Below are 115343 nucleotides of genomic sequence, written 5' to 3' on the forward strand. Positions count from 1 at the left end.
CATGATTGATCGTATGGCTTTCGATGGCAATACCGTGCTCGGCCATTTCTTTCATTTGGCGTTCTGTTAAATGATTTTTTCTGCCGACCGATTTGCCGATCATAAAAATTGTCGCCTTCATCTCATAATCTTTCAAAATCGGGTACGCTTTTTCAAAGTTATCTGTATAACCGTCATCAAACGTAATCAGCACGCATTTTTCACTCGGCATTTTATCTTGTGTTAAGACAATATAGGCTTCTTCGGGTGTCAACGTGTAATAGCCGTTATCCTTGAGCCATTTCATATGTCCGCGGAACTCCGCCTCCGGTACGCGCAGGCTGTTTCCTGAGGAAATGCTGTGATACATGAGAATCGGAATGCGGGCCGGACCGTTTACTTTGATCCAATCTGCTGTATCAATGGACGCTGTGTTTTGCTGAGATTCCTTTTTTGATCGCTCCGGCGCTTGCTGCGCCGCTTTTGGTTTTGCTGTCTCTTCCCCTTTGGCTTCATGGCTTGAGCACCCGTACATTGCTCCTGTCAACATCAATAAAATGAGAATCAGTTTTGTATTTTTCACTCTTTTTTCCTGCTTTCAGCTAAACTTATTTGCCTTTTTAATATCGGACGGCCTCAGCATGTTTTAACATTCATGCAAACCATGCCTGATAGAGTCTCTTGACTCCCTCCTCGATGTCTTGTTCAGAAAGCCCCCCAAAACCAACCATCACGATGGAAGAAGGGCTTTCATGAGGATCGATCCAAAAGTCTGAAACGGGATAAACCTTCACATCGTGCTTTTCCGCCTTACTAATGAGGTCCTTTATATCCCGTCTGACTTCCATTAAAATGTGGAGTCCCGCTTTTTCTCCTATGATGTTGACCTCATGGCCGAAATGCTTTTCAATCGCTGAAATCAATGTTTGATGCTTCTCCTGGTACACTTTTTTCATTTTACGAATGTGTCTTTCAAAAAACCCTTCTTTCATAAACAAATACATCGCTCTTTGAATCATCGGTGAAGAAGATTGACTGTAGCGGCCGAACCTTTCGCAGAATTGCTCTGTCAGCCTCTCCGGCAAAACGATATAACTCAGCCGGGCCGCCGGTAAAAAGCATTTGGAAAATGTCCCTAGATATATGACGTTTTCTTTTGTATCAAGCGCTTTTAAAGATGGAATAGGCTGACCCTGATAGCGAAATTCGCTGTCATAGTCGTCTTCAATGATATAAGCATCGTTTTGGTCAGCCCATTTCAGCAATTTCAATCTTTTTTGAATCGGCAGCACCATACCATACGGAAACTGGTGAGACGGCGTAATGTAAGCAAGCTTCGCCCGGCTCTCAGCTAGCTGTGACAAATCAATTCCATCCGCCTCAAGCCCGATTGGACGGATGGTGTATCCATGGTTCAAAAAAACGGAGTGGACACCGTCATACCCTGGATTTTCAGCCGCAACCACCCTCCCGTTGGAGGGGAGCAGCTGACAAAGCAGGCTGACTGCAGACTGCGTCCCTGAACACACCACGATTTGCTCAAGGGAACAGCGTACGCCTCTTGCTTGAAATAAGTATTTTGCCAACTCTGCCCGGAGACCTTTGTCACCTTGACGATCACCGTACAGAAACAAATCCGGGCTGTCACTGTTCATAGCATCTTGCAGACACTTCTTCCACGTTTTGAACGGAAAATGATCCAAATCAATATCTCCATACTGAAAATCATATCGCCGAGCGGGTTCTTCCTCTCGTTTTTGACGTTCAGGATATGTAAAATGGCCGCTCGGTACAAGCGGTTTTTCCAACGGAAGCACCTTAATTCCACTTCTCGGTTTACTCTCTGTATACCCTTCTGCAGTCAGCTGCTGATAGGCGCTCTCAACGGTATTTTTGCTGATATGTAAATGCCGGGATAAATAGCGGATGGACGGCAGAAGGGTTCCGGGAGAGATCCCGCCCTCTTCAATCTCTTTTTTTATATATTGATAGAGCTGGATATAAAGCGGCGTTCTGACTGTTTTGTTTAGGAAAGGCGTTAACTCTATCATCATCTGACCTCATCAAGTTTTCTACTATTGTCTCTTTTTAAAGGGACAATTACAACCTACAATCATCATAACAACTAAAAAGGAGCGTGACTGCTATGCATCATCAATCCATCCGCCAGCAGAAGCTGGCATGCACAGATTCAGAAAAAATCGGCCGATTTTTAAGCGAAGCACAAACCGGATACCTCGGCTTGGCCGCTCACGGGACACCATATGTCATCCCTTTGAACTTCGTTTGGAAAAACGGCTGCATATACTTTCACGGGGCATCAGAGGGGCGGAAAATGGACATGCTGCACGAGAATTCAAACGTATGCTTCACAGTAAGCGAACAATATGGAACAATGGTGCACCCGATTCCCGCTAAAACAGATACCGCTTATATGAGCGTCGTTCTTTTCGGCACAGCGTCAATGATCACAGACTTAGATGAAGCAACATCGGCCATGCAGTCTCTTCTCGACAAATACGTACCGGGATACTACAGTTCTCCGCTTCACAAAACACATGTCGAAAAATACAGATCGAGTTTAGGCAGCAAAACCGTTGTCTTTAAAGTTCAGCCTATAGAGATCACAGCTAAAGAAAACATGCTGAACCATAGCATGAAATTCGAATACGGGCGGACCGTACAGGATGACCGTTGACAAAAAAAGACCCGCAGCTTATGCTACCGGGTCTCCTATTGATTGTGATGCATGTTCATCTATAAATTTCAATCCCGCTGTGTATCGCTTTCTCCGCTTCTTTATCCAGCAGACGAGCGCCAGCCGCTGATCCGGATCTTTCTCATTGATAGAAACCAGCACATATTCATTCATCTCAAGCGGGACACCGGATTCAATCTGGCAGCCTGACAAGCTGATGTCCTTAATCATGATCTCGTGAGCACCTTTCTCTGTATCATCTGGGAACAGCAGTGTTCCCAGACCTTGAAAGGCCTCGCGGACATATTTTCTCTTGAATGCATCCGGGGTTTTTTCAGTTTTCATTAAAAAGCGCATCACTGTTGACAACGTATCAGCCCGCTTCTCCCGGTCGGACTTTTTTGCATTTTCTTCATTAAACATAAAACCGATCAGCTTCACATACAGTTCCTTGTCCATCTCTTTGAAATGCAGCCCGATTTCAATGTCGTTCGCGTCTTTCGTCGTCCACATCACCCGAGCCGGCACTTTTCCGACCGCATCTATGATCAGACCGTCCACATGATAGTACATATCCGAATCAGCCGTATAAGGCAGTCTGATACGCGCGCCCGTGTCGCTCACATCTATCAGTTCACATTCATGCTCATCTCCTGAAACGGTGGAAAAAGCCGCCGACTTGTTGACTGTGAACCGCTCAGAGCTTCGAAATCTCGGCCTGTCAAAGGCAACGAGCAGCGCAAGTATGAGGCCTGTCATGTTATAGAGAACCCAAAATAAGTTATACGATGTGACGTTCATATCAAAAGTATGAAGAAACAAAAATTCATAAAGGATTTTTCCGAGAGCAAACACTGTCATTGCGAGCAGAATCGCACATGGCAGCGCCGTCGTATATTTGAATTTTCTCCGATCTGTGTTGACACCCTTCGGCGTGACTTTAAAATCAAACCGCTTTTTGAAAATGAATTCTGACAAGGCCGATATCGCCATGTGCGGCGCCATCGATGTATCGTAAATATGGCTCCAGCTCATGCTGCGCTGCCGGTCCGAAACGGCTTTAAATGAAAGGTAAGAACCTAAAAACGCAGGCAGCCAAAACGAGGTGATCGACCACAGATCGGTCTTTAAGCTATGTATGCCAAACAGCAAAAACAAGAGCGGCGCCAGAATGTATACCATCTTAAAAAGGCCGAAAAACCAAAAGAGAATACCGTCAAAATAAAGGATCCGCTGCATGGGCGTCAGACCTTTTAAGAAAAGCGGATTCCATTTCTTCCCGCACTGAATATTTCCTCTGCACCAGCGGTCGCGCTGTTTCAAAAGGTCCGTCCACGTTTCCGGCGAGAGACCGACCGCAAGGACTTCTTTGACGAAAACAGATTTAAATTTTGTTTGCAAAAGCATTCCGGTTGCCATATCCTCGGTAATCACACCGGTCGCAAAACCGCCGATTTCCTCCAAAGCGGTTCTTCTGAAAACCGTATTGCTGCCGACGTACATGACGGCATTAAAACGGTCTTTCCCGGCCTGGAGCCTGCGCATAAAAAAGTCCTGCTCATTCGGAATGTTCGCTCCTGAAAATAGGTTGTACTGATAAGGATCTTCATTATAGAAGGCCTGCGGCGTTTGAACAAAAGCCACTTTTTCCTTCTTAAAATAGCCGACAGTTTTCTGCAAAAATGAAGGAAGCGGGACCATATCGGCATCCATCGTCACAATCAGTTCCCCGTTCGAGCAGCTCATCGCATGATTTAAGTTCCCCGCTTTTGCATGCTCATTACTTGGCCTTGTAACGTAATAAACGCCAAGTTCCTCAGCCAGCTTTTTAATATCCGTCCGCCTTCCGTCATCACACAAATAAATGTTGACAAGCTCTTTTGGATAATCAAGGTTCAGACAGCCTGCCACTGACTTTTTCAGCACATGGCGCTCCTCGTTGTAAGTTGCAATAAGAATATCAACGCTCGGCCAATGGTCTTGATCACCAAGCATTTCCGGCTCCCGCTTCTTTTCCTTCCATACTAGCGTATAAAAGATCAACAGCTGTAAAAAGCCGATACATTCAGTTGCAATCAGGATGACACCCATTACGATGTCGGCGGGACGAGAGACGGGCATTGTAAAGCCGAACCGCCATACAATATACACACCGTTCGTCATAAGACACAATATGATTAAAAACTTCTTAAAACGCGGATTCATCCGAGATCCCAAATACCCGATGAGAATCAGGGCAATCATTGCTGCGGGATAGTAGTGTAAAATTAATTCCATTTTCTTCTCCTTATGTGCTGATAAAAAACTCTTTTCACAGAATTTCTCTAAAATATTCCTTTATTTCATTCTTTTGCACTCGAATATATTACCACCATTTGACCTAATTTTCCTTAAAAAATGATAAAAAATATATCTTTATGTCTACTAAACATAAAATATTATAAGACTATAGACACCTATTTAAAAAATGCATAAGACTCACATCGATCCCCCTTCACATATATCCAGCATCAAGGTTGAATCTTTTGTCGCAGACGTCCTCTGTTTGTTCGGAGACAGGAGCTGAATGTATCAACGGTTCACACAAGAAAAAAGGTCTCTGCTCCTAAATGTTTGATTTATTTTTGACGGATTAACAGCTTTTTTGTGTCGATTCCCATTCCAATAAAAGGATATTCGGGAATAACCGCATCAAAAACAGCCTGCACAAGGCCATTAAACAGTGTCCAGACACGTCTTTAGCCAAATCAAGTTGCCCTTGATCATCATGGGAAAACAGCTAGGTCTTCCTGCACGGTTGTCTGAATTTTGATTTTTTTAGTATACTTAATTTAGTTAAATAACTCAGCAAGGGGATAACATAAAGGATGGGGGAAAGAATATGGAAGCAAAAACAAAGGTACAACATATACCGATTCAAACAAAGCAAGAACTGGATGAAAATTTTTTTGCAAGAGCGATGAATGTTAAAATCGGCATCATTCCGCTGCCCGTATACTTGCTGCTCTTGGCTTTGATTGTGACGTTTGTCTATATGCACGATCTGAAAAGCGACATTTTAACAGCCATTGCGGTTATGGGCTTTTTCGGATTCACCTTCGCCCAAATCGGAAAGTCGCTGCCGCTTCTTCGTTCTGTCGGCGGTGCCGCCATACTTGCGACGTTTATTCCTTCAGCTATCGTCTACTACCATCTCATTCCGGAAGACATTATCAAATCAACAACTGAATTTACAGAAAACTCAAACTTTCTTTATTTGTTTATCTCAGCCATTGTCGTCGGAAGCATTTTAGGGATGAAAAGAGAAACGCTGGTCAGAGCGTTCATTAAAATTTTTATTCCGCTGATTGCAGGGACAATTGCCGCAGCGGCAGTCGGTCTGGCGGTTGGTACAATGCTCGGCCTCGGATTTCAGCATACGCTGCTCTACATTGTGATTCCGATCATGGCCGGAGGGGTTGGCGAGGGAGCCATTCCGCTGTCCATCGGCTATTCGGAAATCATGCACATGTCACAAGGGGAAGCTTTTGCACTTGTCATTCCTTCCATTATGTTCGGAAGCTTAAGCGCTGTCATTTTGTCCGGGGTTTTAAACGTAATCGGAAAGAAAAAGCCTGACTGGACAGGCAACGGAAAAGTTGACCGTTTCGAAAGCGAGGACGCACTGCCGCTTGAAAGCCGCGACAAAGACAAAGAAAGCGTTTTTAATCTTTCCCACTTTGCCTCAGGAGGCATTCTTGCCGTCTCATTATATTTGGTCGGTATGCTTTCACATGACTTGTTCGGATTTCCAGCACCCGTCATGATGCTTCTGCTGGCTGTTGCCGTGAAACTGTTTCGTTTGGCTCCGGCGAATTTGGAAAACGGCGCCTACGGCGTGTCACGCTTCTTTTCAACTGCGGTGACATATCCGCTGCTTTTTGCCATTGGCGTTTCCATGACACCGTGGGACAAGCTGATCGCAGCATTTAATATCGCCAATATTATTACGATCGTATCCGTCGTCGTCACGATGATAACCGTCGGCTTTTTTACAGGGAAGTGGCTGAACATGTATCCGATTGAAACCGCGATTATCAATGCCTGCCATTCCGGCCAGGGAGGCACCGGCGACATCGCCATTCTCAGCGCCGCAGAGCGCCTCGAGCTCATGCCGTTTGCCCAGGTGTCCACAAGAATCGGCGGGGCGATAACCGTTACACTGACCTTGCTGCTGTTAGCTCAGTTTTATTGATGAATGTAAAAGCCTGCAGAGCGAACTGCAGGCTTTCTGTTTAGTTTCTAGCGTACTTTTTTCGGAACATAGTCAGGAAAGTCTGTCACAATCCCGTCCACGCCTGCCTTCAAAAGCGGAGGCACTTCATCGCGGGAACGGACGGTCCAAGGCGTAATTTTCATGCCTAGCGCATGAATCCTCGGCACAAGCGTAGGATCAGCGGCCACATTTTTTAAGTTGGCGTTCACATATTTGGCATAGCCGGAGAATTCCTTAAGCTTTGCATCTGTTAAGTCCGACGCTTTTGACGTTAAGACACCTGTAGGCATCGTTGGAAGCAGCTGATGAATTTTGTAAACAGAGTTAAAATCAAACGATTGTACAATGATTTTTCCGTTTTTAGGCTTATCCATTCTCCGCTCTTTCAATGCCGCTGATACTTTTTCTTCGATTCCCGGATAGCGCGCAGGCTCTTTCAATTCGATCAACATTCCGATCTTCCCTTTATACCGGTCAAGCACTTCTTCAAATGTCGGAATGCGCTCCCCGGCGAACTGCGGACCGAAGAAGCTGCCAGCATCAAGCTTGCGCAGCTCGGCAAGCGTCAAGTCCTTTACGGCAACCGGCAGGACTGAGTCAATGTCTGTCGTACGGTTTACGGTCGTATCGTGAATGATGACAAGCTTCCCGTCCTTGGACATTTGAACATCCAGCTCGATATAATCTGCTTTCATATGAAGCGCTTTTTCAAATGCAGCCATCGTGTTTTCCGGCGCATACCCAGAAGCGCCTCTGTGCGCAATAACATCCACCTTTTTAGGCTTCGCTGCCGGCTCTTGTGCCCCCGCATTCGGTGCAAACAGTGCTGACCCGATGGAGACCCCGATCAATGAAGATAACATCAATTTTTTTAATAAAGCTGACACATCATCCACTCCCCTTTTGCTCTTCTCTTGCCAAAGTATAGGTTCGCACTGTTAAGATTATGTTTCAGCAGTCTTTAATTTTCATAAATTTCCTGATAAACAAAAAAAGATCCCTCGGCAGAGATCTTTTTTTGGATATATCACCGCTCACAGGCAATTTTGTCTTTATCGCGGTCCAGCTTTTTATTGGCGTCATAAAGCGCTTTTGAAACATACGGCTTGTACTTCGTTTTTCCGCCTTTGTTTTTCACCGACTTCGTACGGGCGACGCCGCCTTTATAGTCTTTATTTAAAGCTTTGCAGTTTTTGTACGTTTTCACCTTCGTTTTTGCTTCTGCCACATCGCCGGCACTCCAGGAAAAACCGATGATAAGACCGGCAGACAAAAGACCCGCCACTATTTTTTTCATCCCATTTGACCCCTTTCGTCTATTTCATATGTATCTTTTTCCATGATATAATATTTTTCTTATTCACTCAAGAAAAAAATGACATTTTATTGAATAAAAAGTATGAATTAAATAAGGGGCTTTTCGCACAAAAACCGGCCGTTATGCGCCGGTTTCTTCAACATATTGATGTTCACAAGTCTTTTTCAGAACAGCGTTAATCTCATAGGCTAATTCCTTCGGATGGATGCACAGCATGTCTTCCAAAGGACTGTTCCAGTTCCCGTTCTTTATCAATTTCAGCGCATAATGACCTGCCGGACTGCACTCGGGATACCACTCTACATCGAGCAGAAGGCGTTTTTCATCATGACGCAGCTTTAAAAGGTCCCGTTTGAAATCAGACAGCCAAGCCTTGCTGTCAGGCGCCAATTCATCGGGGGTGGTATCGGTTAATGAGTGATGCACAACCGTCCAGCCGGCCGGGATTCTAAGCCTCAGCAAATTGCGGGCGCCCCCGGAAGCACGTATCATATCTTCCAACCGTTCGACCAGCTGTTCATACGGCGCGTCTGAATCTTCGCTGACCAGCGTTTGATCAGCATTTAGCTTCCTGATGACGTACTTCAGTTCTCCAGCATATTCAACTTGCACCATTTGACCGCAGCTTTCGTTCTCCAAGATGAATAGCGTATGGCGGGGATCGCGAATCGGCTTTTGATACAAATGATTTTCTCTCACCTTCCAGCCGGCCGGCACCATTAAAGGATGCAATTTAAAAAAATAATGAGATTTGGTCAACGCTCTCACATCCTCTATCCTTGTTCTGTACTCTTTCCTATCAATCTATGTGCTGGCCCGGCTTCTTAGAACAACGGGCGGACCTGCCCCCACAAAAAAACCGCCTGACTGCTTTATCAAGCGTCAGGCGGTTTTCGTTTTTTACTCGCTGGCTTTTTCTTTTCCGTAATGATATTTTGATGGATCAACAGGCTTGAAGTCTGAAATCTCGTGGAACCTTAACAGATCTTTATAGAGTACTTGGTCGGACAGATCCAGCTGTTCGGACACCTGCGATTTCAGGTTTTCCGTTTCTTGGTTGCCTTTGATCTCTTTCCCTGTCTTTGTATCGTATACGGTCGTATCAATCATCGTGTACTTCGGCGTTACATAGTTTCCATTTCTGAAAGCCACGGTTTGGTCGTGGTCTTTAGAAAAGAGGTCTGTACCAAAGTTGATGTATTTTTTGCTGTCAATACCTTGCAGATGAAGAAGTGTCGGCATGACATCCATTTCACCGCCATACGTATGATTGACTCCGCCTTTTTTGCCTGGAACGCGGATCATAAGCGGTACGCGCTGATTCATCGCGTTTTGATACGGTGTAATCTCTTTACCTAATACTTCCTTCATTGCACGGTTGTGATTCTCTGAAATTCCGTTGTGGTCACCATAGATCACGATAACAGAATCATCATATAATCCCGATTTTTTCAGCTCTTTAAAGAAATCTTCAAGCGCTTCGTCAAGATAGCGCGCCGTCTGGAAGTACCCGTCTACCGTTTTATCTCCCGTCGTTCCCTTTTCAAGGGTGGCATCCTCTTCATCCAAAATGAACGGATAGTGGTTAGTCAACGAGATTAAATGGGCATAGAACGGCTGTTTGAGCGATTTCAGCTTCGGAATTGATTCTTCAAAGAACGGCTTGTCTTTCAAGCCAAGGTTGACGAGATTCTCCTCTGACATGTCATATGTGCTGGCATCGAAGAATTTGTCATAGCCAATTTGTTTATACACCTGGTCGCGGTTCCAGAATGACTTGTAGTCACCGTGCAGCACGGCGCTTGTGTAGCCTTCTTTTTGGTTCAGAATCGCCGGCAGGGATTGGTACGTATTTTGCCCTTTTGTTACAAATGCACTGCCTTCAGGAAGTCCGTAAAGGCTGTTGTCCATCATCAATTCAGCATCCGCGGTTTTTCCTTGACCGGTCTGATGGAAAAAGTTATCGAAATACATCATGTCATTCTGGCCGTGCGCCAGCTTGTTCAAGAACGGCGTAACTTCTTTTCCGTTCAGCTTATAATCGATCAAAAACGTCTGGAAGCTTTCCAAATGAATCTTGATGATGTTCTTACCTTTTGCTGCGCCGAAATACTCGTCATTCGGTTTCGCATAATGCGAATTTGTATAGTTGATGACGCTCGTCAGGTCGTCGCTGCTCGCATATGCCTTTTGGCTCGCGTTTTGAGCGGCCTGAACACCATCATAGATCATGTAATTGTAAGGCCCCAAATACTTGACGATGTAATTTCGGTCAAATGTTCTTGTCAAAAGCTCCGGACGGTCGGTCTCAGCAACTGCAAGGTTGATGAAAAACAGAACCACTCCGCCGAGAACAACGGCAGCAGCCCATCTTTTTTTCAGTTGTGACGCCTTCAGTTCAGGCAGCTTCACACATAAGGCAATCAGAATGATCAAATCTACGAAATAGATAACGTCATGAAATGCCATGATGTCAAAAACGCCATCTGACATATTGCCGAGGTTTCCGGCTTGTTTTAAGTTTGCAAACGTCAAAAAGTCATCAAAGAAACGGTAAAACAGGACATTTGCATATAAAGCAAACGTCATCACAGCATCAATGATGATGATCCATATCGCCGACCGGCGGCCTTTTGCAAACAAAGCCAAACCGAGTGCAGCAATCGTGAAGCTGAATGGGTTGATAAACAGCAGCATGTGCTGCGTAGACCCTTTCACACCCAAATTAAACTCTAAAAAGTAGGAAGCATAGGTTTTAGCCCATACAAAAACAACAGCTAACACAAAAAAGCTTAGCTTATGAGAGAATATTTTTTTCATGATAACCTCTACCTTTATAAACTTTTTTTCAGACCGCTTTCTGTTTCAGTCAATGAAGCGTGAGGAAACGATAATATATCATTCTACTAAAAGTCTCGGCGGTTTTACAAGCACATCCATGGTGAAATCCCCCGGCTTCCCTCACTCAAACAGTCCACGCATGCGAAAACAAATTTCCGCATCTAAGACAACGGCCTCTAATTAAGACGAATGAATTTCCCCAAAGGTTTCAGTTATTTTCATTCACCTCTAAAATTGCTCTTTCCCGAACGATTAAATATCTTTATGAAATTCATTTAAATAAGCTTTTCTTTGCGCTTCTGTAAACTGGCCGATCCAGTCCGCACGCGCTTCCTCCGTCATATAGGGCAGAATGTATAGCTCGACCGCTTTATAAAATGCCGGTTCGGGAAGAATGTTGTACGTCGGAATTCGCACCATGCCGTTCCCGAACGTCTCTATCATTATATCCATAAAGAAAATGCCTTTCGGGCTGCAGCGGTGCTGCTCCATTTTAAGGCTTTTGATGTCTTTGAACAACACAGATTTCTTCCCTGAGAACAGCCGCCCGTCTTCTCCCTCGATCATGCGGAAGATGATGTTTCCTTTTTTCGTGAAGGCCGGAAATACCATTAGAAAAGTAATCAAACCATAGATGATCCCGAAAAGTCCGATTCCCAGGTACAGCAATGAATATTTCGATTCGAGTTTTATTGCTTCATAAAAGAGCCATGCTCCGACCAACCCGAAACCTGCTGTCCCTGCAAAAACCCATACTCTAAAGAACATTCGGCTTTTCACATCAATTGGCTGTTTTTCTTCCTGTTCCAAAAATAATAGGCCTCCTCTACTCCAGCAAGCGGATTCCGCTACAAATAATATTCATGCCAAGATCTACCTTACCACAGAAACCAGTTCCTGCATAAAACTTCATGTATTTGTCCATTTATTAATAGCAGATGTCCGTCCTAATCAGACCCGATGAATACAAAAAGGCTCCCGGCCATTCGCCGGCAGCCTTCCTCTATTTTGAGATATCAACAAATCCCTCGCCGAATACATCCCTGACATCATGGATGATGACAAATGCTTTTTTATCTGTGCTTCTAATAATTTTCTTCAGCATGGACAGCTCTTGTTTATTAATGACAATGTATAAAATTTCTTTGGAGTCGCCCGTATAGTGTCCGCGTCCCGATAATATCGTGACGCCGCGGTCCATCAGGGTATTGACCTGCGCTGCGATCTCGTTTTTATGCTCTGAAATGATCGTGATCGCTTTTTTCGTGTTGAGCCCTTCGATAATGAAGTCCATGACCTTCGTGGCGATGTACAGCATGACAATCGTAAACATCAGCTTTTCAGCTCCGATGATAAAGTAGGAACTGAACACGACAACTAAATCGATCATCAGCAAGGCATAGCTGATGTTCCAGTCAAAATATTTATTGGCGATTCTCGCGAGAATCGCAGACCCGGCAGTGGTTCCGCCGACACGGATGATCATGCCGATGCCGACGCCGGCAAATACCCCGGCAAAGATCGTGCTGATGATCACTTCATCAGCCGGCACCGTCCAATCTTCGGTGACGTGCAGAAAGAATGAATTGGCCACCACCGCAATAATGGTATAAATCGTCGTTTTTTTATCCAAAAAACGATAGCCGATAATCAGAAGAATGCCGTTCAGCACAAAGTTTGTGATGCCCGGAGACCATTCAAAAACGTAGTATAAAATCAGCGTGATCCCCGTGACGCCGCCTTCTCCCAAGTCATTCGGGATGGCGAACAGATTCACGGCTAACGCAAAGAAAAACGCGCCTATAATAATTAGTATCATATCCATTGCTTTCTTTTTCATAACTGCATCCCCTTCCTTTATCCGTATTCGTTTTCCAATAAAATTAAAAAAGCCCCGGAGAGAAGCTCTTTGATCAAGAGCAAAAACTCCTGGGCTTTTATCCCACCGTGTCATAGCGATAACGTCGCTATGTGTTTTCTCTCGGACCAGACCAGCGCGGGACGCACTGCGGAACCCTAGAAAACCACCTTTTCTCTGCTATCAATTTGTCATCTTCAAGCATTATAAGTGAAATTTTGGGGTCTATCAACCCCTTTATCAGCCTGAAAGATTTGTTTTTTTGTAAAATAGCTTCCATCTGTCAGCGATAAAACCGTTCTATAATAATAGATATACGTGTTTTGCCTGGGAGGCGCTCTTATGAACAAACAAAAACGGCAATGGCTCATCAAGCAGACCATTCTCGAACATCCGGTAGAAAATCAGGAACAGCTGGCAGCCCTGCTGGAAAAACGCGGCATCACCGTTTCGCAGTCTACCATTTCCCGCGATATTAAAGACATGTATCTTGTGAAACAGCCCGGTGAAAACGGAAAACTTGTCTACACGACAAATGCTTCTTTATCCGTCAATCCTTCCAAAATATTAAAAGATAAAATCTCTGACGTTGTCCTGCATGTGCATCGGACGGACAACTTGATCATTATTAAAACCATGCCCGGCAACGCCCATGCCATCGGCGTCCTTCTTGATAAGCTCGGAAGCCCGGAAATGCTGGGCTGTATATGCGGGAACGATATATGCCTTGTGATTTCCCAGTCACCTGAGGCAGCCCAATCATTTTGTGACCATTTATGCTGATCCGGATGTCCGGATCAGCTTTTTTTGCCCTCCAAAAAAATTTTTTTCAAAAAACCTCCTTTAAAAATATACACGTTTTATACGGTCTATTCTCTGGTCCGACAGGAACTCATTTTCCATTTATCATAATTATTCATTTTTGTTTTTGCTTCATCAAAAAACATGTGAAATATATCACGTTTTTGTTGTTATCGCTTTCACAGCGCGCTTTTTCTACCTGTTTTAAGCTGTACTTGTAACAAAAAGAGCTTAGGAGGCGGGATGATCATGACAACACCGATACACGTGTACTCAGAAATCGGCCCTTTGAAAACCGTCATGCTGAAGCGGCCCGGTCGGGAACTGGAAAACCTCACACCCGAATATCTGGAAAGGCTTCTCTTTGACGATATTCCCTTTTTGCCAGCGGTGCAAAAAGAGCATGACCAATTTGCAGAAACGTTAAAGAAACAGGGAGTTGAAGTTCTTTATTTAGAAAAGCTGACGGCCGAAGCTTTGGATGACGCTTTAGTCCGCGAGCAGTTTATCGATGAGCTTTTAACGGAAAGCAAAGCGGATATCAACGGCGCTTACGACAGGCTGAAAGAGTTCTTGCTCACCTTTGACGCCGATTCAATGGTCGAACATGTGATGAGCGGTATTCGAAAAAATGAGCTGGAACGCGAAAAAAAATCGCATCTTCATGAGCTGATGGAAGACCATTATCCATTTTATCTCGATCCGATGCCGAACCTCTACTTCACAAGAGATCCGGCAGCCGCCATCGGCAGCGGACTGACCATCAACAAAATGAAAGAGCCTGCCCGCCGGAGAGAGTCGCTGTTTATGCGCTACATTATCAATCACCACCCGCGTTTTAAAGGACACGAAATTCCGGTTTGGCTCGACCGTGATTTCAAATTCAATATCGAAGGCGGAGATGAGCTTGTCTTAAATGAAGAAACCGTAGCGATCGGGGTATCAGAACGGACAACGGCTCAGGCGATCGAGCGTCTTGTCCGGAACTTGTTTCAGCGGCAGAGCCGGATTCGCCGTGTACTGGCCGTCGAAATACCGAAAACCAGAGCCTTTATGCATTTAGATACCGTCTTCACGATGGTTGACCGAGATCAATTCACGATCCATCCCGCCATTCAGGGGCCTGAAGGAGACATGCGGATCTTCGTTCTTGAAAGAGGAAAAACGGCAGACGACATTCATACGACTGAAGAACACAATTTGCCAGAAGTACTGAAGAGAACGCTCGGCCTTTCAGATGTCAACTTGATCTTCTGCGGGGGCGGAGACGAAATTGCTTCAGCCAGGGAGCAGTGGAATGACGGCTCCAATACACTCGCGATCGCTCCGGGTGTTGTCGTCACCTATGACCGGAATTACATTTCTAACGAATGTTTGAGAGAACAGGGCATTAAGGTTATCGAAATCCCGAGCGGAGAACTTTCAAGAGGACGCGGCGGCCCGCGCTGCATGAGCATGCCGCTCTACCGCGAAGTTGTGAAATAGCCAAACCTAAAGAAAAAGGAGAGAGATCCATGAACCAAACGATTGATTTAAAAGGCAGAAGCTACTTAGCTGAAAAAGACTTTTCAGAAGAAGAAATCCTCTATTTGCTCGATCTTGCCCAAAAATTAAAAGAAAAAAAAGCACAAGGCATCAGGCATCGCTATTTGGAAGGCAAAAACATCGCTTTGCTGTTTGAAAAGCCTTCTACAAGAACACGTTGCGCTTTCACGACAGCCTGTATCGACCTCGGTGCGCATCCCGAATATTTGGGCAAAGACGACATTCAGCTCGGCAAAAAAGAGTCGATCGAAGACACGGCCAAAGTTCTCGGCCGCATGTTCGACGGAATTGAATTCCGCGGATTTGAACACGAAAAAGTGATTTCCCTGGCAGAGCATTCCGGTGTGCCGGTATGGAACGGGTTGACCGATTTATGGCATCCGACGCAGATGCTTGCGGACTTTATGACAGTGAAAGAACATACGGGACGCGTAAAAGGGATCAAACTCACCTATATCGGCGACGGCCGGAACAATGTCGCCAACAGCCTGCTCATCGGCGGCGCCAAAGTCGGCATGGATGTGAGAATATGCTCGCCTCAAGAGCTTTTCCCTGATCAGGACATCGTTAAAATGGCGGAAGCGTTCGCCGAGGAATCCGGCGGAAAAATCACCGTCACAAGCGATACAGATAAAGCCGTGTCCGGAGCTGACGTTCTGTATACGGACGTCTGGGTATCCATGGGAGAAGAAGACAAGTTTGCTGAAAGGATCAAACTGCTCAAGCCTTATCAGGTGAATATGGATCTCGTCAAGAAAACAGGAAACGACAACGTCATCTTCCTGCATTGTCTGCCTGCCTTCCACGACCTTCATACAACTTACGGACAAAATGTTTACGAACAGCACAGCCTTAAAGAAATGGAAGTGACGGACGAAGTGTTCCGCAGCAAACACTCTAAAGTGTTCGATGAAGCTGAAAACCGCATGCACACGATTAAGGCTGTCATGGCAGCGACTCTCGGCGATCTTGACTGACAGGAAAAGGGGCACATTCCCTTTTCCATTCTAAACCGAATGAGGTGACAAAAATGGCGGAAGAAAAAAAACTTGGGCTGTTTGCGCTCATCGCGCTTGTCATCGGATCGATGATCGGCGGGGGCGCCTTCAACCTTGCAAGCGATATGGCTTCAGGGGCGGGCGCGGGAGCCATTTTAATCGGCTGGATCATCACCGGAGTCGGCATGATTGCCCTGGCATTCTCTTTCCAAAACTTGACGACGAAAAGGCCTGATTTGGACGGCGGTATTTTCACTTATGCACGGGAAGGTTTCGGCCATTTCATGGGGTTTAACAGCGGCTGGGGTTACTGGTTCGCAGCCCTTCTCGGCAATGTCGCATATGGAACGCTGCTGTTCAGTGCAGTCGGATATTTCATCCCTGCGTTTGGAGACGGACAAAACGTCGCTTCGATTATCGGTGCAAGCGTGATCCTCTGGTGCGTGCACTTTTTGATCCTCCGCGGAGTTCAGTCCGCTGCCATGATCAATTTAATTACAACCATTTCAAAACTGGTGCCGATTTTCGCTTTCATTATTGCCATTATCTTTGTGTTTCATCTTGATTTATTTACGAACGATTTCTGGGGAAAAGGGCTGTCGCTCGGTTCCATCGGGACACAGGTCAAGAGCACGATGCTGGTGACCGTCTGGGTGTTTACCGGAATTGAAGGAGCCGTCTTATTTTCAAGCCGGGCCAAGAAATCAAGCGATGTCGGTAAAGCGACTGTTATCGGCTTGATCAGCGTACTCGTAATTTACATCATGATCACGATGCTGTCGCTCGGCGTCATGAATCAGCAAAACTTGGCCGAACTTCCCAATCCTTCAATGGCCGCGATCATGGAGCATATCGTCGGCAAATGGGGAGCTGTGCTCATCAACTTGGGCTTGATCATTTCCGTATTGGGCGCCTGGCTGGCCTGGACATTATTCGCGGGCGAGCTTCCGCTGATTGCGGCACGCGAAGGGGTCTTCCCGAAATGGTTCGGCAAAGAAAATAAAAACGGTGCGCCGACAAATGCGCTGACTTTGACAAACGCCATTATCCAGCTGTTTTTGCTGACGTTTCTCATTTCAGATGCGGCATACCAGTTTGCTTTTTCCCTGGCTTCCTCGGCTATCTTGATCCCGTATCTGTTTTCCGGGCTTTATCAGCTTAAATACAGCTGGCTGCACAAAGAGCCTAACCGGGGAAAAAACCTCATCATCGGGATCATCGCAAGCATATACGGCGTCTGGCTCGTATATGCCGCAGGACTTGATTACCTGCTTTTGACCATGATTTTATACGCTCCCGGCATTCTCGTATTCCGGGCTGTCCGCAAAGGAAAAGAAGGCCCCGTCTTCAATAAAGCCGAGCTTTTGATTGCCGCCGCGATACTTGTATTGGCTGTCATCGCCGTGATCAGACTGGCTGCGGGAAGCATTTCAATTTAACAAAACAGAGGTGAATATCAAATGAAAAAAAGAAAAATTGTCGTCGCACTTGGCGGTAATGCCATCCAAACCGGAGATGCCAGCGCAGAAGCGCAAAAGCGCGCGCTTGAAGAAACGGCCATGTATTTGGCGGATATGATCGACAGCGGCGCTGAATTAATCATCACGCATGGAAACGGCCCGCAGGTTGGAAACCTGATGATTCAGCAAAAGGAGGCGGATTCTCCGAAAACACCGGCCATGCCGCTTGAAACTTGTGTTTCGATGACTCAGGGAATGATCGGCTATTGGCTGCAAAATGCCCTTGACCGGGCGCTTCACGCGAAAGGAAAAAGCGGACATGCGGCAACCGTCATCACCCGTGTCGCCGTCAAAGGCGATGATGAGGCATTCCGCAACCCGACAAAGCCGATCGGTCCGTTTTACAGCGAAGCAGAAGCGAAGGAACTGATGAACAGCCGAAACGGCGGCCTCGTTTTTAAAGAAGACGCCGGAAGAGGCTGGCGCCGCGTCGTACCGTCTCCAGCTCCGGTATCGATCCTTGAACACGATGTGATCAATGACCTTGTCGAACACGGACATATCGTCATTGCGGCCGGCGGCGGAGGCGTTCCCGTCATCGAAAACGGCGATGCCGTCTCCGGTATTGACGCCGTCATCGACAAAGACTTTGCCGCCTGCAAACTGGCGGAACTTGTGCAGGCTGACGAGCTGGTCATTCTGACAGGAGTCGACTATGTTGCCGTCGATTATTTAAAGCCGACAGAACGGGCGCTGAAACACGTCACCACCGAAGAACTGAAAGGCTATATAAAGGAAAAGCAATTTGCAGAAGGAAGCATGCTGCCAAAAGTCAAAGCGGCCATTCAGTTTGCTGAAGCCAAAAAAGGCAACAAAACGGTCATTACATCCCTTAAATTAGCTAAAGACGCTCTCCAAGGAAATGCCGGCACGATTGTCGTACAAGCCTAAAAGCAAAAGGAAGGGCTCGGGGAGGGTTCTTCCTTTTGCCAATCGTCAAAAACAAGTAAAATTTAAAGTATATAGCCGCAACATAAGAAAATCGATAAGGGTGGTCCATATGAAGAACAAAGACATCGTACATCAGCTGAAAAAGTTTCCTCTTCTCGCTTCCCTGAATAAAAGAGATCTGGAAGACATGAAACAGTTTATCTATTGGCGCACTTACCATAAAGGCCAGATATTATTTATGGAAGACGACCCCCGGGAACGAATGTACCTTCTTCTCGACGGCTTTATCAAACTCGAAAAATCAAACGAAGCTGGATCCATGTTTTATACCGACTATGTCCGTCCTCATACACTCTTTCCATTTGGCGGTCTGTTTCGCGATGAACATTATCATTATGCCGCCGAAGCCTTAACAGATATTGAACTCTACTATATACCCATGAACATCTTCGAAGATCTTGTCCGGGACAACAAAAACCTGCTTTACGATATTCTCAATCATTTATCAGACATCCTTGCCCTCCACGAGGAAAGGCTGAAGCGCATTACACTCTCCCATGCCCACGACAGGGTCACACAAGCCATTTATTATTTAACCGAAAGCCTCGGCCAAAAAGAAAGCAATTCAACAGTCATCAACTGTCCGATTACCGCTGCCGAAATTGCCAAAATCTCGGGGACATCCCGCGAAACCGTCAGCGCCGTCCTGAAAAAGCTCCGCTGCGAAGGCGTTATCAGTCAAATGAACAAGCAGATCATGATTAATCGGCCGGAGTATTTTATGTAGATCATATATGAGAAATCATCCCGGCGACAAGCGGGATGATTCCCCCCGCCGCCTTTATTTATACCGGAATTCCTCTGTTTCAAACCGTCTGTTTTTGATGATATCCCGATAAAAGCAAGCCGATTTTTTCAGCGCCCTGCTGCGGTTGTCCTCCAATCGAATCTCCACAAGGCCGTAGCGGTTTTTAAAGGCGTTCATCGGAGAGACGTTGTCCGTGAACGCCCAAAGCATATATCCTTTGCAGTTTGCGCCGTCGGCGATCCCTTTCATCGCCTCCCGCAAATGGGCCGAAATAAAATCGATTCTGTAGTCGTCCTGAATGACTCCCTCTTCATTTTTAAAACGCTCCTCATGTTCGACGCCCATGCCATTTTCCGCAATCAGCCATTCGATATTTCCATACTCATGTTTAAGTCTCATTGACATGTCGTACACAATGCGTGGGCATATCTCCCAGCCTCTGAACGGATTCATCTTTCGGCCGGGCAGCTCAAAAGGCTCATAGTAATAAGCAGGGTGAAAAGGCGTCGATTCATTCCATTGCCTTGAAGGCGCTTGAACTCTCTTCGGATAATACAGGTTCACACCGACAAAATCGACCGTATTCCGCTTGATGACGGAAAGCTCCTCTTCATCATGGTCAAAAAGAATGTCGTGTTTAACCAGGAGCTCCAGCAATTCATCGGGATAGACACCTTTTATGCTCGGGTCTAAAAAAACCCTGTTAAAAAACAAATCATAGATATGGGCCGCTTTCTGATCATGGGGCGCACTCGACCTTGCATACGTGATCTCAGGATTTAAAATGACGCCGATTTTTGCGCCTTCTCTAAAAGCGGGCTTCCTTTCCCAAAAAAGCTCCACGACCTTCGCCGTCGCCAGTGTCTTATTAAAATTCCATTGCATCCATTTTTTCGTGTTCTGCTCATAAGGATAACGAATCGCATCAAGGAAAATCCGGGTTTGCGGGACAATCGGTTCATTAAAAGTAAACCAATATTTCACCCTGTCTCCATATCGTTCAAAAACTTTTTCCGCATATGCCGCAAATAAATCTATGACATGTTTAGACCCCCATCCTCCGTATTTCTGCATCAGCAGTGCGGGAATCTCATAATGCTCAAGGCAAATCATCGGCTCCACACCTGATGTAATCAGCTCATTGATGACATCGTCGATATAGCCTGCGTACACTTCGTCAACTTCTGCTGTTTCATAATCAATTAGAAAACGGGACCAGTTAATCGATGTCCGGTAATGTGTCAAGCCGATCTCTTTCATATAATAGATATCCTCTTTATAGCGGTTATAAAAATCGGCCGCCACCGCCGGTCCGTATCCGTCGTGCCATACATCAGGATCATTCTTGTACCACATATCCAAATAAGAATCCTGTGTCGGCCGCTTCCCGTCCCACCCCTCTGTCTGCCACGCCGACGCTGCTGCGCCAAGAATAAAATCGGCGGGAATTTTCCACGTTTGTCTGGCCATCTCGTTCATTCCTTTCTTTGCTTTACATGGACACATTTTTTTCAGAACTAACCGTAAAGCTCCGATTCAATAAAATAACAAACGGAAGATAAATAAGGGCGGAGACGATGATGCATACGATTTGTGTGACGACGGCGCCGAGGCTCCCCCCTGTCGACAGCCAGGCGTTGATAATCGGCGGCGTCGTCCACGGCACCATGACGACGGCTTTTCCGGCAAAGCCCGCCGCTGTCGCGATGTAACCGATCGCACCCGTCACAAGCGGCGTCACAATAAATGGAATTGCCATTAACGGATTCAGCATGACGGGAACTCCAAAGATCACCGGTTCATTGATATTGAAGATGCCGGGACCAAACGAAATTTTTGTAATGCTGCGCAAATCCTCCCGTTTCCCCGCGATAAAAATCGCAATCAACAGGCCGATTGTGACGCCGGAACCGCCGATGCTCATGTACACATCCCAAAACGGCATCGTAATGATATTCGGAATCGATTCGCCGGCAGCGTATGCATTCATATTGACGGTGATCGAAGCGAGCAGCAAAGGCTCCCTGATCGGCTTCACCATCTGGTTTCCGTGTATGCCGATGACCCAGAAAAACTGTGCGACAAACACCAGCAGCAGAATGCCGGGAAGGCCTTGAATCGCTCCTTCAAGCGGTTTTTGCACAACATTGTAAACAGCTTCATGAAGGTATACGCCCGTCAGTCGATGAAAAGCATATCCGAAGCTGGCGATGATCGTGACAGTAATAATCGAAGGAAATAAAGTGCCGAACGATACAGAGACATTGGCCGGCACGCTGTCCGGCATTTTAATTTTGAGCCGGTCCATGCTCGAAAGCTTGCTGAAGATTTCAACAGACACAATCGAAATAAACATCCCCAAAAAGAGCGACTTCGGATCTGTAAATTCCTTGGCCAGCACGTTAACCACTTCCTGCATCGAACCGTTCACTTCCAACAGCACCGTCGATGGAATGACAGAGATATAGGACATCAGCGCCATCAAGCCGGGAAAAAATGATTCATGCCCATTCAGCTTCCCGAGCTCAATCCCGATCAAAAACACCGCGCCGATCGTAATAAAGTTCAGCGTCGCATAATTGATCGACGCCATAATCGGCTCAAGCGCAGACAAGAACCGAAAAGGCCCGAAAACCGCAAGTCCCGTCTCGGGGCTCATCACCATATTCTGCATCAAAACCGCAAACGCCCCGGCAATGATGACCGGCATCAGTGTGACAAACGCCGACTTAATGACCATGATATATTTGAAGCTTGTAATTTTAAAAGCGACCCGCTCAAACATCTCGGTCACCTTCGCCATCCTGCTCATTAACTCTCCCCCTTTTTTCGTGGTTTGCTTTTACTTTACATTGAAAACGCTTTCTTTTCGGTGCATATTTTTTCCTTTGGGAGAGGAAATTTTTCAGGTTGGGAGGCCATCAAAGCAGACAACCCGCCGTTTCACTGAAACAGCGGGTCATATATTTTACTGTGGCAATTGCACTTTGATCGGCTTAAACGGTGTAGAATAAAATGCGCTTAAATAACCAAACTCGACATCAAGCGAATATTGGTCAAGACTGAAGTTTTTCACTCCAAATTCACCATCTAACGTAAAGTCTGATCGGAATCGAAGTTTTTTAGGATCAAGCGCTTTTGTAAAATTACCTTTTACGCTGTGTCCCATCGGCGCCTCGTCAAAACCTTTATAAGCCGAATCAACCAGTGACATCGTTTCTAAAAAATTTTGCATGCTGTCAATATCGATCTTAGATTGATCGACATGTTTCAAATGATAGTCGACAGACAGTTTGCTGCCGTTTTGTTTCACCTGATCAACGGCAATCTGGAAATCATGACGGTCAGCGCTCAGAGCGGCGGGCGTTTTTGTGAGTGGCAGCATTTTTTCGGAATCGCCCATACTGCTGCTCGCCTCAATCTTGAGGTACTTTGTTCCTTTATTCACTTTTCCAAGGATCAGCCTTTCTTCGTGACGAACCTTGTTTCCGATTTTTGTACTGTCTGTCGTCCGCTGTCCGCCACTCAAATAAGGTATTTCGTTCCCTTTATCATCGGTCACTTTCATAATTGATGTACGATCGTTTGGATGTTCCTCTGAATTGGATACTTCATAGTCGATGACAGTCGATTCTTTTCCGAGAATTACCGTTTTTACGGCGAGCTTATGGCCATCAGCCGATTGTGTATTGTTTTTGGTTATGTTCAGCGTTTTATACGGCAGTTTATCAACCGGAATGTCGAACTTCCATTTCCCTCTGATTCCGTTAATGTCTGTGATCGTAACCGGGAGTGTCAGTTTATCGGGAATATGTTTGTCTGGATAGCCAATTTGAATATAGCCGGTATAGCCGTCCTCTGTTTTCTTCAAGTCTCCTTGAGAAGCGATAGCCCATTTGCGCTCGCCATTAAATAATGTGAAATGAATCATTCTCGCTCCATCATCTAAATCTTTTCTTGTATCGCTTTTCACCTTAAACGTCATACCGATGATTCCGCCGTCAAAATAAACGCTTGTAGCCGTCACGTCTATGTTGTTGCTGGACGCTTTCTCGTTCAGTTCAGTGACAAGCTGGCCCGCCACCAAGTTTTGACCGACATAGTCATGGAATTGTTGATACGCTTTCCCAAACAGCGGGACGTCAGCCAACACGCTTTGCATCGCTGGGGAAACGAAGCCGCTGCCGAGAAGGAGCACAGCGGCCGCGCCTGAAACAAAAATGGTTCGTTTCACGGCGCGCTTCGGCCGAAACCTTTTTTCCCGCTTGGCCCGATTGATGCCTTTATCGATTGATTCGCGGATTTCTTTTGTAGGAACATCGATTTTGTTTACTTCGTTTTTGAACCATTGTTTGTCCATGCGTCTTCTCCCCCAGTCAGTAGTTGTTTTAATTCAAGCTTCGCTCTTTTCAAATAGGTCTTAACGGTTCCTTCGGGAGCATTCATCACCCCGGCGATATCATGAATCGGCAGGTCGTGATAATAAAATAGAATGATGGCGGTTTGATATTCTTTTCGCAACCGCTGAACGGCTTCAAGCATCCCCATTCTGTCGTCCGCATCCATCTCCTGCTCCCGGCCTTCATCCTGCAACGGTCTGTCCATTAAAACCACTTTCTTTTTCTTGTCCAATAAGGCATATGCATGATGAATGAGGATTTTCGTCAGCCATGTCAAAAAGTATTCGGGATTCCTTAGCTGGGCAATCGATAAAAATGCCTTGTACGCCGTCTCCTGTACGATATCTAACGCATCCTCCTTATTTTGCACATATATGTAAGCTGTTCTGTAAAGCTGATCGCTGTGCTTTTGAAACAGCATTTCAAAAGCTTTGGCATTGCCTGCGACAGCTTTCTTAACTAATCTGATTTGGTTCACTGCTGCGCCTCCTTCAAACATTAGAGAAGAGAATTGATGAGAAAAGTTTCAAAAGGACGGAATTTTTTCTCTGCATTAAAAAAATCCGCTATTTCACCGAAAATAGCGGATTCTATTTATTTCTTTGTCAGCGTCACTTTAGAAGTTCCAGTCTGGCCTTGCGGTGCCTGTTCATGTTTAAGCTCTTCCCTCAGCTCATTCATACCTGATCGTTTGATCCGATATACGGCTTCAAGCCGCACCAAATATTCGGCTCTTGTTTTGAAAGCATGAATGATTGAGATGATCCAAACAATGAGTAATGCTTTCATTGCCAAATCGAAGAGGAACGTTCTGGCTGTAAAAGCAGCGAATAAAACAGCCGCTGCATATCCGATCCCGGCAAATAACCATTTTCTTTGTTTCGTTCGCGCTGCGATATAAATAAATGCAAACCAGCTTAAAAATCCAAAAGGAACCCATGTGAACACAAGCCAGAATGAATGTGCAAACTCCCATTTTGTTCCTTCATTTGTATAACCTTTCGCCATTTTGATACTCCCTTACAATTGTGATGATTCTTTAGAACTATATTATACTAAATTTTCTTATACAGGAATAAAAGTTTTCGATTCGCCCGCCATGAATGATAAGATAAACATAAAACCAACAATTGGAGATGAAGGAAACATGAAGAACAAACTGATTGAACGTCTCATTTCTTATGCGAAAGTGGATACGCAGTCAAATGAAAACAGTCAGACGACGCCTTCCACTCCCGGGCAGCTGACGCTTGCCAATATGCTTGTCGAAGAACTGAAAGAGATCGGCATGAAGGACGTCACAATCGATGAAAACGGCTATGTGATGGCGACGCTTCCTTCGAATACGGAAAAAGAGGTGCCGACAATCGGTTTCCTGGCTCATGTGGATACAGCAACAGATTTTACCGGAAAGAACGTCAATCCGCAGGTTATCGAACAATACGACGGAAAAGACATTGTGCTGAATGAATCCCTCAATGTCGTCTTATCGCCCAAGGAATTTCCCGAGCTTGCAGATTACGCGGGACATACGTTGATCACAACCGACGGAACGACTTTGCTCGGCGCTGACAATAAAGCGGGGATCTCTGAAATCATGACGGCAATCGAATATTTAATTGCGCACCCCGAAATCAAACACGGGAAGATCAGAGTTGCTTTTACGCCTGATGAAGAGATCGGCAGAGGGCCGCACAAGTTTGACGTCGAGGCGTTTAACGCCAAATTCGCGTATACGGTTGACGGCGGGCCCCTCGGCGAACTGCAGTACGAAAGCTTCAATGCCGCAGCAGCGAAAATCACTTGTAAAGGAACGAACGTCCACCCCGGCACAGCAAAAGGAAAAATGGTCAATGCCGCCAAAATCGCGATGCAGTTTCACGCCGGACTGCCGGAAAACGAAGCCCCTGAATCTACAGAAGGTTATGAAGGCTTCTATCATCTGCTTTCGATCAATGGCGATGTCTCGGAAACGAATCTCTCCTATATCATCAGGGATTTTGACAGAGACCGATTTAACGAGAGAAAAGAAACCGTCCAAAAAATCGCAAATGACCTTAAAGCCAAATACGGCGAAAACAGCATCACAGTAGACATGAATGATCAATATTACAACATGAGGGAAAAGATCGAACCGGTCAAAGAGATTGTCGACATTGCCTATGAAGCGATGAAAAACCTGGACATCGAGCCGGTTGTGAAACCGATCCGCGGCGGTACAGACGGCTCCCAGCTCTCATACATGGGGCTTCCTTGTCCGAACATTTTCACAGGCGGAGAAAACTTCCACGGAAAATACGAGTATATTTCCGCTGACAATATGGTAAAAGCCGCGAATGTCATTGTGGAAATTGTCAAGCTGTTTGAAGAAAGAGCGTAAACGAAAAAAGCGGAAAGCGGCTGCAAGACACGACAGCCGCTTTTTTGCCAATCAATCTTTATCTGTGCTTTGCCGAAATTAGATTCAGCATATGCCGTTTGCAATGATCGTTGTCAACCTTCGTCAGCATTACCGCACGGGCACCGTATGTTGCGGCAGCAATCGCGGCATTCATAGGCGCTCCTCCGGCTACGCGCTCAAAGCCCGTGACATGTTGCAAGACGGTTTCTTTTGGACCGGTATAAAGTCGATTAACGTCTCACCGATTCATAATATTCTTCTCATTTAGCTTCATCGCCTTTCCAAATATCTTTCAACTTCCAGTAAGTGAACTCTTCAACCCGTACATTGCCTTTCTCAGAAAACAGCTCAATCCCCGCTCTTCCTTCTTTCGGATATATGCGGCTGGTCATTGTCGCTTCACCATGGTTCGCAAATACTTCAATAGACGATCTGTCGAGAAACAGATGCAAAGTGAGCTTCTCCTCTGCTTCAAGCCGTACCTTTCTCACACCGTCCCGCGCTTTGCCGGACTTTGAACAGTCGAGCGTCAGCTTTTGATCAACCAAGCTGTACTGGATGATTGTCTCTTCCTGTTCAATCCCCCGAATCTTTAAGCCAACCGTTTCGGCACTGCAAATTGTCAAATCAAAAACGGCCATCACTTCAAGAAGCTTTTCGGCTGTCTTTATCAAATAGCTGCCGGAAATCGATTGATTATCACATTCATGATGTTCCGATTCACGAAGTAATTGAGTCTCCTCGACGGGATTCATTAAAATTTTGTGATCATCCTTCAACTTCAATTCACGCGGCAAAGTTAAAGCCCCGCACCATCCGTCCGCTTTCGTCGGCATCTCTGACTCCCACATATCCATCCAGCCGATCGCAATTCTGCGCCCTTTGTCATCCAACAAAGTTTGCACGGCGTAAAAGTCATGGCCATGGTCCAACTCTGTAAAGGAGCCATGGACAAACTCATTTGTTTCTTCATCATAGTCTCCAATCAAATAGCCTGTTTGATACAGATTTTGATATGAATCACCATCCGCCTCTATACCCTGAGGGGAAATCAGCAAAACGTGTTTGCCGTCTAATTCAAAGAAATCCGGACATTCCCACATAAAGCCGAGATTTCCGTCACTTTGGGCGAGGACGCCTGCATATTCCCAATCTACAAAGTTAGACGAACGGTATAAAATGACCCGCCCGACATTTTCTTTTGAGGCGTTTCCGACCACCATATACCAGGTCTCACGATGCCTCCATACTTTCGGATCGCGAAAGTGGCGTGCGCTGTCTTCCGGCGGCTCTGCGATGACGGGGTTTTCTTTCAGTTTTTCAAAGGCGATACCGTCTTTGCTGACTGCTATATTCTGATTTTGGTAGAAATCGTCTTTCTCTTCATCTATCATATTATGCCCTGTATAGATTAAAGCGAGGTCGCCGTTATATTCGACTGCGCTTCCTGAGAAGCAGCCGCTCTCATCAAATGCCTCGCCAGGCGCTAAAGCGATCGGCAAGTGCTCCCAGTGAATGAGATCCCTGCTCTTCAAATGGCCCCAATGCATCGGCCCCCAATTCTCATCATACGGATGATGTTGGTAAAAGACATGATACTCCCCTTTATATTGAATAAGTCCATTTGGATCATTGATCCAGTTTGCCCGGGGCATTATGTGATAGCCCATTCGGTATCGGTGATTCACTTTTTTCCCGGCTTTCTTCAATGCTTCTTCTGCCTGCTGAATTTTATTCATCTGTGACATCCTCTCTATATATGCTTACTTTGTAGACTTTGAACAAATTCAACGTCTTTCTTTGAGTCTAGCAAGGTAAAAATCGAAATAATGTTGAAACAAAGAACCATTGCTCCCATGATGAGATAAGTCTGGCGAAATCCGATGCTGTCGTATAAACCTCCCGCAAGCGGCGAAAAAATCGACGTACCTACCTGGGATGCGAATTGAAAGCCGACAAGATAAAGTACGGATGAAAGACGATTATCAAAATTAGTCGCCAAATATTTAAACACCGCAATCAGCATAATCGGCAATTCTAAAGCATGAATGAGTTTCATCGATGAAATTCCGACCGGTCCGCTGACAAGTCCGGAGCCGATAATGCGGAAAGCCATTAACAGCCCCGCTAAAATCAAACTTTTTTTAGGACCAAGCTTATTGACGATGAAAGGCGCAAGAAACATCATGCCCGCTTCAACAAATACTTGGAACGAGTTAAGGTATCCAAATATTTGGTTCCCCAAGGCCGGAGTCGGAAATAAGGAAGCGTAGTAAAGCGGGAACTGCTGGTCATAGACGCCGTATACGCAAGTTACGCCAATCACGTACAACATCAAAAACCAGAAATCTTTTAAGAGAAACAGCCCTCCGACGTCTTTTAATCCAACCGAGTCTGCTCTTTCCTTCTCATCATCTGTCATCTCAATTTTTACGGAAACAATAATGGCCACCAATATGACTGCTGAAACGGACGCAACCCAGAAGTTGATATTCGGGTCGATATTGAACAGCTGACCTGCAAAAAATGTCGCCGCAGCCCAGCCGAGGGACCCCCACATCCTTGTTCTTCCATATTCAAATTGATATTTGCGGCTTACTTTTTCAATGAAGGTTTCAATCGCGCCGATTCCGGCGAGAAATGCAGTTCCCAAATACATTCCCCCGACGATAGCCCCAAGAAAGACGTTGTATTGCAAAAGCGGTCCGTAGACGAAAATATAAAAGGGACCCGTAAATACGAGAAGCAAACTGATCATAAATAATATGTTTTTCTTCAGCCCGAGCTTATCGGAGATAAAACCATACAAAGGCTGCATGCACAAAGTAAAGATAGCGTTTACAGAAAAGATAATGCCCGTCGCAGACCCGTTCAAATTGATTTCTTGCCCTAACCAAATCGCAAATAAAGAATAGCTGGAAGACCAAGTAAAAAAGAAAAAGAAAAAATAAGCGCTTAGTTTCCAATACAGACTGTTTGAGCTCTTCATTTTCATTTGCTCCTTTAACCCGATTTGGATGTATCTATTTGATGCCTGTCCCTGAACCGCCCAGGCCATCTAAAATGTAGCGTTGGGCTACAATGTAGATCAGAATCAGCGGAATCGTGGAAATCGTCAAGACAGCCATCACCTGGTTCGTATAAACCGGCTCGGTGCTGTTGATGGCTGTAATCGCCACCTGGATCGGAAATTTCGACTTATCCGTCAAAACCATCAGCGGCCAAATATAGTCATTCCAGCTGCCGATAAAAGCCAATGTCCCCACCGTAGCAACAGCCGGTTTGGACATCGGCAGCATCACCCGCCAGAAAATCTGCCATGTATTTGCTCCGTCCAGCTTGGCCGACTCAATCATCTCCCCCGGGATCGCCATGAAAAAGTTTCGGAACAAATAAATATTGAAAGCCCCGGCAAGCGCCGGCAAAATCACGGCAAGGCGCGTATCAACAAATCCGAGCTTATGAACAATTGTAAACTGCGAGATTAAAATCGTTTCCATCGGCACGATTAAAAGCGCCAGCAATATGGTAAACAGCACTTTTTTACCTGTGAATTGCAGCTTGGCGAATGCAAAGCCCGCCATTCCGTTGATAATGACCGCTCCCGCTGCCACACACAAACCGTAAAACAGACTGTTACCGATATACATTAGTAAATCAAACCGTGACAGCACTTCCCTGTAGGATTGAAACCATTCCGACGGATGAAAAGACGGAAGAAACGCTTTAATGCTGCTGATATTGTTGTAAATATCGGCTTCCGGTTTCATCGATGAAGCGACCATCCAAATCAGCGGAAATATAAACAGAGCCGCCAGCAAAACAAGGCATATATATTCCAGTATCGTTAAAGGTCCGAATTTCCTTCTCATCCGCCTTCATCCTCCTTCACCAACTTGCGCTGCGCAAGCGTCACCAATCCAATCATCGTGCCAAACAAGAGCGCAATTGAACTTGCATAGCCGACCATCCGATCGGTAAATCCCGTTTGATAAATATAATAGACAACTGTCATCGTTGAATTGACCGGTCCCCCCTGGGTCATGACCATTGGCTGCACGAGGAGCTTAAACGCACTGATCAGCGTCGTAATAAAGATAAAAACCGACGTCGGTTTCAACAAAGGCAATGTAATATAAATAAACCGCTGCCATTTATTCATACCATCCAATTGCGCCGCCTCGTAGACATCTCCGGGAATGTTTTGCAGGCCCGCTAAAAAAATCAGCATCTGAAATCCGGCTCCCTGCCAGACTGAAACGAAAACAATTGTAAAGATCGCCTGATTAGGACTTGTCAAAAACGGCTGTGGCGGTAAACCGACATGCGTCAGTACGTTATTTATCATTCCTTCATTCGGATTCAGCAAGTACAGCCACAAAACGGAGATGACAACAAGCGACATGACGACGGGGCTAAAGTATGCGACTTTGAAAAACGTATTGGCCTTGCGCTTTTTATTCAACAGAAGGGCCAGCCCGAGAGCGGCCCCGATCTGTAATGGAATCACAAGGACAACAAATTTCAATGTGTTGCTCAAACTTTTTAAGAAAATAGGGTCTTTGAACAATTTGATAAAGTTGTCAAAACCGACAAACTTGCGCAGGTCAGGTGTTAACAAATAATAATCTGTAAATGCGTAGTAAACCGCCATAATCGAAGGAATCACGAGAAACACTGACAAAATCAGCACGGCCGGACCTAAAAATGTATAGGCCAGCACATTGTCCCGCCACCCTATTTTATTGGCAGGGATTTTTTTCAGCGGAAAGGCCGTCCTTGCTTCTTTCAACGGAATTTTATTCATGGCTCCACCTTCTAGTTTGCCTTATCGATGGCTGATTGCATTTCTTTTGCACGCGTATCCAGCACCGGTTGAATATCCTGATGCTGATCAAAGAAGCTGATGTCATCGATCGCTTGCTGAAATGCGCGTGTCACCTGTGGATATGCCGGTGTCACCGGTCGTGCATGCCCCGTTTCTTTCAGCTGCTGCAAGAAGACATTCATTTCATCTGAGAATTCTTTTGCCAGCACTTTCTCTGATGAATAGCGCACAGGCAGCGCGGCGATCGAACGGCTCAATTCCAGGTTGGATTCTTTGTTTGTCATCCAATCGACCAATTTTGCCGCCCATTCCTTGTTTTCAGACGTCTGTGTCATGGCGAACTGCCAGCTTCCTGAAGGGGACACAAGTTTTTTTGTTTTTGGCGAAACAGGATACGGCATCACACCATAATCGACATTAGGAAAATTTGTTTCCATGTCGGTTACCGTCCAGACACCGCTCATTTTCATCGGATATTTTTCCGTTTCAAACGCCTGCTTAACTGGAGTCCGGGTCGTATAACCCTCTTTCAGCATTGTTTGAATAAATGTCATCGCTTCAACGGTCAGTTTGTCGTTAAAAACACCCTCCGCTTTCTTGCCATCTTTTGAAAGGACATCGCCGCCAGCCGACCAAACAAATGGCAAAAGCGCATAGGTCAGCATTTCGTCTTTTGACTGCAACTGCATATCGATGGCCGGTTTGTCATATTTATTTTTCAGCTTTTTGCAAAGCTCAAGGAATTCGTCCCACGTCCATGGATTCTCAACCGTTGGCAGCGTTTTCAAGTCAACGCCGGCGTCCTTCAGCATTTTTTTGTTATAGTAAATACCGACCGATGATTCGCTGACACCGATCGCATACAGTTTCCCCTGGTAGGTTCCCTGTTGCTTAATGCTCGGCAATAAATCATCCTGGTCTTTGATATACTCATCCAATGGCGCAATAACGCCGGATTTCGCATAAGCCGCCGTGTTCGGTCCGTCCAAAGTGATCACATCCGGCAGGGTATTCGTTGTCAGTGCCGCGTTCACTTTGTCTTCATATCCACCACCGTTTCCGCTTCTGGGGATGAAATCAATTTTGGCCTCGACGTTTTCAGAGGCATACTTTTTATTAAAAGCGTCCACCCGCTTTTGATAGACCTTTCCTTCTTCACTATCATCAGATACGTGCACCCATATCGTAAGCGTTTTCCCATCTTGGCTATTTGCACTTTTGCTATTGCTGCAGCCCCACATCGCAAACATCAGCAGCCACGAAAAAATTCCGAAGAGCAACCTTTTCATCTTTGTCACTTCCCCCCATTTTTCATAAATCAACAAATAAAAGCGCTTTCAAGTGAATTGTATGTCAACCGGTTTCATATGTCAACCGGTTGACATATTTTTTCCCGAATTATTCATCCCGGTACATTTCTCAGAATCATGGCATTTTCTTGCACATATCGGCCCGATTCTCTAAAATAAGTGCGTGACGAGAATTGTAAGCCATTTCAGTAAAAATAGCAGGGGGAAAAGGGAATGAAGCCTAGCATTCACGACGTTGCAAAAAAAGCGGGAGTTTCACCAACAACCGTATCGCGGGTATTAAATAACCGCGGCTATATTAGTGAAAAAACAAAAGAAAAAGTCTATAAAGCGATGGAAGAAATCAATTACTTTCCAAACGATTTGGCCCGCTCTTTATTTCGTAAACGAACTCATTTAATAGGGCTCATCATCCCTAACTCCAGCAACCCGTTTTTCGGCGAACTGGCCTTTCATATTGAGAGCATCTGCGCTGCCATGGGCTACAAATTACTGCTTTGCAACAGCTTAAACCGCAAAGACAAAGAAGAAAAATACTTGGAAATGCTGATGCGAAATCAAGTGGACGGCGTCATCGCCGTGACTTACAACAGGGGAATTTTAGATTATCATCGGCAAAACCTGCCGATTGTCGCCATCGACCATTATTTATCGGAAACGATTCCCGTCATCGGCTCCGATAACTATGACGGGGGAAGAAAAGCGACAGAACTGTTAATTGCAAAAGGCTGCCGGCACATCATCCATATCAACGGACCAATTGAGCTGAAAACTCCGGCAAATCTTAGAAGAAAAGCATATGAAGATGTGATGCGACAACACGGCAGACAGCCGATTACATATGAAGTTCCCTTTCATCAAAATTACCGGGAAATCATTTCAAAACTGTTTGATGAACAGCCTGCAGCTGACGGCATTTTTGCCAGTGATGACCTCATGGCCGCTACAGTCATCACCGAAGCAAAAAAACGCAGAAAAGACATTCCCGGGCAATTAAAGGTGATCGGCTACGACGGAACGGAAGCGGCTCAGTCCATCCTTCCGGAATTGACAACCATCCAGCAGCCGATCGAACTCATTTCCAAGACAGCCATCGAGATTTTGTCCAAAGCCATTGAAGGCGAATTCGATGATTTGCCGCTGGAAACCTATTTGCCCGTACAGCTTTTAGAAGGAGAGACAACTTAAAATAATGGGACAAAAAAAGGAGACATTGACGTCTCCTTTTTCCATACATATCCTGATCTATCCAATTATAAAAAAGATAAAATTTACATTACTCACCTAAAATTTAACTTATATTTCTAGACAAACTTACCTCCTCATGATAAATTTAAAGACAAGTTTTCAAAAAATTCTAATTTTTGCGCGGAGGTGCCTTTAATTGAACGTAAGCCATTTTATTCCTGAAACTCTTGTTTCTCTTGTAAAGGACATGTTAACCAAAACCGATGGTTCAACAACCAAAGCGATTGAAACGCTGATCGGCGGCAAAGCCGAAATCGAAGTTTTTCAGCAAAATAATATTGATTATGACAAGCTGTCACCTGAAGAAGCGAGGCTGTTTCAACGCGATGATGAGATCTTGTTTAGAACCTCCTCTTTGAAAACAGGCGATGATTATTTATCTTATAATTATGTCTATGTCAAAACAAACTTACTGCCGCCCGCCATCAAACAAGATTTGCAGGAAGAAAGGCTTCCCATCGGGAAAATCATTGCAGAACTGGAGTCAAGGCGTGAAATTTTCAGCACGGGCGACTGCCTGGGAAAACATTTCACACAACTTGTACCTGTTTTGGCAGACCGGACATATGCTTTTAAAAAGTACCAGATCATCAGCGGCCAGCAGTGCATGTTCTATGTCTGCGAGCTGTTCGATTTAGAAAAAATCTGCGAACGGACTGCGGGCTGAATCAAGCCCGTCAGCCGCCGCTTTATGAAAGAGCTTCCAAAACCTCCTCATTCCTTCTTCTCTCAAAACAAAAACCCCTGCCGAAACAGGGGCTGTTATTTATTGATACACCGTTTTCGGAACGGCAACGACCGGATTTCCGGCGGCATAAGGGGCTACATCGTATTGCTGGAAGACGATCGCAATGCCGTCTTTTGTATAATAGAAAGCCGTGTTTTTACCGAGGACGATGTCTTTCTTCTTCACATCCGGGAAGAAAATGTCGCGGTGTTTTTGGATATAGTTGTAAATGTATGTTTTTGTCTTATCCATTTTCGATTTTGTATTTAAGATGTCGGTTAAATACACCCGTTTTTTAGAGACAAGATCATAGTTGAAAGAGCGGACTGCCGTATTTCCGTGCGCTCCGCCGGAGTAGACATAATTGCTTGTCAGGATGCTCAGCTTTTGGCCGGTCCGGTATTTCACTTCAAAGGACGTTTGGTAATCCGTTTGATATCCGTGCTGTTGGCCGTCTTTCTTGTTTTTCACATAATCTTTGTAGGACTGCTCAATATAATGTTTAAAATCTTTGTTGATCTTGTTTTGGAGAGATTTGGTGCTTACATTTGAAACCTGCGGGTATTTCAAAGCCTTAATGTTTTTGTACGTATGGCTCGTGACCGTCGGTTTTTTTTCATTTGCCGCGTGTGCAGAAGGAAGTGCGGCCGCACTGTATAGCGCAAAAAACAATACCCCTGTCATCAACATTCCGAACGCTTTAAACACTGTTTTTTTGTTCATAAGAACCCTCCTTAATCTGTCATTTTTTATAATACCCATTTTGAAATCAGGTACACATGATAGACCGGTGAACTCGATAAAAAGTTTCTGTTTTTGGAAATAAAAATTGAAAAATATTCTAATTCAACCTGTTCGTTCAACACCTTGTTGACTGTTTGAACGGCTGTCTTGACGAAAAATTCACACATTGATTCGATACGCCCTCCGGTTTAACAGCAGATGAAGAAAATGAAAAAACCAAAGAGTTTTTTTAAACCCATTGACATTTTTATAAAAAGTATTAATATTAAAACTATTAAAAAATCGCATAAAAAGGTTTTCCTTATCAAGAGTGGTGGAGGGACTGGCCCTGTGAAACCCGGCAACCGCTGTCTATGACAGAATGGTGCTAAATCCTTAAGAGCATGTTCGTGCTCTTGAAGATAAGGAGGAGATTGAATATATCAAGCTCTTCCTTATCGGGAAGAGCTTTTTTATGTCTATAAAGAAAGAGGGATGAAGCATGACACAATCAACCGATGTACTGAAGCAAACGCCAGGAAGAAAAATTGGACCGTACAGAGCTGATCAGGTGGGAAGCCTTTTAAGGTCTGAGCCTGTAAAAAAAGCGCGCCTCCAAAAAGCGAACGGCGAAATTAGCGCTGAACAACTGCGCGAAGTCGAAAACGAAGAGATTAAGCGCATTGTCGAAAAGCAAAAAGAAATTGGTCTTAAAGCCGTCACAGACGGGGAATTCCGCAGGTCATGGTGGCATTTCGATTTTCTTGAAGGACTTGACGGCGTAGAAGGATATACAGCGGACAAGGGCATTCAATTTCATAATGTTGAAACGAAGCCGCGCGGCATTAAAGTAACAAGCAAAGTCGATTTTACAAACCATCCGATGCTGGAAGATTATAAATTTCTTCATCAAGTTGCGGGAACACATACGCCGAAAATGACGATTCCGAGCCCGAATATGCTGTTTTTCAGAGGAAAGCTTGGAGAAAGTCCGTACGAAAATCTGGATGAGTTCCATCACGATGTGGCGCAGGCATACAAAAAAGCGATCCGCGCATTTTACGATGCTGGCTGCCGCTATTTGCAGCTGGATGACACGGCCTGGTCCGTATTTTTCTCAGAAAAAGGACAAGAGCAGATCAAAGCCTTCGGGCGTGAAGCGGATGAGCTCCGCGAGTCCTTTGCCAATACAATCAATGAAGCAATTGCAGGACGTCCCGACGATTTGACGGTGACGATGCATATTTGCCGCGGCAACTTCAAGTCGACATGGGTGGCAGAAGGCGGCTACGACGCAGCTGCAGAAACGATCTTTGACGGACTAAACTTAGACGGACTTTTCCTTGAATTTGATGATGAGCGCTCCGGCGGCTTCGAACCGCTTCGCTATGTCAAACGGAAAGACTTGCAGATCGTCCTCGGTCTCATCACATCCAAATTCGGAGAGCTTGAAAACCCGGATGCCATTAAGCGGCGCATAGAAGAGGCTTCCCGCTTCGTCGACCTGAACCAGTTGTGCTTGAGCCCGCAGTGCGGCTTTGCCTCCACAGAAGAAGGCAATCTCCTGACAGAAGAGCAGCAATGGGAAAAACTGCGTCATGTCGTCGAGATCGCAGAAGATGTATGGAAATAACACCTCACCTCATATTTTGAGACATGCTTTTGACGGCATGTCTCTTTTTTTTGCCCCTCTATACAATTTAAAATTCCTTCTTGATTTGTTCATAGTTTGATCATATTTGGCTTCTATAATGCTCTTTAGTGAGGTGATCGAACAATGATTAAGAAAAGGAAAATCGATATATTCCTGGTCTTCATTCTTGTATTATCAGCAGCTTTAAACTTGTACGGCATCTGGAATAATGACACAGACAACGCCTACTATACGGCGGCCGTTGAAAGTATGACCCAAAGCTTTCATAACTTCTTTTACGCATCATTTGATCCGGCAGGCTTTGTAACAGTTGATAAACCGCCTGTCGCACTCTGGATTCAAACACTCTTTGCACTTGTGTTCGGCGTGCACGGCTGGAGCGTCGTTCTCCCTGAAGCCATTGCCGAAGTGATTTCCGTAGCACTCTTGTACTTCATTGTAAAACCTACCTTTGGCAAAACGGCGGCCAGAATTTCAGCTCTTATTATGGCGTGTACGCCGATTGCCGTTGCGGTCAGCCATACAAACAACGTCGACAGCATTCTCGTTCTTTGCTTGATGATTGCAACCTGGATGTTGTTCAAAGCAGTCCGCAAAGGAAAAATCGGCTGGCTGCTCGGCGCATTCTGTATGGTCGGTGTCGGCTTTAACGTCAAAATGCTGCAAGCTTACATGGTATTACCGGCATTCCTGCTGTTTTACATGATTGCAGCAAAAACGACGATTCGCAAAAAAATTGTGTCCCTTATCACAGCCATGATCGTTCTGGCAGGCGTTTCCGTTTCCTGGGCAGTTGTCGTCGACAGCCAGCCGGAGAGTTCGCGCCCTTATATCGGAAGCAGCCAGACCAACTCTGTCCTTGAGCTGGCGTTTGGCTACAACGGCATCCAGCGTCTCACAGGGCAAAACGGTGCAGACGGGGGCGGAACCTCCTCATCTGATCAAGATCAAAAGACCCAGCAGGAGGAAACGCCGCAACAGCAAAGCGGCGATACCGAAACCAACTCAGACTCGGCAAATAGACAAATGGCTCCGCCAAACGGGGGCGAGATGCCTTCAGGCGGACCGGACGGCCAGCAGGGTGATGTCCAAAGCGGCGGCGGCGGTCCCGGTGGCGGCACGAGCGGCATGTTTGGCACAGGAAACCCGGGCCCTCTCAGACTATTCCAATCTGAGCTTTCCGGACAGGCAAGCTGGTTGATCCCGTTTGTACTCTTCGGCATCATCGGTTTGCTGATCACGGGCCTTCGCAGGCAAAGAAAATTCAATGAAACAACGACTGAAACGATTTTCTGGATGATGTGGCTTCTGCCGGTCGCTGCATTCTTCAGTGTCGCAGGATTCTTCCATCATTACTATCTGATTATGCTGGCAGCACCGATTGCCGCTTTGTCAGGTGCAGGCTGGACGGCGCTCGTTCGCCTCTATCAGGAAGAAAGCCGCTGGAAAAAACAGCTTCTGCCGATCGGAATTTTGCTGACAACCGCATTTGAATTGTACATTATTTTGAGTCCTTATTTCAGCAAAATCGGCATCATCTGGAGCATACTGATCGGCGCTTTCGGCATTGTCACAAGCTGTCTTCTCATCTTTCTCAAGAAAGGAAAGTCATTCAGCTACTATGTATCACTTGCAGCGCTGCTCGGCATGCTGATCGGACCTTTCTACTGGACAACGGCGACGCTTGCTGACGGTGTAAACGGCATGATTCCACAGGCCGGACCTAAATCCGCACAATCATTTGGCGGCGGTAGCGGTAAGATGCAGAATAACAACGGCGGCGGACCTCCCGGATTTAACAGCCAAGACGGCCAAACAGACAGTGATCAAAACAACCATAATGGACCTGGCTTCGGTCCTGGTTCAAACAGCAACGATTCTTCAGCAGATACCGGTTCCGGACAAAACAGCCAAAAGCAGAATGACGAAGGGGCAAACGGTCGTCAACAAGGCGGACCAAGCGGCGGCAGCCCTGGAAGCGGCGAGTCAGTCGATGAAGAACTGTTGAGCTACCTTGAAAAAAACAACACTGGTGAAAAATATTTATTTGCAGTCTCCAGCGCAACGTCTGCTCAATCTTACATCATCAAAACAGGCAAAGCTGTGATGGCGATGGGCGGATTCTCTGGAAGCGACCCGATTTTAACGGTTGAAAAACTTGAGAAGCTCGTCAAAAACGGAGAAGTCAAGTACTTCATGATCGGCGACGGCCGAGGTCAGGACAATTCAGAAATCACCAACTGGATTAAAGAAAACGGAAAAGAAATTTCAAAAAGCGAATACAGCAGCTCTTCTTCAGATAACGATTCCCAGTCAGGCGGACCTGGCGGAAATCAGACGCTTTATAAAGTGGAGCTTGATTGATGAAAGGAAAGTGATGAACATGCAGAAACGAGTCACATTTTCAATCGTAGTCCCTGTCTACAACGAAGCGGAGGTGCTTCAAAGCACCTATGACCGATTAAAAACCGTCATGGACTCGACAGGCGATCCCTATGAACTGATTTTTGTAAACGACGGTTCAAGCGATGACAGCATTCACATGCTGAAGTCGCTTGCTCAGTCAGACCCGGCAGTAAAATGCATCAATTTCTCAAGAAACTTCGGTCATCAGATCGCGATTACGGCCGGCACGGACTATGCTGCCGGCGAGGCGATCGTTGTGATCGACGCCGATTTGCAGGATCCTCCTGAATTGATTTTGGAAATGGCAGAAAAATGGCGCCAAGGCTTTGACGTTGTATACGCCGTCCGCACAAAGCGCGAAGGAGAAACATTTTTCAAAAAGCAAACGGCCGCCATGTTCTACCGTATTTTAAGAAAACTCACAGACGTTGATATCCCAGTGGATACGGGAGACTTCCGGCTCATGGACCGGAAGGTGGTCAATGAAATGAACAAGCTGAAAGAAAAAAATCCGTTCGTCCGCGGCCTTGTCAGCTGGCTCGGATTCAAGCAGACCGCCGTCTATTACGAGCGCCACGAACGGCTTGCAGGGGAAACGAAGTACCCGCTGAAAAAAATGCTGAAGCTTTCGCTCGACGGCATCACTTCATTTTCCTTTCAGCCGCTGAAACTCGCAAGCTACTCAGGAATCGCGCTGTCAGCGGTCGGCTTTATATATGCCTTCATCGTCGTCTGCATGAAGCTGTTTACGACAAGCACCATTACAGGATGGTCGTCGATGATTATTCTGCAATGCTTGTTCAGCGGATTTATTCTGATCATCCTCGGAGCAATCGGCGAATACATCGGCCGCATTTATGACGAGGTGAAAGACAGGCCGCTATATATCATTGACGGCAAATACGGATTTGAAGAACAACGGCGGGCGGCAGCTCCGCAGCGCCATATGATGTAGAAGACGAGAGATCCAAAAGGAGGGATTCCGATGAGCATACTAGTTGTCGGGGGAGCCGGTTATATCGGTTCCCATGCCGTTTACACGTTAATTGAGAAAAAAGAAAAAGTCGTTGTTGTGGATTCCCTGGCGACGGGACACGCGGAAGCCGTTCACCCCGAAGCTACGTTTTATAAAGGGGACATTCGCGACCGGCATTTTCTCAAGCAAGTATTTGAAAACGAGGACATTGAAGCCGTCATGCATTTCGCAGCATCTCCCATTCCATCACAGTCGAATAGCGTTTTTTCTTCTTTCAACGAAAACCTGACAGGCATGGAAACCCTGCTTGACGTGATGAAAGAATACGATGTCAGCCGGATCGTTTTCGCTTCAAGCGTTGCAGTCTACGGCTGTCCGCAGGACCTCCCTGTCACGGAAGAAACTGAACCTGAACCCGTTCACCCGCACGGCAAGGTCAAATGGATGATGGAGAAAATGCTGATGGAAGCGGAAAAAGCGTACGGCCTGAAATATGTGATCCTCCGCTCTTTCAATCCGTGCGGTGCCCACCCATCCGCCATCATCGGCGAAGACTGGGGGAATGAAACACATCTCATTTCAAATGTTCTGCGAACTGCTCTCGGACACCTTCCTTTTGTTCACATAGATCACCCTGAAAACGTAACAGGCTTCCGCGATTATGTTCATGTGCAGGATTTGGCAGAAGCACACGTGCTCGCCATCAGCCATTTGCGGAATGGAAAGGATAGCCGGATCTACAATCTCAGCTATGGCGAAAGCTACTCCGCTGAACAAATCATCCTTGCCGCCCAATATGTCACAGGCATCCCTCTCATCGCCGCAAAGCTGACAGAAACGGACATCGATTCACAAGCAACATTTGCCACTTCTTCTTCCAGAGCCAGAAAAGAATTAGGCTGGACCCCACAGCACAACAGCCTGATCGCAATCATCCGCGACGCCTGGAACTGGCACTCTGCGAATCCGAATGGATATGCGTCGGAGAAGGTGAAGCAAGGGTGAAAAATGAACTGCACCCCCTATCGTTAGATAGTGTCTAACGATGGAGGTGCAGTTTTTTCTTATGATAAATGTATACTGTAAGTCTAATCGATCAAGTAAGCAGTCGGGTGTTTTTTGTCCTGCAAATCAATCAGCATATCAATATATCCCGAGCCATACCAGATGAAATCATATGAAAATTGGATAGCCACATAATTTTTATTAAAATATTTAATTTCAGCTGAATTTACTTTTTTCACTTTCAAACCTGCTCCGTCAAAAGCCTTTTCAAAATCCAAATTAAATTGCACTTCATCCTTATGATTTCTTTTTAGATAATTTTCCACAGTTTGAATGCGCTGGACACCTTCAGACATGATATCCTTGTCTTCAGCCCCGTTGAGATATACATATTTGCCGTCTTCGCTTAAATAATCATCCTTACTGATTTTTCTGACTAGGTTTGTCTTTTTTTCGAAAATGTATTTGTCAAATAAGTGTAGATAGGATCCATCCTCCGCCACCTTTGGAAAAACAGACAGGTAATCATTTAGTTTTCCTGACTCGATTGTTGCGGGCAATTCATCTTTATTGACAATCTGGTATTTTAAAAGATTTTGTTTTAAAAATATATAATATGTCTTCGTATCTCCATCGCCTGTATAATCCTTTACTCCAATAAGCATGTTTTTTTTATCAATAGCATAAAGATAGAGATAAATATCTTCAGAATCAGCAGTTGCTTTTATAGGCAGCTTTATCTTTTTTTCGCCTAACTCAGTTTGCACTTGCAGCATATTTTTATGATCTAACCGCAACTTGGGCAGCTGACGTCCTATTATATAGCGAATGGGCCCTTTGGCATCCAAAAACCTGCTATTGTTTATGTGAGAGTAAAACATTTGATCAGATGAAAAAATTACCGCATATGAATCCTGAAGCTCTTTATCTGTATATTGATAATAACGAAGCCCACCCTTATCACCGCGCATCACCGTATACTTATGATTTTCATGCCTTAACGTCGCATCGCCCGCTAATCCACTTTCAATTCTCATATACTCTTTAAATGCCGGACTGTCTTCTTTTGGATATCCTTTTTGATATGTGAATGCATCATCGTCTTTTCCGCAGTTGGTGATCACCAGCGAGCATATTATGAAAATGCCTAAGTATATAAACCATCTTTTTTTCATTGAGTGTTTCTATCCTTTATGTTCCTTTTTATTTGAGTTCCAAAAATTACAGAAGGCTTGTCCCAATTTTGTGGCCTACCTTTGTCAAATAAGAAAAGGACTGAATAAAAACTCTTCAGTCCCTCTATGATTCAATTCCTAAATCAACTAAGTAAGCCGTTGGCTGTTTTTTGTTTTTTTGTAAATCGATTAGTACATTAACAGCTCCTGCTGTCCCAATTGGCTTCCCATGATAGGAAATATACAAAACTACATAATCCTTATTAAAATAATGAATATTAGCTATCCTCGCATCGCCCGCGTTAAAATCCATCTCTTTTGCAATTTGTTTGAAGTCAATCTTAAACTGAGCTTCATATTTTTCATTTCCTTTTAGATAATTATCCACTGTTTGTATCTGTTGAATACCGTCAGCCATTACATTTGTTTCTTTTTCTTTAGCTCCGTTAATATAAACATACTCACCGTCTTTGCTCAGAATATCAGTGTCTTTAATTTTCCGGACTTTATTCGTCTTTTTATCGAAAATGTATTTATCGAATAACTTACGATATGCTCCATTCTTCGCTACATTTGGAAAAACGGATAAGTATTCCTTCAGTTTCCCAGATTCAATTGTTGCATTTAATTCCTCTTCTTTGACAATGCTGTGTTTTGAAAAATCTCGTTTTAAAAAAAGATAATATATTTGTCTGTCTCCTAAGTCACCATTTTTTAATTTTTCATATACTTCTACTTGTATCAGCATGCTGTCTTTGCTAACAGCTGCTAACGCCAAATGTACTTTTTTGCCTTTGGCTGATGGAAACTCTAATTTTTTTTCTCCTCTTTTTGTTTTAATTTTTAGGACATTATTTTTGTCTAATGTCATTTCCGGCAGATTACGTTCTATTTTATTGTGGATAAGTTTTTCTTTAGTTAGAAATTCAGTTGTTTTCAAATCATATAATTTTTCTGCAGGATATTTTTTAGCCGAAAGAAAAGGGCTGTAAAAGTCTTCTAGTTCTTTATCCGTATATTGATAATACCGTAGCCCTTTTTTATCACTGCGCATGATCGTATATGTATGATTTTCATAACTCAAAGTTGCGTCTGTCGCTAAATCAAGTTCATGTCTCATAAATTCTCTAAATGCCGGACTGTCTTTTGGTAAACCCTTTTTATAGATGACCCCTTCATCGTCTTTTCCACAACCGGTTACTAACATTAAAAATATCAGTACGATACTTATACTCACAAACTGTTTTTTTACCATTGGCCTCTCCTATTCTGCTTCTTTTTTGTTAACCTCTCGAATCAAGTCAACAAATTCAGAGTCTTCAACTTCATAAATATGTCCAGGTTTGGTAACCCCGGAACCTTTTACTTCAATCTCTGGCTTTTCATCAATAAGATCGCCTAATATGTCACCATGTTGACTTTCGACTGAAACGATATCATCACTGTTTATTTTATGTTTTCCGCTTGCGGTATAGTAAGGGGAAAAACTCACAGTATCCTCTGTTCTGTATCCCGCCGCAGCGGTAATGTCCATTTTCTGAAGCTTTTGATACACCTCAGGATTGGCAGATTTTAAATGATTAATGTCTTCAGTCATCGCTTCACTGTCCATATCAGTGTAGGCATTACTGTAGTCTTTTCCATTATCATTGTTTTTGTTCTCTTCATTAAAATCTAAATAATCACTCGTATTCATAGTATCTCTTCCAGCAGCATTGTCTGCAAGCCAGCGTGCTCTATTAGCCCCGGTAGCTAAGAGGTTTTTATCATAAGGGGTTCCGATTGTTGTGATGCTTCGTACATGATCAGGGTAATCCATCGCAAATTGCAGCGATCTTCTCCCTCCATAACTGTGGCCGAACATATCGATCTTTGTCGTATCATTCATCAGCCCCATCTCATTCAGCTTTTCAGCTAAATCGTCACTTGTTGCCTGGCGATGTTCATTTGGTTCATTTGTGTCATAAACAATATGGAGACGACCGTTTGTGTTAAAAATTTCAAGATCTTTTATCTCTTCATACGTTTCCTTTTTATATGTTTTTCCATATTTGTCAATATAATAGTATTCATAAACATATTCGTTTTTTTCATTTTTTGTAATACGAACGATAAGGTCGCCCTTTTGCGCAGCATTTTTTACGCTTGTATAGAAACCATTCCCACTATCCTCAATCCCATGCACATAAACAGAAACATTCTTATAATCCGAAAAATCGCCTTTCACATGGTTAACTGAATTATACAAGATTGAGATGTCTGTCAAAGCTTCGCGCATTGGGGCGCGGTGGGTGCGAACGGCGTTGGTGAAATCTTGTTCGACCTGGTCGATTGTATTTTTTAAGCTTTCATAGCGGCTCACTAAAACAACGGCTTCATTTCTAATATTGATGAGCTTGCTTTGTTCTTCCGGCGATGGGTCTTCTAAAGACTTTAACTTGCGTTGGGCAGCTTCTTGACAGTCTTTTAAATCCCTTATCCAATTGTTAATTTCAGATTTTATTTCTGCAACATTAAAGGTCATCACATTGCCTGATACAGGTGTTGACAGTTTGTTACCTTCAATAAATACCCATATTTTATTAAAAGCTTCTAGCAAACGGCTGGATTGAGCATGCTGCAGCATTCGATTTGCTCTTCTTTCATGGCTTTTGATAATGTTTGTGATTTCTGGCTCTCTATTATAATATGCCATAACTCTGTTTCCCTTCCATCATTTCACTCTTTGCAGTTGTTGTGAGATTACGTTATCGACGCGCTTTAATTCCTTAATGATGTTTTTGGCGTTTGCCGAAAGTTCTTTGACTCTTTTTTTAAGCTCCGTCATGATCGATTTGATGTGCGACTTTGCTTCAGACCAGACGTCATCGAATTTTTCCCACGGAAACTCTGTTTCATACATCATTTCTCTGAGCATTGTGTCAAAATGGTGCAAAACTTCATCAAGTCTGGATAGATTTGTTTCAAATTTTTCGGTTGCCTGGTGTAACGATTCACCGTTTACTTTAATTTCACTTTGAACTCTTTCAGCCGAAAACGTATGGTTTCTTTCTGAGCGTGACTGCGGCTGAACATTGGCCGGTTTGTCGGATTCGTCCGTTAGTTCAACCGCTTTTGCAAAACACCGCACACTGTCTGCAAAATATAATAAACAGCTGCTCGCTTTACTGAAAAAGTTGATGTTGTCGCTCATTTTTTTCTGCAGGGCTGCTGCAGCTTTTCCGCTGTGCCGGTCTAATTCTTCACGAAAAAACACCATGTTCTCAAATACATGGCTAAAGGCGTTTTCCAGCTGACTGATGGTTCCCGCAGCCTTATGTGGAAGTTCTTTGTTGAAGCGAAAATGTCCCATCGTCATTGCTCCTTATTTTCGTTTTTTCCTGCTTCAGCTTCTGTTAGCAACTCATCAAGCTGCAATTCTTTTTGATCTACATATCCGTAATGGTACACAACTTCTATATCTTGTTTATTAAATAAAACTAGCTGCTCTTTCGGATCGGTAAAACCGTTTGGATAGTCGACAGCTGCATAATCTCTGATCACGTGATTTGTTTCAGAAAACATTTGCCGCCCGATGATAAGCAGACGTCTTGAATCATTATGTAAGCCGACAACACTGCCGACAGGAAGATAGTTCTTTTTTAACAGCATAATTGATTATCCCTCTTTTTCTCTGAATTTGGACATATATACAAGTTGTAAAAACATAGGAAAATCATAGCAAAAAAGTTTCATTCCATTCAACGAACTAAAGTACCGTGAAATTATACCTATTAGAATTAAAGACTTTTGATTTAATATTCTTTCTTTGCGTAAGGTTTGGTCGGTGTCATTAGTATGTTGAAATGAGGCCTTAGCACTGAAGCGATCTATCATACTTACGGGAACTTTCAAATAAAGTTTCACAAAAAAACCGCCATAATAGGCGGCATCATGAGATATAAAGCGCAATCCACTTACGATTCTCCTCTAATAAAAAGAATCTTATCACCTTCCATTTTTCGTCTGTTGTTCTGTGCATCGTCACTCCAATCATTTTCCCCGCTTGAAAAGCCGGCTTTAAAAGACTAAGCAACAAGCGCCCTGCACCCTCTCCTAGACATGACTTCATTTAAAAAATTATTGTGAAAATATATTTTTAGCTTGAATTTTACACAATCTCGAGATAAAATACAGTCAAAATAATAGAAGCTCACTTCTTGTATATAATCAGTAATAGGGTCTGATTGTTTCTACCTGGCAACCGTAAATCGCCAGACTACAAGGAAGTTTGAATAGATTTGACCATGTAAAAAGTGTATTGCGCAAACAATATATCTATTTTTCATTTGCTCTTATTTTTCATGCTTTCTTTATCGGAACCCATGAAAAGTAAGAGCTTTTTTATTTTCAAAAAACATTCGGGAGTTGGCATCATGTATTTTCTCATTAACATTCTAGGCATTTTCATTGTCATGTCTGTGATTTATTTTTGTTCCCCGCAAAAGAAAAGCGTAAAATGGAGGCCGATTCTCTCCCTTTTCATCGTTGAGCTTTTGGTGACGTGGTTTATGCTTGGGACAAAAATCGGCGGATGGGCTATCAACCTGATCGCTTCTTTCTTTTCGTGGCTGATCGCTTGTGCAAGCGACGGTATCGCGTTTGCCTTTCCGTCCGTGATGGGCAATGAAACCGTTGACTTTTTCTTCAGCGCCTTGCTGCCGATCATCTTTGTCGTGACATTTTTTGATATACTGGCTTATTTCGGAATTTTAACATGGATGATTGATAAGATCGGCTGGGTGATTTCGAAAGTCTCGCGCCTTCCTAAATTAGAAAGTTTCTTTTCGATTCAAATGATGTTTCTGGGCAATACTGAAGCGCTCGCCGTCATTCGCGGGCAATTGGCCGTATTAAAGGACAACCGCCTGCTGACGTTCGGCATCATGAGCATGAGCAGTATCAGCGGATCGATTCTCGGGTCTTATTTAACGATGGTTCCCGCAACATACGTATTTACTGCGATTCCGTTGAACTGCTTAAATGCGTTGATCTTAGCAAGCATTTTAAATCCTGTGGACGTCACTAAGGATGAAGACATCATTTACGTACCGCCAAAAGAAGAGAAAAAGGACTTTTTCTCAACGATTTCAAACAGCATGATGGTCGGAATGAATATGGTCATCGTCATTCTCGCCATGGTCATCGGATATGTCGCTTTAACCTCATGTTTAAACGGTATTTTGGGGTTGATCATGGACGGTTTGACGATTCAAAAAATCTTTTCTTACATCTTCAGTCCGTTCGCATTCCTGCTTGGACTGGCGCCGAGTGACGCGATGTATGTCGCACAGCTGATGGGCATGAAACTCGCCACAAACGAATTCGTCGCGATGATGGATTTAAAAACGCAGCTAGACGCGATTTCACCCCATACAGCAGCCGTGGCCACAACATTTTTGACGTCGTTTGCCAACTTCAGTACGATCGGGATGATCTATGGAACATACAATTCCTTATTTAACGGAGAAAAATCGGCGATTATCGGAAGAAATGTGTGGAAACTCCTTGTCAGCGGAATAGCGGTGTCGCTGTTGAGCGCGGGGATTGTCGGGCTGTTTGTGTGGTAACCGGCTTTTTAATCAATCATCTGTTATGCTTGCCATTCATTTGGCAAGTTTTTTTATTCGTTTTGTAAAGTATGCTTTACGTAAAGCTAACTTTACTATATAATTGGGTAAATGGTAAAATCACACACTGGTTATTAAATATGAGGTGGAAAAAGTTTCAATACTATTTATTAAGGAGGAGATGTCATGGCTTTGCGAAAAATCTATTACATCATTGGAGGATTGTTTGTCTTTATATTTCTTGCAAAAATGATCTTCGGCTTAGCTGCTGGTTCAGTATCTTTAATCGAACTTTTAATGTTTGGCACATTAGCTTTTTTAAGTTTTGCCGGAGGATATCTCTACCCGCAATTCAAACAAAAAGATGAAAGATCTCAACACATCAGACAAAAAGGAATGCAGTATTCCATGATCGCTTTATCCGTTTACCTTCTTGTGCTTATCATCGGAATGCAAATGGGCTTTATCACATTAGCAGGAATTGATGTGATCCGGATACTGGTTGCATTACAAATTATCACTGTATTTTCATCATGGATTATTTTATCCAGGAAGTTCTAAATTGTTTTTATTCAATATTTAAAAAAAGCACCCTTCCCACAGGGTGCTTAGAAACTCTTCACTTTTAAACTTGTCTATCCCAATGGCGGTGCTCGCCGATCGCTTCGACCAGCTTTTTGCCGAAGTCGTCTTTGCTCTTATCATCACGAGAGGTGATAATGCCCGGCTGTGCTGCCGCGTGGGACCCGGCGGCAGACAGCAGGAGATCGATCCCTTTGCCTGCGGCTCCGATCGCTTTATAATGTCCGAATGCTTCATTGACAAAATCCGAAGCGGCTTTATGCATTTGCAGGCGTTCTATGCTTTCTTGGCCGCCCGGAATATAAACGGCATCATACAGCACGGAATCGACCGTCTGCAAAGTGTTTCCGACTTCTATTTCTGTGCCGCCGGCCCCTTTGATCACACCGAGTGCCGAGCTGACAATGTCCGGCATGATACCGGCTTTCTTGAACTCTTTCAACACCCGGCTGAGGTCCTCATCATCAAAACCTTGTTCTGCTAGAATGGCGACGTTCCTTGTCTGCGGCAGTTTCACCGTGTTCTCCTGGCTGAGCGCAGGGGATTTGAACGTCACATTGGAGCCTTCGTCTTTTTCAGGGGGCTCTACGCCTACACCCGCAGCGATTTGCTTGGCAAGCTCCCTATCAACCCTGTTAAACATATGAACGACTTGGCGGCGGACGTCTTTGCTTTTGACCTTTCCGACTTCAAAGCGGAACGCCGAAATGATATGTTCTTTTTCAACGGGAGACATGCTGTTCCAAAACAGCTTCGCTTGCGAATAGTGATCGTTAAAGCTTTCGCTGCGCTGGCGGATTTTTTTGCCCTCGACTTTTTCCTCGTAGTGCACATACCCGCCTTCTTCCTCTGAAGCCGGCGCCGGGTCGTTGTTTTGAAGCGAATTTTTATGATAAGCGACAGGCCCTTTGTTAATCGTCATCCTGTGATAGCCGTCATACTGGTTGTTATGGAACGGACAAACCGGCCTGTTGATCGGAATTTCGTGAAAGTTCGGACCTCCCAATCGGATCAGCTGTGTATCCGTATAAGAAAAGAGCCGGCCCTGCAATAGCGGATCGTTTGTGAAATCGATCCCCGGCACAACATGGCCCGGATGGAAAGCGGCCTGTTCGGTTTCCGCAAAAACGTTATCCTGGTTTCGATTCAGCGTCATTTTGCCGATGGTTTTGACAGGGACGATTTCTTCCGGCCAAAGCTTTGTCGGGTCAAGGATATCGAAGTCAAACTTGAACTCGTCTTCTTCGTCAATCATTTGCACGCCGAGCTCATACTCCACTTCATCGCCTCTTTCGATCGCTTCCCACAGATCGCGGCGGTGATAGTCGGGATCTTTTCCGGCGATTGTCTGCGCTTCGTCCCAAACGAGCGAGTGGACGCCGAGGACGGGCTTCCAGTGAAATTTAACAAAGCGCGCCTTGCCTTCTTCATTTACAAACCTGAACGTATGAACGCCGAAGCCTTCCATCATCCTGTAGCTTCGCGGAATCGCCCTGTCAGACATTGCCCACATGATCATGTGAGCTGTTTCTTCATTGTTGGCGACAAAGTCCCAAAACGTATCGTGCGCCGTAGAAGCCTGCGGCATTTCGTTATTCGGTTCCGGCTTAAAGGCGTGCACCAGATCAGGGAACTTGATGGCATCCTGAATGAAGAAAACGGGGATGTTGTTGCCGACAAGGTCGTAGTTCCCTTCTTCTGTATAAAACTTTGTCGCGAATCCTCTGACATCGCGGACGGTATCACCCGAGCCCCTGGAACCGGCTACAGTCGAGAACCTGACAAACACCGGTGTTTTCACTGACGGATCTTGAAGAAACTTTGCTTTCGTATATTCCGTCATCGGCTCGTAAACCTGGAAATAGCCATGCGCGCCAAAACCCCTCGCATGGACGACGCGCTCCGGAATCCGTTCATGGTCAAAATGGGTCATTTTTTCACGGAAATGAAAGTCCTCCATCAGCGTCGGACCGCGCGCACCTGCTTTTAAGGAGTGCTCGTCTTCAGATATGCGTAAACCTTGGTTCGTCGTCATTTTTTTGCCCCGGTTGTCAGACCGGTACTGTTCAAGTTGTTGATCCTTGCTGTGCTCATTGACGTTGCCGCGGCCATCATTGTTATTCACTTGTCATCCCTCCTCATTTCTATTCCCTATGTAGTTGATCTGGAATGCTATTTTAAGATTTACCCTGTCTGTCCGCGAGTTAAACACGACACTCGTTAAAGGTAGATGTATTTTTTTAATAAATTCAAAGTTTGGACAAGAAGCGATCTGCTGATCACTTCTTGTCCCTCTCCTCCCTTTGACAAAAACGAATTAAACCGATTTTAAAGGTACACATATTTCGCAATACGGGTTGTTCACCATATCCCCCATGTATTTTTCCATCATTGGTCTATTGTCCAATTGATATTCATTGTTTTGCAGGGATGAAAAAATATCAGAATATGCTTTTTGAATGTCTTCCGCTGTATGTTTAACATCGTAAATCAGGTATTTTCCGCCAGAAATTTCGCCTTTAAAAACTGATTCATCGACTTGATAATCATGCGGTATCACAATACAAGCATCAAATCTACACTGATCAGGAGGTGTTGTTTCCGGGTTATCCTGTGGAATCGCAAACAAAATAGCAGACTCAAGAAGACCTTTTTCCTTAGCCCATTTTTTTAACGCCTCCATGACCTCAATATTGGCAGGACCGTACGGACCAACTCGGCGCATATAAGCAATACGATAGTTTGGAAGTGTTTCAACTTTGAATGTCATAGATTCTTTCTTCCTTTCCTGATTGTTGTTCATTCCGTTTCGAATGTAACACGCTTTAAAAATAGATACATTCATATTTTTAAAATTTTCTGTATTTTAATTCAAAAAAGAGGATATTCAGAGATCATCTGAACATCCTCTTTCTTTGTTTAATCGAGTGTTTCCCCGTTTGAAGCAATCAGGTCTTTATACCAGTAAAAGCTTTTTTTGCGAATGCGGCGCAAGTCTTTCAAGTCAAATTCATCGCGGTTCACATAAATAAATCCGTAGCGTTTTGAACAGCCTTGATGGGTTGAAATCAAGTCGATGGCGGACCATGGGGAGTAGCCGAAAACATCGACTCCATCCGTGATCGCCAGCTGAATTTGCTTGATATGCTCCTTTAAATAATCGATGCGGTAGTCGTCATTTACGACATCTCCGTCTTCAAGCTGATCAAACGCGCCGAGGCCGTTCTCAGTGACGATCAGCGGTAGCTGATAGCGGTCGTAAATTTCGCGCAGCGTCGAACGGAAACCGACAGGGTCGATCTCCCAGCCAAATGCGTTTTTCTTTAGGTGCGGATTGCTACTTCCCCTGTATACGCCTTCTTCTCCCGTCTGCAAATGCTGGTCGCCGCCTCGCGCAGCCGTGTCGCTACCGTCACCCCTGCTCGCTTCAGCCGTTTGCGATGTATAGTAGTTAAATGCGATAAAGTCCGGTTTGGCTGACCGCAGAATGTCCATATCCCCTTCGGCGATGACCGGCGTGCAGCCTTTTTCTTTCATATATGCCCATGCCGTTGTATTGTATCGCCCGAACACGGCCATATCCAAGTAAAGCCAGTTGCGAATCGCATTATAGTTAAAAGCCGCCAGCACGTCCTCCGGTTTCGAAGAAGCGGGATAGATGAGCGCGATATTAGGCGCAGGACCGATTTTTGCTTCCGGCAGCATCTCATGGCAAAGCTTGATCGCTTTCGCCTGTGCGACGAGCATGTGATGGTTTTGCTGATAAAGCTCTTTTTTCGGATTTTCCAAGTTCGGATCGAGTGTACCGAGTGCAGACCCGTGGAGAATCATCATATTTTGCTCGTTGATGGTCAACCAGTATTTGACGCGGTCTCCGTAGCTTTCAAAAAGGATCTTCGCATACTTTTCAAAGGCATCAATCGTGGCCCTGTCCGACCAGCCGCCTTTTTTCTGCAAAGCATTCGGCAAATCGAAGTGGTACATCGTAACAATCGGTTCGATTCCATGCTTCAGGAGCTCATCGATCAAACGGCTGTAAAATTCGATGCCCTTCGAATTAATATCGCCGTCCCCGTCCGGAATGATGCGCGTCCAGGCAATCGAAAAACGGTACGCTTTGAAGCCCATTTCCGCAAACAAAGCGATATCTTCTTTATAGCGGTGGTAATGGTCGCTTGCGACTTTAAAATCGGTTGTCCCTTCTGGGTAGCTTTCGCGCGCGTCGATGACAGAAGGCCCTTTTCCATCTTCATTCCAAGCGCCTTCCACTTGATAAGCAGAAGTAGACGCGCCCCACAAAAAATCTTCCGGGAATTGAGTTAATGTTTTATATTTCATGATTTTTTTCCTCCCATGGTGATGAAATTAAAGTGATGATCAGTTCTTCAGTTTTCACCTTTTTTTGATCCGTTGGAATGATATCCGTGTATTGACCGGAATTTGTAACGATGATCGGCGTTTTCACGTCAAACCCTTCTTCTTTCAAAGCGTCCAGATCGAATTCTGCGAGTATATCACCCCGTTTCACTTTTTGCCCCTGCACGACTTTAGAATTGAAGTGCTTTCCATCGAGTCTGACCGTGTCCATTCCGATATGAATCAAAACCTCTGCTCCGCTTTCTGACGTTATGCCGTATGCGTGACCCGTCGGAAATGCCGTTGTCACGATGCCGTCCGCAGGGGCGGCGACAACGCCTTTTGACGGAAGCACCGCGATTCCTTCTCCAAGCGCCCCCGATGCAAACACTTTATCTGATACTTCTGTTAACGGCAGGACTTCTCCTTGCAGAGGGCTGTAAATTGGTTCACCGGCGCTTTTTTCAACGGGCTGCTCTTTCGTCTCCTCCACAGGGTCGTCAAAGCCGACAATGTAAGTGAGCAAAATCGATAAAATAAATGAAACTGAAATTCCGATGATGAAGCCGAGAAAGCCCGGTCCGTAAAAAATCGGAATCGTCAACAAGCCCGGAGCGCCGGAAGCGAGGGCGACGCTGCCGGAGTATCCGATAATGGCCCCGCCTGCCGCCGCACTGATGACACCGCATACAAATGGCCTTTTCAGCCTGAGCGTCACCCCGTAGACAGCCGGCTCTGTAATCCCGAATATCCCGGTAACGGCAGCTGATCCTGCCAATGCCTTCAGCTTCTTGTTTTTCGTCTTCAGCATGACGCCAAATGCGGCACCTGTTTGGGCAAACACGGCGGCTGCCGTCGCCGGCTTGATGTAGTCCTTGCCGTGGACAGCAATGTTGTTCAAAATGACAGGGACGATCCCCCAGTGAATGCCGAAGATGACAAGGATTTGCCATAAGGCCGCGATAATCGCTCCTGCCAGAATCGGGCTGAGATCAAAAACGGACAAAATCGCAGCCGCGATCCCGTTCCCTGTGTAAACGCCGAGCGGTCCGAATACGATCAAGGTTAACGGCACCATCACCGTCAGGCAGATTAATGGGGTAATAAAGTTTTTCACGCTTTCATGAATAAAGCGCATACATAATCTTTCAAGATAGCTCATCACAAATACCGCAAGGATAATCGGGATAACGGTAGACGTATAATTCATCAAGACGACCGGAATGCCGAAAAACTCTGTCTGGGCGCCGCTGTTTTTCAGTTCGAGTATCGTTGGATAGATCAGCGCCCCGGCAATCGTCAGCGCTATGAACGGGTTCGCTCCGAATTTTTTGGCGGCCGTAACGGCGAGCAGCAAAGGCAGGAAATAAAACAGGCTGTCGGCTGCCGCGTAAAGAATCGTATATGTCGTCTCTTCCGGCGAGAGCCAGCCGGCGTTTGTACAAATCAAAAGCAGGCCTTTTAAAATCCCCGCTCCCGCCATGACGCCGAGCAGCGGAGTGAAAATGCTGGATACGACATCTACCAATCTACCGGCAAGGCTTCCTTTTTCTTTTTGACTGTGATCGGCCGCAGAACCTTCCAACAGTTGAGAGATCCGGCCGATTTCTTTATAGACCTCAGGAACATTATTGCCGATAACGACTTGAAATTGTCCGCCGCTCTCCACCACGGTTACCACGCCATCCGTATTTTCAAGCGCTTCCCTGTCTGCTTTGGAACGGTCTTTCAGTTTGAAGCGGAGCCTTGTCGCGCAATGGACTAGCGATACAACATTCTTCTCCCCGCCGACGCGCGCCAGAATTTTTTTTGCCACTGATTGAATATCCATCGTTGATCATCTCCTGTCTCTCCTAAAGCCCTATCAAGCTGTTAAAAAATAAAAAACCTAAACTAAAGCCTGCACAAAGAAGGCTTAGTTTAGGTTTTGCCTGCCGAACAGTAACAATCCCGTTTTAAGACATCATGAAAATAAAAAAACCTAAATCACTGTGAAAAACAAGGGCATAAGAGTCCCGCTTCACAGTCATTTAGGTTTTGCCTGCATCATCAGTAACAATCCTAACAACCTGTATAAATTGATGTAAGTAAAAAGTAGCATACATTTATCCAATTGTCAACGCTTTCATATTAGTATCATCCTCTATTTTTGATGAACGACCCGCTCGATATGAATCGTCAAATACAGAAGCTCTTCGTTTGTCAGCTGATGACCGTATTCTTTTTCGATGTACTGCCTGATTTTATTTGTACACACATAAGCATCACGATACTTATTTTTGACGGTTTCAAATAAAAAGTCGTCCCTGCTTTCCATATAGGTTCCGCTGAACAGCCGCTGCGCGAAAAATTTCAAATGGGTAATGAAGCGGTAATAGTGAAGCGATTCTTCGTCAAAGTCGATATGAAAGTGATATTTGACGATGCTTAAAATCTCCTGCATGACTTTCGTAATATTGACGATGTTCGGCATTTCTTCATTCAGCTCGGCGTTTACGATATGGAGCGCGATAAAGGCGGCTTCATCCTCCGGAAGAGCTGTCCCCGTCTTCTTTTCAATGATGGCCAGCGCCTCTTTGCCAATGGCGAACTCATCTTTATACAGCCGTTTCGTCTCCCAAAGCAGGGCGTTTTTAATATCCAGGCCCTTTTTATGCCGTTCGACGGCGAAATGAATATGGTCGGTCAGCGAGACATAAATGCTGTCATTCAGCTTTTTGCCGAGCTTTAATTTCGCATAAGAGATAATTTCTTCAGACATTTCCATAAATTCGATCGGAATTTCGTCCAACAGCGTCTTAAACCTTTCTGATACATCTTTATTATCAAGCCTGAAAATCTTCTCGATTCTGGATTCATCCACCGCTTCGCCAGGCTTTTTTTGAAAAGCGATTCCCCTGCCCATGACCACTAATTCCTGACCCTGTTCATTTAAAACACTGATCACATTGTTGTTGATCACTTTGGCAATTTTCACATCGCGCCACTCCCATCTTTTAAGGGGATTTTTTATCCTTCTTTTTTCATATGGTACACATTGATTGTACAACCTTTTTGGTCTAGGTCAATATGTTTCAGTCAACGTCCGAAATGTTTACATTTTACAGAATGCCCGTCAGTGCCCGATTTATAAAAAAAGAGCCGCAATGCGGCCCTGAAAAAATCCTCTTAAAAAATGAGCAAAATCCCCGCTGCGACTGACGCCAGACCCGCAAAATAAACGAAGTCTTTAACGGAAAGCCGCGCTGTTTGATAGTAGGTGCGGTCATTTGTACCGGTAAACCCTCTCGCTTCCATGGCAACAGCGATTCTTTCCGATTTGCGGATGCCTTGCGAAAACAACGGCAGTGCATAGCGAATAAACGCCTTCCAGCTGTTTTTTTGCTTATAGCCCCTGATTTTATGCGCTGCTTTCATTTGCGAAAGCTCCGACTGAAAAAGCGGGACAAAACGAAAGCCGGCCAACAAGCCATAGGCCCACTTAGGCGACAGTCTGCATTGATGAATCAGGCTCATAATAAACTGGGTCAAATCGGTTGTTGACGTAAACAAGAGACCGTATGTGACAAAGCCGAGCATCCGCAGCGCGATTGTCAGCCCATTGCCGACGCTTTCCTCGGTGACGCGGAACCAGGCCCATTCCCAAATCGTTTCTTCGCCTTTTCCGAAAGCAGCCATCATCCAAAAGACAAGAATAAAAAAGACGAGATAAGGCAATAGCCGTTTACTCAAATAAGACAAAGTCCATCCCCCGAAAAAAATTCCGATGACAACCGCAAACAGCCAAATGAAAAAAGTCGGTTTCGGATTTGAAACAAACATGAGAATGCACATGACCAGGAGGTGGGAAAAGAGCTTGGCGCTCGGGTTCAATGCCGAAAGAAGTGAACCATTGCTTTTCATACGGGAACCCTCTCCTTTCTTTCGTGCATGAGCCGGTAGTGAAGAGGCGGTATTAATGAAAAGCGGCGGACCAGGTCTTGATCAGAGAACAATTGATACGGCGTTCCTTGATATGCCGCTTTCCCTTGATGAAATACGATGACCTCGCCGGAATGCTCGTCGACGATGTCCATGTCATGCGTCACCATCACAATCGTCGTTCCCCGTTCCTGCCGCTCCTTTAACCGCTTGATCAATTCTTTCGCCGTCTTTTCGTCCTGACCGAATGTCGGCTCGTCAAGCAGCAGCAAATCCTGGTCAAACAAAAGCATCGTCGCAACGCTTAAACGTCGTTTCTGCCCGAGGCTTAATGTAAAGGGATGCGCTTTTTGATGAGCATCAAGCCCGAATTCCTGCAGCAATTCAGCTGTTTTCCTTTCGACCTGATCCTCCGGCCAGCCCCGCTGTCTCGCACCGAACGCGATCTCGTCAAACACCGTGTCCCGAATAAATTGAAGCTCGGGGTTTTGAAAGACAAAGCCGGCCTTCTCATAGAGCGTACGGTCGGACGATTTCTTCAGCTCCCGGTCCTCCAGATAAATGCGCCCTTTTTTGACCGCTTCAAGCCTGATCAGGCTTTTTAAAAACGTACTCTTTCCGCTGCCGTTCTCGCCGATGACCGAAATCCATTCACCCCTTGGAATCTCAAGGGTTATGCCGTCGGCCACGATCTTTTTCCGATATCCGATCGCTGCGTCCTCTGCGCGGATCAATATGTCCCTGTCTGCAGGCCTGTTTTTCGCCCCCTCCTCTTTCATTTTCAATGTAGAAGAGAGCTTGACGGCGAGCGGATGATCATCTTGTGTGATGACATCTTCCCATACCGCAGGGTACAGTTTCGGCTGCCAGATACCTGCCGCTTTCATTTCCGGCTGAAAATGTTTCACGATTTCTTCCGGCTTTCCGTCAGCGATGATCTGTCCCTTTCCATTGAAAAGAATGACGCGGTCCATCCACTCGATACAGCCGTCCAGCACGTGTTCGACGAACACCATCGTCTGTCCGTTTTTTCGGGAAACGTCACGGAGCAAGGCAAAGATGTCTTTCCGGCTGGCCGGGTCCAGCTGCGCCGTCGGCTCATCAAAAAACAGCACTTCAGGCTCCAAAGCGAGCAGGCACGCTAATGCCAGCCTCTGCTTCATACCGCCTGACAAGGTTTCGATCGGCGTTTTCTTATCTATCTTTAATCCGACCAGCTCCATCAGCTCCGAGATGATACCGTCCATATCTTTTGGGGGGACGGACCGGTTTTCAAGGCTAAAAGCGATTTCCTCATTGACATGAAGCATGCAGAACTGCGAATCCGGGTCCTGAAACATAACGCCGGCGCTCTTTCTGCGGTTGACTTCGCCGCTGACTTCAGCTTCGATATGTTCAGGAATAATGCCGGAAAGCACGGACAACAGCGTCGATTTGCCGCTTCCGCTCGGCCCGAGTATCAGCACTTTTTCTCCCTGCCCAATCGACAGCGAGACCCGGTCCAAGACAGGTTCAGGACGATGATAAAAACGGACGGAAAGGTTATTGCATCCGAGAAATGAACGCATCGGCATCATCCTTCTTCCGGTGTTCCTTCATGATCTCATACTGGTTCAGGACTCCTGTTTTCGCAAGCGCTTCGACAACGGCTTTTGCCAGCCAGCCGCCGAGTACAATGCCGCTGATGATTTGGATGATAAGCGTCAAGATCAGCGTTTGCGTCGTATAGTAGGCAAAACCGTTCGCCATCAGGCTGTATGTCATGCTCCCGACCGCGGCAAGCGCACCGGAAAGCATAAGGGTAAACAAGTTATAACGCTTATAGCGAAAAATCGCAAACGCGATTTCCGCACCGGCTCCCTGGAACACACCGATTAATAATGCTGACAACCCAAAGTGGCTGCCGGTCAGCAGTTCGACCGCAGCAGCTGCCGTCTCGGCAATCAGCGCCGCACCCGGTTTACGGATGATATAAGCGACAATCGGGCTGGCGATCACCCAAATGCCGAACATAAAGTTCGCTCCGACGGGCCCGACAATAGCTGAAACAGGGATCCACAAGGTGGACCACCCTAAATAAATGACGCCGCATGCAACGGACAAGATGACTGTCATGACGACTTCTTTCATGCTCCAATTCATCGTCTCACCGCCTCCATTTCAACAGGCCAATCTTCAACCGTATAAGCCATCTCCCAAAACCCGTATTCAAGCTGACAGCTTTGCAAAAAGAGCTCCTTCATTTTTTCTTTTTCAGCCTTTCCCGCTGTTTCGGCCCATTCATCCAGGCGAGCGCAAAACTTTGTCGTGATTGAATCGGTTCTGTTTCCGTAAAAACAGATCCAGTCATAAAATGGATGGGATGGATCAGGCTGAACATCTATCATCAGTTTTTTTCCGATCTCCCAATATGTCCACGGACAAGGCAGCAAGACGGCTAATATCTCTCCCAGCGTACCTTCGTGCGCCGCCGTCAGCATATGGCGGATATAATGATGGGCAGAAGGCGCAAGCGGATATCCCTGCAGAGATTCATACTCCACCCCCGCGGCCCGGCACAGGTTGTTGTGCGGATGCACTTCGCTGTTTAATACAAACGAAATCTGCTCATGAAACATCTCCATGTCTTTTCGGTTTTGACACTTGGAAATCGCAATTCCGTAGATTTGAATAAAGGCGTTCAAATACTCGTAATCTTGCTTTACATAATGAATAAGCTGCTCCTTTTTCAGCCTCCCGGACGCCAGCCCCAATACAAACGGATGCTCAAAAATGGCTTCAAAAATAGGGTCTGCCTCGCGGCGAAGTTCTGCGGAAAAACTCATGTAGATAGCCTCCTTAGCAATCGGTTTTATAAGGAAGGCACAGGGGGGCAAGCGGCTTTATATACAAAAAAGCCGCCCCAAAATGGAGCGGCCTTGGTATGATGAAATCATAAAGACACCGGCTCCACTTCCCTACGCTAGTATGAACTAGATCAGGTTCAAAGGGTCCAAGATCGCTTCTTGTCTCAGCCGGCTTACGGCTCCCCTAGTGGACTTCCTATTACATTAACTTTTACTCTACACATCAATGGTTATCATGTCAACCTAAGTTTTTTCAGTTTATTGTTGTATAGAACCGCCGGGTTTCATACAGAAGATGCAGCGATCAAAAATATTTATGGAAAAATGTTAATTTTCTGAAACATTTCCCGAGCTTGTTCGTCTAATATAGTGAAGACAAAAAAATTTGGAGGGGATATTTATGATGATGTTTATCTTGATTTTGACAATGGCTGTGTATTTGTTCTATTCTTTCAGCAAAGACAACCGGCCGGCCAAAAGAAACAACAAGAATCATCAGACACTGACTGTTATTAGGGAAAACCCTTTTACCGCCCCTTCCAATGATGTCAATTGCTAACTTGATAGACAACAAGCAAGCCGCCCAATGACGGGCGGCTTTTTCACGTTTTTATGATTGAAACTGTTCCGCTTCAGTTGACCCCTTCAGTGCAGTGGTTGATGAAGTCCCGCCTGTCACAACCTGGGCGACTTCATCAAAGTAGCTCGTTCCGACTTCGCGCTGATGCCTTGTCGCCGTATAGCCGTGGACTTCGCTGGCAAACTCGGCCTGCTGCAGATCAGAGTACGCCGCCATTCCGCGGTGCTTATATTGGCGGGCCAATTCAAACATGCCGTGATTTAAGGCGTGGAAGCCTGCCAGTGTGACAAATTGAAATTTATAGCCCATTTCACTGAGCTGTTTCTGGAAGTTCAAGATCGTGTTGTCATCCAGTTTGGCCTTCCAGTTGAACGAAGGGGAACAGTTGTAGGCGAGCAGTTTGCCCGGGAATTTTTCATGGATCGCCTGTGCAAACCGGCGGGCTTCTTCAATATTCGGCTCAGACGTTTCACACCAGATCAAATCGGCATACGGTGCATACGCCAAGCCTCTGGCAATCGCCTGATCAAGGCCCGGCTTTGTTTTGAAGAACCCTTCCGCTGTTCGCTCTCCCGTCAAAAACGGCGCATCATATGAATCGACGTCGCTTGTGATCAGGTCGGCCGCATTCGCGTCCGTGCGGGCAATAAGAATAGTCGGGACTCCCATCACGTCTGCGGCGAGGCGCGCCGCAATCAAATTACGCACCGCCGTTTGCGTCGGAAGCAGCACTTTTCCGCCCAAATGCCCGCACTTTTTCTCAGACGACAGCTGATCTTCAAAGTGAACCCCTGCGGCGCCGGCTTCAATCATGCTTTTCATCAGCTCGAACACATTCAGCTGCCCGCCGAAGCCTGCTTCAGCGTCGGCCACAATCGGAGCAAACCAATCGATGTCTTCTTCCCCTTCCATATGATGGATTTGATCTGCGCGCTGCAGCGTGCGGTTGATTTTCTTGACGACTTCCGGCACGCTGTTTGCCGGATAAAGGCTTTGGTCGGGATACATGCTCCCTGACATATTGGCATCGGCAGCCACCTGCCAGCCGCTTAAATAAATCGCTTTCAATCCGGCTTTTACTTGCTGCATGGCTTGGTTTCCGGTCAAAGCGCCCAGAGCCGGGACGAAATCCTCTGTGTGGAGAAGCTTCCACAGCTTTTCGGCGCCACGCCTTGCAATCGTGTATTCAATCTCGAGCGTGCCCCTCAGCCGAATGACGTCAGCCGCCTCATACGGCCTTGTGATCCCTTTCCAGCGTTCTTCATGCTCCCAGCTTTCTGCGAGTTGTTTTTCTTTCAGCATCGCACATTCCCCCATCACATTTTTTCATAAGCGGGTATCGTTAGAAACTCCGCGAATTCATCATCCAAAATCAACTGTTCAAATAACTGTCCGGCCTCTTCGTACCGGCCGTTCCGAAAACGTTCCATGCCGGCTGCTTCGAAGATTTTCTGCATTTCTTCCTCTTTCATCATCTTGACCATTCCGGCGGTCACTTTCCGGCCATCGTCAAGAAATCCTTTCGGATGGCGAATCCATTGCCAAAGCTGGGCTCTGGATATCTCCGCGGTTGCAGCGTCCTCCATTAAGTGGTCGATCGGAGCGGCGCCTCTGCCCGACAGCCATGAAGCTAAATAGCGGATGCCGGCGCTGATATTGGTACGGACGCCTGCTTCTGTAATCCGGCCTTTCGGTACTTCCAGCAAGTCTTTTTCCTCGACCTTTACGTCTTCCCGCTTTCTATGAATCTGGTTCGCCGACGGCATATGCTGATTGAATACATCGAGCGCCGTTTGAATCATGCCGGGATGCGCGATCCATGTTCCGTCATGGCCGTCTTTTACTTCACGTTCCTTATCTTCGCGGATTTTGGCAAATGCGGCTTCATTGATCTCTGGTTTGTCTTTAGCGGGAATTTGCGCCGCCATTCCCCCGATCGCATGGACGCTGCGTTTATGACACGTTTGAATTGCCAAGAGGGAGTAGGCTCTCATGTTGGGAACCGTCATCGTCACGGCTGAGCGGTCTGGAAGAATGACTTCATCCCTGTTCCTGAATTTCTTAATAAAGCTGAAAATATAATCCCACCTGCCGCAGTTAAGTCCCGCTGAATGCTCCTTCAATTCATAGAGGATTTCATCCATTTCAAAAGCCGCCAGGATCGTTTCAATGAGAACCGTCGCTTTAATCGTGCCCTGCGGAATGCGCAAGTCGTTTTGAGCATAAACAAATACGTCGTTCCACAGTCTTGCTTCCAGATGGTTTTCGATTTTTGGAAGGTAGAAATAAGGGCCGCTTCCTTTTTTGATCAGCTCTTTTGCGTTATGGAAAAAATAAAGGCCAAAATCGAACAGGCTTGCTGACACGGGCTTGCCGCCGATCAGCACATGCTTCTCTTCCAAGTGCCATCCCCTCGGTCTTACAATGATGACGGCGGGGTTTTTTTTCAGCTCATAGCGTTTGCCCTGTTCATTCGTAAAAGAAATCGTCCCGCGGACCGCGTCCCGCAAATTAACCTGCCCTTCAACGCAGTTTTTCCAAGTCGGCGAGTTCGCATCTTCAAAGTCGGCCATAAAGACTTTGGCTCCTGAATTTAAAGCATTGATGACCATTTTTCTGTCGACCGGGCCGGTGATTTCAACCCTGCGGTCCTCCAAATCCGGAGGGAGCGGCGCGACTGTCCAGTCCGACTCGCGGATATGCTTTGTTTCCGCCAAAAAACCGGGATTCTTCCCTTGATCAATTTCAGCCTGCCTGATCGTCCGCAAATGCAGCAATTCCCGCCTTCTTCCCCCGAAATGACGCTCAAGACGTCCGATAAACTGCAGCGCTTCTTTTGTCAAAATCTCTTCATACTGCGGATTCATCGATCCGGTTATGTGAATTCTCTTCTCCTCTGTTTTCATGTCTCCCTACCCCTTTACATGCTTTGTTATAAAACAGTTTGCTTACTCGCCTTTTTTGGAAAGACAGCGCTCGCATTCCATAAAGTAAGATTCAGCCTGCTCCTCCATCTTTTCGCCGCATTCAGGGCAAGTTTTTTTGGGAAGCGTTCTGAAAAATTCCATCGGACTTTTCAAGCTCATTTGTGTCACTCTCCTTTTTATAGAACAGTTTTATGTTTTATGTTTCTGTTGTAGTACAGTATACAGCGCAAAAATAAAAAAGTACACACCTTTTTCCAAAAAATATTTATTTTTTTCCATTCAAACAAAAAAAGATTGTTCTCTTTTTATTCATAACTTGTTCATATTTTTCTTCTAGAATAGGGAACATAAAGAGGTGAAAGTGATGATGAAAATAAAAAACAAACAACTTGATGTCATTCTGGTTCTTATTTTGTTGGCAGCTCTTATTCTGAATACATATAACATTTGGCAGGACGATGCCGCCAACCAGTATTACTTGGCTGCAGTCAAAAGCATGACGCAAAGCTTCCACAATTTCTTCTTCGCGTCATTTGACTCTTCCGGATTCGTATCAGTAGATAAGCCGCCCCTCGTTTTATGGATTCAGACCATATTTGCGAAAATCTTCGGCGTGCATACGTGGAGTGTGATTTTGCCGCAGGCGCTTGCAGGAGCGGGTTCCGTCTATCTGCTTTACGCACTGATTAAGCCGAAATTCGGAAAAGGCGCCGCCCGTATTTCTGCGCTGGTGATGGCGCTGACGCCGATCGCGGTAGCCGTAAGCCGGACGAATAATATTGACAGCATGCTCGTCTTCACGCTCCTTCTTGGTACATGGTGCCTGATGAAGGCGGTCAAACAAGGCAGGCTGACCTGGCTTCTCGCTGCATTTGGCCTCATTGGCCTCGGGTTCAATATGAAGATGCTTCAGGCATTCATGGTGCTTCCCGCGTTCTTGCTGTTTTATCTCATCGCGGCGCATGCGAAGTGGAAGAAAAAAATCGTGTCGGCAGTTTTATCGCTTATTGTTCTCACCGGCGTTTCACTTTCTTGGGCGCTTGCTGTCGACTATACATCAGCCGACAGCCGCCCGTATGTCGGAAGCAGCCAAACCAACTCCGTGCTTGAACTGGCTTTCGGCTACAACGGCACTGAGCGGCTGCTCGGCCAGACGACGGGCAACGCCCGCGGCGATATGAACGGTTTTGGAGGAGACATGCAGCAGCCGAATGGCAATGCGCAAGCTCAGAACGGAAACAGTTCGTCCAACGGCTCCAATGGACAAAATGGCATGATGCATCCGCCGAGCACGGGCAGCATGACCAACGGCAATACGCAAACTCAAGACGGAAACAGTTCGTCCGGCGGCTCCAATGGACAAAACGGTGCAATGCAGCCGCCGGCCGCGGGTGGTGCGACCGACGGCAGTTCTCAAGGGGCAAACGGCAGCAGTCATCCGCCAACCGGAGGCGGACCGGGCGGAGGTCAAGGCGGCGGACAAAGCATGAACATGTTCGGCACCGGTGACGCAGGACCGCTGCGGCTCTTCCAATCGGCTTTATCGGGCCAAATCAGCTGGATGCTTCCATTCGCATTATTCGGACTGCTCGGCATGATTATCAGCTGGTTCCGCAGCCGCGAAAAAACAGGCGAAATGAAAGAAACAATCTTTTGGGCTGCATGGCTCGTTCCTGTTGCCGGTTTCTTCAGCATCGCCGGTTTCTTCCACCACTACTACTTGATTATGCTGGCGCCGCCGATCGCCGCGTTGTCAGGAATCGGATGGTACGCGATGTACGGCCTTTACAAAAATCACAAAGACTGGGCAAGCTATCTGCTGCCGGCAGCCGTTCTGACGACAGCAGCATTCCAAGTGTACATTTTAAGCGCTTATACAAACCAAATCGGCAGCGCCTGGATGTATGTCATGGGAATCGTGGGGCTGGGTGTCACCATCGCCTTACTGATGCTAAAGCGAATTCATCCATTCGGAAAGCAGCTCACCATCATCAGCTTGTGCGTGCTTCTTTTGGCACCGGTCTATTGGTCGGCAACACCGATCCTTTACGGAGGAAACAGCGTTCTTCCTGAATCAGGGCCTCAGCTGCAACGCTCCAACGGAGGCGGAATGTTCAGCTCGGACGTGGACACAGGGCTGCTCACATACCTCCGGGAACATCATACGGGCGAAGAGTACCTGTTCGCGACATTGACAACAGTAACCGCAGCCCCATATATCATCAATGCCGACGAAAATGTCATGGCGCTCGGAGGCTTCAACGGCACTGATCCGATCCTGTCGGTCAGTGAACTGAAAAACCTCGTCAAAGAAGGAAAAGTAAAATACTTTCTGATCAGCGACGACAACTCAGGCAACAGTGAGCTCGTCTCCTGGATCAAAGAAAACGGAACCGAAATTTCGTCTGACCAATACAGGATTACAACGAACAGTACAGACAGCTCCGCACAGCAGGGCACAAGAGGCGGCCCGGGCGGCGGACAGCGGCAAACGCTCTACAAGGTTGAGCTGTAGGAAATGAGGAAGCCCATCGGATGAGTCCGACGGGCTTTTGATTATGCCTTTCTGAAAATAATCGGTGGATGATGTTCAATATGATAAAGGAGTTTTTCTCCATATAGAGTCATCGTTTTCCGCCAAGGGTCGCCAAGCACGCCCCATTCAAAATCACGCTGGAAAAAGAAATAGTAATCCCCATTCGGAAAAAGAGGAATCGGCCAATCCCCATATTCATCTTTAGGAAGCGGTCTGTGCGGATGAAACATATATCCTTCATGCTGCCAATCGAGCGCATACATCGTCTCCAGCGGACCTGTACACGCCTTGAAGGCCCCGATCATCTTCTCCTCCAAATCAGTAAGGAACCGGCCGTCTTCTTTAAACCCAGCGGACACATCATAGACAATATACGGCCGCGGCGGCTTCATCCTTGAACATTGAAGGCCGGGCTTCCATTTGACGATCCGATTCATCTTTGTCCACACTTCATCATTTTCCCGGCTGCTTAAAACGGTCCAGCTCAATGGGTATCGTTCTCCTTTGTCTGTTTGACCTTATTGGTTGGTTTCTGCTAGAGCGGATTTTGCTGCGGTTGATGTTTAACCCTTTAATAATTCTCCAATTCCGCCAAGATGTCTTCCAAGAGAGAATCGATCGGTAATATAATAGCGTCTCTTGAGTTGAAAAAGATGGACGGCTGAATCCCGTCTTCTTTCATGCCCGGCAGCCACTCATTCACAAAGTCTTCGAGATCGATCGGTCTGGCTGTGCATGCGCTCCATTCCTGTACTGCGCACAATTCGGCGTAGTCCTTGGCCGGCCAGAATGGAATCATTTTGCGGCCGTCATCATCCTCCGTCATCACCCAGCCGTCGCCATATAATGACCATACCTCTTCAAAATCGGCGATTCTTTTAATAAAATACTCGTACCGCTTCTCTTTCGAAGCCTTTAATAAAGCCTCGACCTCTTTTTTGTGGAGCCCTGGCACGATTCGCTCAATGCGTGAAACATCATATGTATGGCAATAAAATTGAAACGTCCCGTCTTCATAATCTTCAACAATATAATTGATATTCTCCCAGCCGGCGTTTAATTGATCGATTTTGAAACCGCCATGCCGGCCTTCAAAATCGGTTAACCGAACAGAAGAAACCTCCTTAAATGTCAATTCAATATGATAGCTGTCATTCTCATCTTCATAGAGAACCGTCATGTCGATTGAGCTGATGTCTTTCCCTTCATGAAATTCCTTGTAGTATTGAAACCGGATAATTTCTTTAATATGAACCGGTGAAAACTCCGGTATTTCCAGATTAAGCTTTTCGTGTTTGGACAACTCCACTATGGTCACCTCTGTATTGGTATGATCAAGTCTTCCTGCGGTTTATGATCGAACACAACAATTTCCTGACGTTTTCATGCATGGCTACCACATGAAAAGTCTCAGGGTAATTTTCGATTTTGTCTATTGGATAAACTTCAAAAAACGATTTTTCTAATGATTGGCGCTGCGCCTTAGGCATTTTTTTATCCGCCAAAACGTAACCTAAACTGCCGGCGACGAGCGCAAAATACTCGTAAAAATCCCCTGAAAAGCCGTGCCCGTCTTGTTCAAACGCATCCAAGTCGGCCGGAAGCGGCCCTGATAGGCGCCTGTCCGTATCATTCAGTTGATTTACAGTATCAGCATCAAGCCGATAATATCTGTATCTTTTCTTCATTGTCATTCACCCGCGGATCTTCAAAAATTTTGTTTTGTCAAAAGATAATTGGAGCTTAATCATTGCGTACATCGCGCGCTTTCCATTCAAGATATTTTTGTAATCCGCCCAAATACCGGCCTGATTCAATGTCATGATGCTTTCTGACTGAGTAGCATGGAAAGCCTGGAACGGCAGGGTTCGTCAGATGGACTTCTGAGCGAAAATCCAATTTGAAATTCCTTCTTCTTACCCACCTCTCCGGGCAGGATCTTATAGATAAAATGGCAGGCTTGTTCAAGGTATGCCTCATATTCACGGTTCGTGAAAATTCGTGAACCGTTAAAACACACCTCAGGATGAGTGCCATCAAACGCTAAATCAGACCAAATGTCCATTGTTCATCGTCCTTCACAATCACGTTTATATACTTTGAGCTTCGACTTTAAGAATATGACATGCCGGACAGAGCGAAAAATAAAGGATCACCTCTCCAAAAAACAAATCTCCATATTTTTCGTCGAAGTCATTCTCACCTGTTATTAAAGCGACAAACGTCATGTCTTGTCCGCATTCACAGCAAGTCAAATCAAGCTCATCTTCTGCGAGCAAAGGCTTGCCAAATACGCGGCCAAAATATGCGGTCCCGAGTGCTGTAAAAATCTCATCGTACCTCTCTTCAGAAGTAGGATAATCTTCAGCTTCCATCTCGACAAGCGAAACCGGGACATGCCGCAACGGAGCCGTTATTTGATCTTCGTCATCAGCCTTTTCAAACTCTTCCTGTTCTTGTTTGATGACAGCTGCAGAGCGATTTTGAAAATCGAGCTTAAAAAATTGCTCCTCCCAGAGCATTGAACAATTTAAGCATGAAAACAAAACCAGTTCTTCACAGTGCTCCCCTCTCAACTCGCTCAGCCGGTCATCCTTTAAATCAAGACAAACAAGCTGATGCATCGGAGTCTCGCAGAGCCTGCAATTCGGCAGATTCCACTCATCCCCACCGACATGATGATGATCATCTCGCGGTGACTCTTCAAACATGATTTTATAGCCGATCGGTCGACTGAAGCTTTTTCCGTAAAAGATATGTTCCAAAAGGTTTCCTCCTAAGAAAACAAACTACCAATAAACGGGCTCGCACCCGTAATCATCCTCTTGATATAAATCTTCAATTCTTTTAATAAAATTTAAAGTGTCCCACAACCTTTTCAATATGTTTAGAATTGCAATATCTAATGCCCACCGGATTCTAAAAAGTAAGAACTCACCTCTTTTATTCAGTCCTTTATTATTATTCTGTCAGGGAAGAAAAACGCCTCCTTTGATAACGCTTTATTCCACGACATATACATCAGTCGCATCAAATTCAAACCAGATGACCTTCTCCTTTGATTCGATACGTACATCAACCTTTTGAGTCACGCTGTTAAAATATTTTTTATTATGAACAGGGTCTGCTATTAAAACAACAAAATCATTGATTGAAGCAAGAAAAGAGAGGTATTCTGTCAGCTTATGTCTTTCTAGCAATTCTTCTTTAGTCAACATGCACTCAACGTGGATGAGCCTTTTTGATAGGGCATTTACAGCAAATTGTTTATCTTCAATGAATGAGATCATTTCCTCTATGAAACCGGGCGCTCCCATAACTTCGATAAGAATCTGGTTAAAATCGAGATGTTCAAAAAATGTAATGAGGTCATTATTTGACATAAGATCGGATGAGTACAGTGAATGGTAATGCAGAAGGTTGATCACATCCAGATTTCCTATACTCGTCAAAGACTCGGTATTTAATTTACACACGGACCGCACTCCTTCTAGTTAATCCAGGTCAGATATGATAGCTTTTGTCTGCTTTCCTTCATAAAGTCACTATTTGCAGCATTCCGTTCTAACTCAAACAATTCTTGAATTGATATATCCGGAAAGGTTTCGTCTAATAAACGGTTTCTTCGATTTGTATACAATACACGAGCGAGCGGCTCATTATTTGAGCTGATAACCTTAAAGGTATAATCGATAATATAGCTTTCTTGTAAACACACTGCCGCGAAGACGTGTTCTTTTAATAAGTCTTTCCCAATTTCTGCTGCAGCCGCCTCGTCCATTCCCTTATAAACCTTATTGAACAGAATGCAGACCGCACTGCCTTCATACTCATCTATCATCTGCATGACATGAAAGTAAGTGTTATGCCTTTCAGGTACAATGATCTTATCCCCAATTTTATATTTTTGTCCTTTAGGAATCTTATAGTTCGCGATCTCTTCTTTAAAACTGTCGCGCAGTTCTTGAGAAACCATAAAGGAAGGATTATGCAGTTCATTTATAACCGCGGCCACTTCAAACACTTTTTGGCCATCCCGATAGGAAACTGAAGTTCCATCGGCTTCTGAATCAAAGGCTATCCTCCCGAATCCTCTATGCTTTAATTCTTTTCTAATGAGAGAGACAGCCTTCTCCGTCGTTTCTTGATTCAATAATGCTGCCACATCTGCATAAAACCAATATTTTTTGATGACAGAGTCGGGAAAGTAGATATCTATTTTTCCTAATCGAAACGTTCGTTGCTGCACTTTCTCACCTCACCAATGGGGCCGTTCCAGTATTCTTCTATCCAATCCTTTAGTTCCTCTTTATCATGCAAATATGTTTCAGGTGAATCCTTTAAATCGAATCCGCTTAGTAAAATCAACAAATTCCATACCCTCTCATCTTCTACTTCCGGATCGTCAGCGTATACATAACCCCCTGCCCAATCCGAAAGTTCCTCTCTCGTCATACCTCCTTTTAGCACCTCTTTCATTTTACAGATACAGTCCGATAATTCAGGTTTTTCCACATCTGACACCTCTTTTGTTATCGAATGTGATTCTCCCCACATAGTGTAGATATTGGCTTTCTTACATGCTTTAGTCGATATCGTAATCTTCCCACTTTTTCCAATCATTATTTGGGACTCCTGCACAAACCGGACCTCGTCCAGTTTCAAGATATTCTGCAAATGATTGAAATGAAACCAATTCACTTGGGTTAGTTAAATAATCGGGATACTCCCAATTCTCTGTTTCGTATACTCCTTCATAATCGCATTGTAGCCCTAACCCATTTAGAAGATTTTTTGGTTTTATCCAAAGGGCCTCTCTAAAAGAAGGATCTTCAAACAGGTTTCTAAAGTATGTTTTCCATGCTCCTTCTTTTGTCTGCTTTTGGTATCTGTTTCTCTGGTTAGCTTTTATATAGTAAAGATTCTCCGCAATTTCAATTTTGGCTATTTCGCTTAATTGATCTAGATTACTTTCATAATACGTTACAAGCTCACCTGCTTTGGTCATTAAAGAGAAGTCGTCAATAATGATTAAGCTGTAGTTGTCTGAAAAACTGTTGCTGTATGCATGAATAGACAGAAAAGGCCCTTTATCATCTATTTGAAAGCATTGTATTGAAAGTAACCAATGTTCTTTATTTAAACGCATTAACGTACATTTACTGCCGATATAGTTACATTCGCGCCATTCAAAAATCGGTCGGTTTAATTCACTAAATTCATCGTCTAATAAACTAAGAATTTCTCTACTTTTAATCAATGAATTTCTCCCTTAAATACCTTTTTAAAAATAATGGACAGAATCTGTGTATGCCCACATTGACCACTCTGTGTTTCCATCGGCATGATCCGATAGATATGTTGCCTTTTTATGGCAAATTGCTTCGGCAATTGATTGAAAGAAAGGAGAAAGACTTGGCAAATCCTTTTCTGTTTCTGGATGTATCCACGTTTCTGTTGTATACAATGGGTCATACATTGACGGGAGACCAGCAGTTTGGAGCTGTTCATGTTTTGTCAGCCAGAGAGTGTCGAGAAATAAACGGTTCTTACTCATCTTCCTCAAACAGGTAATCCATTCATTCTCCGCATTAATATTTGCTTGCACTTCCTGCTCAATGAAAAAATGAAATACTTTCTCTCTAAGGACCACACTAAATGGATTTTTTGTGAAACCGGTTTCCACATCCTCCAACTCTAATCTGTTTCCTTTTTCACCCAAAAACATAAACGGCTCATCAACTAAAAAGCCTGCTTCATGATTGGTTAGTTGATTGCCCAGCGCATGAAAATCAATGGCCGGCCCCAATTTTGACAATCCGAACAACTGAAACGTCAAGAGCCAGTTATCCCCTTCAACAAATACCGAAAGTTTGCCTTTTGCGAAATCGAAATTTCCGTTATCAAGCAACGGAAACTCTCCCTTTTTGAATGAATCATCAAGCAATGCAAGAATCGCTTCTTTATTTTCGAGCACGATCATCACCTCCGTTGATGTCTTTGGCTAATTTAAATGTGTCACTTTTTAGTTTTTGATAAAATATATCTTTAGCATAACGTGTAATTAGATTTCTATTAATATAATCGTTTGGAAACTGATTTAAAATCATAAAATGCCATACCGCTAATCCAATTTCCGAAAGCTCATGGTTTTTTATAAATATGCTTTTTGGAACTTCTTTTTTTAATTGTTCAAAATCCTTTATGGACAGATAAAAATCAACCAGCTTATCAAGATTATCTAAATAATCTTGTATGTCACTTGTTAAAGGAACATCTGTTTTTAAAATGTTTTGTTCCGCCTTTTTTAATAAGAGACGTAAAATATCAGTAGGTATCTTCCTTATGGCACTTAAAGTTGGGTCCTCATACAAATAAATATTCATTTTTTCTAAAATATCTCTTTTATCTAGAAGAGTTGTAAACCTCTCTGTTTTGGAAAAATAAATATTAGGATTAACACTATAACCATACGTATAATCAATATAGATGGTTTCTTTTTGAAAGTTACTCACATTAAAATTTATAACTATAAATTTATTATCTATTTTTTTAAAGTATACAAGATGTGAGGCAAAAGTATCTCTAACATAATCATTATTTAAAATTTGAGAGAAAATACTCTCTAATTGTTTTTTAACAGATACCATGGGGTACCTCCTAATTCATATATCAAGCCATCCACTAGATATTTAATTTCATACTATAATGTCTTCCATCATATTTCAAAAAATAACAATGTTCGCCTGGGCATAAGTCAATCCACTTCTCTTCTTTCTAAATTCCGCATCAGGATGATTTTTTTATGAGCAGCAACTCTTTGTTTCAAATTTTTAGTTTTACTGATATAAACTAATGTACCACGCATCCACTTATTGAGTTCTTCCTGTTCTTTTGCTTGGTTTATGAGTATCCAGAATTCTGCTTCGTTCATTTTGGAGGCCTCAAACGAAAAGAGTATATGTTGAATTAAAAGAATAATTCTGTTGTTTTCTCTTCAAATTCATCTTAGTTTCTCTTTTAAAAAACCAGCTAATGTTTTCCACTTTTTTCGGAAACAATCTTCTTCATGAGCCCACCAAAGAATGTTCCCTGTCTTCATTTCCAACAAGTAAAGATCTCCATAATTCTCCTCTCCCAATATGAATTGACCCTGTTTCTCTATGATTTCTGCATAATCAGAGCTTTCAAGTGGTTGAAGATAAAGGTTTTCATTTTGATAAGATTCAGTTGGATCATAGATACCAAAGATATCAATTACATACAAAACCACGCCGTTAATATAACTAAAGAAAGTCTTATATTCTTCAGTTATTACTTCCTTATGTTTTTTCTCAAAATTATTGATGACTGTTGTACTTGCCCCTTATTCATCCAGAAGTTTTTGTTTTTAGGTATTCCGTTTAAGTTGAATTTCCAATTTTTGATCCAAGGGAATTCACCTCTTTTAAAATTCTATAAAACTTTTGTGGCGATAGTGTTCCGAGCCAACCTCAAATACACGATCCAACAAAGCATCCAAGTCTTCAAATTCTCGAATTTTCTTATATCGCCCGTCTGTAAACTCGACTACATGTTCATCTTCATCAAAAGCATATACGGTCCCGTTAACATAAGATTCTGCGAAAAAGAAGTATTTCTCCAGCAAAGGCTTGTTCTTTTTAGAAAGAGTAAAGTCTTTTAAAAATTCTTCTAAATACCTAGGTTCATGTATCCTTTCCTCATGGGACATACCTTTTTGATTTCTGCTCTTTCCGGTAATATGAATGAGGTCAAATAAATAGGCACCGTTTGTTTCCATCAAGAAATTTTGATAACTTGCTGGAAGTTGTCCTTGAATATCAGATATTCCATAATTCAATTCTTTAAGCTCATCTCTGTCAAGTGGAACATGAATAGTTGTGTGCCAGATACCATCATTAACATTCCCATATAAAATTGTTCCAGTTCGAAGCTTCTTATAATCTTCTTGATATAATTCTTCGATTTTTTTCAATATATTCAATACATATCATTCCTTTATCTTTTTATCATTTTTCCTGTAGTTTTCTTTAATCCATTTCCCATTATAATGCAAACGATAATGCTCTTTTCTTGTTACAAACCTAATGTTATTTGAATTTCCTGCTAACCATGGATGATGTTTTACATTATTAATGTGATGACCAATTATTCCTTTAGCCTTACCCTTACGAACAATTTCAGCTTTCCGTTTATTAGACCATTTTCTAGTCCTTTTTCCTGTTCGAATAATTAAATCTCGTTCTCTTTTCCAAGCTTTTTTTACAGCAGATCTTCTTTTGCTTGCAATTTTCGCAAAAGAAAGTGCCCTCTTAGCACCCTTAATATCTTCCCAGGCCCAAAATTTGAAGCTACAGCCCGGGCGGCGCCTTTCCAACCCTTGCCTGACTTATATGCCTTATACGCGTCATAAGCCGCAAATCCGGCGTTGACCGCCAGCCATCCCCAATGGCCTTGCCGTCCGGGTCGAGGGACAGGAATACGCCGTTTTCGGGTTCATAGTGACGGGCCAACCTAGCAGTACAGGTGTTTTTCTTCACCGTATCAGTACCTCATCGCTTTAAAAAAGCTTGTATCGTTCAAAGATACAAGCTTTTTTTGCCACATTTAATATTCACCCAGCGGATTTTCCCCAAAACGCTCCCACAGTTTTGGAAACCTTTCAGGCAAATCTTCTTCTTCCCAATCCAATTCAATATCTTCTGATTCGGCAAGCCCCTTTTGTTCAAGCGCATCTAGAAGCTCGTCGTATACTTCATCATCCCAATCATCGTCACCGGTCTTCTTGTATGTCAGCGCCTCTGTCGCCACTGACAGCAGGTCTTCATTTTGCGGATAGCCTTCCTCGTCAAGCGTTTCTTCCGTGATGTAGGCAGCCAAATACTCATGATCATCAAGCACTTTTTCAAAAGTTTCTTTTCCCTGAGCGATTAGCCAGCCACGAAAATAATCAAACGTATCGTCTGAGCAACCGTCCATGAGAATGTATGCAGCTGCCCATAGGGAAGACTGGTAGCTTTTTTGCATCAAAGCCTGAATCATAAACTCAAAATCAACGATCTCATCGGTCTCTTTTTTCACTAAGATATCTCGCAGCCACTCATTGGGTTCTTCTTGGCTTTTTGCTTGGTTAATGAGTGTCCAGAATTCTGTTTCGTTCATTTTCAATCACCTCAAGTCTAATGGCCTTTATAACAATCATCGTTTTATCAACATCTTTTGAGCTGATATATTTCCAATCAAAGCACCCCAAAAATCGCTATATGACAACTTTAAATAAATATATAGGGACTAGGAGCTTATATATAGCAGTTCATTGAAACTTAATTTATCTTTAAGCTTTTATATTTTACTTTATGTGAATTTTTGTAGAGGGCAACCTCATTATCATTAAGCCATTCTAATTTATGCATTAGTCTTAAGAATTCATATTCCAACGGCAATGTTTCATATATACATTCCTTTGAAATCAAATTAGGCTCTTTTTTTCTATCATATACTTCAATGAAAATTCGAAAAGTATATAAATCAAACTCACATAATACATTAGCCTTCAAAGTCTTCGAAGGGTTTAATTTAAAGTGTTTGAATGCATAATACTGGTTTTTATATTGAATTTCCTTCATTTTGTCTAACGCCTTTAAAAAAGGTTTTTCATCCCACCCTTTTTCTTTTGAAACAAACCTCAACCCTTTTTCAAGAGTTCTTGCCAGTTCTCTCTTTTTCAGCGAATCTTCAATCAAGAGAAAATTACTTTTATCGAAAGGTACTTCGATATCATAAAAACCATCCATTTCAGCATCAATTTTAAATTCAACAAAATCTCCCAAGATAAAATTAAGTTGTTTACAATCTTCAGTTTCGTAGGTTTCTAGAAAACTTTCAAATAAATCTGTAATACAACGAGTAATAAAATTTAAATTTTCTTTAGGATCTTTAATTCTTGATTCTTGATCAAACATAACAATACTTTTTAGTTTCAATGTTACTCCTCCTATCTCCATCTTGATTGCTTAGGGAGTCTGTGTCTTCTCATTTTTCCTCCTCCGAGATAAACGGAGTCTACTCTACCCTGTTCCCACCGTTTGGCTTTTAATCTTCCTCGTAAGTTCTTTTTAATTACTACCGCCTTATATCTCTTGCTTCCAACAGCCTTATTCCAAGCATTAACTTGACTATTCGCCCTTCGAGAAGTCCCATTTTTATTTAGTTTGCCACCGCTAATTCCAATTTTCATAACTTGTCGTGTTTTCTTATCAAGAATTTTATAACCATGATGTAAACGTTTAGATTTATTACTATTACCATGAACCGATTTAGCAAACCTATAAGCCCTCTTAGCACCCTTAAATATTTTCCCAGGCCCAAAGTTAGAAGCGGCAGCCCAGGCGGCGCCTTTCCAGCCCTTTCCTGACTTATATGCCTTATACGCGTCATAAGCCGCGAATCCGGCGTTGACCGCCAGCCATACCCAATGGCCGTCCGGGTCGACGTTCATGACGGGGTTGTTGTTGCCGTAGGCGTAGCCGTTTTGGTCGAGTGAGTCGCCTTCGCTGCCCGGGTCAGGATCGAGGGACAGGAATACGCCATTTTCTGGTTCGTAGTAGCGGGCTATCAAGTAATACAAGCCTGTTTCTTCGTCGTAGCGGTATCCGGCATAGCGATACGGGTTGCCCTTTACTTCAGCGCTTTCTTCAGTTTTCGTCGGTGTTCCCCATGTATCATATTCGTACTTGGCGACGATTTTTCCTGCGCTGTCGGTGAGGGCGATGACGTCGCCGTGCGCGTTGTAATGATAGAAATATTTTTTGCCGTTCTCCGTATATGCCAGTAGCTGACCGGTGTCTCCATATGTGTACGATTTAGTGACTTCGTTGTTTTCGTTTGTTTCATACAAGACTTGGAGACCGTCACCGTCATAGAAGTAGTTTGTTACTTTGCCGTTGACGTTTTTTTGAATTCTGTAGCCGCGCTCGTCGTATTTGTAGGTGACGAACGGCTTGTCTTCGCCTTTTTTCGTGACGGCTGTCAAATTGTCTTCCGCATCCCATGTATATTTGAAGCGTCCGTCTGATGTCCGGTTGCCGTTTTTATCATAAGTAATGCTTTCACCGTTAACCTTTGTCAGCTGGTTCATCATGTTAAACGAAGCATTTACCGTTTTGGTAGAGCCGTTTTTCGTTGTCGTCACACTCGTGCGGTTGCCGAATCCGTCATACGTATATTGAATGACGGTTTCGTCGGCATGTGTTTCTTTGACGAGCTGGTCAAGTTTTCCGTACTCGTATTGAACCTTGCCGCTTCCTTTCTTGTCAATCGTCGTCCGGTTGCCGTTTTGATCGTATTCGTAGGTTTCGGTTAAAATTGTCTCGCCTGAAGCCGTGCCGACATGCAGCGCGCTGACTAAATTTCGCTCATCATACGAGAAGCCGGCGCCGCTTCCGTTTCCTGTAATAAACGTTTGCACATTCCCGTTTTCATCATAATCAAACGAATACGTCGATGAGCTGTCTTTCATCTGAGTCATTTGATCAAGCTTGTTATATGTGAAGCTGTTCGAGCCTTTTTGACCGTCGTGGCTCCAAGAGAAAGCTTTCAGCTTGTCGGAGTCTGACGGATATGTCCAGCTTTGGCTGCCGCCGCGGTCTGTCAGTTCTGTTAAACGGTTTTTATTGTCAAACGTCCGTTTCTTCGTCGTGTTTTGTTCTTTATTGACGACTGATGTTTCGTTACCGTTTTTGTCATAGGTAAAATTGTACTTTTCCGTGCCGTTATACGATTTCGATTTGACCCTGTCCGTTCCGTCGTAAGTCAGAGACACTTCATTGCCGTTTGGAGAAATCGTTTTAATTAAGTTGCTGTTTGCATCGTATTCACTGGCCAGAACATTTCCTAATGGATCGGTCGTTTTGACCTGTTTCCCCATGACATCGTATTCGTATTGATACGTTTGATCAGACCCCGCCCTGATCGTTTTTGTCAGTTCGTTGCCTTCTTTGTCATAAGTCCTGAGGATTGTGGTTCCATTGGAAAGCGTCATTTTTGTCAGCTGATCTGCTTGATCGTATTCGTACGTGGTTTTATCGCCTTTTGCATCGGTTTCCGACGTCTTTTTACCGGTCTCGTCATAGGATGTCATCGTTGCATAGCCAAGCTCGTCTTCTTGCTTGACGGCATAGTTTCCTTTTTCGTCATACGTCGTCTTCGTGAGAATGCTTCCTTCGATCAGACGAATGTCGTCAAACCAGGCCGTTCCTGTCGCGCTCTTTTGGAACAATACGCTGATCTCGACTTTTTTGAGCGGCTTTGTTTTCGGAATGACGACTGCGGCGCGGTTCCACTCTTGAGTGCCTGCAGGGAATTTGGCGTTAAACGTTCCCGTCCCGCCATCAGCATATGTGACATTGGCCTGCAGGGAATAGTCGTTTTCACTCGTAAACTTGACGCCGTCCGCTTTCGACATGCCGGTCAGTGTTAAATAAAACGGTTTGTCCGTCGTGCTTTGACCGATTTCAACTGTCTGTTTATACACGACATTCGTTTGCGATGTATTGGTGCGGGCCGCTTTTAATGAATCATCGTCATTGAAGCCTTCTTCTTCATCAATGCTGCCGCCGCTTCCGCTCCACCCGGCCGTTTTTTCTGAAAAGCTGCTGTTTTGCACAGGATTATAACTTGAAGAAACTTCGCCGTTTTCCAGCTGAATTTCATCAAACCACGCCTTGCCTTTCCCGTCTTTATCGTTGTGGTCGATTTCCATATAGATAACGGCTTTGCCAGCGTTTGAAGGCGTTGTGAACGTGATTTGGCGTTTCGTCCAATCGTTTTTTCCCGCCAGTGTACTATAGCTGTTGTTGATCCATTGAATCCTTTTGTTGCTCGTATCGCGTAAGTCGATGTTAAAATACGCCCGCGCCTTGGATAGATCGGTTTTGATTTTGCCGCTCAACGTATACGTCGTATTCGGTTCGAGTGCGACTTCCTGCGTTCCCGCGATATAGCCGTGGTCCGTTCCGGCGGACATCGATTGCGCTGTGACTTCCAATACCTTTGAACCGGAAAGCGCCCCGCTCTTCTCACTGACAGCCGCTATTTTGCCGCTGTCTTTTGAAGCAGTCAAATTCCAGCCGAGCTTTGTTTCTTCGAAGCTTGCGTCTTTCAATAGGTTTGTAGATGCGGCCAGTTCTTTGCTTGACTGAACTAGGTTTCCGTATTTGTCATAGACAGCCGCGGAAGACGATTTTCCGCTTTGATCTGTTTCAGAAACCGCGTTAAGTCCGTCGTACGCAATATCAGTGATATTGCCTTCGGTATCCTTCATTTTCGTTACGTCATTATTGCTGTTATACTGATACGTCTCTGTGCCGTATGCGTCTTTAACAGCGATGACGTTGCCGTTTTTGTCATATTCGTAGGTTTCGGTTGCTTTTCCTGTGCCGACATCGTTCGGATCGGTTTCTTCGATGACATTGTTGCCTTCATATTTTGTATTGGTTGTGATTTTCAGTCCTTCGGCATCATCGATGATCTGGATCGGGTTTCCGGCTTCATTGTAGCCGTATTGTACTTTGCGGCCGTTTGGCTGTGTCATTAGCAGCGTCTTTTTGGCGGTGTCGTATTGATAAACGTATGTTTCTTTTTTGGCGTTGATCGCTTTTTCCAGACGATGGCCGCTATACTGATATTCCGTGAAAACCGGTTTTTCCTCGGTGCTGTTTTGGGAATATTGCTTGATAAGGCGCCCTTCGCCGTCATAATCATAGGTCGTTTTTGTGCCGTCGGTGTCAGTGACGCGTTTTAACAGTCCTTTTTCATATTCGTAGGATATTTTTTTGCCTTTCGGGCCCGTAATCGCTATGACGTGTCCGTCTTCATCATACGTAAGCGCAATCATACGCCCTGACGCGTCTTGTATAGATGTCAACTGATTGTGGTCGTTGTAGTTGTATATCGTCGCATTCTGGTGTCCATCCACAATCTTTTGCAGCTTGCCGCCTTTTTTGCTGAAGTAAGCGTTTGTCTGATCTTTTGTTTTCAAAACAAATTCATTGGCTGTTTCAGTCAGTTCCAGGTATACGCCTGTCGGCGGCTGATAAGTGCCGTCGGCTTTTTTTGTAAACACGTGTGTTGTGGCGTCCTCATCAATATAGATGGCGCCGTCGTCAGTCGGTGTAATGGTCGTTTCAGCATCGGCGTACCAGCCCTGACCAAATATATGATCGGAATTGTCGAGGCTGTTGTATGTTCTTGATATGCCAAGCCCGGGACCGCGTCCGTCGATTGAGATTTCTTCTTCGCTGACGATTACATTTCCTGTGGCGCCGTTCAGTTGACCATCCGGAATATCGATAATCGACCAGTAGTCTTCCGTTCCGAGGAATTCCGCTCCTTCCCTGATCGTCGGGTTAAATGCAGGCGTCGGAATGGTATCTCCATTGGCATCGTAGGCGACAAGCGTGAACGAGTAGTTTTTCCTGCCTTTATAGTCGCCGTTGGCATTCGCATAGACAGGAGACGGATCAATCGCGAGCTCGCCGCCTTTGCCGTCAGTATGGAGCTGGTACCTTCCCGATTTGATTTCATCCGCGGTTGGCCAGATTTTTTTATTTTGCGTTGTCCAATGATCGACATCGCCGACATCATACGTTTGATATTCTTTGCCGTTATAGATGTTGATCTTGTAGCCTTTGGCGTTTTTCACTTTGTCCCAATGCAGGTTGATATAGCCGGTTTGGCTGTCCTTTGTATTTGTATAGGCATAGCCGGTTAAACTTTTCGGCCTCGCCAAGTCAGGCAGAAGCGGGTTTGCCGCAGGCGATGCAACTGCTTCGCCTTCCTTGTTATAGGCAATGATTTTAAACGAATAATTTTTTTGATTCGCGTCTCCGCCGGCGTTTTTATAGGTCGGTCCCGGATTGATCGGAAGTTCTGCCCCATTGCCGTCTGTTAAATGGAGGCCATACTTGCCGGCGCTGATTTCGGTTTTTGTCGGCCAGATTTTTTTCCCGCTTGTCGTCCATGAAGTCCGGTTGCCAAGATCGAGCGTTTCATAGCTTTTACCGTTAAAGACTTGAATTTTATACCCTGTTGCTCCTGTGACGGCTTTCCATGACAGGTCGAAATAGCCTGTCGCATTATTGTTATTGAATCCTTTCGTTACAGGCGCACCTGCTCGTCCAACGTTCGGAATCACAGGCTTTGCCGCTGTCGACATCGCGCCTTCTCCCTGGTCATATACAGCACTTACCGCGATCCAGTAATTTTTGCTCGTCGGGTAGGAACCGCCTGAATTTTTATAAACCGGTGAAGGGTCAAGCGCCAGTTCGGTGCCGCCTTTTCCATCTAAGTGGAGTTTGTATTTTCCTGCCGCGATTTCATCTTTTGTCGGCCAAATATTCTTTCCTTTCGTGCTCCAGGAAGTCGTGTTGCCGACAGAGATCGCTTGATACTCTTTTCCGTTGTAAATCCATACTTTGTAGCTTTTTGCACCATTCATCTTTTTCCAACTGACATCAAAGTAGCCTGTGTCGTTTCCGTTGCTGTACGCTTTGATCGTCGGTGTTTCTGCTTTCGGAATTGTATAGGTCACTTCTATATATGGCTTATTGGCCGAATTGGCTGAAGAAATCAGCTTTTTCCAGTGGTCTTGTCCGTTTCCGTTCGTATGGAATTTAAAGCCGTAGTTGGCTGTCCCGGTGTTCCATGCTTTTACGATTGATGTAACATCAAAGGTGGCCCATTGGCCTTTATGCACATCTGTTTTGCCGATATTTTTTGAGCCCGGCTTGTTGTTCCACGTGACTTTTGCATTGTCATAGCTGCTGTTTACCGTATCAAGCCAAAGTCCCGTAGCCTTTGTCCCGTAATAAGAATGCGCAACATAGGCCTTCAGCGTTGCTTTTGTGACGGTCATATTTTCGATAGGTTTTAAGTTATTAAACTTCATGAACGCATAGACTGTTCCGGTCGACTTGTCGTAATATCCCGATTTTAAGACATACGCTTTTAAATTCGCATCCCACTTTTGTGTCGATGCCGAATAGTTTGTCGTTGGATACGCGCTCATCACGAAAGTATCCGATGAAACGGACAATGATGTCGAAGGATCGATTGAAACAGGATAGACGCGCTCAGGGTCTTTCAGCCAGTCCTCATCTGCTGTGACATGAAGCAAATATCCGTGGTCGTTTTTTTTCAGTTTAAAAGAAACTTCCTCTGAGCGGGCCACTTCCCCGGAAAGCTCGTCCAATTTGGAATCGGTCATGAACGGTTTTGGCACCGTGAGCATTACTTTTCCATTCTTGTTTTTAAACGCGATGGAACCGTCTTCTTGGACTTCTGCGTTCAAGTCGGTTTCCAGTTGAAAAGTAAAGGAATTGTATCCTTCATACTTATGTAAAACTAAATCTTCTTTGATGTTTTCGTTAAAAGTAAATGTTTGCAGGTCAATACTTGGAAAGACATCTTTATATGTGAGTTCATTGCTGTTTTCTTTAAATTCAGCCGGGGCGTCTGCTGAACGAATTGAGGGTTTTTTCGGTCCGTGTGCTTCGATCAGTGAATATGTCACCTGGTGGTCATCGTGTTCAAACGTTGCATATAATCCGTTCTTCATTTCCTTGTGAAAGCTGGAGTTTAACACGGCATTTTTTGTCTCGACTGCTTTCTTCGATCCAGCTTTCAGTTCCGGGGAGATATCTTCCCATTCCGCATCAGGTGCTGCCTTTATATGAACAGGGTTTAAGTACACTTCCTGTGTAAAGATACCGTCTCCTTCATAAAACAGTTTCGTGTTTTCCGTTCTTTCTGAGAGGATCTCGCCGTTTTCATCAAGATTATTATCTTCATCAAACGAGAGAAATTGTTCCGCCGGCTGATCAGGGTCTTTAACTGATATTTGATCTCCTCTGTCCGCCTCTTTTTCCTCTGCTGCCTGAGCGGGAAGTGCTTCCTGGGGCACTAAAGAAACGGTTAATACCAAAATTAGCAATCTTGCAATCCAGCTTCTCCATCTAAAGGTTCTTTTTTTATCCTTGGTCATATAATGGCTCCTTTTCATATTTTTGTAACATTAGTCATATTACGTTATTTATATTAATCGAACCGAAATTAATTTTCAATATTTTTCAAGAAAGGTACAGGAATAAAAAATCAATAACAAATGACAAATTTATCATATTGTTTAATATTCATTTAGTAAAGCAAAAAAAGCTGCCCCCATTCGGGAACAGCCCTTTCATGCGTCTGATACTGCCGCCGGGCGACACGAGATTCCACACGACTCAGCTACAGCGCCGACTTGATCACCCTCTTGCCATAAAGAACGGACAGCAAACCGAAAATAGAATACAAGACGGTGTACAGCACCATCACGATGATCATCGGCGTCCGCACCTCTGCTCCGAATAAGAACCAGCCGGATTGGACAGCGAAGTAACTGTGAGACAGCCCGATAACCAATGGAATGCCGAAGTTATACATTTGCTTGATTCGTATCCCCTTCAGAAGGTCCCCGCGCGTGAAACCGAGTTTTCTCAAAATCGTGTAATTCGGTTTCTCATCCTCGCTTTCGTCCATTTGTTTAAAATAAAGGATGCATCCTGATGTGATCAGAAACGTTAGTCCTAAAAAACCTACAATAAACATGGCAAGGCCGAAAAGCGACTTTTGAGCTGTACTTGCATCGAGGAGCGATAAATGCTGATCATTTTGATTCACTGTTGCAAACAATTCATTTGCCTGCTGAAGCTGATCTTCATGTTTTAAATTGATCCCGTAAAAAAGGCTCGGCTTCTGCTGCAGCTTTGGATCTTTGTCTTGGTTCAAACGTTTAAACAGCGCATCATCCACAACGGCTACAGGCAATCCGCCGCTGGTAAAGTTGAAGGATAAGAGCGACTCTTTTTTCAAGCCTAAATAGTTTAATGGGATTGTCTCATGCCTGCTCTTTACCTTAACGGCACCGGTCTCTTTTAAAGCCATAAATTTCTGGAGAAGGTCGGTATATCCTGAGAAAATGACGTCTCCTTTATGCACGTCAATCCCGTCAATTTCTGCATCGCTGACCACGGCGAGGGGTAATTTCCCCGGGTCGCCAGCCATATTTTCAGGATCCCCTTCGACAACTTGTTCCAGATTGAAAGTCGCCTGAGTGACATGAACTTCTTTTTTGCTGTATGAAATGTTGTTTTTATCCAATAGTTGTTCGAACTGTTTTGCATCTTTTTGATTTGTCATGGCAAAGTCGGCCGCCACGCTTTGTTCAGCGGTTTTCTCCGCGGAGTAATACGAAATATAGCACAGGGATAACAAACCGATCGCCAGTGCCGAAACAGTGGTGATGATCGTTAATAATAGAGCGTTTGATTTCAGCCGGAACATGATCGATGAAAGGGACAGCACTTCATAAATATTTAAGTAGCCTCCTTTGCTTTTGCGGATGATGTTGGAGACAAAGCTGACCGATCCTTTATAAAAGAGGTACGTTCCGATAATAACGGTACCGAGAATAAAGCTCATCACATAAAACAGCTCATCTATGGTCTTGAACTTTCCGCTGAACAACTCAGTGGAAATATAATATCCCGACAAAATAAACAAGATGCCCAATAAGCCAATGATCATTTGAAAAACGGATATTCTCTTTACCTGATCTTCCGTAGCTGATGTCGCTTTAAATAATGATAAAATGCTTTGCTTTTTGATAAACGTATAATTCATCACCATCACCAGCAGGTAGATTCCGCAGAATACAATGACAGTTTGCACAAGCGCTTCTCCGGAAAAATTCAATTCGGCTTCAGCTTGAACATCTACTATTTTAAATAAAGTCATAAGCACGAGCTTTGAGATCGAAAACCCGGCAAACACCCCAATGACCAAAGAGCCGAAATACAGCATGACATTTTCCAAACTTAAGATGCGGAAGATTTTTTGCTTCCTCATGCCGATTAGCTGGAATAAACCGATTTCTTTGCTGCGCCGCTTAATAAAAATCGTATTGGCATACAAAATAAAAACCGCGACTACTGCCACAAGGAGAATGGAAGCTGCTTTCAAAGCCGCTGCGCCTTTTATCGATGCCTTCACTTCATCGATCGCCGGATCATACTGCAGCGTAACAAACGCAAAATAAAGCGCCACGCTGAAGATTAACGCAAACACATAAAGGTAATAGTTCCGTATATTCTTTTTCAGGTTGCGGAAGATCAGCTGATTAATGCTCATGCTGAACCCCGCCTAACACGCCTTGCGTCTTCATGATGTCCTGGAAGAACATCTGCCTGTCTTGTTCACCTTTATTCAACTGCGTATAAATTTGTCCGTCTTTAATGAACACCACTCTGCTGCAGAAACTCGCGGCGACGGGATCATGGGTGACCATAATGATTGTGGCCCGGCGCTTTTGATTTAACTGGCTCAGCTTGTTTAACAAGTCTGATGCTGATTTCGAATCAAGCGCACCGGTGGGTTCGTCAGCGAAAATAATGCTCGGTTCATGAATAAACGCCCTTGCTGCTGATGTGCGCTGTTTTTGCCCGCCGGAAATTTCATTCGGATATTTATTTTTCAGCTCGAAGATGCCTAATTCTTTCGCGACTTCCTCAAACTTTTGCCCGGCTTCTTTTTTTGATATTTTCGTAATCGACAGCGGCAGAAGGATATTTTCTTTCACTGTCAGCGTATCGAGCAAATTGTATTCTTGAAAGATAAATCCTAAATGCTGCTTCCTGAACTCGGCAAGCTGTTTTTCCTTCATATTCGTCATCTCAGCTTGGTTGATGGCAATCGTTCCGCCGCTCACCTGATCAATGGAGGACAGAACATTGAGCAATGTTGTTTTGCCTGAACCTGACGGACCCATAATACTGACAAATTCACCCTTTTGGATCTGAAGGTCGATTCCCTTTAACACTTCGTGTTTATTGTGCTTATTTCCATAGCTTTTTCGTATTTTTTTCGCTTCTAAAATCATCATTTTTAAATCTCCTTTTTACTCGATATTTTCATTATAGAAAGGAGGGCAGCCGTTTTCCTTCGATTAAGCGAACAAAAAAGAAAAGCGTGTGACATTTTTGTCACACGCCAAGCACACGGGAAAATTCATTCCGCTTCGGAAAAATCAGCGTAAAGGTTGTACCCGCTCCCAGTTTAGAATCAACCTCGATATGAATCAGGAGCGGCTTTGCCGCCTTTTTCGCCAAGTACAGCCCCATTCCCGTGGCGGCATGATCATGATGCTCCATTGTTGATGTAAAGCCTTTGTCAAACACGCGCGGTATATCTTTTGGATCGATGCCCCGTCCAAAGTCTTGAACTGCGAGATGCACCTGGCCATCCTGTTCATAGCTTTTAATTATAATATCGGATGCTTCGCTGTATTTCACTGCGTTTGTCAGCAGCTGCCTCATAATAAAAGACAGCCATTTCGCATCGCTGAGCACTTCCCCGGCCTCCAGCTGTATATCAAACCCGATCCCTTTTGGAATGCACCATGATTGCAAATCTTTTAGTTCTTTAAAGATCAAAGGTTTGAGCTTTAGGACTTCGAGGGACAAGTCATTTTCGATAAATGACATCCGCTTTTGATGAAGCTGGCGGTCGAGCAGCAGGTGGATGCGCAGCCATTCATACGCCAGCCTCGATTTTAATGAATGATCGTCGATCGTCTCCATGATCAAATGCATGGCGGTAAGCGGCGTTTTGACTTCGTGTATCCAGGCCATGAGTTCATCTTTTTCATTCTCCAATGCCATGCGATGCTGTGCCGCCTCTTTCTTTAACTGTTTCGTTTGCTCGGTGATGCTTTTTTCAATCATCTTTTCGAAAGGCGTTTCCGCCTCTCGAATGTTTGTCACATCGAGATTGTGATCCCATTCTTCAAGACTTTTATAAAACTTCGTTTCCTTCCGAAAGCGGACAAGTACAAAAACGATAAAAATAAACGAGGACAAATAGGTCATATACAAAATCGACGTAAAAGGAATGGATGCATCGACATAAGCGATAAACAGAAAAAGGATCTGCTGCAAGACAAATATGGCGATCCAGCTTCGCCTCTCGGTCAAAAATGCTTTCAGCATTCTCATCATCCTTCATCTTTCGCCATATAGCCTTGGCCGACCTTCGTCTCGATATATTGCCCCAAGTTCAAGGCATCGAGTTTTTTTCTCAAACGGTTTACGTTGACCGTCAGCGTATTATCGCTGACAAAGCGCTCATCGTTCCATAAACTTCTCATCAATTCTTCCCTGCTGACAATTTTGTTTTTTTGGTCGATCAATTGTTTTAAAATGAACATTTCATTCCTTGTCAGTTCAATCGAACCCGCTTTATTGCTGACGCGGTTTTGTTCGGGATCAACGGTTGCACCACACCACGTTTTCTTGAGAATTTCAGGCTCCGCATTATAGTCGTAAACACGGCGGAAAATCGCCTGGATTTTGGCAATCAGCACGTCAAAATGAAACGGCTTCTGAATATAATCATCCGCTCCGAACTGCATGGACATGACCATATCAGCAGGATGGTCGCGCGAAGATAAAAAGAGAATCGGAACGTTAGAACGGGAACGGATCTGCCGGCACCAATGAAACCCGTCATATTTCGGCAGCTGAATATCGATGATGACGCAATCGGGCTTAATCGCCGCAAACTCCTGCATCACTTCGCTGAAATCGTTGATGCCGTACACCTCGTATGACCACCCGGTTAACCGTTCTTTTATTTCCTGAAACAGCGATTCATCGTCTTCGATCAACAGCAGTTTAAACATTTGCCTCACCGCGCTTTTTATCTTTTTTCTAAGTCAAGTGTATAGCAAATCGTTTTCATGCGCTACAGAGAAAAAAAGAGCTGTCCTGTAAAGGACAGCTCTTTTAAATATCACAAACTCTCGCCATTCGTTTCGATCACATTTTTATACCAGTAAAAGCTTTTCTTTCTCGTTCTTGCAAACGTGCCGTTTCCTTCATTGTCACGATCGACATAAATATAGCCGTAGCGTTTTTTCATTTCGGCGGTGGATGCGCTGACAAGGTCGATCGGGCCCCATGATGTGTAGCCGATTAAGTCGACGCCGTCCGCGATTGCTTCTCTTACTTCTTTTAAATGATCGCGCAAATAGTTGATTCTGTAGTCATCTTGAATCGAACCGTCTTCTTCGACGACATCGACGGCGCCGAGCCCGTTTTCAACAATGAAAAGCGGCTTTTGATAGCGGTCGTACAATGTATTGAGCGTAATGCGGATCCCTTTAGGATCGATCTGCCAGCCCCATTCGGACGATTCAAGGTACGGGTTTTTAACCCCTCCGAGCAAGTTGCCTCCCGTTTTTGCCAAGTCTTCCGGATTCGTGCTCGCGACCATTGACATGTAATAGCTGAAACCGATATAGTCGACGGTGTTTTCCTTCAAGATGTCTTCATCACCTGCAGCCATTTCAATCGTAATTCCGTTTTCCTTAAAGAAGCGCTTCATATAACCCGGATAAGCCCCGCGTGCCTGTACGTCCGAGAAAAACAGCGTTCTTCTCTCATTCTCCATCGCGGCGAGCACATCTTCCGGTTTTGGGGTCATCGGGTATGTCGTCGTTGCGGCAATCATGCAGCCGATTTTAGCGTCCGGAATGATGTCGTGCCCCGCTTTAACGGCAAGAGCGCTTGCGACAAATAGATGGTGCGCCGCTTGGTACATCGCATTTAACTTGTTTTCGCCTTCTTCAAATACAAGGCCTCCACCTGTAAACGGCGCATGCAGAACCATGTTGATTTCATTGAATGTCATCCAGTATTTCACTTTGTCTTTATAGCGGGTGAAAACCGTTTTCGCATAATGTTCATAGCACTCGATCACTTTCCGATTTTTCCAGCCGCCGTATTTTTTAATCAGACCGAGCGGCATTTCGTAGTGGGATATCGTCACTACCGGCTCAATATCATATTTTAATAGCTCATCAAAGAGGCGATCGTAAAATTCGAGTCCCTCTTCATTCGGTTCAGTTTCATCGCCGTTTGGAAAAATCCGTGTCCAGGCGATCGATGTCCGGAACGCTTTAAATCCCATTTCGGCGAAAAGAGCGATATCTTCTTTGTAGCGATGGTAAAAATCGATGCCTTCATGATAAAGGTTCAATGACTCCATCGACTCATCGAATGGATACATGACACCGTTCGGCGACACATCGGCTGTCGAGAGTCCCTTGCCGCCGACATTATAGGCGCCTTCCACTTGATTTGCAGCAACCGCTCCACCCCATAAAAAACTTTCAGGAAACTTTTTCGTTTGTTCAGTCATATCCTTTCACCTCATCCAAATTTGTCAGGCTTTCCTCTTTCTACGCCAGCGCGATCAGCGCTTCCTCAATGTCAACGCTTTCATCCGTTTTCAAAGGCTTGATCGACTGGTACCGGTCCGTATTTGTAATGATAACCGGCGTGATCAACTGATAGCCTGCATCCTTAATCGCATCCATATCAAATGAGACAAGCTGGTCTCCTGGCTTTACTGCGTCGCCTTTATTGACATGCACAGTAAAGTGCTCCCCGTTTAATTTCACCGTGTCAATTCCGATATGGATAATAATTTCCGCTCCATTGTCGCTTGTGATGCCGAGGGCGTGCTTCGTTTGAAAAACGGTTGTGATCGTGCCTGATACCGGCGACACCACTTTGCCTTCTTCAGGCTCAATGGCGACGCCTTTTCCCATGACTTCTCCTGAAAATGTCGCATCATCCACTTCACTCAATGCTTTGACTTCGCCTTTCAGCGGGCTTTGAATGATCTCACTACCGCCAGCCGTAGAAGGAGCAGCCGCCGGTTCATCGGCTTCATCTGACGGAATGTCTTCAAATCCCAATACAAAAGCAAACGCTGTTGCGGCAAAGAACGCGATGACGATCCCGATCGTTGCCTGTATAAAAGTCGGGCCGATAAACGTCGTAATTCCAGGCAAACCGACGTTTCCGCCAATAATATATGCTGCTACGCCGGTGATGCCGTAAAATGCTCCTCCGACAGCGGCGCCGAGAAGCGCGGAGACAAACGGCTTTTTCAGCCTCATGTTGACACCGTACATCGCCGGCTCTGTAATCCCCATCAAAGCCGTGATGCTTGTCGTCAGCGACAATGATTTGAATTTCTTATTTCTGGATCGCAGGAAGACGGCAAATGACGCGCCAGCCTGCCCCATATTCGCCAAGAACATCGCAGGTATCAAATAATCGTAGCCGTTTTGCGTAATGTTGTTGAACATAACCGGAATGAAAGCATAGTGCATTCCTGTCATGACGATCAGCGAGAACGTTCCGGCTAAAAGGATCATCGTGATTAAACCGGCGTTTTCAAATAAACCGTTTACACCGATTGACAGATAGTTCCCTGCAATCGCACCGAGCGGACCGACTGTAATTAATGTGACAGGCACGACAATCAGCAGCGTCAGCGTCGGTACAAAAATCATCTTTAACGAAGTCGGGGTGACTCTGTCAATCCATTTCTCAACATAAGATGCAATCCAAATCGCGAGCAGGATCGGAATGACGGTTGACGAATAAGTGGCAGCGGTTACAGGCAATCCGACAAAGGAAATGCTTTTTCCTGAACCGAGGAGCGCTGTCAGATCGGGATGCAGAATCGCCGCTCCAATCGCCGCCGCTACATAAGGATTGCTGCCGAATTTTCTCGCGGCGCTGACCGCCAGCAAAATCGGCAGGAAGTAAAATGCTCCGTCGCCGATGGCCGATAAAATGGTGTGGACCTGGCTATTTTCGCTCATCCAGCCGAACGTGACGGCGATCGCAATGATCCCCTTGATCATACCCGCTCCGGCGATCGCCGGGAGAATCGGCGTAAATACACCTGATATCACATCAAAAATGGCGGACAGCACGTTTTTCTTTTTGCCAGCTTGCTGCTCGCCCGCTTTTTCATCGCTGAGCCCGCTGTTGGCAATGATCGCTTTATACACCTTAGGCACATCATTTCCAATGATGATTTGAAACTGCTGGCCGCTGATGTTGGTGCCCATTACAGCCGGCAGACTTTCCAGTTTCGCGCGGTCTGCCTTCGCGTTGTCATAAAGATTGAAACGCAGTCTTGTCATGCAGTGAATCACGCTCTGTACGTTCTCTTCACCGCCCACGAGTTGTAAAATGTCCTTCGATACTTTATTATAATCCATATGAGTACCTCCTCTTTTGGGGGAATCTGCCGGACTGAAGGTGGCCGCCTTCACCCGGCTTTTTTATTGCCTTTCTGCCGCAAAGAATTCTCGGAATCTCACATCACCTCCTTATTTTGGGTATAAAAAAAACCTAAATTACGCCGGCTTAACGGGACAATCTCCCAGAAAGCTGTACGCAACTTAGGTTTTGCCTGCAAAAGCAGTAACAATCCATAAGAAACTTGCTGATATTAGTTTGTAACTATACTTTAGCACCCGTTTTTGTTAATGTCAACGCTTTCATTACAAATGTCTCATAAAAAATAGAATACATGAAAACTAAAAACTAAGACTTTGTACCTTCATTTCTTCGTTTTCTAGCTTTCGCCGCCTTTTTCATAAGCAATGCAGGATTTCGCCTTGCTTTCCTTCGCGCGGCCGGCTGTACAACTGCCTCTTTCGGTTCCTGCTGCTTATGAAGAATGAATCCGGCAGCCATAAACGGAATCCCTGATAAGTTCGTGAAAATGTTTTTAATGCCCATTGCTAAAATAAAAGATCCCCATGGAGAAAACGGATCTTTTTTGATTTTCACGTAAGCAGCGATTTCCAGGGCAATAAAAATGATCGACTGTGCTAATATCACTATCAGCAAGCTCAAAATGAACAAGAGGCCCAAATTAAACAACGTGCCTGAGTAGATCATCAATTTCAGCGCAGCTACGAAAGTCCCAGCCTCCATATATCCGTCCGTGACATTTGGATTCCAAACGGCATAAGCGTCAAACTGATGTTTGAAATGAAAAAACAAAAATAATATAAACAACCAATATATGCTATGTAAACTGATGCCTAATAAAATAAGTCTGTTTGCTGCTTTGTTTTGCAATGTTGTTCCTTCTTTCGTTTATGATTGAAGAGAATGAACCGTCTCTTCCTGCTTTGACTGAAACACCTTTAATTCGTTGCTGTCCAGGTCTTCCTGTAATAAACAAACCTTTTGAATCTGCCTGTTTTGATAATGGTGAAAATAGTAGCTGCACGTCTCGCTGCACATCACCGCCGTATATTGGGTGTAATCGTCTTCGCCATTGTCAGTCATGACAATCCCTTTGGGAATATTCATATTGGAGAGAATATGAAACGCGGCAGAGACGCCTTCTGTTTCATCGGACACAGGCTTCATGTGCTCTTTCAAAACTGCAGCCCTGACAAAACGGGATGGCGGTGTAAAGTCTCCCGGCAATCCGGACAGCCCGGAACCTTGACCGAAAGCCGACAGCGTCATGTCTCCCATTTTTTTCGCGGCAAACTGTCCCGGCTGAAGACCGATATAATTGCGCAAATTGGTCAAATGCCAAGGAAAATCCGGGCTGTTCGTCAGCACACCGACCGGATTTTCATGAATTTGAATACCGCCGGCCGCCGGTTCAACAACGACGCTCGCACCGGAGCGGTCCGTTAATAGCCAATGAAGCGGCGTCACCGTGCTCAGCAAACTGACCTCTCTCTTCACAATGTTTAAGGAAACAGCCGCTTTTTTCACATCCTCCAAATCGCCGCATTCCGACAGCACCCATGTCACAAATTCGTGCGGCGCAAGATTGCGGCATTGCTCTTTCGTCTCGCTTTCATACACAGCATAGCCCGGGAAATAAAGCGCCGCGCAAGACAATCCTTTTTCATTCACACCGTCGGCAAACAGAGCATTCTTAAGCCTTCTGCCCATCCCGATAAACGCATACCGACCGGCATGCTCGCAGCCGTCCGCTTCACTTTTCCATTTGTAACGCCGCGGATGCAACAGCACTTCCCCATTAAGCTCAAAATCAAAATCCATCGTCCTCGCCAATAAATGCTCCCGACCCGCAGTCGTCAACGTGATACTTGTACACATTGCGCTCCATCCTTTTTGTTTAATATTACACTTCGTGAACTATTTTTATGTTATCGAATTGGAAAAGATTCGTCAAAATGAAAGGGGTTAAAGAAAAAAGCCGAGATGAGATCTCGGCTTGCAGCTTAAATATATTCTAATTCCTCTAGTGCTTCTAAATAGTACTGAAAATCTTCATTCTCAATTTCAATTATACTTTCGTGTACTCCCATTAAAATGGACAATTCCTTTCGCATTCACCTTGAATTGTAAAATGATTCGTTGTTCTTTTATCTTTGCTGCCCACAATAAAATTTATCCGACAGCCTTATTTATATCAACCTCACACCTTTGCACTTTACAATACACAATATCTCAATCACATTTCTTCAGCAGTGCATTTAAATGAGTGTAATTCTTTTTAAATTGAATTCTTTCAAAATTTTCTTTAGCCTTCAATTTATTTTCCTGGTTTAAATAACATATCCCTAATATATAGTATTCCTCATCCTTATATTTTTTCTTATTTTCTAATATTTCGATTATTTCTTCATATCTAGGTTGATCTAGTTTTAATTCATAGTGGATAAAAACTTCATCTATATCTAACCATACAAAATCAGAGTTATTTTGATCATTTTTAATATCCCTAATCAAGCTGACTATTTCTCTTAAATTATTATGTTCATCTTTTTCAATGAGAATGTTCACTAACAACATTTTAGAAAATTGTACTTCATCTTGTTTTTCTATAGCTTGTCTCGCTAACATTTCAGCCTTTTCAATATCCGGTCTTAGACTTCTATACAAGATCAAACTTTGAAAAGCAAAATCATGCTTAATCAAAGTACTTACATTGCCGTCAATATGCTGTCTAATCTTAATTCTTTCACAATCTTCAGGTGAAAAAAAGTTCCATGCAAAAATTATATCTGCACCTTCGTTAATTTTTTCAACTAGTTCTTGGATAGTAGTTATTATTCTTTCTAAAGAGAAATAAATTGTCACAATACATAATAGTATTTTTTCATAGGAGTCATTCAAACTAACAGCAATAGTGGATATTGATATCGGAGCAAAAAGACAATATAAAATTAACTTTCTTGCTAATTTATCTTCTTTCAATTCAGCTAAATTCATCCAAATCAATACATATATTGATATCCAGATAAGAAAAATCAACAAAAAAGAGAGGTATTTCTCAAGAACAAAATAAGATAAATATGATCCAATAAAGCAAAATAGGCCAGCAAAAATAAGTTGTTTAAGATTAAATTGTACATTTACACAGGATATTCTTAGTATAGAGCTTACATAACCGATTATCCTCGGCATGTCTCCTTTAACCGGTTTTTTTAGTAGGACTATTCCTACAGCTATTAACAAAACAATTAAAATTACGGTCAACAGTGTTTTAAAGTCAATGAATAGTGATATTGATAGCATTTTTGAAATTAATATCTGCTGGTCAAAAATCATCTTTTCAAAAACTATATTTGAATCTATAGGGTTCAAAAAAACATATTTTATGTAGAAAAAATTATTGATGGTGAATTTTAAGATCTCAATGATTATTGGCGTGATCATAAGAAATATATAAAATATTCCTGCTATCAGATAGCTTAAAAATAAAATGCCCAAAAAATTTGTTAATAAAACTGCATTCTTTCTTATAAAATGTTTATCGGAATTTTCAAATTTTGTATTTAGTTCAATTAAATAATTTGAGAAAGAATCCAAACTAATGATTAATAATTGCCTTTTAGTCATATTGTCTCCTCAAAGTAATTTCAATATTCTTTTGGCTCTGTTAAAGTATAATGTTGATTTACTTATAAACAACGGAAACCCCAAATATATGGAAGTTCTATTTTTATAATAGGTTTGTTCAACTAACGCAAAACCTTTGGTTTTTTTTCTATCTGTTGTTTTAACCAATCCAGATATTTATTTTCATCTCCAGAATCTTTATCTGTACCAAAACTAACAATGAAAGAATCTTTACGAAAAGGTATAACATAATCCTTATGTTTACTTATATTAATTGGTATGAACTCCATTATTCTCTCCTCCCCATTTGAAGGAGTATTAGCATTAAATTGGTCACCAAAATTTGTAATCCTTTTTGCATTAACCTGATCCTTTAGACCCAATAAAAAATGCGATACCCTCTTTATTGAAGTATCCCACCCAATAGTCTAAGTAAAACTCTTCTCAAACTTTATTCATTTTAATAAACTATATTTATTTTTAATCACGTTATTTAGAGTTATTACTACGGTGTCTAGGCGAAAATACGTTTTTTAATGCACTTATTATTCCAGGCACAAGAAAGAAGACGCCAAAAAAGACAGTAAGTAAATTTAATTGTGGTGTTTCATAAAAAGTAAACCATTCTATAAAAATTGACGATTCCGTAATTCTCCCAAATAGTGTTCCATCAATCTCTCTATAATTAGGTAACCATCCTGTTGTTTCAAATGTAATAAAAATTATCTGTGACAATAAAAATACACCAATTTGAGAAACCCAATATTTTTTCAAAAATGGAACACTTTTTTGCTTTTCAGCCAACTAAATATCCCTCCCTGCATTAGATAACATTTTATTTTGATATACGGAAAATTAAAGAATAATTTTCAACAACAGACTTTAACAGAGCCATTCTTTTAAACAAAATTATACTCTAATTAGAGATTTCATCCAATATAATTTCCAATGTATAAACTAAAAAGAGGGAAGCTAAAAATATCTCCCCCCATCATTATTTATCTATACATGCTTCCCCAAACCGCATCTCCCTCACGAGACAACGCACTAAACGTCATCACCTTACGCTCAGAAGCCGCATCCCACTGACGCAAAAACACGCCATCGTAGGTTTTTCCGTCGATCTTGAGTTCTATTTTGTTGTCTCCCGTGTTCTTCCACTTCCCGGACACTGCTCCTGTTATTTTGCCATTTTGATTTAAGCGGATTTCTTTCGATTTTTTGATATCTGCGGAGATGTCTTTACCGTGCCTCACCAATTCGTAGTCGCCAATCACATCTGACTTTTTCACCCTTTCGAGCTTCTCTCCGGCATAGCGGTGAGGGGCGACAACCGGCCAGCCTTGTTTGTTCATCAGCAATTGGTGGACGCGGACTTCGTGCTCCTCGCCCCGTCCCGGGAAGCGGGTGTGGAAGATTAAATACGATTTGCTGCTTTTTTCATCGTAAAAGGCAGAGTTATGGCCCGGCGATACATAGCCGTTTTGATTGCTAAATGAGAAATTTCCCATCAGTTTAACACCGTACGGTTCGATTGAACGATCGTCAAAAAACGTTCCTTCTTTGCCGCGGACGTCAATCATCGCGTGGCCTTCTGCATCATAATAAGGGCCGTCAGGGTTTTTGGAGCGGGCGACGCGAATGTTGTACCCGCCGTCAGCGGCAAGTCCCCCGAAGGACATGTACAGGTAGTAATACTGCGTTTCAGGATGGTAGAGAATGTATGCGCCTTCAATCCGGCTGTGATTGCCGCCGATCAGCTTTTTGCCGTACCCCTGTCCCGGAAGCGGAAGTCCGGTTTTCTTATCCATTTCTAAAATAAAAATTCCCCCGGAATAGGAGCCGTACACCATCCACAGTTTTCCTTTTTGATCAAAGAATGTATGCGGATCGACGACATTTGGGTGCTTTGTCGCGTCATAAGGCGTGCCGTCATTGCTGATCCCGTCCATTCCCGACTTTAGGAAAATGCCTTTATTTTTGTACGGGCCTTCAATGTCGTCTGCGACAGCAAGCCCGAGGGCAGATCTCGGAGAATCCCCGCGGCAGGCGTTGTAATACATATAAAACTTGCCATCCTCAAGCTGGGTGACATCAGGTGCCCACAACGTATCAGATTCAGCCCATTCAAAGGTTTCTTTTAATTCTTCATAGACGTTCGGAATCAGAGGATTGCCGTCGTGAACACTCGAGGAAATTTGCGTCCAATTCATCAGGTCCGTCGATTTGGCCGAAGCTAAATGGGAGCCGAAGACATAGTATGTGCCATTCGCTTTAATTATCGATGGATCATGTACCGTCACTTCTGAAAAAACAGGTTTTTGAGTTTGTGCAGAAGCTTGGTTTGGCGCGAAACATGCAGCCATGATGAAAAGCAATGCAAGGACTTGGATGAAATACTTTTTCATATTCATTTGTTCTCCTTTCTTTTCAAGCGCTTTCATTTTTTGACAATCCATCATATGCTGCTTATCCAAGGTTTATTACGAACAAAAAAGCTCCCGACAAAGTCGGCAGCCTGAGTTTATTACCTCGCTTTATGCACTTTCAGCAATTTCCCTTTCACGGTCGTATTTTTCATCGCATCTAAGACGAGCGGCCCTTTGCCGTTTAAAATTTCAACGAATGAACCTTGCTCTTGTATCGTGATAATCCCAATATCCTCAGCGGAGACGCCATCAATTTTAGCAATCGTTCCGACGAAATCAACAGCTCTCAGCTTCTTCTTTTTTCCCCCGTTAAAGTAGAGCCTCATGATTTCCTTATTTAACGATTCGCTCTTGTCCTGTTTAAGCTCCGGCTTCCTATTGATTTTCTTTTGAAACGCTGCTTTTGCCCGTGCAATTTCTTCTTTTGACGGCGCCTCAATCATAGGAATATGAAAACCGATATAGTCTTCAATGTCAGCGATCATCCTCTTTTCACGCGGACTGGCAAGAGTAATCGCTTTTCCCCGACTGCCGGCTCGGCCTGTTCTTCCGGTACGATGCACATAGCTTTCTTGATCTAATGGCAGCTCATAGTTGATGACATGTGTGATGTTCTCAATGTCGATCCCTCTTGCCGCCACATCTGTCGCGATTAAATAGCGAAACGCTCCCCGTCTAAAGCGGTTCATCACGGCAAAACGATCCTCCTGAGGCATGCCGCCGTGAATTTTCGCGCACGGATAACCCAAAACGGATAGGCGCCGCTGCAACTCATTCACTTGCTCCTGTGTGCGGCAAAAGACGATGCAGCTGTCCGGGTTCTCAACAATGAACAGATCCACTAAAAGCGAAAATGAATCATTTTCATTTACAATGATCAGTTGATGCTCGATGTCTGCGGTTGTCGTACCGCCTGCTTTAATCTCGATTTTCAAAGGGTCTTTCATATATTGAAGGGATAGCTGCTCCACATCCTCCGGAAAAGTTGCTGAAAACAGCATCGTCAGCCGTTTTTCAGGCAAATGGCGGATGATCGCTCCCACTTGATCGATAAATCCCATATTCAGCATTTCATCGGCCTCATCGATGACAAGGTATTTCAGTTTTTCTAATGGAAGGGTTCCTTTTTCAATGTGATCCAATACGCGGCCCGGCGTCCCGACAACGATATGGCATTTTTGCTTGAGCTCTGTTTTTTGCCGTTCAAAGGATGACTTCCCGTAAACAGCCGCTGCTTTTATTCTTTTATAGCGGCCGATGTTCGTCAAATCCTCTTTAACCTGAGCGGCAAGCTCGCGCGTCGGTGTCAAAACCAAGGCTTGTGGTTTGTTCTCTTCCCATTCGGTCAGCTCGCAAAGCGGAATTCCGAACGCGGCCGTCTTCCCGCTCCCCGTCCGCGATTTCACCACAACATCCCGCTTTTTAAGCACCGCGGGAATCACTTCGCTCTGCACCGCAGTCGGCTGCTTATACCCTAAATGATCGAGCGCTTTCGTAATATCGCCGCTTAATGCATAGTCTCTAAAACTGGCTTTGCTCATGAATGAACTCCTTTTGGTCATATGATTTCCAGTGAATGACGGTGTTATGAATGTGATTATACGCTAATCTTTCCTGATTTCAAAAAGACATGAAAAAGAGGCTGCAATATGTGCAGCCCTAAGAAACATCCTACTGTATCAAGAGTTTTCAAAAATTAATCCGATCATAGTAAGCTCCCACAGCAAAACAGCGATGAAAATGACGCCCACTAGACGCTGTAATACAAAAGGGAGACGGGCTAAAACGATTTGGACTTCGTAATTTAAAGAGGAAACCAGGATGGCTACATATCGAAAAAAATCGGTGATCAGCCCATTTGATTCATCATATACGTTGGTTTCATATAGCTTAATGATTAACGTGGGTACAAACAAAGAAACAAAAGCAAACACCATGTTAATCGTTAAATATATGATAAGCGCAGAATTCGGATACGGTATATCCCCTGACATCGCAAATCCAAAAAATAAACTAAAAATAGAAAAAACAAATATACCTATTGGGATATTGGTCTTTCTTATAGCCCTTGAAGGAGGGCGCGTAACTGTCTTTTTTGTTTGAAAACCATATACCAACGAAAGTAAAATGATAAACAGCTCAGCAGTGAAAACAAACATAAAAAACATAACATTGGCGTCTTTTTCCCAATAAGGCTTATTCATCAACAATAAAGCAGTTAACAACAAAAGAACAAGATTGCTTCTCAGCCAGAAGAATCGGCTATTTTTAAAAGAGAATTTAAACAGAAATCCCTTGTCCTCTAAATCAAAAAATTCATTCATTGTATCCACTATTTTCTCAAAATATTCATTTACAGCAACAGGCTGAAGATAAAGTGAACCGTTTTTTTTAATATTTTCATAATCTAAATGCCAAATGAAATTATCGTTTCTTAATAAAAACACAGCTTGATCTAATCTCGACTGTCTTGTAATCGAGTCACTTTCAAAAAACGAAATATTATCCAGCTCTTGATCGTTTGCCAAAAAGTCAAAAGAAAATTGGCTACTAGTCGGATGTGTTTTCGGATCTTCCGCCATTCTCTTGATGACTTCAGCTTCCACCTCATGAAACTCATCAAACGAATCTTCATCCATTTGAAATATGTCACACTCTGGTTTTTTATTACTATATGAATGATAAAATGTTTTCAACATTTCTAAAAACGGCTCTCTGCTTTTTAAAATTGAGAAGCTATGATTTTGGTTCTCGATTTCTTCTACAACCATTTCATCTTTTTGGACATGATGAATGATCATCTCCTTTTTTCGATGAGTACAACGAACTTTTCGTTTTGATTGTATAAGGAGATGAATTAAGCTTTCTAATCCTTCTTTCAAGTTGGATTCTGTGTCATCATCCCAATGTCCTTTTTGCTTTAAAAGGTTTTCGGCATGAATAGAGAATGGTTCAATGTCTTTTCCATCTCGAATCAGCTGCTGTTCATGAATAATGTCCTCAGCAGCTTTTTCATATCTGCATAATAGCAATGCAGCAACGAGTTCTTGTGTTGTTAAAGTAACTTTAGAATCTAACATTGATCTCCCTTTTTGATCGGGTTCACCTCATTTTTCAGAAAATAAAAATCCGCACGTTACTATTCGCTTATTCCACTGTAGTTCGGTTAGGTATATTGTTGCTTTATGGGGGAATCTAACGTTCTTGTAAATCAGACCTTTTTCATATTACAATATCATCCAAAATAGGTAAATAGGATAATGGACTTGGTTTTCTTGGATTTTCTTGAATCGACAATTCAAGATACAAACGATGTTATTTAAAATAGCGTCCTGGACTTAGTTCAAATGACCTTTTCTCAAATTCCGTGACATCAAAAAAACAGCACACACCCAAAGGTATGTGCTGTTTTGCATGTTCCTCTATTCCGTAATCACCGTATGCACAAGCTTCGGTGCTTCGGCTGTTTCCGCGATTTGGATGTTGTCGTAGACTTTTGCGATGACGTCATCGACATTTTCGCGGTTTGCGTATAGGGTAACCAATGGTTCGCCTTTTTCGACTGCGTCGCCGACTTTTTTGCGGAGCATGATGCCGACGGCGAGGTCGATTTCGTCTTCTTTTGTTGCGCGGCCGGCGCCCAGCAGCATGGCCGCGACGCCGATTTGATCGGCGACGATTTCAGACACGACGCCCGCTTCTTTGGCAGGAACGTCGATTTTATAGGCAGCCTGAGGCAGCTTTTCGGGGTTATCCGCGACAGAGCTGTCGCCGCCTTGGTTCTGCAGGAAGTCTTTGAATTTTTGCAGCGCTTTTCCGTTTTTCATTACATCGATCAGTTTCTCTCTTGCTTCGTCAAGAGTCTCCGCTTTTTTGGCGAGAACGACCATTTGGCTGCCCAATGTTAAGACAAGCTCAGTCAAGTCTTCAGGACCTTCGCCTTTTAATGTATCAATCGCCTCTTTCACTTCAAGTGCATTTCCGATGGCAAACCCCAGCGGCTGGGACATGTCGGAGATGACGGCCATCGTTTGGCGGCCGACATTGTTTCCGATGCGGACCATCGCTTTTGCAAGGTTGACGGCGTCTTCATCTGTTTTCATAAAGGCACCGGCGCCTGTTTTGACGTCAAGGACAATCGCATCCGCCCCAGCAGCGATTTTCTTGCTCATGATTGAACTGGCAATCAGCGGGATCGAATTGACCGTACCTGTCACATCGCGGAGGGCGTACAGTTTTTTGTCAGCAGGCGTCAAGTTTCCGCTTTGGCCGATGACGGCGACCTTGTCGCGGTTGACGAGCTCGATGAATTCGTCTTTAGAAAGTTCCACGTGAAACCCTTTGATTGCTTCGAGCTTGTCAATAGTTCCCCCTGTGTGTCCGAGGCCGCGTCCCGACATTTTGGCGACCGGGACGTCGAGAGCCGCGACAAGCGGTGCAAGTACGAGCGTCGTCGTGTCGCCGACGCCTCCTGTTGAGTGTTTGTCGACTTTGATACCTTCAATCGCGGAAAGATCGATCGTTTCGCCTGAGTTGACCATCGCCATCGTGAGATCGGCCCGTTCTCTGTCTGTCATGTCCTGAAAATAGATGGCCATCGCCAGAGCGCTCGCCTGATAGTCAGGAATGCTTCCGTCAGTGTAGCCTTTAATGAAAAATTGAATTTCTTCTGTTGTCAATTCTTCTCCATTTTGTTTCTTTGTGATGATATCAACCATTCTCATTGTGATCACCAGTCCTTTTTTCAAAGTTTATCAATAAATCAATCCTACAACGGTCGCTGTCAGGAAACTGACGAGCGTTGCGCCGTACAGCAATTTCAAGCCGAAGCGTGCGACGACGTTTCCTTGTTTCTCATTCAGTCCTTTAACCGCACCGGCGATAATACCGATCGATGAGAAATTGGCAAATGAGACGAGGAAGACGGAAACAATCGCTTCGGTGCGGCCGCTGAAATGGAAGCTGCCTTGTGCGAGAGACTGCATCGCGACAAATTCATTTGAGACCATCTTGGTTGCCATGATACTTCCAGCATTCACCGCTTCATGCCATGGGATACCCATCAGGAAGGCAAACGGCGCAAAAATAAATCCGAGCAGTTCCTGGAATGATATCCCTAATGCGGCGCTGAAAATGCCGTTAATCATTGCAATGATCGCGACAAATCCGATCAGCATGGCGGCCACGACGACGGCGACTTTAAAGCCGTCCATAATATATTCGCCCAGCATTTCAAAGAAGGATTGTTTTTCCTCTTCCTGTACCTCTACCATATCATGTTCTCGATCGACTTCATAAGGATTGATAATCGATGCGATAATAAATCCGCCGAATAAGTTCAAGACTAGCGCGGTGACAACGTATTCGGGCTTCAGCATCGTCATATAGGCGCCGACGATAGACATCGAGACGGTTGACATCGCCGAAGCGCACAGCGTATAAAGTCTGTGCTTAGGCAGCAGGCCCAGCTGTTTTTTTAACGAAATGAATACTTCAGATTGCCCCAGTATCGCCGAGGCAACGGCGTTGTATGACTCCAGTTTGCCCATCCCGTTGATTTTGCTGAGCGCAAGACCAATATATTTTATAATAAACGGAAGGATTCTCCAATATTGCAGAATACCGATTAAAGCAGAAATAAAAACAATCGGGAGAAGCACGCTGATGAAGAATGTGGATTCATTCACATTCACCAGTCCGCCAAAGACAAAATTAACACCTTCTGCGGCATATTCAAGCAAATACCCGAAGCCTTTGGCAAAACCGCCGACAAGATAGTTTCCGATACCCGTGTTCAGCAATATATATCCCAATGCGAATTGCAGCACGATCATGACGATAACCGGACGGTACTTCACTCTTTTCTTTCCGCTGCTGACCAGCCATGCAAGCCCTAAGACGACAAATAAACCAATGAGCCCGATGAGATATTTCATGTTTTGATCCTCCTGGTGATGTATTCGCTTACATTTTTGTATCTGCGCGCAGGAAGCTTCCGCTTCCCGCCGCACTGGATCTTAGTAGTTATCTTCATTTTTTCCTTCTGCTCCGCTGACGATGGAAACGCCTGCGCTTGCACCGATCCGGGTCGCTCCTGCTGAGATCATGCTTTCAACGTCCTCTTTTGTTCGAATACCTCCGGATGCTTTGACACCGATGTCAGGTCCGACTGTTTTCCGCATGAGGGCGATGTCTTCCGCTGTCGCTCCGCCGGTTGAGAACCCGGTTGAAGTTTTGACAAAATCGGCACCCGCAGCAACAGCCAAGCGGCAGGCCCGCTCTTTTTCCTCGTCTGTCAACAGACACGTTTCAATGATGACTTTAACAAGCGCTTTACCTTTTGCGGCTTCAACGACCGCGCGGATGTCCGCTTCGACAAAGTCGTCATCTCCGTCTTTTAAAGCGGCGATGTTGATGACCATGTCCACCTCTGTCGCACCTTTTGCGATCGCGTCTTTTGTTTCAAATGCTTTTGTCTCTGTCGTGTTGGCGCCCAACGGAAAACCGATGACCGTGCAAACGTCGATTTCCGTTCCCTTCAGCTCTTTGGCGGCAAATTCAACCCATGTCGGGTTGACGCAGACTGAAGCGAATTGGTATGTTTTCGCTTCTTCTATTAATTTCTTAATCTCGGATTTTTGTGTATGCGGTTTCAATGCTGTATGATCAATGAGATTTGCAATCGTCATATACTAGCACTTCCTTTGTATAAGATAGTTTCAGCATAACCGATTTCTGAACAAATGTAAATTATCATATGAAATTTTGTTCAATAGAAAATAAAGTAAAATCCAGGCAGTTCTTCCTGGACACTTCAGTCATCTAGCAGTTCTTTCGCCGTATGCTGATCAATAATCAGCACATTGGCATACTTGCCTTTTAGTGCACCATGAATAGCGGCTTTTTTCCGGCTGCCGCCCGCTACGAGAATCGACCGTTCTTTTTCCCTCAAGTCAGCCAATTCAATGCCGATCGTCCGCGAGTCGATAGCATGGCTGCAAATGTTTCCCTCCGCATCAAAAAAGCGCGAACAAATATCGCCGACTCCACGTTCTTTCAGAAGAGCTTTTTCCTCTTCATGAAAATACCCCAGCCTGAACAGCAGGGCTTCATCGCGGACCGTACCGACTGTAAATAAAGCAATGTTCGCCTGTTTGCCCATTTCTATGATCCGCTTAATATGCCTGTCCTGCTCAACCATCTGTTTAACTTCCGGATTGTCAAACACGACCGGAAGCGGCAAATACCTCGGCATCGTTTGAAAAGCTTCGGCAAACAGCTGAATCGTTTCAGACGAATAAGTATTGACGCTGGAATGGCTGATTCCGCCCTTCAGTTGTACGACCTCTGCGCCCTTCACCTGTTTAGGCTGCATATTTTGGGCGATTTGGTACATCGTCGTCCCCCAGCTGACGCCGACAATGTCGCCGTCCTTGACTGCGCCGTGCATATATTCGGCCCCGAAGCGGCTGAGATAATGCGTGATGGTCGTATAATCCGCGGTCGGCGAAAAGACAACATGCGCTTCTAGAAGCCCGTATTTTTCCTCAAGCATCGCACCGAGCGCATCCATATCTTCAAACGGGTCCATGACGCGAATTTGAACATACCCCTTTTCCTTGGCGAACTGCAGCAGCCTTGATACCGTCGGTCTTGAAATCTGCAGCTGTTCGGCAATTTGCTGCTGGCTGTAGTCAGACTGATAGTAGAGCCTAGCAGCTTCAATGCTCAATTGCTGTTTTTCCTTGTCCATCACGTTCCTCCCCTTTAGTAACGCTTTAACCCATATTATATAGGTTCATGCTCCATCTCATCCAGCTGAATTGCAAAAATACGTTCCGTATGCCGAATCATGCGACACCGCATATGTCCATGTCATGTTTTTATCCGTTATATATACCATCTTCCGGCGGCTGTCAGTTCTTTAGCATGGCGTCATCCGATTGCTGATAGAACAAAAAGCAAGCACGCTTCAGCTGGTTGTTAAAGGCCTGATCCGCCTTCCGCCGGTAAAACACGTCTTCATCTTACAGCTGAATAAATGCTACAAAAAATGGCTCACCAAGATCGCGTCTTTTTCCGGAAGCTCAAGGCCTGCAGCAAAACGGTTTTCCCTCGTTTTTCTCAAGTAAGAGCCCCACTTCGGTATTTCTGATGATGTTCATTCACGTCCTCTGTTTATTCTTTTTGATATTTTTTTCTTGAAAAAGCAATACGAAAATCCTGCTATTGATGGAAAAACATTTTATTATTGGACTTACGTCCTCTTTTTGGATAGTCCAAAAAGATCAAAAAAATCTAGCAATCTCCATTTTTTCATTTATAATAAATAAGTCAAAATCATTCTAAAAAACATTCGGGGTGATCTATCGTGAAAGCACCCGTGAGGTATATATGGATTGGTATGATCCTGTGCTTTTTATCCGTCAGTCTGGCCGTCGGTTGTATCAAAGCTGAAGATCAGTCAGATGATGACAAAAATGATGCAGCGCTGCAGCCTGCCGAACAATTCGTTTACCATCATTTAATGAGCGATCAGGGGCTGATCAAAACCAGCTTTTCTGACCAGCCTGTTTACTTGTCGGAATCGCTTGGCTTGTGGATGGAGTTTTTGATCAGCAAAAAAGACGGCGAACATTTTCATGAGCAATATCAGCGCCTGACCGAATCCTTCCTTATGAAAAACAACCTGGTGTCATGGCAAATCCAAAACGGCCAGCCAAGCGGTGTGAACGCCCTGATCGATGATCTCAGAATCATGATGAGCCTCGATCAAGCGGCAGCTCTATGGGGAAACAGCGAGTATAGACAAACCGCTCTGAACATCGGTGCCGCATTAAAAACGCACAACATGAACAACGGGATATTGACGGACTTTTACGACTCCGCCTCTCAATCCGCATCAAAGGATATCACGCTTTCCTATATCATGCCAGATGCTCTATCCATCTTGAAAAAAAACGGAGTGATAGATAAGGAAACCGAAAGGCGGAATGCCAACATTCTTTATCGCGCTCCTTTGAAAAACGGTTTTCTCCCGAAAGCGTACAGTACAGAAACGAAAGCATACACCTATGACCATGAAGTCAATCTCATTGATCAGCTTTACACAGCTTGGCATTTACCGCCGAAGGATCAAAAAGCCGTTGTATTAGCGGATTGGCTCAAACAGACGTTTCAAACCGGCGGAAAACTGTATGGCCGGTACTCGATCGATACAAAAAAGCCGGCGGTTCAATACGAGTCTCCATCCGTCTACGCGTTGGCGATTTTATTTTTCACCAACCAAAACGAAGATAAAGCCGTCATCAAAGCGCTGTATGATCGAATGAATGATTTTGAAATTCTTGATTCGTCCGAGACGTATTATGGGGGATATATGAGCGGAAATGATACGCATTCTTTTGATAATCTGATGCCCCTGTTAGCCGAAAGGAAGCTTTTAAATGAAAATATCATTCAATGAATCGCAAAAAATGTTCACTTATATGACGGGGCTTGCAGCAGCTCTTGCGTTATTCATCCATTATGTCTCTGACCAGCAGTCCGAACCCATTCTCATCATTTGCATCACACTTGCCATCATCGCAGCGGGAATATGGCTCGGATCGATTTACGCACTGGCCGGGACCATCATCGTCCTGTTTGTTCTCGGAACTTTGATGATGTTTTTTCACACAGGCCAAGGAGGAGCCGCTTCGTCTGAAACGGGACTGCAAATGCTCGTCATCTGGGGAATAGCGCTTTTGCTGTTTTCCTTTATGTCAGGGAGAATTCATGACATCGCGATCGGACTTCACCGCTCTGTCAAACACCTTCAAGACGAAATCAAAAGCTTTGTTGCGATTGACAGGGTGACAGGCTTTGATAATAAACAGAGGATGAAGCTGGAGCTGTCAGAAGAAATAAAGCGCGCGGAACGGTATGGCAACTCGTTTGTTTTTTTGCTTCTTCAAATGCATTATTTCAAAGAGTTCAAATCTCTGTACGGAGAAAAAGAAACCGATCGTCTCTTTCAATTTGTCAGCAGTCAAATCAGATCATGTGTCCGGGAAACGGATAAAAAATTCCGTCCTGCCGAGGAGCGGTTCGGCATCCTGCTGACACACACGCCTGCTGAACATATGCCCGCCGTCCTTGAAAAACTGAAGAAACAGCTTGACACTTATCAGCTCAAAAACGGCAAGTATGTCACCTTAACCTTCCACGTGTGCCACTTATCATATCAAAACGATTTAACAACTGCTGATCAATTTTTAGAAGAACTAGAAAACGAGATGATGATGAATGAACTGTAAGCGGATATTACTTCTATACGCGGCTGTACTTATCCTGTCTGCGGCTTTTTATGTTCCGGACACCGCCGAGGCAAAGCAGCAGGAGCACGGCATTCTCATCGTCTATTCAACACTGGATGGCAAAAAATCAGCCGATGTGAAAATGCTCGACCTTATCGCTGGCCATTTTACATCCCGTGTGACCGTTGTAAAAGACACAGATATCAAAGCATCGGATCTCGCAGGAAAAGACCGCGTCATCTATTACGGCCAAACAAAAAGAAAGCTGAGCAAGAAGCTCGCGCAGCTAATCAGCTCCTCCCAAAAACCTGTGATAGCAATCGGCTTTAACGCCGGACAGTTCAGCCAATTCGCAGGTCTTTCGCTCAAAAGCAAAGACAATGTGTATCAGATTCGCAGCACAAATGAAGAAAGCGATACCTCTTTAGAAAGCGGAGTTCGTGTCCTCGGCGTATCAGGATTGAAGGGAAAAGCAATGTACACATACAAAGCTGACGATGGAAAAGCGCACCCTTTTGTATGGAAAACCGGCAAAGGAAACGTGTACATCGGTTTAACCGATTTGCTAAACAACAACCTCCTCGCCGCTAAGCAGCTCAGACAGGCATTTGGTGAAACGGCGGACAGCACGCTTTTATATTTGCGGCTTGAGGATATCAGCCCGATGTCGGATGAAAAACTGCTGCTCCAAGCCGGGTCTTATCTGCATAAACGAAATATTCCTTTTATCCTTTCTGTAATTCCGGTATATGTCAATCCTGAAACGGGCGACAAAGTCTATATGTCTGAAAAGCCAAAGCTGGTCAAAGTACTGAGGAAGCTGCAGGATATGGGCGGAAGTGTAATTGTTCACGGGTATACCCATACATACCGCTACAGCGAAACCGGTGAAGGATTCGAGTTTTGGGATGCCAAAGCCGATCAGCCGATCACATCGCAAAATGCGGAAGAGCCCGCGACCCTTTTGCAAAAGGAACAGAACTTTCCAAATGAACAAGCATATCAAAACTATTTGGAGCCGTTCAGAAAAAATGAAGAAACATACACGCGGCAGAAGCTGACGAACGCTATTGAGGATCTCACCGCGGAAGGGCTGTATCCGCTCGCGTTTGAAGCGCCGCACTATACGATGTCAGAGCAAGGCTATCAAATCGCCTCACAGTATTTCACAAGCTTGTTCGGCCAGGTTCAGCTTAGTGATACAACATGGAAAACATCAGGCGCCGGGCCTTTTGTTACGAATCCGGTCATGCTCCATGGGATGACGCTCTATCCTGAGACGATCGGCTATGTCGATCAATCGGATCAAAATCCGCTCGGCAAAGTCGAGGAGCGCATCTCTCAAATGATCGATTTTCAAGGCGGAGTAGCCGGCGCATTTTACCATCCTTATCTTGGAATGAAATATCTCCCTGAACTGGTTGATCAGATGGAACGCATTCCAAACAGCGAATGGCTCGATGTTAAAAAGACAAAGCAAACCGTTAAAACAGATAAAGTAGAAATTCACACAAGCGGAGATGGAACGATTCAAGTCAAAAGCAAAGTCAGCGCCATTGAGACGTTTTTCGATCATCACCAGCAAAGCCCGCTGGAAAAGGCGCTTTGGATTCTCTCCCTTATTGTGCTCTTGTTTGTTGTCATGTTTGTGAGCTACACCCTTTACTTGAGAGCCACATTAAAAAAACGAATCTTTAAGGAGAGAAGAAGCCGTGGGTAATGTTCTGTTCTTAGTCTCGTTAAGCTTAATATGGGTCATGCTTCTGTATCACATGTTTCTGATGCAGGGCGGATTCCGCCACTATATGACCTTCGAACGGAACATTCCGAAGTGGAAAGAGAACATGAAGGATCTCCCGAAGGTCAGCGTACTGATTCCGGCGCATAACGAAGAGGTCGTCATTCGGCAGACGCTGAAGGCGATGGCCAACCTCTATTATCCGAAAGACCGGCTGGAGATTATCGTCATAAACGACAATTCGTCCGACCGGACGGGTGACATCGTAGGCGAATTTTCCAGACAATACGACTTTATTAAAATGGTCGTGACCAAACCCCCGTATGCCGGAAAAGGTAAATCGTCAGCGCTCAATTGCGGTTTTGCCGAATCAAACGGGGACGTCATTTGTGTATATGACGCCGACAACACGCCGGAAAAAATGGCTGTTTATTACCTTGTCCTCGGGCTCATGAATGATCAGAAAGCCGGAGCGGTGGTGGGAAAATTCCGCGTCATCAATGCGGCGAAAACATTGCTCACAAAATTTATCAACATCGAAACGATTTGTTTCCAATGGATGGCACAGGGCGGGAGATGGAAATGGTTCAAAATCGCCACGATCCCCGGCACCAATTTTGCCATCAGAAGAAGCATTATTGAAGAGCTGGGCGGCTGGGATGATAAGGCGCTGGCCGAAGATACCGAGCTTACAATCCGGGTCTACAACCTCGGCTATCACATCCGCTTCTTCCCGGCGGCCGTCACTTGGGAACAGGAGCCGGAAACGTGGAAAGTCTGGTGGCGGCAACGGACAAGATGGGCGCGCGGCAACCAGTATGTCGTCCTGAAATTTTTGGCTCAGTTTTTCAAACTGAAGAGAAAACGGATTATTTTTGATTTGTTTTATTTCTTTTTTACGTATTTTTTGTTTTTCTTCGGCGTCATCATGTCAAATGCGCTTTTTGTGATCAATTTATTTTATAATCTGCATCTTTCATTCGGTTTTTTGTCTATCATCTTATGGATTTTGGCTTTCTTTCTATTTATGACGGAGGTCATGATTACACTGAGCATCGAAAAAACAGAAATGAACAGGCAAAACTTTTTCATCGTTTTTCTGATGTACTTTACATACTCGCAAGCTTGGATTGTGCTCGTGATTTATTCTTTATTCGTCGAAATCAAGCACCGCCTGTTCAAGCAAGAGGTTAAGTGGTACAAAACAGAACGATACAATCAAAAGAAAAGCGGGTGACTTTTTTGAAATATATCTTCATATGTCTGGCAAGCTTCATGCTGATCATGGCGACGGGACATGCTGCGGCGGCCAAAGACGTTACAGTAGACGGCTCAATCCTTGAGGAAAACAGCCAGGAACAAGCCAAACAGCAAGTGCTCACAAACGATCTCTTGACTTTGTACGGGGCAAAAGACAGCGCCGAGCTGACGTATCAAATTCCGGCGGGCGCCTCCTCTGCCCATCAGCAGCTCACACTTGAATACGAGGCCTCAGACCTTTTAATTTCACCATCTTCTTTAACAGCCGAGATTGATGGTGAACCGGTCAAAACGGTCAAGCTTGCTGGGAATGCCGGGAAGAAAACGCTGAAATTCGCGCTAAACAAAAGCCAGTCGTCTCCAGGGTTTCACAGCTTATCACTGAAGTTCTACGGTGTGGTTCATGAAGGCGTCTGCGTCAGACAGGACTCCTCCGGGAACTGGATCAAAATTTACCCGGACAGCCGTCTGAATATCGGGGAAAAGAACGAATCTAAAGGAGTGGCGCTCGAACATTATCCTTATCCATTCGCCCAATCCGGCAGCTCCGTGGAAAAAACGGCAATCGTCATTCCGGATGATCCAAGTTCGGCTGAAATCGAAGCTGCAGTTAAAACAGAAGGCTACCTTAAAACGGTTGACAATAGCATCAGCACGAAGATCTTGGGCGAATCTGACCTGGCGAAGATCGACAGGCCGACGATTTTGATCGGCGTCCAACAACATTGGAGCGGCAAAGTGAAAAAGCTATTGAAGCAAGCGAAGCTCGAAGCAAAAGGAGACAAGTTATTGCTTACGGAACGGATGCTTAAAGCAAAGGATAAGCAACAGCCTGTATTGTTTGCGGCCGCAGCATCTGATGCTGTGCTCTCAGAAAAAATCAGCGTCATCACCGACAAAACGTATGCCGCCCAGCTCAGCGGCGACACGCTGGCAATCGGAAAACTTCAGCAGCATAGCAAACGGGACGGCAGCAAGCTGACACTCGAGGATTTCGGGGCGGGGGATTTGACAATCGGGTCCGGGCAGACATCTTCCGAGCATTTTTATTATCCTGCACCGGCTCTATTAGACAAGAATCAACCTGCAAAGCTTTCTCTTACGGTGAAAAAATCGGAAACAATACAAAAGCAGGCCGGCCAAAACGACTTATCTGCGGAACAGGCGGAACTGAAGGTTATGATCAATGGTCAGCCGCATTCCGTCGGACTTGACGATTTAGGAAAAGAAGACAAAAACGGCTTTTACCATGTTTCTTTAAAAGTCGATCCGAAACTTTTGCAAAAAAACCGTTATATCGATATTCAATTTTCCTCTTCAGGCTTGAAAGAGAACAACCCTTGCTACGCGACGAACGAAGACAAATGGATTTTTATCGATAAACAGAGTGCATTGTCTTACCATGTCAGCGACACGTCAGCTTCAGCCGATTTTCAAGCGTGGCCGCTTCCCTACGCGGGAGATCAGGACAACAAAACGCTGATGATCCTGCCCGACAACGCGGATCAGTCAAAGCTTGATGAGCTTTCGCTTGTGGTCGGCTCCTTCGGCAGCGAAGCCCGGCAGGCATTCACAGTGAAAACATCCTCTGAAGTCAAACCGGATGACGTGAAAGGAAGAAACGTAATCTTCATCGGAAGTGTCGATCAATTCTCTCTGCTGAAGGAAAAAACAGCCGAATTGGCTGTTCCGACGGCGAAAAACGGGACCTTCGATGTATCATCTTTTCAAATGCTGAATGAAACGACAAAACAAGTCGCGTTTACTCAAACGTCGCTGTGGGATTCAAATTACTCGATGGCTGTTTTCGCGCCGTTTAAAGGGCAAGGCACAGCAGTCACAAAAGAAATGATCAACTTTTTGAACAGCAATGATTTCGCAGCAACCGTTGTGAATGAAACGGACAGCCATCAGCTGTTTACAAACCATCAGCAGCTGACAGCAAAGTCCGCTGAAACCAAGACGGATGATAAAAAAGAAAGCAATCCGCAGCATGTGCTGTACATTGCCATCCTAATCGTAATCATAGCGGCGGCGGTTATTTTTATTTTGACAACGGCAAGGCGCAGAAAAAGAAAGGCCAATGCCGGCGAAAGGGATTGACGAATAAAACAGGGGCTTGCTTTTAGCCCCTGTTTTTTTATAAATATTCAATCTGTTTCTCATATACACCCTTCACAATTTTAGCTAAAACATCGATTCCCCTTATGATATCTTCATCCGCCGCGGTTAGGCTGATTCGTATACACTGGTGTGAATGCGCCATGTGCCGGTATTGATGGTGAAAGAAAGATGAGCCGGGAACGATGATGACTCCGTCCGCTTTCATATACTCATACAGCGCGGCATCAGTCACCGGCAGGTCTTCAAACCACAGCCATCCGAAAAGCGATCCTTCCCCTTGATGCAGATACCATTTGATGTCTTCGGGCATCTTGCATAAAAGCGTTTCCTTGAGCAGCATGAATTTATTGCTGTAATATGGCCTGACTTCATTTAGCGACACGTCGGCGAGGCGCCCGTCATTCAATACAGAAGCCGCCATATACTGCCCCAGCCTTGAAGAATGGATTGCCGCATTAGACTGAAAAGCTTCCATTGCCTGAATATACCGAGACGGCCCGATGGCGATTCCGATCCTTTCCCCAGGCAGGCCTGCTTTTGAAAGGCTCATACAATGAATGATCTGATCGTTGAAAATCGGTTCCATGTCGATAAAATGAATCGCCGGAAAAGGCGGAGCATATGCGGAATCAATGAAAAGCGGAACATTCGCTTCTCGGCAGGCGTCTGAAATGAACGCTACATCTTCTTTAGGCAAGATGTTTCCGCAAGGATTGTTCGGGCGCGAAAGCAAGACAGCGCCGATACATGGATCGGTCCGCATCCTCTCTAAAAACGCCTCACGATCCATCTCATATCGAAACGTATGATCATCCAATGCCGAAATGAGCGGAGGAATCCCCTCAATCATGTCCCGTTCCAGTGCCGCTCCGCTGTATCCCGAATAGTCGGGAAGCATCGGAATCAAGGCTTTTTTCATCACAGACCCGCTTCCCATTCCGCAAAACGAATTGATCGCCAGAAAAAACAGCTGCTGGCTTCCGGCTGTAATCAGCACATTCTCTTTTCGAATGTCAGCGTGATACCGCTCTGAAAAGAAGCGGACAACACTTGCAATCAGTTCATCGGTTCCATAGCTCGATCCGTATTGGCCGATCACCGAAGAAAACCTGTCATCGTCAAGCAGATTGGCAAGAGCCGACTTCCACATGGCTGACACACCTGGCAAAATCATTGGATTGCCCGCACTTAAATTAATGTATGACCGCTCTCCGCCGGCCAGGACTTCCTGAATATCGCTCATCACAGCCCTGACCCCTGTCCTCTCATTCATTTTCTCTCCGATTTTGCTTAATGCCGGCTTCACGCTTCCAGTCTCTCCCGTTCAAACCGAAGACGGGCGGTTTCAATTTTCTTATTGATCTCGTCAATGAAATATGGTTCCGGGACGCTGAACCGTTCGCCTTCCCGTCCGGGAGGCAGGTATTGTCTTACATAGCGTTCCGCCGCCTCTTTGTATGCCGAGTCATCCTTGATCTCTTCCAGCTGTTCGATTTCGGCCACAAGCTTTTTTAAATCGTCCATGCATCGTGAAAGGTCAAGCGATACGGGCTTCTCTTCTCCTCTTTGAATGGAACTGCCGTTTTCAATGATCCAGCTGAACAGAAAATAGCCTGTCCCGGAATCAAAATTCCGCGTTGCATTATGCTGACTCGGATAGCGCAGCAGCCGCTCATACAAAACAAATTCGATAATTTCCTCCCAGCCGTCATATCGCCGCTCCCACAAGGTCAGGATCGCTTGGCAATCGACCTTGACTTCTTCTAAAATGCCTGCGAAAAAATTCATTTTCGCCTGAATATGCAAATGAAAAGGTTTTTTTCCGCAATGATGAAAATAGTCATGAAGGTAGCCCCACAACACCCTTGCTTCATATGTGCGGTCAGGGGAAAGCTGAGCCGACTTGAAAGGCGCATGTTCAAAAATGGCCCTCGCTCTTTTGAGCGTGTCCTCATGGTAAATGTGATAAAACTTATTAAAATAGAAAATCGCGAATGTCTGCGATGTGATGTTCTCTTTTGTTTTCACATTTTCCGGGAAGAATACGATGCATTTTTCTTCCGTGAACCCCTTTGTTCCGGCGAGAAGCTTGAGGGATTGGCAGCCGTTTTCAGGATGAGGCAGCTCCTCTTCTATTGGCCTCATCATGGCAGGTTCTTCACGAACGGCTAAAAAGGCTTCAAAATAGCAGCCTTTCGCATGAGGCCCATTCGGCGTCACGATCGGCGCCGCAAAAAAGGTCGTCTCCTGATCATTCGGAGCCCTGTAAGCCGTCAATAGCCGGTCAAAATACGGCGTCTCTCCTAATCCGCGTCCGATCCAGTCCAAAACGTCCTGTTTAAACGCCGCTTTTGCAGCCGTTAAGTGAACCGCCTCATAAACGGTTCCTGCGTCTTCAATCAATTGCAGCAGAAGCTGTTCCGCCCTTTCGTGATGCTCTGTAATCTGTCCTTTATCATTTTGGTATGTCTGCAATTCATGAATGTTCGGTACAATCTGCTCGTTGACCATGTTTACAATGTCCCCTGTCAATGTCGTCATCGGCTTCCTCCTTCGATTGATTTAAGCCCGTGAATCGTAAAGCACATCGGCACTTCCCCAAAATCTTTAATGACTTTCAAACGGTGTTTATCAGCCGCTTTAATCGTCGTGATGCAGCCGTCAGCCGCGTTTGAAGCGCAGGCCAGGGCCGCTTGTGCATTGCTTGTGACCAATTGAACTTGACTGCTGAACAGCTTCGCCAGATGGGCGGGAGCAGGGTGTGAAGCGACGGTTTGAATATCCGATGCCATCGTGTGCTGTTTTGCGGCAAAAACCATGTTGTATGTTGGCATCACAAAACTGTCTATGATCTTTAAGTCCGCTAAATTCTCAAATACGATTTGATGCAAAAACGGGTAAACGGCACAGCCTAATAGGACTGAATTTTCTGTCGATTTAACA

102 protein-coding genes and 4 riboswitches (2 of these 106 only partly in view) are annotated in these 115343 nt (G+C 44.6%); of the genes, 24 read left to right on the forward strand and 78 right to left on the reverse strand.

The annotated features are described in order from the left end of the window. Positions 1-529, reverse strand: partial view of a polysaccharide deacetylase family protein gene (locus tag MKX80_RS21160; RefSeq protein WP_186807190.1) — the 5' portion only. 290 nt of this gene lie to the left of the window's left edge; 529 of the gene's 819 nt are visible here — the first part of the coding sequence; its start codon is at positions 527-529; its stop codon lies off the left edge, out of view. A 103-nt stretch (positions 530-632) separates the two neighbouring features. Beyond that, positions 633-2033 carry a PLP-dependent aminotransferase family protein gene (locus tag MKX80_RS21165; protein ID WP_315941038.1) on the reverse strand — a complete coding sequence of 467 codons (1401 nt, stop codon included), beginning with the start codon at positions 2031-2033 and terminating at the stop codon, positions 633-635. Between the two features lie 92 nt (positions 2034-2125). Between MKX80_RS21165 and MKX80_RS21170 the strand changes: the two genes are divergently transcribed. Next, a complete protein-coding gene (locus tag MKX80_RS21170) occupies positions 2126-2677 on the forward strand; it encodes a pyridoxamine 5'-phosphate oxidase family protein (RefSeq protein WP_268293775.1) in 552 nt (183 codons plus the stop codon). 18 nt (positions 2678-2695) lie between these two features. Here the strand turns inward: MKX80_RS21170 and MKX80_RS21175 are convergent, their stop codons facing one another. Then, positions 2696-4954, reverse strand: a complete 2259-nt coding sequence (locus tag MKX80_RS21175) for a glycosyltransferase (RefSeq protein WP_268293777.1) — start codon at positions 4952-4954, stop codon at positions 2696-2698. 604 nt (positions 4955-5558) lie between these two features. Between MKX80_RS21175 and MKX80_RS21180 the strand changes: the two genes are divergently transcribed. Further along, on the forward strand, positions 5559-6911 hold the full coding sequence (locus tag MKX80_RS21180; protein ID WP_234112417.1) for a 2-hydroxycarboxylate transporter family protein: 1353 nt from the start codon (positions 5559-5561) through the stop codon (positions 6909-6911). Positions 6912-6958: 47 nt separating this feature from the next. On the opposite strand, the gene MKX80_RS21185 is transcribed toward MKX80_RS21180, so the two are convergent. The 6 genes from MKX80_RS21185 to MKX80_RS21210 all read right to left on the reverse strand — a co-directional run bounded on the left by MKX80_RS21185 (position 6959) and on the right by MKX80_RS21210 (position 12931). Next, positions 6959-7819 carry a glycerophosphodiester phosphodiesterase family protein gene (locus MKX80_RS21185; protein WP_154996146.1) on the reverse strand — a complete coding sequence of 287 codons (861 nt, stop codon included), beginning with the start codon at positions 7817-7819 and terminating at the stop codon, positions 6959-6961. Positions 7820-7959: 140 nt separating this feature from the next. Beyond that, on the reverse strand, positions 7960-8229 hold the full coding sequence (locus MKX80_RS21190; protein ID WP_154996148.1) for an excalibur calcium-binding domain-containing protein: 270 nt from the start codon (positions 8227-8229) through the stop codon (positions 7960-7962). Positions 8230-8370: 141 nt separating this feature from the next. Continuing rightward, positions 8371-9018 (reverse strand): hypothetical protein, encoded by a 648-nt coding sequence (locus MKX80_RS21195; protein ID WP_268336425.1) that lies wholly within the window; start codon positions 9016-9018, stop codon positions 8371-8373. A 132-nt stretch (positions 9019-9150) separates the two neighbouring features. Further along, on the reverse strand, positions 9151-11070 hold the full coding sequence (locus MKX80_RS21200; RefSeq protein WP_154996150.1) for an LTA synthase family protein: 1920 nt from the start codon (positions 11068-11070) through the stop codon (positions 9151-9153). Between the two features lie 273 nt (positions 11071-11343). Beyond that, entirely contained in the window at positions 11344-11901 is a 558-nt protein-coding gene (locus MKX80_RS21205) for a YfjD family protein (protein ID WP_268315645.1), read from the reverse strand. A gap of 193 nt (positions 11902-12094) precedes the next feature. Then, complete coding sequence (locus MKX80_RS21210; RefSeq protein WP_154996154.1) at positions 12095-12931, reverse strand: YitT family protein; 837 nt, start codon at positions 12929-12931, stop codon at positions 12095-12097. Between the two features lie 84 nt (positions 12932-13015). Then, positions 13016-13122: riboswitch (guanidine-I (ykkC/yxkD leader) on the reverse strand. Between the two features lie 169 nt (positions 13123-13291). Between MKX80_RS21210 and MKX80_RS21215 the strand changes: the two genes are divergently transcribed. The 6 genes from MKX80_RS21215 to MKX80_RS21240 all read left to right on the forward strand — a co-directional run bounded on the left by MKX80_RS21215 (position 13292) and on the right by MKX80_RS21240 (position 19491). Next, positions 13292-13732, forward strand: a complete 441-nt coding sequence (locus tag MKX80_RS21215; protein ID WP_268342922.1) for an arginine repressor — start codon at positions 13292-13294, stop codon at positions 13730-13732. A 267-nt stretch (positions 13733-13999) separates the two neighbouring features. Further along, entirely contained in the window at positions 14000-15235 is a 1236-nt protein-coding gene (arcA, locus tag MKX80_RS21220) for an arginine deiminase (RefSeq protein ID WP_154996159.1), read from the forward strand. A gap of 29 nt (positions 15236-15264) precedes the next feature. Further along, complete coding sequence (argF, locus tag MKX80_RS21225; protein ID WP_154996161.1) at positions 15265-16272, forward strand: ornithine carbamoyltransferase; 1008 nt, start codon at positions 15265-15267, stop codon at positions 16270-16272. Between the two features lie 53 nt (positions 16273-16325). After that, positions 16326-17732 carry an arginine-ornithine antiporter gene (gene arcD / locus MKX80_RS21230; protein ID WP_268342921.1) on the forward strand — a complete coding sequence of 469 codons (1407 nt, stop codon included), beginning with the start codon at positions 16326-16328 and terminating at the stop codon, positions 17730-17732. A gap of 21 nt (positions 17733-17753) precedes the next feature. Beyond that, positions 17754-18704 carry a carbamate kinase gene (gene arcC / locus MKX80_RS21235; protein WP_216930029.1) on the forward strand — a complete coding sequence of 317 codons (951 nt, stop codon included), beginning with the start codon at positions 17754-17756 and terminating at the stop codon, positions 18702-18704. Between the two features lie 109 nt (positions 18705-18813). After that, positions 18814-19491 carry a Crp/Fnr family transcriptional regulator gene (locus MKX80_RS21240; protein WP_020453468.1) on the forward strand — a complete coding sequence of 226 codons (678 nt, stop codon included), beginning with the start codon at positions 18814-18816 and terminating at the stop codon, positions 19489-19491. A gap of 54 nt (positions 19492-19545) precedes the next feature. Here MKX80_RS21240 and MKX80_RS21245 read toward each other — a convergent pair whose 3' ends face one another. The 5 genes from MKX80_RS21245 to MKX80_RS21265 all read right to left on the reverse strand — a co-directional run bounded on the left by MKX80_RS21245 (position 19546) and on the right by MKX80_RS21265 (position 24920). Continuing rightward, on the reverse strand, positions 19546-20982 hold the full coding sequence (locus tag MKX80_RS21245; protein WP_268342920.1) for a glycoside hydrolase family 1 protein: 1437 nt from the start codon (positions 20980-20982) through the stop codon (positions 19546-19548). Positions 20983-21004: 22 nt separating this feature from the next. Then, positions 21005-22324: a PTS transporter subunit EIIC gene (locus tag MKX80_RS21250; protein ID WP_154996169.1), complete on the reverse strand. Its 1320-nt coding sequence runs from the start codon at positions 22322-22324 to the stop codon at positions 21005-21007. Positions 22325-22480: 156 nt separating this feature from the next. Then, positions 22481-23872, reverse strand: a complete 1392-nt coding sequence (locus tag MKX80_RS21255) for a DUF4179 domain-containing protein (protein WP_268342919.1) — start codon at positions 23870-23872, stop codon at positions 22481-22483. Continuing rightward, on the reverse strand, positions 23842-24411 hold the full coding sequence (locus MKX80_RS21260) for a sigma-70 family RNA polymerase sigma factor (protein ID WP_154996173.1): 570 nt from the start codon (positions 24409-24411) through the stop codon (positions 23842-23844). The genes MKX80_RS21255 and MKX80_RS21260 overlap by 31 nt, the downstream gene beginning before the upstream one ends. 95 nt (positions 24412-24506) lie before the next feature. Continuing rightward, positions 24507-24920 carry a hypothetical protein gene (locus tag MKX80_RS21265; RefSeq protein ID WP_154996175.1) on the reverse strand — a complete coding sequence of 138 codons (414 nt, stop codon included), beginning with the start codon at positions 24918-24920 and terminating at the stop codon, positions 24507-24509. Between the two features lie 139 nt (positions 24921-25059). On the opposite strand from MKX80_RS21265, the gene pepT reads away from it, so the two are divergent. After that, a complete protein-coding gene (gene pepT, locus MKX80_RS21270; RefSeq protein WP_268310576.1) occupies positions 25060-26292 on the forward strand; it encodes a peptidase T in 1233 nt (410 codons plus the stop codon). Between the two features lie 58 nt (positions 26293-26350). On the opposite strand, the gene MKX80_RS21275 is transcribed toward pepT, so the two are convergent. The 6 genes from MKX80_RS21275 to MKX80_RS21300 form a co-directional block, all read right to left on the reverse strand. Further along, the gene (locus tag MKX80_RS21275) at positions 26351-26512 is read right to left on the reverse strand and encodes a PfkB family carbohydrate kinase (protein ID WP_268352467.1); all 162 of its coding nucleotides are present in this window, start codon (positions 26510-26512) and stop codon (positions 26351-26353) included. Between the two features lie 61 nt (positions 26513-26573). Continuing rightward, the gene (locus tag MKX80_RS21280; protein ID WP_182069785.1) at positions 26574-28052 is read right to left on the reverse strand and encodes a glycoside hydrolase family 32 protein; all 1479 of its coding nucleotides are present in this window, start codon (positions 28050-28052) and stop codon (positions 26574-26576) included. A gap of 14 nt (positions 28053-28066) precedes the next feature. Continuing rightward, positions 28067-29302, reverse strand: coding sequence for an MFS transporter (locus tag MKX80_RS21285; RefSeq protein WP_182069783.1), 1236 nt, complete (start codon positions 29300-29302; stop codon positions 28067-28069). Positions 29303-29336: 34 nt separating this feature from the next. Continuing rightward, positions 29337-30185: a carbohydrate ABC transporter permease gene (locus MKX80_RS21290; RefSeq protein ID WP_154996183.1), complete on the reverse strand. Its 849-nt coding sequence runs from the start codon at positions 30183-30185 to the stop codon at positions 29337-29339. Beyond that, the gene (locus MKX80_RS21295) at positions 30182-31120 is read right to left on the reverse strand and encodes a sugar ABC transporter permease (protein ID WP_268342918.1); all 939 of its coding nucleotides are present in this window, start codon (positions 31118-31120) and stop codon (positions 30182-30184) included. Before MKX80_RS21295 ends, MKX80_RS21290 begins: the two co-directional genes overlap by 4 nt. A gap of 11 nt (positions 31121-31131) precedes the next feature. Continuing rightward, positions 31132-32430, reverse strand: a complete 1299-nt coding sequence (locus tag MKX80_RS21300; RefSeq protein WP_268342917.1) for a sugar ABC transporter substrate-binding protein — start codon at positions 32428-32430, stop codon at positions 31132-31134. Between the two features lie 234 nt (positions 32431-32664). Between MKX80_RS21300 and MKX80_RS21305 the strand changes: the two genes are divergently transcribed. Then, entirely contained in the window at positions 32665-33639 is a 975-nt protein-coding gene (locus MKX80_RS21305) for a LacI family DNA-binding transcriptional regulator (protein WP_154996190.1), read from the forward strand. Between the two features lie 196 nt (positions 33640-33835). After that, positions 33836-34366: a chorismate pyruvate-lyase family protein gene (locus MKX80_RS21310; protein WP_154996192.1), complete on the forward strand. Its 531-nt coding sequence runs from the start codon at positions 33836-33838 to the stop codon at positions 34364-34366. 99 nt (positions 34367-34465) lie between these two features. Here MKX80_RS21310 and MKX80_RS21315 read toward each other — a convergent pair whose 3' ends face one another. Beyond that, on the reverse strand, positions 34466-35149 hold the full coding sequence (locus MKX80_RS21315) for a DUF3298 and DUF4163 domain-containing protein (protein WP_154996194.1): 684 nt from the start codon (positions 35147-35149) through the stop codon (positions 34466-34468). 319 nt (positions 35150-35468) lie between these two features. Continuing rightward, positions 35469-35578, forward strand: a riboswitch (SAM riboswitch). A gap of 73 nt (positions 35579-35651) precedes the next feature. Here MKX80_RS21315 and MKX80_RS21320 point away from each other — a divergent pair. From MKX80_RS21320 to galE, 4 genes are all read left to right on the forward strand, one after another. Continuing rightward, positions 35652-36782, forward strand: a complete 1131-nt coding sequence (locus tag MKX80_RS21320) for a 5-methyltetrahydropteroyltriglutamate--homocysteine S-methyltransferase (protein ID WP_268298803.1) — start codon at positions 35652-35654, stop codon at positions 36780-36782. 144 nt (positions 36783-36926) lie between these two features. Continuing rightward, a complete protein-coding gene (locus MKX80_RS21325; protein ID WP_268342916.1) occupies positions 36927-39167 on the forward strand; it encodes a glycosyltransferase family 39 protein in 2241 nt (746 codons plus the stop codon). Between the two features lie 19 nt (positions 39168-39186). Further along, entirely contained in the window at positions 39187-40164 is a 978-nt protein-coding gene (locus MKX80_RS21330; RefSeq protein ID WP_268342915.1) for a glycosyltransferase family 2 protein, read from the forward strand. Between the two features lie 30 nt (positions 40165-40194). After that, entirely contained in the window at positions 40195-41190 is a 996-nt protein-coding gene (gene galE / locus MKX80_RS21335) for a UDP-glucose 4-epimerase GalE (protein ID WP_268342914.1), read from the forward strand. An 83-nt stretch (positions 41191-41273) separates the two neighbouring features. Here galE and MKX80_RS21340 read toward each other — a convergent pair whose 3' ends face one another. From MKX80_RS21340 to MKX80_RS21360, 5 genes are all read right to left on the reverse strand, one after another. Further along, entirely contained in the window at positions 41274-42365 is a 1092-nt protein-coding gene (locus MKX80_RS21340; protein ID WP_268342913.1) for a hypothetical protein, read from the reverse strand. Positions 42366-42489: 124 nt separating this feature from the next. After that, on the reverse strand, positions 42490-43620 hold the full coding sequence (locus MKX80_RS21345) for a hypothetical protein (protein ID WP_182069763.1): 1131 nt from the start codon (positions 43618-43620) through the stop codon (positions 42490-42492). Between the two features lie 9 nt (positions 43621-43629). Further along, complete coding sequence (locus MKX80_RS21350; protein ID WP_216930046.1) at positions 43630-45060, reverse strand: alpha/beta hydrolase; 1431 nt, start codon at positions 45058-45060, stop codon at positions 43630-43632. 18 nt (positions 45061-45078) lie between these two features. After that, complete coding sequence (locus MKX80_RS21355) at positions 45079-45717, reverse strand: hypothetical protein (RefSeq protein ID WP_234112431.1); 639 nt, start codon at positions 45715-45717, stop codon at positions 45079-45081. Positions 45718-45719: 2 nt separating this feature from the next. Then, entirely contained in the window at positions 45720-46016 is a 297-nt protein-coding gene (locus tag MKX80_RS21360; RefSeq protein ID WP_020453491.1) for a DUF4176 domain-containing protein, read from the reverse strand. Between the two features lie 528 nt (positions 46017-46544). After that, a riboswitch (purine riboswitch) is annotated at positions 46545-46646 on the forward strand. A gap of 134 nt (positions 46647-46780) precedes the next feature. Here MKX80_RS21360 and MKX80_RS21365 point away from each other — a divergent pair. Beyond that, entirely contained in the window at positions 46781-47974 is a 1194-nt protein-coding gene (locus tag MKX80_RS21365; RefSeq protein ID WP_182069757.1) for a nucleoside transporter C-terminal domain-containing protein, read from the forward strand. 186 nt (positions 47975-48160) lie between these two features. Next, on the forward strand, positions 48161-48535 hold the full coding sequence (locus tag MKX80_RS21370) for a hypothetical protein (protein WP_182069755.1): 375 nt from the start codon (positions 48161-48163) through the stop codon (positions 48533-48535). A 64-nt stretch (positions 48536-48599) separates the two neighbouring features. On the opposite strand, the gene MKX80_RS21375 is transcribed toward MKX80_RS21370, so the two are convergent. The 9 genes from MKX80_RS21375 to tenA all read right to left on the reverse strand — a co-directional run bounded on the left by MKX80_RS21375 (position 48600) and on the right by tenA (position 59658). Further along, positions 48600-50681, reverse strand: coding sequence for a catalase (locus MKX80_RS21375; RefSeq protein ID WP_268324988.1), 2082 nt, complete (start codon positions 50679-50681; stop codon positions 48600-48602). Positions 50682-50873: 192 nt separating this feature from the next. Then, on the reverse strand, positions 50874-51326 hold the full coding sequence (locus tag MKX80_RS21380) for a GyrI-like domain-containing protein (protein WP_268293799.1): 453 nt from the start codon (positions 51324-51326) through the stop codon (positions 50874-50876). A 149-nt stretch (positions 51327-51475) separates the two neighbouring features. Further along, positions 51476-52894, reverse strand: coding sequence for a glycoside hydrolase family 1 protein (locus MKX80_RS21385; RefSeq protein ID WP_268326705.1), 1419 nt, complete (start codon positions 52892-52894; stop codon positions 51476-51478). Then, positions 52884-54743, reverse strand: coding sequence for a PTS beta-glucoside transporter subunit IIBCA (locus MKX80_RS21390; RefSeq protein ID WP_234112433.1), 1860 nt, complete (start codon positions 54741-54743; stop codon positions 52884-52886). Before MKX80_RS21390 ends, MKX80_RS21385 begins: the two co-directional genes overlap by 11 nt. A 312-nt stretch (positions 54744-55055) precedes the next feature. After that, complete coding sequence (locus MKX80_RS21395) at positions 55056-55889, reverse strand: PRD domain-containing protein (protein ID WP_023856907.1); 834 nt, start codon at positions 55887-55889, stop codon at positions 55056-55058. Positions 55890-56080: 191 nt separating this feature from the next. Then, complete coding sequence (locus MKX80_RS21400) at positions 56081-56815, reverse strand: energy-coupling factor transporter transmembrane component T (protein ID WP_154997479.1); 735 nt, start codon at positions 56813-56815, stop codon at positions 56081-56083. Beyond that, positions 56812-58401, reverse strand: a complete 1590-nt coding sequence (locus MKX80_RS21405) for an ABC transporter ATP-binding protein (RefSeq protein ID WP_268342927.1) — start codon at positions 58399-58401, stop codon at positions 56812-56814. The genes MKX80_RS21400 and MKX80_RS21405 overlap by 4 nt, the downstream gene beginning before the upstream one ends. Continuing rightward, complete coding sequence (locus MKX80_RS21410; protein ID WP_182069743.1) at positions 58376-58975, reverse strand: ECF transporter S component; 600 nt, start codon at positions 58973-58975, stop codon at positions 58376-58378. Before MKX80_RS21410 ends, MKX80_RS21405 begins: the two co-directional genes overlap by 26 nt. After that, entirely contained in the window at positions 58972-59658 is a 687-nt protein-coding gene (tenA, locus tag MKX80_RS21415; protein WP_268293800.1) for a thiaminase II, read from the reverse strand. Before tenA ends, MKX80_RS21410 begins: the two co-directional genes overlap by 4 nt. A 112-nt stretch (positions 59659-59770) precedes the next feature. Beyond that, positions 59771-59875, reverse strand: a riboswitch (TPP riboswitch). 204 nt (positions 59876-60079) lie between these two features. Here tenA and MKX80_RS21420 point away from each other — a divergent pair. Then, on the forward strand, positions 60080-60238 hold the full coding sequence (locus MKX80_RS21420) for a hypothetical protein (RefSeq protein WP_020453503.1): 159 nt from the start codon (positions 60080-60082) through the stop codon (positions 60236-60238). Between the two features lie 51 nt (positions 60239-60289). Here the strand turns inward: MKX80_RS21420 and aceA are convergent, their stop codons facing one another. From aceA to yhfH, 3 genes are read right to left on the reverse strand one after another with little or no spacing between them, the layout of a single operon-like run. Next, positions 60290-61561 (reverse strand): isocitrate lyase, encoded by a 1272-nt coding sequence (gene aceA / locus MKX80_RS21425; protein WP_268342911.1) that lies wholly within the window; start codon positions 61559-61561, stop codon positions 60290-60292. A gap of 14 nt (positions 61562-61575) precedes the next feature. Beyond that, positions 61576-63165 (reverse strand): malate synthase A, encoded by a 1590-nt coding sequence (gene aceB / locus MKX80_RS21430; RefSeq protein WP_268342910.1) that lies wholly within the window; start codon positions 63163-63165, stop codon positions 61576-61578. A gap of 42 nt (positions 63166-63207) precedes the next feature. Further along, positions 63208-63345, reverse strand: a complete 138-nt coding sequence (gene yhfH / locus MKX80_RS21435; RefSeq protein ID WP_023856901.1) for a protein YhfH — start codon at positions 63343-63345, stop codon at positions 63208-63210. A 214-nt stretch (positions 63346-63559) separates the two neighbouring features. Between yhfH and MKX80_RS21440 the strand changes: the two genes are divergently transcribed. Next, complete coding sequence (locus MKX80_RS21440; RefSeq protein ID WP_339228616.1) at positions 63560-65701, forward strand: glycosyltransferase family 39 protein; 2142 nt, start codon at positions 63560-63562, stop codon at positions 65699-65701. A gap of 41 nt (positions 65702-65742) precedes the next feature. On the opposite strand, the gene MKX80_RS21445 is transcribed toward MKX80_RS21440, so the two are convergent. The 37 genes from MKX80_RS21445 to MKX80_RS21625 form a co-directional block, all read right to left on the reverse strand. After that, the gene (locus MKX80_RS21445; RefSeq protein ID WP_268342909.1) at positions 65743-66210 is read right to left on the reverse strand and encodes a DUF2716 domain-containing protein; all 468 of its coding nucleotides are present in this window, start codon (positions 66208-66210) and stop codon (positions 65743-65745) included. An 83-nt stretch (positions 66211-66293) separates the two neighbouring features. Further along, positions 66294-67031 carry a DUF2750 domain-containing protein gene (locus tag MKX80_RS21450; protein ID WP_244958248.1) on the reverse strand — a complete coding sequence of 246 codons (738 nt, stop codon included), beginning with the start codon at positions 67029-67031 and terminating at the stop codon, positions 66294-66296. Positions 67032-67056: 25 nt separating this feature from the next. Continuing rightward, on the reverse strand, positions 67057-67410 hold the full coding sequence (locus MKX80_RS21455) for a YxiJ family protein (protein WP_182069737.1): 354 nt from the start codon (positions 67408-67410) through the stop codon (positions 67057-67059). Positions 67411-67465: 55 nt separating this feature from the next. After that, the gene (locus MKX80_RS21460) at positions 67466-67621 is read right to left on the reverse strand and encodes a hypothetical protein (RefSeq protein ID WP_182069736.1); all 156 of its coding nucleotides are present in this window, start codon (positions 67619-67621) and stop codon (positions 67466-67468) included. Positions 67622-67812: 191 nt separating this feature from the next. After that, a complete protein-coding gene (locus MKX80_RS21465; RefSeq protein WP_065644338.1) occupies positions 67813-68487 on the reverse strand; it encodes a hypothetical protein in 675 nt (224 codons plus the stop codon). A 237-nt stretch (positions 68488-68724) separates the two neighbouring features. Then, complete coding sequence (locus MKX80_RS21470; RefSeq protein WP_268334947.1) at positions 68725-69198, reverse strand: hypothetical protein; 474 nt, start codon at positions 69196-69198, stop codon at positions 68725-68727. 14 nt (positions 69199-69212) lie between these two features. Then, positions 69213-69971, reverse strand: coding sequence for a hypothetical protein (locus tag MKX80_RS21475; RefSeq protein ID WP_268328405.1), 759 nt, complete (start codon positions 69969-69971; stop codon positions 69213-69215). Next, entirely contained in the window at positions 69947-70279 is a 333-nt protein-coding gene (locus MKX80_RS21480; RefSeq protein ID WP_326849330.1) for a DNA-binding protein, read from the reverse strand. The genes MKX80_RS21475 and MKX80_RS21480 overlap by 25 nt, the downstream gene beginning before the upstream one ends. Before the next feature lie 28 nt (positions 70280-70307). Then, entirely contained in the window at positions 70308-70982 is a 675-nt protein-coding gene (locus MKX80_RS21485) for a hypothetical protein (protein ID WP_268342908.1), read from the reverse strand. 24 nt (positions 70983-71006) lie between these two features. Further along, the gene (locus MKX80_RS21490; protein ID WP_339227617.1) at positions 71007-71699 is read right to left on the reverse strand and encodes a hypothetical protein; all 693 of its coding nucleotides are present in this window, start codon (positions 71697-71699) and stop codon (positions 71007-71009) included. Next, the gene (locus MKX80_RS21495; protein WP_234112443.1) at positions 71686-72372 is read right to left on the reverse strand and encodes a hypothetical protein; all 687 of its coding nucleotides are present in this window, start codon (positions 72370-72372) and stop codon (positions 71686-71688) included. The genes MKX80_RS21490 and MKX80_RS21495 overlap by 14 nt, the downstream gene beginning before the upstream one ends. Before the next feature lie 107 nt (positions 72373-72479). Continuing rightward, the gene (locus MKX80_RS21500; RefSeq protein ID WP_165428460.1) at positions 72480-72656 is read right to left on the reverse strand and encodes a hypothetical protein; all 177 of its coding nucleotides are present in this window, start codon (positions 72654-72656) and stop codon (positions 72480-72482) included. A gap of 513 nt (positions 72657-73169) precedes the next feature. Beyond that, a complete protein-coding gene (locus MKX80_RS21505; protein WP_165428461.1) occupies positions 73170-73727 on the reverse strand; it encodes an SMI1/KNR4 family protein in 558 nt (185 codons plus the stop codon). A 6-nt stretch (positions 73728-73733) separates the two neighbouring features. Next, entirely contained in the window at positions 73734-74120 is a 387-nt protein-coding gene (locus MKX80_RS21510) for a hypothetical protein (RefSeq protein WP_234112445.1), read from the reverse strand. 230 nt (positions 74121-74350) lie between these two features. Next, positions 74351-74905, reverse strand: coding sequence for a DUF4240 domain-containing protein (locus tag MKX80_RS21515; RefSeq protein WP_165428463.1), 555 nt, complete (start codon positions 74903-74905; stop codon positions 74351-74353). A 161-nt stretch (positions 74906-75066) separates the two neighbouring features. Next, positions 75067-75726 (reverse strand): hypothetical protein, encoded by a 660-nt coding sequence (locus MKX80_RS21520; protein ID WP_165428464.1) that lies wholly within the window; start codon positions 75724-75726, stop codon positions 75067-75069. Positions 75727-75737: 11 nt separating this feature from the next. After that, positions 75738-82784 (reverse strand): DNRLRE domain-containing protein, encoded by a 7047-nt coding sequence (locus tag MKX80_RS21525; protein WP_268345869.1) that lies wholly within the window; start codon positions 82782-82784, stop codon positions 75738-75740. A 245-nt stretch (positions 82785-83029) separates the two neighbouring features. Then, on the reverse strand, positions 83030-84970 hold the full coding sequence (locus MKX80_RS21530; protein WP_216930077.1) for an ABC transporter permease: 1941 nt from the start codon (positions 84968-84970) through the stop codon (positions 83030-83032). Further along, positions 84960-85721, reverse strand: a complete 762-nt coding sequence (locus MKX80_RS21535; protein ID WP_154999744.1) for an ABC transporter ATP-binding protein — start codon at positions 85719-85721, stop codon at positions 84960-84962. The genes MKX80_RS21530 and MKX80_RS21535 overlap by 11 nt, the downstream gene beginning before the upstream one ends. 100 nt (positions 85722-85821) lie before the next feature. Further along, complete coding sequence (locus tag MKX80_RS21540) at positions 85822-86826, reverse strand: sensor histidine kinase (protein WP_268293806.1); 1005 nt, start codon at positions 86824-86826, stop codon at positions 85822-85824. A gap of 5 nt (positions 86827-86831) precedes the next feature. Beyond that, positions 86832-87518, reverse strand: coding sequence for a response regulator transcription factor (locus tag MKX80_RS21545; protein ID WP_154999742.1), 687 nt, complete (start codon positions 87516-87518; stop codon positions 86832-86834). A gap of 110 nt (positions 87519-87628) precedes the next feature. Next, positions 87629-89038 (reverse strand): glycoside hydrolase family 1 protein, encoded by a 1410-nt coding sequence (locus tag MKX80_RS21550; RefSeq protein ID WP_182069727.1) that lies wholly within the window; start codon positions 89036-89038, stop codon positions 87629-87631. 40 nt (positions 89039-89078) lie between these two features. Next, positions 89079-90923 carry a beta-glucoside-specific PTS transporter subunit IIABC gene (locus MKX80_RS21555; RefSeq protein ID WP_182069725.1) on the reverse strand — a complete coding sequence of 615 codons (1845 nt, stop codon included), beginning with the start codon at positions 90921-90923 and terminating at the stop codon, positions 89079-89081. A 328-nt stretch (positions 90924-91251) separates the two neighbouring features. Next, positions 91252-91794: a hypothetical protein gene (locus MKX80_RS21560; protein ID WP_154999739.1), complete on the reverse strand. Its 543-nt coding sequence runs from the start codon at positions 91792-91794 to the stop codon at positions 91252-91254. A gap of 18 nt (positions 91795-91812) precedes the next feature. Then, on the reverse strand, positions 91813-92802 hold the full coding sequence (locus tag MKX80_RS21565; RefSeq protein WP_154999737.1) for a choloylglycine hydrolase family protein: 990 nt from the start codon (positions 92800-92802) through the stop codon (positions 91813-91815). 354 nt (positions 92803-93156) lie between these two features. Continuing rightward, the gene (locus MKX80_RS21570) at positions 93157-94551 is read right to left on the reverse strand and encodes a hypothetical protein (protein ID WP_154999735.1); all 1395 of its coding nucleotides are present in this window, start codon (positions 94549-94551) and stop codon (positions 93157-93159) included. A 122-nt stretch (positions 94552-94673) separates the two neighbouring features. Next, entirely contained in the window at positions 94674-94841 is a 168-nt protein-coding gene (locus MKX80_RS21575) for a hypothetical protein (protein ID WP_182069723.1), read from the reverse strand. A 199-nt stretch (positions 94842-95040) separates the two neighbouring features. Then, on the reverse strand, positions 95041-95355 hold the full coding sequence (locus tag MKX80_RS21580; protein ID WP_154999733.1) for a YfzA family protein: 315 nt from the start codon (positions 95353-95355) through the stop codon (positions 95041-95043). Positions 95356-95549: 194 nt separating this feature from the next. Beyond that, entirely contained in the window at positions 95550-96917 is a 1368-nt protein-coding gene (locus tag MKX80_RS21585; RefSeq protein WP_234113287.1) for a glycoside hydrolase family 43 protein, read from the reverse strand. A gap of 161 nt (positions 96918-97078) precedes the next feature. After that, positions 97079-98521 carry a DEAD/DEAH box helicase gene (locus tag MKX80_RS21590; protein ID WP_154999731.1) on the reverse strand — a complete coding sequence of 481 codons (1443 nt, stop codon included), beginning with the start codon at positions 98519-98521 and terminating at the stop codon, positions 97079-97081. A gap of 138 nt (positions 98522-98659) precedes the next feature. Then, positions 98660-100060, reverse strand: a complete 1401-nt coding sequence (locus MKX80_RS21595; RefSeq protein ID WP_234112453.1) for a hypothetical protein — start codon at positions 100058-100060, stop codon at positions 98660-98662. 342 nt (positions 100061-100402) lie between these two features. Then, a complete protein-coding gene (locus MKX80_RS21600; RefSeq protein ID WP_234112454.1) occupies positions 100403-101704 on the reverse strand; it encodes a pyrimidine-nucleoside phosphorylase in 1302 nt (433 codons plus the stop codon). Between the two features lie 30 nt (positions 101705-101734). Next, positions 101735-102916: a NupC/NupG family nucleoside CNT transporter gene (locus tag MKX80_RS21605; RefSeq protein ID WP_154999721.1), complete on the reverse strand. Its 1182-nt coding sequence runs from the start codon at positions 102914-102916 to the stop codon at positions 101735-101737. 81 nt (positions 102917-102997) lie between these two features. Beyond that, a complete protein-coding gene (gene deoC / locus MKX80_RS21610) occupies positions 102998-103669 on the reverse strand; it encodes a deoxyribose-phosphate aldolase (RefSeq protein WP_154999719.1) in 672 nt (223 codons plus the stop codon). 125 nt (positions 103670-103794) lie between these two features. Next, positions 103795-104733 carry a sugar-binding transcriptional regulator gene (locus MKX80_RS21615; RefSeq protein WP_154495458.1) on the reverse strand — a complete coding sequence of 313 codons (939 nt, stop codon included), beginning with the start codon at positions 104731-104733 and terminating at the stop codon, positions 103795-103797. A gap of 57 nt (positions 104734-104790) precedes the next feature. Beyond that, on the reverse strand, positions 104791-104883 hold the full coding sequence (locus MKX80_RS21620; RefSeq protein WP_326086210.1) for a DUF4275 family protein: 93 nt from the start codon (positions 104881-104883) through the stop codon (positions 104791-104793). Between the two features lie 141 nt (positions 104884-105024). Beyond that, the gene (locus tag MKX80_RS21625; RefSeq protein ID WP_326086226.1) at positions 105025-105108 is read right to left on the reverse strand and encodes a hypothetical protein; all 84 of its coding nucleotides are present in this window, start codon (positions 105106-105108) and stop codon (positions 105025-105027) included. 255 nt (positions 105109-105363) lie between these two features. On the opposite strand from MKX80_RS21625, the gene MKX80_RS21630 reads away from it, so the two are divergent. From MKX80_RS21630 to MKX80_RS21650, 5 genes are read left to right on the forward strand one after another with little or no spacing between them, the layout of a single operon-like run. Next, the gene (locus MKX80_RS21630) at positions 105364-106446 is read left to right on the forward strand and encodes a lipoprotein YdaJ (RefSeq protein ID WP_268315654.1); all 1083 of its coding nucleotides are present in this window, start codon (positions 105364-105366) and stop codon (positions 106444-106446) included. Beyond that, positions 106427-107278 (forward strand): diguanylate cyclase, encoded by an 852-nt coding sequence (locus tag MKX80_RS21635; RefSeq protein ID WP_234112457.1) that lies wholly within the window; start codon positions 106427-106429, stop codon positions 107276-107278. The genes MKX80_RS21630 and MKX80_RS21635 overlap by 20 nt, the downstream gene beginning before the upstream one ends. Next, positions 107268-108998, forward strand: a complete 1731-nt coding sequence (locus tag MKX80_RS21640) for a DUF2334 domain-containing protein (RefSeq protein ID WP_268343258.1) — start codon at positions 107268-107270, stop codon at positions 108996-108998. The genes MKX80_RS21635 and MKX80_RS21640 overlap by 11 nt, the downstream gene beginning before the upstream one ends. Next, a complete protein-coding gene (locus tag MKX80_RS21645) occupies positions 108991-110253 on the forward strand; it encodes a glycosyltransferase (RefSeq protein ID WP_234112459.1) in 1263 nt (420 codons plus the stop codon). Before MKX80_RS21640 ends, MKX80_RS21645 begins: the two co-directional genes overlap by 8 nt. Before the next feature lie 5 nt (positions 110254-110258). Continuing rightward, positions 110259-112379 carry a cellulose biosynthesis cyclic di-GMP-binding regulatory protein BcsB gene (locus tag MKX80_RS21650; protein WP_268343257.1) on the forward strand — a complete coding sequence of 707 codons (2121 nt, stop codon included), beginning with the start codon at positions 110259-110261 and terminating at the stop codon, positions 112377-112379. Positions 112380-112416: 37 nt separating this feature from the next. On the opposite strand, the gene MKX80_RS21655 is transcribed toward MKX80_RS21650, so the two are convergent. The 3 genes in view from MKX80_RS21655 to MKX80_RS21665 are tightly spaced (each overlapping or abutting the next) and all read right to left on the reverse strand, a layout consistent with a single transcriptional unit that may run on beyond the window. After that, positions 112417-113706, reverse strand: coding sequence for a valine--pyruvate transaminase (locus MKX80_RS21655; protein WP_182069700.1), 1290 nt, complete (start codon positions 113704-113706; stop codon positions 112417-112419). Beyond that, entirely contained in the window at positions 113703-114941 is a 1239-nt protein-coding gene (locus MKX80_RS21660; protein WP_234112461.1) for a DUF6421 family protein, read from the reverse strand. The genes MKX80_RS21655 and MKX80_RS21660 overlap by 4 nt, the downstream gene beginning before the upstream one ends. After that, positions 114938-115343, reverse strand: partial view of a prephenate dehydratase domain-containing protein gene (locus MKX80_RS21665; RefSeq protein ID WP_268293817.1) — the 3' portion only. Its footprint extends 161 nt past the window's final position; 406 of the gene's 567 nt are visible here — the last part of the coding sequence; the start codon falls outside the window, past its right edge; its stop codon occupies positions 114938-114940. Before MKX80_RS21665 ends, MKX80_RS21660 begins: the two co-directional genes overlap by 4 nt.

The sequence above is a fragment of the Bacillus sp. FSL K6-0972 genome (assembly GCF_037976035.1).
Lineage (GTDB): Bacteria > Bacillota > Bacilli > Bacillales > Bacillaceae > Bacillus > Bacillus haynesii.

Bases quoted from the DNA above. Each gene is read 5' to 3' on its own strand.
- MKX80_RS21180 (WP_234112417.1), top strand. From the start codon at position 5,559: ATGGAAGCAAAAACAAAGGTACAACATATACCGATTCAAACAAAGCAA.
- MKX80_RS21570 (WP_154999735.1), bottom strand. From the start codon at position 94,551: ATGACTAAAAGGCAATTATTAATCATTAGTTTGGATTCTTTCTCAAAT.
- MKX80_RS21315 (WP_154996194.1), bottom strand. From the start codon at position 35,149: ATGAACAAAAAAACAGTGTTTAAAGCGTTCGGAATGTTGATGACAGGG.
- MKX80_RS21455 (WP_182069737.1), bottom strand. From the start codon at position 67,410: ATGAAGAAAAGATACAGATATTATCGGCTTGATGCTGATACTGTAAAT.
- MKX80_RS21480 (WP_326849330.1), bottom strand. From the start codon at position 70,279: ATGTGGGGAGAATCACATTCGATAACAAAAGAGGTGTCAGATGTGGAA.
- MKX80_RS21420 (WP_020453503.1), top strand. From the start codon at position 60,080: ATGATGATGTTTATCTTGATTTTGACAATGGCTGTGTATTTGTTCTAT.
- MKX80_RS21410 (WP_182069743.1), bottom strand. From the start codon at position 58,975: ATGAATTGGAGCATGAAAGAAGTCGTCATGACAGTCATCTTGTCCGTT.
- arcA (WP_154996159.1), top strand. From the start codon at position 14,000: ATGACAACACCGATACACGTGTACTCAGAAATCGGCCCTTTGAAAACC.
- MKX80_RS21190 (WP_154996148.1), bottom strand. From the start codon at position 8,229: ATGAAAAAAATAGTGGCGGGTCTTTTGTCTGCCGGTCTTATCATCGGT.
- MKX80_RS21250 (WP_154996169.1), bottom strand. From the start codon at position 22,324: ATGAGCAGGATGGCGAAGGTGACCGAGATGTTTGAGCGGGTCGCTTTT.
- MKX80_RS21515 (WP_165428463.1), bottom strand. From the start codon at position 74,905: ATGAACGAAACAGAATTCTGGACACTCATTAACCAAGCAAAAAGCCAA.
- MKX80_RS21620 (WP_326086210.1), bottom strand. From the start codon at position 104,883: ATGGTATATATAACGGATAAAAACATGACATGGACATATGCGGTGTCG.
- aceA (WP_268342911.1), bottom strand. From the start codon at position 61,561: ATGCTGAAAGAAAAACAACTCGCAGAAAGCTGGGAGCATGAAGAACGC.
- MKX80_RS21595 (WP_234112453.1), bottom strand. From the start codon at position 100,060: ATGTTAGATTCTAAAGTTACTTTAACAACACAAGAACTCGTTGCTGCA.
- MKX80_RS21210 (WP_154996154.1), bottom strand. From the start codon at position 12,931: ATGAAAAAGAAAGCAATGGATATGATACTAATTATTATAGGCGCGTTT.
- MKX80_RS21330 (WP_268342915.1), top strand. From the start codon at position 39,187: ATGCAGAAACGAGTCACATTTTCAATCGTAGTCCCTGTCTACAACGAA.
- MKX80_RS21340 (WP_268342913.1), bottom strand. From the start codon at position 42,365: ATGAAAAAAAGATGGTTTATATACTTAGGCATTTTCATAATATGCTCG.
- pepT (WP_268310576.1), top strand. From the start codon at position 25,060: ATGAAGAACAAACTGATTGAACGTCTCATTTCTTATGCGAAAGTGGAT.
- MKX80_RS21365 (WP_182069757.1), top strand. From the start codon at position 46,781: ATGTATTTTCTCATTAACATTCTAGGCATTTTCATTGTCATGTCTGTG.
- MKX80_RS21370 (WP_182069755.1), top strand. From the start codon at position 48,161: ATGGCTTTGCGAAAAATCTATTACATCATTGGAGGATTGTTTGTCTTT.
- argF (WP_154996161.1), top strand. From the start codon at position 15,265: ATGAACCAAACGATTGATTTAAAAGGCAGAAGCTACTTAGCTGAAAAA.
- MKX80_RS21305 (WP_154996190.1), top strand. From the start codon at position 32,665: ATGAAGCCTAGCATTCACGACGTTGCAAAAAAAGCGGGAGTTTCACCA.
- MKX80_RS21200 (WP_154996150.1), bottom strand. From the start codon at position 11,070: ATGAAAAAAATATTCTCTCATAAGCTAAGCTTTTTTGTGTTAGCTGTT.
- MKX80_RS21165 (WP_315941038.1), bottom strand. From the start codon at position 2,033: ATGATGATAGAGTTAACGCCTTTCCTAAACAAAACAGTCAGAACGCCG.
- MKX80_RS21355 (WP_234112431.1), bottom strand. From the start codon at position 45,717: ATGGGACATTTTCGCTTCAACAAAGAACTTCCACATAAGGCTGCGGGA.
- MKX80_RS21585 (WP_234113287.1), bottom strand. From the start codon at position 96,917: ATGGCTGCATGTTTCGCGCCAAACCAAGCTTCTGCACAAACTCAAAAA.
- MKX80_RS21535 (WP_154999744.1), bottom strand. From the start codon at position 85,721: ATGATGATTTTAGAAGCGAAAAAAATACGAAAAAGCTATGGAAATAAG.
- MKX80_RS21405 (WP_268342927.1), bottom strand. From the start codon at position 58,401: ATGCGTTCATTTCTCGGATGCAATAACCTTTCCGTCCGTTTTTATCAT.
- MKX80_RS21550 (WP_182069727.1), bottom strand. From the start codon at position 89,038: ATGACTGAACAAACGAAAAAGTTTCCTGAAAGTTTTTTATGGGGTGGA.
- MKX80_RS21390 (WP_234112433.1), bottom strand. From the start codon at position 54,743: ATGGATATTCAATCAGTGGCAAAAAAAATTCTGGCGCGCGTCGGCGGG.
- MKX80_RS21605 (WP_154999721.1), bottom strand. From the start codon at position 102,916: ATGAAATATCTCATCGGGCTCATTGGTTTATTTGTCGTCTTAGGGCTT.
- MKX80_RS21265 (WP_154996175.1), bottom strand. From the start codon at position 24,920: ATGGCGAAAGGTTATACAAATGAAGGAACAAAATGGGAGTTTGCACAT.
- MKX80_RS21295 (WP_268342918.1), bottom strand. From the start codon at position 31,120: ATGAATAAAATTCCGTTGAAAGAAGCAAGGACGGCCTTTCCGCTGAAA.
- MKX80_RS21600 (WP_234112454.1), bottom strand. From the start codon at position 101,704: ATGAGAATGGTTGATATCATCACAAAGAAACAAAATGGAGAAGAATTG.
- MKX80_RS21280 (WP_182069785.1), bottom strand. From the start codon at position 28,052: ATGAATAAAATTCAGCAGGCAGAAGAAGCATTGAAGAAAGCCGGGAAA.
- MKX80_RS21380 (WP_268293799.1), bottom strand. From the start codon at position 51,326: ATGACATTCAAAGTTGAAACACTTCCAAACTATCGTATTGCTTATATG.
- MKX80_RS21500 (WP_165428460.1), bottom strand. From the start codon at position 72,656: ATGAACGAAGCAGAATTCTGGATACTCATAAACCAAGCAAAAGAACAG.
- MKX80_RS21495 (WP_234112443.1), bottom strand. From the start codon at position 72,372: ATGGTATCTGTTAAAAAACAATTAGAGAGTATTTTCTCTCAAATTTTA.
- MKX80_RS21385 (WP_268326705.1), bottom strand. From the start codon at position 52,894: ATGAAATATAAAACATTAACTCAATTCCCGGAAGATTTTTTGTGGGGC.
- MKX80_RS21590 (WP_154999731.1), bottom strand. From the start codon at position 98,521: ATGAGCAAAGCCAGTTTTAGAGACTATGCATTAAGCGGCGATATTACG.
- MKX80_RS21320 (WP_268298803.1), top strand. From the start codon at position 35,652: ATGACACAATCAACCGATGTACTGAAGCAAACGCCAGGAAGAAAAATT.
- MKX80_RS21345 (WP_182069763.1), bottom strand. From the start codon at position 43,620: ATGGTAAAAAAACAGTTTGTGAGTATAAGTATCGTACTGATATTTTTA.
- MKX80_RS21290 (WP_154996183.1), bottom strand. From the start codon at position 30,185: ATGAGAAGGAAATTCGGACCTTTAACGATACTGGAATATATATGCCTT.
- MKX80_RS21545 (WP_154999742.1), bottom strand. From the start codon at position 87,518: ATGTTTAAACTGCTGTTGATCGAAGACGATGAATCGCTGTTTCAGGAA.
- MKX80_RS21530 (WP_216930077.1), bottom strand. From the start codon at position 84,970: ATGAGCATTAATCAGCTGATCTTCCGCAACCTGAAAAAGAATATACGG.
- arcD (WP_268342921.1), top strand. From the start codon at position 16,326: ATGGCGGAAGAAAAAAAACTTGGGCTGTTTGCGCTCATCGCGCTTGTC.
- MKX80_RS21285 (WP_182069783.1), bottom strand. From the start codon at position 29,302: ATGAAGAGCTCAAACAGTCTGTATTGGAAACTAAGCGCTTATTTTTTC.
- MKX80_RS21660 (WP_234112461.1), bottom strand. From the start codon at position 114,941: ATGACGACATTGACAGGGGACATTGTAAACATGGTCAACGAGCAGATT.
- tenA (WP_268293800.1), bottom strand. From the start codon at position 59,658: ATGAGTTTTTCCGCAGAACTTCGCCGCGAGGCAGACCCTATTTTTGAA.
- MKX80_RS21575 (WP_182069723.1), bottom strand. From the start codon at position 94,841: ATGGAGTTCATACCAATTAATATAAGTAAACATAAGGATTATGTTATA.
- galE (WP_268342914.1), top strand. From the start codon at position 40,195: ATGAGCATACTAGTTGTCGGGGGAGCCGGTTATATCGGTTCCCATGCC.
- arcC (WP_216930029.1), top strand. From the start codon at position 17,754: ATGAAAAAAAGAAAAATTGTCGTCGCACTTGGCGGTAATGCCATCCAA.
- MKX80_RS21245 (WP_268342920.1), bottom strand. From the start codon at position 20,982: ATGGCCAGACAAACGTGGAAAATTCCCGCCGATTTTATTCTTGGCGCA.
- MKX80_RS21540 (WP_268293806.1), bottom strand. From the start codon at position 86,826: ATGCTGAAAGCATTTTTGACCGAGAGGCGAAGCTGGATCGCCATATTT.
- MKX80_RS21240 (WP_020453468.1), top strand. From the start codon at position 18,814: ATGAAGAACAAAGACATCGTACATCAGCTGAAAAAGTTTCCTCTTCTC.
- MKX80_RS21615 (WP_154495458.1), bottom strand. From the start codon at position 104,733: ATGGACAAGGAAAAACAGCAATTGAGCATTGAAGCTGCTAGGCTCTAC.
- MKX80_RS21260 (WP_154996173.1), bottom strand. From the start codon at position 24,411: ATGTTTGAAGGAGGCGCAGCAGTGAACCAAATCAGATTAGTTAAGAAA.
- yhfH (WP_023856901.1), bottom strand. From the start codon at position 63,345: ATGAGCTTGAAAAGTCCGATGGAATTTTTCAGAACGCTTCCCAAAAAA.
- MKX80_RS21255 (WP_268342919.1), bottom strand. From the start codon at position 23,872: ATGGACAAACAATGGTTCAAAAACGAAGTAAACAAAATCGATGTTCCT.
- MKX80_RS21525 (WP_268345869.1), bottom strand. From the start codon at position 82,784: ATGACCAAGGATAAAAAAAGAACCTTTAGATGGAGAAGCTGGATTGCA.
- MKX80_RS21360 (WP_020453491.1), bottom strand. From the start codon at position 46,016: ATGCTGTTAAAAAAGAACTATCTTCCTGTCGGCAGTGTTGTCGGCTTA.
- deoC (WP_154999719.1), bottom strand. From the start codon at position 103,669: ATGACGATTGCAAATCTCATTGATCATACAGCATTGAAACCGCATACA.
- MKX80_RS21215 (WP_268342922.1), top strand. From the start codon at position 13,292: ATGAACAAACAAAAACGGCAATGGCTCATCAAGCAGACCATTCTCGAA.
- aceB (WP_268342910.1), bottom strand. From the start codon at position 63,165: ATGAAAACAGAGGAGAAGAGAATTCACATAACCGGATCGATGAATCCG.
- MKX80_RS21635 (WP_234112457.1), top strand. From the start codon at position 106,427: ATGAAAATATCATTCAATGAATCGCAAAAAATGTTCACTTATATGACG.
- MKX80_RS21175 (WP_268293777.1), bottom strand. From the start codon at position 4,954: ATGGAATTAATTTTACACTACTATCCCGCAGCAATGATTGCCCTGATT.
- MKX80_RS21350 (WP_216930046.1), bottom strand. From the start codon at position 45,060: ATGGCATATTATAATAGAGAGCCAGAAATCACAAACATTATCAAAAGC.
- MKX80_RS21170 (WP_268293775.1), top strand. From the start codon at position 2,126: ATGCATCATCAATCCATCCGCCAGCAGAAGCTGGCATGCACAGATTCA.
- MKX80_RS21555 (WP_182069725.1), bottom strand. From the start codon at position 90,923: ATGGATTATAATAAAGTATCGAAGGACATTTTACAACTCGTGGGCGGT.
- MKX80_RS21640 (WP_268343258.1), top strand. From the start codon at position 107,268: ATGAACTGTAAGCGGATATTACTTCTATACGCGGCTGTACTTATCCTG.
- MKX80_RS21325 (WP_268342916.1), top strand. From the start codon at position 36,927: ATGATTAAGAAAAGGAAAATCGATATATTCCTGGTCTTCATTCTTGTA.
- MKX80_RS21400 (WP_154997479.1), bottom strand. From the start codon at position 56,815: ATGAAAAGCAATGGTTCACTTCTTTCGGCATTGAACCCGAGCGCCAAG.
- MKX80_RS21300 (WP_268342917.1), bottom strand. From the start codon at position 32,430: ATGAAAAGGTTGCTCTTCGGAATTTTTTCGTGGCTGCTGATGTTTGCG.
- MKX80_RS21565 (WP_154999737.1), bottom strand. From the start codon at position 92,802: ATGTGTACAAGTATCACGTTGACGACTGCGGGTCGGGAGCATTTATTG.